The organism is Candidatus Accumulibacter meliphilus (genome assembly GCF_036625345.1).
In the GTDB taxonomy this organism is placed as follows: Bacteria; Pseudomonadota; Gammaproteobacteria; order Burkholderiales; family Rhodocyclaceae; genus Accumulibacter; species Accumulibacter meliphilus.
In genome coordinates, this window is the sequence record NZ_JAZKTZ010000008.1 from 1 (window position 1) to 115100 (window position 115100).

Annotated in this window: 96 protein-coding genes, 1 tRNA gene and 4 pseudogenes (1 of these 101 running past the window's edge); 45 read left to right on the top strand and 56 right to left on the bottom strand. The window is 63.1% G+C overall.

Going from position 1 to position 115100, the window contains the following annotated elements:
- Nucleotides 1–1490: hypothetical protein (locus V5B40_RS16560; RefSeq protein WP_332355518.1), on the top strand; the 1490-nt coding region annotated here is incomplete at its 5' end.
- Here V5B40_RS16560 and V5B40_RS16565 read toward each other — a convergent pair.
- Nucleotides 1477–3231 carry an N-acyl-D-amino-acid deacylase family protein gene (locus tag V5B40_RS16565; protein WP_332355519.1) on the bottom strand — a complete coding sequence of 585 codons (1755 nt, stop codon included), beginning with the start codon at nt 3229–3231 and terminating at the stop codon, nt 1477–1479. The genes V5B40_RS16560 and V5B40_RS16565 overlap by 14 nt on opposite strands.
- Before the next feature lie 185 nt (nt 3232–3416).
- Between V5B40_RS16565 and V5B40_RS16570 the strand changes: the two genes are divergently transcribed.
- On the top strand, nt 3417–3743 hold the full coding sequence (locus tag V5B40_RS16570; RefSeq protein ID WP_332355520.1) for a hypothetical protein: 327 nt from the start codon (nt 3417–3419) through the stop codon (nt 3741–3743).
- An 81-nt stretch (nt 3744–3824) separates the two neighbouring features.
- A complete protein-coding gene (locus tag V5B40_RS16575; RefSeq protein WP_332355521.1) occupies nt 3825–5672 on the top strand; it encodes a cation:proton antiporter domain-containing protein in 1848 nt (615 codons plus the stop codon).
- A 21-nt stretch (nt 5673–5693) separates the two neighbouring features.
- On the opposite strand, the gene V5B40_RS16580 is transcribed toward V5B40_RS16575, so the two are convergent.
- From V5B40_RS16580 to V5B40_RS16595, 4 genes are all read right to left on the bottom strand, one after another.
- A complete protein-coding gene (locus V5B40_RS16580; RefSeq protein WP_332355522.1) occupies nt 5694–6428 on the bottom strand; it encodes a hypothetical protein in 735 nt (244 codons plus the stop codon).
- Nucleotides 6429–6478: 50 nt separating this feature from the next.
- Nucleotides 6479–6931, bottom strand: coding sequence for a GNAT family N-acetyltransferase (locus V5B40_RS16585; protein WP_332355523.1), 453 nt, complete (start codon nt 6929–6931; stop codon nt 6479–6481).
- A gap of 37 nt (nt 6932–6968) precedes the next feature.
- Nucleotides 6969–7598, bottom strand: a complete 630-nt coding sequence (locus tag V5B40_RS16590) for a glutathione S-transferase family protein (RefSeq protein ID WP_332355524.1) — start codon at nt 7596–7598, stop codon at nt 6969–6971.
- 283 nt (nt 7599–7881) lie between these two features.
- A complete protein-coding gene (locus V5B40_RS16595; RefSeq protein ID WP_332355525.1) occupies nt 7882–8904 on the bottom strand; it encodes an OmpA family protein in 1023 nt (340 codons plus the stop codon).
- Between the two features lie 298 nt (nt 8905–9202).
- Between V5B40_RS16595 and V5B40_RS16600 the strand changes: the two genes are divergently transcribed.
- Nucleotides 9203–10618, top strand: a complete 1416-nt coding sequence (locus tag V5B40_RS16600; protein ID WP_332355526.1) for a sigma 54-interacting transcriptional regulator — start codon at nt 9203–9205, stop codon at nt 10616–10618.
- 302 nt (nt 10619–10920) lie between these two features.
- On the opposite strand, the gene V5B40_RS16605 is transcribed toward V5B40_RS16600, so the two are convergent.
- Together V5B40_RS16605 and V5B40_RS16610 are read right to left on the bottom strand one after the other, a co-directional pair.
- A complete protein-coding gene (locus V5B40_RS16605) occupies nt 10921–12939 on the bottom strand; it encodes a pre-peptidase C-terminal domain-containing protein (protein ID WP_332355527.1) in 2019 nt (672 codons plus the stop codon).
- Nucleotides 12940–13222: 283 nt separating this feature from the next.
- The gene (locus V5B40_RS16610) at nt 13223–13366 is read right to left on the bottom strand and encodes a hypothetical protein (protein ID WP_332355529.1); all 144 of its coding nucleotides are present in this window, start codon (nt 13364–13366) and stop codon (nt 13223–13225) included.
- A gap of 193 nt (nt 13367–13559) precedes the next feature.
- Here V5B40_RS16610 and V5B40_RS16615 point away from each other — a divergent pair.
- Together V5B40_RS16615 and V5B40_RS16620 are read left to right on the top strand one after the other, a co-directional pair.
- Nucleotides 13560–13802, top strand: a pseudogene (locus tag V5B40_RS16615) (peptide deformylase); the annotation flags it as partial.
- A gap of 83 nt (nt 13803–13885) precedes the next feature.
- The gene (locus V5B40_RS16620; protein ID WP_332355530.1) at nt 13886–14392 is read left to right on the top strand and encodes a low molecular weight protein-tyrosine-phosphatase; all 507 of its coding nucleotides are present in this window, start codon (nt 13886–13888) and stop codon (nt 14390–14392) included.
- Nucleotides 14393–14414: 22 nt separating this feature from the next.
- On the opposite strand, the gene V5B40_RS16625 is transcribed toward V5B40_RS16620, so the two are convergent.
- The 3 genes from V5B40_RS16625 to V5B40_RS16635 all read right to left on the bottom strand — a co-directional run bounded on the left by V5B40_RS16625 (nt 14415) and on the right by V5B40_RS16635 (nt 17327).
- On the bottom strand, nt 14415–15287 hold the full coding sequence (locus V5B40_RS16625; protein WP_332355531.1) for an HDOD domain-containing protein: 873 nt from the start codon (nt 15285–15287) through the stop codon (nt 14415–14417).
- 53 nt (nt 15288–15340) lie between these two features.
- The gene (locus V5B40_RS16630; protein ID WP_332355532.1) at nt 15341–16378 is read right to left on the bottom strand and encodes a pseudouridine synthase; all 1038 of its coding nucleotides are present in this window, start codon (nt 16376–16378) and stop codon (nt 15341–15343) included.
- A 382-nt stretch (nt 16379–16760) separates the two neighbouring features.
- Nucleotides 16761–17327, bottom strand: coding sequence for a hypothetical protein (locus tag V5B40_RS16635; protein ID WP_332355533.1), 567 nt, complete (start codon nt 17325–17327; stop codon nt 16761–16763).
- Nucleotides 17328–17514: 187 nt separating this feature from the next.
- Between V5B40_RS16635 and V5B40_RS16640 the strand changes: the two genes are divergently transcribed.
- Nucleotides 17515–19479, top strand: a complete 1965-nt coding sequence (locus tag V5B40_RS16640; RefSeq protein WP_332355534.1) for a flagellar assembly protein A — start codon at nt 17515–17517, stop codon at nt 19477–19479.
- Nucleotides 19480–19515: 36 nt separating this feature from the next.
- On the opposite strand, the gene cphA (V5B40_RS16645) is transcribed toward V5B40_RS16640, so the two are convergent.
- From cphA (V5B40_RS16645) to V5B40_RS16665, 5 genes and pseudogenes are all read right to left on the bottom strand, one after another.
- Nucleotides 19516–22098 carry a cyanophycin synthetase gene (gene cphA, locus V5B40_RS16645; protein WP_332355535.1) on the bottom strand — a complete coding sequence of 861 codons (2583 nt, stop codon included), beginning with the start codon at nt 22096–22098 and terminating at the stop codon, nt 19516–19518.
- Nucleotides 22099–22257: 159 nt separating this feature from the next.
- Nucleotides 22258–24426, bottom strand: a pseudogene (cphA, locus tag V5B40_RS16650) (cyanophycin synthetase); the annotation flags it as partial.
- A 236-nt stretch (nt 24427–24662) separates the two neighbouring features.
- Entirely contained in the window at nt 24663–25136 is a 474-nt protein-coding gene (locus V5B40_RS16655; RefSeq protein ID WP_332355536.1) for a DUF1854 domain-containing protein, read from the bottom strand.
- Nucleotides 25133–27469 carry an ABC transporter ATP-binding protein gene (locus V5B40_RS16660; RefSeq protein WP_332355537.1) on the bottom strand — a complete coding sequence of 779 codons (2337 nt, stop codon included), beginning with the start codon at nt 27467–27469 and terminating at the stop codon, nt 25133–25135. The genes V5B40_RS16655 and V5B40_RS16660 overlap by 4 nt, the downstream gene beginning before the upstream one ends.
- 107 nt (nt 27470–27576) lie before the next feature.
- Entirely contained in the window at nt 27577–28320 is a 744-nt protein-coding gene (locus V5B40_RS16665) for a fused MFS/spermidine synthase (RefSeq protein ID WP_332355538.1), read from the bottom strand.
- A gap of 360 nt (nt 28321–28680) precedes the next feature.
- Between V5B40_RS16665 and secG the strand changes: the two genes are divergently transcribed.
- The 19 genes from secG to V5B40_RS16760 all read left to right on the top strand — a co-directional run bounded on the left by secG (nt 28681) and on the right by V5B40_RS16760 (nt 48910).
- Nucleotides 28681–29052 carry a preprotein translocase subunit SecG gene (secG, locus tag V5B40_RS16670; RefSeq protein ID WP_332355539.1) on the top strand — a complete coding sequence of 124 codons (372 nt, stop codon included), beginning with the start codon at nt 28681–28683 and terminating at the stop codon, nt 29050–29052.
- Nucleotides 29053–29127: 75 nt separating this feature from the next.
- A tRNA-Leu gene (locus tag V5B40_RS16675) sits at nt 29128–29212 on the top strand.
- A gap of 60 nt (nt 29213–29272) precedes the next feature.
- A complete protein-coding gene (locus tag V5B40_RS16680; protein ID WP_332355540.1) occupies nt 29273–29647 on the top strand; it encodes an NADH-quinone oxidoreductase subunit A in 375 nt (124 codons plus the stop codon).
- Nucleotides 29648–29650: 3 nt separating this feature from the next.
- Entirely contained in the window at nt 29651–30127 is a 477-nt protein-coding gene (locus V5B40_RS16685) for a NuoB/complex I 20 kDa subunit family protein (RefSeq protein WP_211203576.1), read from the top strand.
- Nucleotides 30128–30150: 23 nt separating this feature from the next.
- A complete protein-coding gene (locus V5B40_RS16690) occupies nt 30151–30756 on the top strand; it encodes an NADH-quinone oxidoreductase subunit C (RefSeq protein ID WP_332355541.1) in 606 nt (201 codons plus the stop codon).
- Nucleotides 30749–32002 (top strand): NADH-quinone oxidoreductase subunit D, encoded by a 1254-nt coding sequence (locus V5B40_RS16695; RefSeq protein ID WP_332355542.1) that lies wholly within the window; start codon nt 30749–30751, stop codon nt 32000–32002. Before V5B40_RS16690 ends, V5B40_RS16695 begins: the two co-directional genes overlap by 8 nt.
- Nucleotides 32002–32475, top strand: a complete 474-nt coding sequence (gene nuoE / locus V5B40_RS16700; protein WP_332355543.1) for an NADH-quinone oxidoreductase subunit NuoE — start codon at nt 32002–32004, stop codon at nt 32473–32475. Before V5B40_RS16695 ends, nuoE begins: the two co-directional genes overlap by 1 nt.
- Nucleotides 32476–32501: 26 nt before the next feature.
- Nucleotides 32502–33803 (top strand): NADH-quinone oxidoreductase subunit NuoF, encoded by a 1302-nt coding sequence (nuoF, locus tag V5B40_RS16705; protein ID WP_332355783.1) that lies wholly within the window; start codon nt 32502–32504, stop codon nt 33801–33803.
- 11 nt (nt 33804–33814) lie between these two features.
- Nucleotides 33815–36151: an NADH-quinone oxidoreductase subunit NuoG gene (nuoG, locus tag V5B40_RS16710; RefSeq protein WP_332355544.1), complete on the top strand. Its 2337-nt coding sequence runs from the start codon at nt 33815–33817 to the stop codon at nt 36149–36151.
- A complete protein-coding gene (gene nuoH, locus V5B40_RS16715; protein WP_332355545.1) occupies nt 36148–37200 on the top strand; it encodes an NADH-quinone oxidoreductase subunit NuoH in 1053 nt (350 codons plus the stop codon). Before nuoG ends, nuoH begins: the two co-directional genes overlap by 4 nt.
- 10 nt (nt 37201–37210) lie before the next feature.
- Nucleotides 37211–37699 carry an NADH-quinone oxidoreductase subunit NuoI gene (nuoI, locus tag V5B40_RS16720; RefSeq protein WP_291996928.1) on the top strand — a complete coding sequence of 163 codons (489 nt, stop codon included), beginning with the start codon at nt 37211–37213 and terminating at the stop codon, nt 37697–37699.
- 12 nt (nt 37700–37711) lie between these two features.
- The gene (locus V5B40_RS16725) at nt 37712–38314 is read left to right on the top strand and encodes an NADH-quinone oxidoreductase subunit J (RefSeq protein WP_332355546.1); all 603 of its coding nucleotides are present in this window, start codon (nt 37712–37714) and stop codon (nt 38312–38314) included.
- A gap of 92 nt (nt 38315–38406) precedes the next feature.
- Complete coding sequence (gene nuoK, locus V5B40_RS16730) at nt 38407–38712, top strand: NADH-quinone oxidoreductase subunit NuoK (protein WP_042335334.1); 306 nt, start codon at nt 38407–38409, stop codon at nt 38710–38712.
- 2 nt (nt 38713–38714) lie between these two features.
- Nucleotides 38715–40784, top strand: coding sequence for an NADH-quinone oxidoreductase subunit L (nuoL, locus tag V5B40_RS16735; protein ID WP_332355547.1), 2070 nt, complete (start codon nt 38715–38717; stop codon nt 40782–40784).
- A gap of 23 nt (nt 40785–40807) precedes the next feature.
- Nucleotides 40808–42292 carry an NADH-quinone oxidoreductase subunit M gene (locus V5B40_RS16740; protein ID WP_332355548.1) on the top strand — a complete coding sequence of 495 codons (1485 nt, stop codon included), beginning with the start codon at nt 40808–40810 and terminating at the stop codon, nt 42290–42292.
- Between the two features lie 27 nt (nt 42293–42319).
- Nucleotides 42320–43792, top strand: coding sequence for an NADH-quinone oxidoreductase subunit NuoN (gene nuoN, locus V5B40_RS16745; protein WP_332355785.1), 1473 nt, complete (start codon nt 42320–42322; stop codon nt 43790–43792).
- A 61-nt stretch (nt 43793–43853) separates the two neighbouring features.
- On the top strand, nt 43854–44414 hold the full coding sequence (locus V5B40_RS16750; protein ID WP_332355549.1) for an NUDIX hydrolase: 561 nt from the start codon (nt 43854–43856) through the stop codon (nt 44412–44414).
- A gap of 134 nt (nt 44415–44548) precedes the next feature.
- A complete protein-coding gene (locus V5B40_RS16755) occupies nt 44549–47734 on the top strand; it encodes an ATP-binding protein (RefSeq protein ID WP_332355550.1) in 3186 nt (1061 codons plus the stop codon).
- 18 nt (nt 47735–47752) lie between these two features.
- A complete protein-coding gene (locus tag V5B40_RS16760; RefSeq protein ID WP_332355551.1) occupies nt 47753–48910 on the top strand; it encodes a response regulator in 1158 nt (385 codons plus the stop codon).
- An 18-nt stretch (nt 48911–48928) separates the two neighbouring features.
- Here the strand turns inward: V5B40_RS16760 and V5B40_RS16765 are convergent, their stop codons facing one another.
- The 8 genes and pseudogenes from V5B40_RS16765 to V5B40_RS16800 all read right to left on the bottom strand — a co-directional run bounded on the left by V5B40_RS16765 (nt 48929) and on the right by V5B40_RS16800 (nt 56891).
- On the bottom strand, nt 48929–49627 hold the full coding sequence (locus V5B40_RS16765; protein ID WP_332355552.1) for a YceH family protein: 699 nt from the start codon (nt 49625–49627) through the stop codon (nt 48929–48931).
- Between the two features lie 61 nt (nt 49628–49688).
- On the bottom strand, nt 49689–51353 hold the full coding sequence (locus V5B40_RS16770; RefSeq protein ID WP_332355553.1) for a peptide chain release factor 3: 1665 nt from the start codon (nt 51351–51353) through the stop codon (nt 49689–49691).
- 128 nt (nt 51354–51481) lie between these two features.
- Nucleotides 51482–51694 carry a DUF2788 domain-containing protein gene (locus V5B40_RS16775; protein WP_169064917.1) on the bottom strand — a complete coding sequence of 71 codons (213 nt, stop codon included), beginning with the start codon at nt 51692–51694 and terminating at the stop codon, nt 51482–51484.
- An 8-nt stretch (nt 51695–51702) separates the two neighbouring features.
- A complete protein-coding gene (locus V5B40_RS16780; RefSeq protein WP_332355554.1) occupies nt 51703–52530 on the bottom strand; it encodes a DUF2189 domain-containing protein in 828 nt (275 codons plus the stop codon).
- Between the two features lie 112 nt (nt 52531–52642).
- On the bottom strand, nt 52643–53902 hold the full coding sequence (locus tag V5B40_RS16785) for an NAD(P)/FAD-dependent oxidoreductase (protein ID WP_332355555.1): 1260 nt from the start codon (nt 53900–53902) through the stop codon (nt 52643–52645).
- Between the two features lie 2 nt (nt 53903–53904).
- Complete coding sequence (gene murI, locus V5B40_RS16790; RefSeq protein ID WP_332355556.1) at nt 53905–54690, bottom strand: glutamate racemase; 786 nt, start codon at nt 54688–54690, stop codon at nt 53905–53907.
- 65 nt (nt 54691–54755) lie between these two features.
- Nucleotides 54756–56276, bottom strand: coding sequence for a fumarate hydratase (locus tag V5B40_RS16795; protein ID WP_332355557.1), 1521 nt, complete (start codon nt 56274–56276; stop codon nt 54756–54758).
- Nucleotides 56277–56334: 58 nt separating this feature from the next.
- Nucleotides 56335–56891, bottom strand: a pseudogene (locus tag V5B40_RS16800) (TIGR00645 family protein).
- A 280-nt stretch (nt 56892–57171) separates the two neighbouring features.
- On the opposite strand from V5B40_RS16800, the gene acs reads away from it, so the two are divergent.
- The 5 genes from acs to V5B40_RS16825 all read left to right on the top strand — a co-directional run bounded on the left by acs (nt 57172) and on the right by V5B40_RS16825 (nt 64505).
- The gene (acs, locus tag V5B40_RS16805; RefSeq protein ID WP_332355558.1) at nt 57172–59136 is read left to right on the top strand and encodes an acetate--CoA ligase; all 1965 of its coding nucleotides are present in this window, start codon (nt 57172–57174) and stop codon (nt 59134–59136) included.
- A 322-nt stretch (nt 59137–59458) separates the two neighbouring features.
- Nucleotides 59459–61369, top strand: a complete 1911-nt coding sequence (locus V5B40_RS16810) for a DUF294 nucleotidyltransferase-like domain-containing protein (protein ID WP_332355559.1) — start codon at nt 59459–59461, stop codon at nt 61367–61369.
- A gap of 2 nt (nt 61370–61371) precedes the next feature.
- Nucleotides 61372–62103 carry a 3'-5' exonuclease gene (locus V5B40_RS16815; protein WP_332355560.1) on the top strand — a complete coding sequence of 244 codons (732 nt, stop codon included), beginning with the start codon at nt 61372–61374 and terminating at the stop codon, nt 62101–62103.
- A gap of 12 nt (nt 62104–62115) precedes the next feature.
- The gene (locus V5B40_RS16820; RefSeq protein ID WP_332355561.1) at nt 62116–64158 is read left to right on the top strand and encodes a sodium:solute symporter family protein; all 2043 of its coding nucleotides are present in this window, start codon (nt 62116–62118) and stop codon (nt 64156–64158) included.
- 74 nt (nt 64159–64232) lie between these two features.
- On the top strand, nt 64233–64505 hold the full coding sequence (locus tag V5B40_RS16825) for a DUF4212 domain-containing protein (RefSeq protein WP_332355562.1): 273 nt from the start codon (nt 64233–64235) through the stop codon (nt 64503–64505).
- Between the two features lie 66 nt (nt 64506–64571).
- On the opposite strand, the gene glmM is transcribed toward V5B40_RS16825, so the two are convergent.
- From glmM to V5B40_RS16845, 4 genes are all read right to left on the bottom strand, one after another.
- Nucleotides 64572–65939: a phosphoglucosamine mutase gene (glmM, locus tag V5B40_RS16830; RefSeq protein WP_332355563.1), complete on the bottom strand. Its 1368-nt coding sequence runs from the start codon at nt 65937–65939 to the stop codon at nt 64572–64574.
- 156 nt (nt 65940–66095) lie between these two features.
- On the bottom strand, nt 66096–66926 hold the full coding sequence (gene folP, locus V5B40_RS16835) for a dihydropteroate synthase (RefSeq protein WP_332355564.1): 831 nt from the start codon (nt 66924–66926) through the stop codon (nt 66096–66098).
- 113 nt (nt 66927–67039) lie between these two features.
- Nucleotides 67040–68929 carry an ATP-dependent zinc metalloprotease FtsH gene (gene ftsH, locus V5B40_RS16840; RefSeq protein ID WP_332355565.1) on the bottom strand — a complete coding sequence of 630 codons (1890 nt, stop codon included), beginning with the start codon at nt 68927–68929 and terminating at the stop codon, nt 67040–67042.
- 117 nt (nt 68930–69046) lie between these two features.
- The gene (locus V5B40_RS16845) at nt 69047–69667 is read right to left on the bottom strand and encodes an RlmE family RNA methyltransferase (RefSeq protein WP_332355566.1); all 621 of its coding nucleotides are present in this window, start codon (nt 69665–69667) and stop codon (nt 69047–69049) included.
- Nucleotides 69668–69713: 46 nt separating this feature from the next.
- On the opposite strand from V5B40_RS16845, the gene V5B40_RS16850 reads away from it, so the two are divergent.
- Entirely contained in the window at nt 69714–70073 is a 360-nt protein-coding gene (locus tag V5B40_RS16850; RefSeq protein ID WP_332355567.1) for a YhbY family RNA-binding protein, read from the top strand.
- A gap of 213 nt (nt 70074–70286) precedes the next feature.
- On the opposite strand, the gene V5B40_RS16855 is transcribed toward V5B40_RS16850, so the two are convergent.
- Complete coding sequence (locus V5B40_RS16855; protein ID WP_332355568.1) at nt 70287–71795, bottom strand: ISNCY family transposase; 1509 nt, start codon at nt 71793–71795, stop codon at nt 70287–70289.
- On the opposite strand from V5B40_RS16855, the gene V5B40_RS16860 reads away from it, so the two are divergent.
- Nucleotides 71742–72053, top strand: a complete 312-nt coding sequence (locus V5B40_RS16860; RefSeq protein WP_332353253.1) for a hypothetical protein — start codon at nt 71742–71744, stop codon at nt 72051–72053. The two genes, V5B40_RS16855 and V5B40_RS16860, sit on opposite strands and share 54 nt — an antisense overlap.
- A gap of 95 nt (nt 72054–72148) precedes the next feature.
- On the opposite strand, the gene V5B40_RS16865 is transcribed toward V5B40_RS16860, so the two are convergent.
- The 8 genes from V5B40_RS16865 to V5B40_RS16900 all read right to left on the bottom strand — a co-directional run bounded on the left by V5B40_RS16865 (nt 72149) and on the right by V5B40_RS16900 (nt 81876).
- Entirely contained in the window at nt 72149–72652 is a 504-nt protein-coding gene (locus tag V5B40_RS16865; RefSeq protein ID WP_332355569.1) for a DUF4149 domain-containing protein, read from the bottom strand.
- Nucleotides 72624–73100 carry a transcription elongation factor GreA gene (greA, locus tag V5B40_RS16870; RefSeq protein ID WP_332355570.1) on the bottom strand — a complete coding sequence of 159 codons (477 nt, stop codon included), beginning with the start codon at nt 73098–73100 and terminating at the stop codon, nt 72624–72626. The genes V5B40_RS16865 and greA overlap by 29 nt, the downstream gene beginning before the upstream one ends.
- A gap of 69 nt (nt 73101–73169) precedes the next feature.
- Nucleotides 73170–76376, bottom strand: coding sequence for a carbamoyl-phosphate synthase large subunit (carB, locus tag V5B40_RS16875; RefSeq protein ID WP_332355571.1), 3207 nt, complete (start codon nt 76374–76376; stop codon nt 73170–73172).
- The gene (gene carA, locus V5B40_RS16880) at nt 76360–77517 is read right to left on the bottom strand and encodes a glutamine-hydrolyzing carbamoyl-phosphate synthase small subunit (RefSeq protein WP_332355572.1); all 1158 of its coding nucleotides are present in this window, start codon (nt 77515–77517) and stop codon (nt 76360–76362) included. The genes carB and carA overlap by 17 nt, the downstream gene beginning before the upstream one ends.
- A gap of 383 nt (nt 77518–77900) precedes the next feature.
- Nucleotides 77901–79421: a transposase family protein gene (locus tag V5B40_RS16885; RefSeq protein ID WP_332352691.1), complete on the bottom strand. Its 1521-nt coding sequence runs from the start codon at nt 79419–79421 to the stop codon at nt 77901–77903.
- A complete protein-coding gene (locus V5B40_RS16890) occupies nt 79418–80320 on the bottom strand; it encodes a DUF4338 domain-containing protein (RefSeq protein WP_332352692.1) in 903 nt (300 codons plus the stop codon). Before V5B40_RS16890 ends, V5B40_RS16885 begins: the two co-directional genes overlap by 4 nt.
- A gap of 202 nt (nt 80321–80522) precedes the next feature.
- A complete protein-coding gene (gene dapB / locus V5B40_RS16895) occupies nt 80523–81329 on the bottom strand; it encodes a 4-hydroxy-tetrahydrodipicolinate reductase (protein WP_332355573.1) in 807 nt (268 codons plus the stop codon).
- 1 nt (nt 81330) lies between these two features.
- Entirely contained in the window at nt 81331–81876 is a 546-nt protein-coding gene (locus tag V5B40_RS16900; protein WP_332355574.1) for an outer membrane protein assembly factor BamE, read from the bottom strand.
- Nucleotides 81877–82008: 132 nt separating this feature from the next.
- Between V5B40_RS16900 and fur the strand changes: the two genes are divergently transcribed.
- On the top strand, nt 82009–82482 hold the full coding sequence (gene fur / locus V5B40_RS16905) for a ferric iron uptake transcriptional regulator (RefSeq protein WP_332355575.1): 474 nt from the start codon (nt 82009–82011) through the stop codon (nt 82480–82482).
- 68 nt (nt 82483–82550) lie between these two features.
- On the opposite strand, the gene V5B40_RS16910 is transcribed toward fur, so the two are convergent.
- Together V5B40_RS16910 and V5B40_RS16915 are read right to left on the bottom strand one after the other, a co-directional pair.
- On the bottom strand, nt 82551–83432 hold the full coding sequence (locus V5B40_RS16910) for a peptidoglycan DD-metalloendopeptidase family protein (protein ID WP_332355576.1): 882 nt from the start codon (nt 83430–83432) through the stop codon (nt 82551–82553).
- Complete coding sequence (locus tag V5B40_RS16915) at nt 83432–83686, bottom strand: neutral zinc metallopeptidase (RefSeq protein ID WP_332355577.1); 255 nt, start codon at nt 83684–83686, stop codon at nt 83432–83434. The genes V5B40_RS16910 and V5B40_RS16915 overlap by 1 nt, the downstream gene beginning before the upstream one ends.
- 92 nt (nt 83687–83778) lie before the next feature.
- Between V5B40_RS16915 and V5B40_RS16920 the strand changes: the two are divergent.
- Both V5B40_RS16920 and V5B40_RS16925 read left to right on the top strand, forming a co-directional pair.
- Nucleotides 83779–84825: pseudogene (locus V5B40_RS16920) on the top strand (inorganic phosphate transporter).
- A gap of 11 nt (nt 84826–84836) precedes the next feature.
- On the top strand, nt 84837–85493 hold the full coding sequence (locus V5B40_RS16925; RefSeq protein ID WP_332355578.1) for a DUF47 domain-containing protein: 657 nt from the start codon (nt 84837–84839) through the stop codon (nt 85491–85493).
- 309 nt (nt 85494–85802) lie between these two features.
- On the opposite strand, the gene V5B40_RS16930 is transcribed toward V5B40_RS16925, so the two are convergent.
- From V5B40_RS16930 to V5B40_RS16940, 3 genes are read right to left on the bottom strand one after another with little or no spacing between them, the layout of a single operon-like run.
- Nucleotides 85803–86279, bottom strand: coding sequence for a hypothetical protein (locus V5B40_RS16930; protein ID WP_332355579.1), 477 nt, complete (start codon nt 86277–86279; stop codon nt 85803–85805).
- A gap of 25 nt (nt 86280–86304) precedes the next feature.
- Entirely contained in the window at nt 86305–86940 is a 636-nt protein-coding gene (locus V5B40_RS16935) for an SCO family protein (RefSeq protein ID WP_332355580.1), read from the bottom strand.
- A gap of 6 nt (nt 86941–86946) precedes the next feature.
- Nucleotides 86947–87324: a hypothetical protein gene (locus V5B40_RS16940; RefSeq protein ID WP_332355581.1), complete on the bottom strand. Its 378-nt coding sequence runs from the start codon at nt 87322–87324 to the stop codon at nt 86947–86949.
- A gap of 251 nt (nt 87325–87575) precedes the next feature.
- On the opposite strand from V5B40_RS16940, the gene V5B40_RS16945 reads away from it, so the two are divergent.
- Nucleotides 87576–88766, top strand: a complete 1191-nt coding sequence (locus V5B40_RS16945) for a class I SAM-dependent rRNA methyltransferase (RefSeq protein WP_332355582.1) — start codon at nt 87576–87578, stop codon at nt 88764–88766.
- 36 nt (nt 88767–88802) lie between these two features.
- On the opposite strand, the gene msrA is transcribed toward V5B40_RS16945, so the two are convergent.
- The 3 genes from msrA to V5B40_RS16960 are packed head-to-tail and all read right to left on the bottom strand — an operon-like array spanning nt 88803 to nt 90804.
- Nucleotides 88803–89438: a peptide-methionine (S)-S-oxide reductase MsrA gene (msrA, locus tag V5B40_RS16950; protein WP_332355583.1), complete on the bottom strand. Its 636-nt coding sequence runs from the start codon at nt 89436–89438 to the stop codon at nt 88803–88805.
- Nucleotides 89435–89953, bottom strand: coding sequence for a peptide-methionine (R)-S-oxide reductase MsrB (msrB, locus tag V5B40_RS16955; RefSeq protein ID WP_332355584.1), 519 nt, complete (start codon nt 89951–89953; stop codon nt 89435–89437). Before msrB ends, msrA begins: the two co-directional genes overlap by 4 nt.
- A complete protein-coding gene (locus V5B40_RS16960; RefSeq protein WP_332355585.1) occupies nt 89932–90804 on the bottom strand; it encodes a DUF1223 domain-containing protein in 873 nt (290 codons plus the stop codon). The genes msrB and V5B40_RS16960 overlap by 22 nt, the downstream gene beginning before the upstream one ends.
- Before the next feature lie 273 nt (nt 90805–91077).
- Here V5B40_RS16960 and V5B40_RS16965 point away from each other — a divergent pair, with 273 nt between their 5' ends.
- The 6 genes from V5B40_RS16965 (at nt 91078) to hslU (ending at nt 98331) form a co-directional block, all read left to right on the top strand.
- Nucleotides 91078–92139 (top strand): CobW family GTP-binding protein, encoded by a 1062-nt coding sequence (locus V5B40_RS16965; RefSeq protein ID WP_332355586.1) that lies wholly within the window; start codon nt 91078–91080, stop codon nt 92137–92139.
- 298 nt (nt 92140–92437) lie between these two features.
- On the top strand, nt 92438–93340 hold the full coding sequence (locus tag V5B40_RS16970; protein ID WP_332353147.1) for a DUF4338 domain-containing protein: 903 nt from the start codon (nt 92438–92440) through the stop codon (nt 93338–93340).
- Nucleotides 93337–94857: a transposase family protein gene (locus tag V5B40_RS16975; protein WP_332353148.1), complete on the top strand. Its 1521-nt coding sequence runs from the start codon at nt 93337–93339 to the stop codon at nt 94855–94857. The genes V5B40_RS16970 and V5B40_RS16975 overlap by 4 nt, the downstream gene beginning before the upstream one ends.
- Nucleotides 94858–95309: 452 nt before the next feature.
- Nucleotides 95310–96410 (top strand): STAS domain-containing protein, encoded by a 1101-nt coding sequence (locus V5B40_RS16980; RefSeq protein WP_332355587.1) that lies wholly within the window; start codon nt 95310–95312, stop codon nt 96408–96410.
- A 50-nt stretch (nt 96411–96460) separates the two neighbouring features.
- Entirely contained in the window at nt 96461–96997 is a 537-nt protein-coding gene (hslV, locus tag V5B40_RS16985) for an ATP-dependent protease subunit HslV (protein WP_332355588.1), read from the top strand.
- A 2-nt stretch (nt 96998–96999) separates the two neighbouring features.
- Nucleotides 97000–98331: an ATP-dependent protease ATPase subunit HslU gene (gene hslU, locus V5B40_RS16990; protein ID WP_332355589.1), complete on the top strand. Its 1332-nt coding sequence runs from the start codon at nt 97000–97002 to the stop codon at nt 98329–98331.
- A gap of 117 nt (nt 98332–98448) precedes the next feature.
- Here hslU and V5B40_RS16995 read toward each other — a convergent pair whose 3' ends face one another.
- The 3 genes from V5B40_RS16995 to aceB all read right to left on the bottom strand — a co-directional run bounded on the left by V5B40_RS16995 (nt 98449) and on the right by aceB (nt 101515).
- A complete protein-coding gene (locus V5B40_RS16995) occupies nt 98449–98685 on the bottom strand; it encodes a universal stress protein (RefSeq protein ID WP_332355590.1) in 237 nt (78 codons plus the stop codon).
- Nucleotides 98686–98874: 189 nt separating this feature from the next.
- Entirely contained in the window at nt 98875–99618 is a 744-nt protein-coding gene (locus V5B40_RS17000) for a TerC family protein (RefSeq protein WP_332355591.1), read from the bottom strand.
- A 298-nt stretch (nt 99619–99916) separates the two neighbouring features.
- Nucleotides 99917–101515, bottom strand: coding sequence for a malate synthase A (gene aceB / locus V5B40_RS17005; protein WP_332355592.1), 1599 nt, complete (start codon nt 101513–101515; stop codon nt 99917–99919).
- A gap of 117 nt (nt 101516–101632) precedes the next feature.
- Between aceB and V5B40_RS17010 the strand changes: the two genes are divergently transcribed.
- Nucleotides 101633–102538 (top strand): LysR family transcriptional regulator, encoded by a 906-nt coding sequence (locus V5B40_RS17010; RefSeq protein ID WP_332355593.1) that lies wholly within the window; start codon nt 101633–101635, stop codon nt 102536–102538.
- Nucleotides 102539–102681: 143 nt separating this feature from the next.
- Here V5B40_RS17010 and V5B40_RS17015 read toward each other — a convergent pair whose 3' ends face one another.
- From V5B40_RS17015 to V5B40_RS17040, 6 genes are all read right to left on the bottom strand, one after another.
- A complete protein-coding gene (locus tag V5B40_RS17015) occupies nt 102682–103089 on the bottom strand; it encodes a hypothetical protein (protein ID WP_332355594.1) in 408 nt (135 codons plus the stop codon).
- Between the two features lie 542 nt (nt 103090–103631).
- A complete protein-coding gene (locus V5B40_RS17020; RefSeq protein WP_332355595.1) occupies nt 103632–106577 on the bottom strand; it encodes an HD domain-containing phosphohydrolase in 2946 nt (981 codons plus the stop codon).
- Between the two features lie 289 nt (nt 106578–106866).
- A complete protein-coding gene (gene aceA, locus V5B40_RS17025; protein WP_332355596.1) occupies nt 106867–108165 on the bottom strand; it encodes an isocitrate lyase in 1299 nt (432 codons plus the stop codon).
- Between the two features lie 542 nt (nt 108166–108707).
- Complete coding sequence (locus V5B40_RS17030) at nt 108708–109388, bottom strand: lytic transglycosylase domain-containing protein (RefSeq protein WP_332355597.1); 681 nt, start codon at nt 109386–109388, stop codon at nt 108708–108710.
- A gap of 28 nt (nt 109389–109416) precedes the next feature.
- Entirely contained in the window at nt 109417–110805 is a 1389-nt protein-coding gene (locus V5B40_RS17035; RefSeq protein WP_332355598.1) for an undecaprenyl-phosphate glucose phosphotransferase, read from the bottom strand.
- Between the two features lie 96 nt (nt 110806–110901).
- On the bottom strand, nt 110902–111174 hold the full coding sequence (locus tag V5B40_RS17040) for a hypothetical protein (protein ID WP_332355599.1): 273 nt from the start codon (nt 111172–111174) through the stop codon (nt 110902–110904).
- Between the two features lie 30 nt (nt 111175–111204).
- Here V5B40_RS17040 and epsA point away from each other — a divergent pair, with 30 nt between their 5' ends.
- Nucleotides 111205–112020, top strand: a complete 816-nt coding sequence (epsA, locus tag V5B40_RS17045) for an XrtB/PEP-CTERM-associated transcriptional regulator EpsA (protein ID WP_332355600.1) — start codon at nt 111205–111207, stop codon at nt 112018–112020.
- Between the two features lie 371 nt (nt 112021–112391).
- Here the strand turns inward: epsA and V5B40_RS17050 are convergent, their stop codons facing one another.
- The 3 genes from V5B40_RS17050 to V5B40_RS17060 form a co-directional block, all read right to left on the bottom strand.
- Nucleotides 112392–113096, bottom strand: a complete 705-nt coding sequence (locus tag V5B40_RS17050; RefSeq protein WP_332355601.1) for a PEP-CTERM sorting domain-containing protein — start codon at nt 113094–113096, stop codon at nt 112392–112394.
- A 403-nt stretch (nt 113097–113499) separates the two neighbouring features.
- Entirely contained in the window at nt 113500–114102 is a 603-nt protein-coding gene (locus tag V5B40_RS17055) for a PEP-CTERM sorting domain-containing protein (RefSeq protein WP_332355602.1), read from the bottom strand.
- Nucleotides 114103–114656: 554 nt separating this feature from the next.
- Nucleotides 114657–115100: the 3' portion of a WecB/TagA/CpsF family glycosyltransferase gene (locus V5B40_RS17060; RefSeq protein WP_332355603.1), read on the bottom strand. It continues 327 nt past the right edge of the window; only the last 444 of its 771 coding nucleotides appear in the window; its start codon lies beyond the right edge, outside the window; it ends in the stop codon at nt 114657–114659.

The window sequence follows — 115100 nt, forward strand, 5'->3', positions numbered from 1 at the left end:
CGGAGCAGCTCAGCTCGCGGATCGCCGCGATCGCCGATCTGCGCGACGTGCTCGCCGCGTTCAAGGCCCCGGGGCTGCCGGCGCCGGCCGCCCTCGAGGCCCGGGTCGGCGAGGATCTCGAGCGGCTGTACTCGCTGCAGAACGGCGACGGCGGCTTCCCGTTCTGGCAGCGCGGCCACGAGTCGTGGCCGTACCTCACGGTCCACATCACCAACGCGATGCTGCGGGCCAAGGCCAAGGGCTTCGCGATCGAGGCCGCGCCCCTCGAGCGCGCGCTCGACTACCTGCGCACGATCGAGCAGCGCTACCCCTGGTACTACAGCGAGGACACCCGCCGCACGATCACCTCGTACGCGCTCTACACCCGACTCTTGGCCGGCGATCGCGACACCGCGCGCGCCAAGGGCCTCATCAAGGAGGCCGGCGGCGTGACCAAGCTGTCGATGGAGGCCAACGGCTGGCTGCTCGGCGTGATGGCCCAGCAGGCCGACGCCGCGGCCGAGCGCAAGGACCTGCTACGCCACCTCGACAACCAGGCCACCGAGACCGCGGCCGCCGCCAACTTCGTGACCTCGACCAGCGACGGCGGCTACCTCATCCTGCACAGCGATCGCCGGGTCGACGCGGTGATCCTCGAGTCGCTGATCGCCGAGGCCCGCGACCACGATCTGATCCCCAAGCTGGTGGTTGGCCTCCTCGGCCACACCAAGGCCGGGCGGTGGGAGTCGACCCAGGAGAACGTCTTCGTCCTCGGCGCCCTCGACCGCTACTTCCACGAGTACGAGAAGGTCACGCCCAACTTCGTCGCCAAGGTCTGGCTCGGCGACGGCTACGCCGGCGAGCGCGCGTTCCAGGGCCGGCAGACCGATCGCTTCCAGATCGACATCCCGATGGCGACGGTCGCGGCCAAGGCCAGCAAGGGCCCGACCGACCTGGTCATCCACAAGGACGGCGCCGGCCGGCTGTACTACCGCATCGGCATGACCTACGCGCCGGCCAACCTGCAGCTCGCGGCCGCCGACTACGGCTTCACCGTGGTCCGCCGCTACGAGGCGGTCGACGACCCCGGCGACGTCGTCCGCAACCCGGACGGCTCGTGGAAGATCAAGGCCGGGGCCCAGGTCCGGGTCCGGCTGTCGATGGTGGCCGAGAGCCGGCGCTACCACGTCGCGCTGGTCGATCCGCTGCCGGCCGGCCTCGAGCCGATGAACCCGGCGCTGGCGGTCACCGGTCCGATCCCGCAGGACCCCGACACCGCCAAGACCGATCGCTACTGGTGGTTGTCGCGCACCTGGTACGAGCACCAGAACCTGCGCGACGAGCGGGTCGAGGCCTTCGCCTCGCTCCTGTGGGAGGGCGTCCACGAGTACACCTACGTGGCGCGCGCGACCACGCCCGGCACCTTCGTGGTCCCGCCGACCAAGGCCGAGGAGATGTATCACCCCGAGACCTTCGGCCGGTCGGCCTCGGACAAGGTCATCGTCGAGTAGCGTCGAGGAACCGGCCGGTGCGGGTCTGACCCAGCGCCGGCAGCGGGCGGGCGTCGTCGATCACCAGGCGGCCGGCGATCACCACCTGGCGGACCGCGTCGCCGTCGTTGACCAGGCGCTCGAAGCCGTCGACCCCGGGGAACGGCGCGAACCGCAAGCCCTCGACGCGGTCGTCGAGGCGGGTCGGATCGATCACCGCGACGTCGGCGCGCCGGCCCTCGGCCAGGTGGCCGGCGTCGAGGCCGTGCCAGTCGGCCAGCTCGCCGGTCAGGCGATGGATCGCGCGCTCGATCGGCATGATCGGCGCGCCGGCGGCGGCGGCGTCGCGCACGCGCTTCAGCATGCGCAGCGGGAAGTTGTAGAAGGCCATGTTGCGCAGGTGCGCCCCGGAGTCGGCGAAGCTCATCTGGGTGTCGGGGTGGCGCATGATCTTGGCCAGGGTGGCCGGACGATCGTTGGCCAGGCAGGTGTGCCAGCGCAGCGCGCGATCGTGCTCGATCATCAAGTCGAGGAAGGTGTCGATCGGATCGGCGCCGCGCGCGGCCGCGACCTGCGCGAAGGTCTTGCCGACCAGGGTCGGATCCGGCGCGGCCAGGATCTCGGCGTCGCCGAGGTCGCGGTGCCAGACCCGGGGCGCCAGGCGCTTGCGCAGCTCCTTGCGGAAGGTCGCGCGATAGGCCGGGCTGGCCAGGAGCTCGCGGCGCTTGCCCTGGTCGTAGGCCAGATTGCGGACCGCCTGGCCGGCCGGGAACTCCTCGAAGAGGACCGAGTCCATGCCGTCGTAGTAGACGTCGAAGGGCACCGGTGGCGACTGCCACTTGAGCGAGCCGCGCAGGAGCCGGTTGGTCAGCCACGCCACCGCGCCCGCCAGGCCCCGCACGTAGCGATCGGCCTTGAGATCCATCATGGCGATCACGGTGGTGCGCAGGCGCTTGCGGAAGAGCCCCGTCGACGCCAGGGCGATGCCGAGGATGTTGACGCGGGTGACCAGGTTGGGCGCGGTCTGGTGGATCGCGCCGCGCCGCCGCAGGATGGCCTGGAGCGCGCGCCGCTCGCGACCGCGCGCGTAGTAGCTCGGCAACGAGCGCGACCACGCGCGATCGCCGTCGAGGCGATCCCACGGGTTGGTCATCGCCGACAGGCCGAGGAAACCGGCGTCGAGGCCGGCCTCGAGGAGCCGGCTCATCGTGGCCTGCTCGTCGGCGGTCGGCGGTCGCCCCGACACCGAGGCCGAAAGGCCCATGGCCCGGGCCCGCAGGTCGCTGTGGCCGAGGAAGCTGGCGACGTTGGGGCCGAGCGCGTGGCCATCGATCCACCGGCGGTAGCCGGCCGGATCGTCCCAGGTCTTGACCTGGCGCAAGAGCGGCAAGACCAGCTCGCGCGGCACCGCCTCGACCCGGGTGAACAGATCGGCGCAGTCCTCGGGCGGCGCGGTCACGAAGGAGATCGAGCACGAGCCGATCACCACCGTCGTCACGCCGTGGCGGACCGACTCGGTCAGGGCCGGGGCCAGGGCGACCTCGGCGTCGTAGTGGGTGTGGGTGTCGAGGAAGCCCGGCGTCACCCACTGCCCCGTCGCGTCGATCGTCCGCGCCGCCGCGCCCGCGCCGAGCGCACCGCGCGGCGCGATCCTCGTCACCCGCTCGCCCTCGATCAGCACGTCGGCCTCGCGCGGCGGCGCGCCGGTGCCGTCGAAGACCAGGCCGTTGGTGATCGCGATCGTCGGCAGCGCGGCGGCCATCGCTCCCAGTGTGTCAGGTTTTCGCGCTACCGGCAGAGCGCGCAGCCGTCGCCGGGGCCGCCTGTGGGGCCGCGCCGCGGACTTCGCGCGCGATCAGCCCGGGGCGGTCCCCGGGGACGGACCCGGGGGCGCGTGATACCGTCGCGACGATGGCCGCGGCGCGCGCGACCGCCATTCGGCGGACGATGAGCTGGGTCAGCGCGCTGGCGCTGGTCGTGCTGGCCTTCTTTGTCATGCGCCTGGCCGCGATCGGGACGGCGCCGGTGGCGGCGCTGGCGACCGACGTCGAGATCGCGGACCCCGACCTCCACGAGGCGGCGCGGCCGGTGCGGCCAGGCCTCGGCCTCGAGGTCCGGCCGCGGGTGACGCCGATCGTGGCGGTGGTGGTCGCGGCGCCGTCGCCGTCGCGGGTGGCCGCGGTCTGGCGCGTGAGCCTCGGGGCGGTCGCCGCGGGGCCGGTCCGGTCCGGGCGGGCTGTGGTCGGGGCGCGCGCGCCGCCGCGCCTGGGCTGAGCCACGTCCCAACCCGTCTGCGTCGGCGTGATCGCCGGTGCGCCGCTCCATGTCACCGACGCTGCCGTCGGTGGAGGTCTCATGTCCGTCCTCTTCGTCCCGGCGCCGCCGGGCTCGCTGTCCGATCATCTCGGCGTCACCTTGGCCGCGGCCGGTGGGGTCAGCCCCCTGGTCCGCGATCTCGGGCTGTGCCTGGTCGCCGCCGGCCTCCTCGCCGCGGCCTTCGCCCGCCTGCGCATCCCGGCGATCGCCGCGCTCCTGGTCGCCGGGGTCGCCCTCGGTCCGGCCGGCTTCGAGGCGGTCAGCGACCGCGAGAGCGTCGACACCATCGCCAGCCTCGGCCTGACCCTGCTCTTGTTCGTGATCGGCCTCGAGGTCAACCTGACCGCGCTCCTGTCGAGCGGCCGGACGCTGATCGTGACCGGGGCGCTGCAGGTGCCGCTGACCCTGGCGATCGGCAGCGGCGTGTTCTTGCTGGTCAGCCAGCTCGGCGTCGCTGCGATCGGCGGCGGCTACGGCGCGCTCTACCTCGGCGTCGCCGGGGCGTTCTCGTCGACGCTCTTGGTCGCCAAGTACCTGCACGAGCGTCGCCTGATCGACAGCACCAGCGGTCGCTTGAGCATCGGGATCCTGATCTTCCAGGACATCTGGGCCATCATCTTCCTCGCGGTCCAGCCGAGCTTCGCCAATCCGTCGCTGGCGCCGATCGCGCTCACCTTCATCGGCACCGCGGTGGTGGCCGTGCTCGCCGTCCTCGGCGCGCGGCTGGTCCTCCGCCACGGCTTCGCGGTGGTCGCGCGGTCGCCGGAGTTGGTGGTCAGCCTGGCCCTGGCCTGGTGCTTCGGCGTCGGCCTGTTCGGCGCCAACCTCGGACGGCTGGCCCACGCGGTCGGCATCGCCGCCGAGATCTCGGTGTCCCTCGAGATGGGCGCGCTCATCGCCGGCGCGACCATCGCCACCTCGCCCTACGCCTACGAGGTGGTGGCGCGGGTGATCCACCTGCGCGACTTCTTCGTCACCTTGTTCTTCGTCGGCCTCGGCATGTCGATCCCGGTCCCCGACGGCGCCGCGGTGGTACTGTTGGCGGTCGCGGTCGCGGCGGTCGCGGTCGCGCTGCGCTTCCTGGTGTTCCTGCCGCTCCTGTACGCGACCGGCCTCGATCGTCGCAACGCGGTCGCGACCTCGGCCAAGCTGGCCCAGGTCTCGGAGTTCTGCCTGGTGATCGTCTACCTCGGGGCCAAGCTCGGCCACGTCGGCGGCGATCAGGTCAGCGAGGTGATCTTCGCCTTCGTCCTGACCGCGCTGGCCACGCCGTTCTTCTTCGCCGCCTCCGATCGGCTCTACCTGCGGCTGCGCGGCGTCCTCGACCGGCTGGGGGTGCGGTCGCGCGGCGTCCGGCCCGAGGCGGAGGCCGAGACCCAGCCGCGCTTGGTCTTGCTCGGGTTCCACCGGGTCGCCTCGGCGTTGGTCGCCGAGCTCGAGCGGGTCCACCCGTCACTGGTCGCCAGCACGCTGGTGATCGACATCAACGCAGCGGTCCACGATCAGCTCCGGGCCCGCGGGGTCCAGGTGGTCTACGGCGACATCGGCAACGCCGAGGTCCTGCGCCACGCCGGGGTCGAGTCGGCCGAGGTGATCGTCGCGACGGTGCCCGACGAGCTGTTGAAGGGCGTGACCAACCTGTCGCTGGTGCGCCTGGTGCGGTCGCTGGCGCCCGAGGCCAAGCTGTTCGCGTGCGCGACCCGGGCCTCCGACGCGTCGACGCTGCGCGCCGCCGGGGCCGATCACGTCTTCCGGCCGCCGTCGGAGGTCGCCCAGGGCCTGGTGCCGGCGATCGGCGCTGCCCTCGACGGCGCCTGGGACGGCTTCGCGGCCGCGCGCGCCGACGATGACGCCGCCCGGGCCAGCGGCGCCGAGATCATCGACTGACCGCGGCGACCGCGCCGGCCGTCACGGGCACAGCGCGGTGATGTTGCGGATGCGCAGCTTGCTGTCGACGTTGGCGTCGTTGGTCTGATCGCCGATCGCGATCGCGCCGTTGGTCGTAAACCCCGGGCGGGTCAAGGCGACCGCGCCGTCGACCGAGACCCGCAGCGTCCCGGCGCCGTCGTGGTCGAGGCGGATCGTGTGGTAGGCGTTGTCGATCAGGTTGACCGGGAACGACGCGGTGTCGTCGGCGAAGCCGATCGCGCGGGGGTCGAGGTAGATCATCTGTGCGCGCTCGGCCGGCGAGCCGAAGCTACCGCTGAACGACGCGAGGATGGCGGCCCCGGCGTCGAACGTGTTGTGCGCGGTGACCGACTCGACCAGGACCACGAACGCCAGCGAGAAGGGCTGGCCGGCGGTGATCGCCCCGGGCAACGTGAGGAGGAGCTGGCCGGGGGCGCCGCCGGTCGGAGAGTTGGTCTCGAGGCGCGTGTAGTCGCCGACGTAGGTGAGCTGCGCGGACCCCTGCTGGACGACGATCCAGCCTTGGCCTTGAACCGGCTGCCCGCCGACCAGGAGCTGGCGCGGCGTGCACGCCGGGGCGTCGATCGCGGCGTCGATCGCCGGGGCGTCGATCGCCGGGGCGTCGATCGCGGCGTCGATCGAGAGGGGGCTATCGATCGCGGCGTCGGTGGACGTCGAGACCTCGCCACAGGCGGCGAGCGACAGCGAAGCGACGACGATGGGGGACCAGCGCATGGCGCGAACTCTTATCGCAAGCGCCGGCGTCGTCAATCCCCCGCGCTCGGTCACCGCGGCAGGAGGCGGCGCATCGCCAGGTTGCGGGCGCGGAACCCGACCCGCTCGTACAGCCGGCGCGCCGCGGCGTTGCCCGGCGTGGTCTCGAGGGCCAGGGCCACCGCGCCGGCGGCGTAGGGCGCGGCGCCGGTCGCGAGGTCGTCGAGCAGGCGGGTGGCGTGGCCGTGACCGCGATGGGCCGGCGCGACGTACAGCTCGTCGATCACGCAGACGTCGCCGCCTAGCTCGTTGGACAGAAAGCCGATCAGGAAGGCGTAGCCGGCCGGGCGGCCGTCGACCTCGAGGACCAGCGCGGTGCCGCGGGACGGCGCGGCGCGCAGCGTCGCCAGCGTCCGTCGGACGTGCTCGGCGGGCACCGGGGCCGGGCCCGGATCTTCGGCGTTGAGCGCGACGCTCAGGGCGATCAGGTCGTCGTCGTCGCGAGGCTCGGCGGGGCGCCACATGGCGCGACCCTACCGCGCTCGGCGGGCCCGTGCGGCCTCACGCGGCGGGGCGTGACGGGGCCGTGGACGTGAAGCTCGGCCGGGTCGCGATCGCGGCCAGGAAGCGGCGCAGGTTGGGCGTGGTCTCGAGGATCGACTGGGCCTCGGGAAAGGCCGAGACGTAGGCGAGGATCGGCGCCAGGAACAGATCGGACAGCGCCAGCGTGTCGCCGGTCAGCCACGCGCCGCGGAACCCGGCCTCGAAGAGCCGCAGATCGCGCTCGAGGTTCGGCACGCCTTGCGCGATGAGGGCGCGGTCGGGCGTGCGGTCCGCGGTCTTGGGGAACAGGTAGTGGAACAGGTAGTTCGGCACCAGATCGGAGTAGGCGTAGCAGTTGATGATCGACAGCCACTGCGCGTCCTCGGCGCGACGCACGGGATCGGCGGGGACCAGGCTCGGGCCTGGGCCGATCGCGTCGAGGTAGTGGGCGATCGCCGCGGTCTCGATGAGCTGGACCGCGCCGTGGGTGAGGTAGGGCACGCGGCCCCAGGGGTGGATGGCCCGGTGCGCGGGGCTGCCGAGGTCGACCGGCGCGAGGCGGTGGTCGAGGCCCTTCTCGACCGCGACCATGCGCGCGGTGCGGGTGTACGAGCTGGGGGTAAGGCCATGGATCACGAGTTCGGTCATGAGGTCCTCCGTTTCCCCTGGGTCGAACGGCGGCGCCCCGGATCGACAGCCGGGTGATCTTTTTTCTGCGCGGTGGGAGGCGGAGACCGAGGCGGAGGCGGAGACCGAGGCGGAGGCCGAGGCGGAGGCGGAGGCGGGGGCCGAGACCGAGGCCGAGACCGAGACCGAGGCCGAGACCGAGGCGGAGGCGGAGGCCGAGACCGAGGCGGAGGCCGAGACCGAGACCGAGACCGAGACCGAGGCCGAGACCGAGACCGAGGCCGAGGCGGGCCCGTTCGGTGGTCTAGTGGTTGTGACCGGCGTGGGGGTCGGCCGGGGCGACCACCGCGGTCGGCGGGGTCGGCGGGGTCGGCGCGATCTCGGCGGTTCCGGCCGGGCACGGCGTGACCACGTCGATGTTGACCCGGCGGTTGGTCCGGCGCGCAGCCTCGAGCTGGTCGCGCGGGGTCGCGGCCTCGGCCGGGGTGCCGGGCTCGGGCTCGGCGGCCAGGGGCTGGGTCGAGCCCAGGCCGGCGGTGCGGACGATCTTCTCGGCGCCGACCCCGGCGCCGACCAGGTAGGTCTTGACCGCCTCGGCGCGGGCCAGGCTCAGCGCGCGGTTGCCGGCCACCGTCCCCTCCTTCGAGGTGTGGCCGGTGATCGCGAAGCGCAGCTCGGGGCAGCTCTGGCCGAACCCGACCAGGCGGTTCAAGGTCGCCCGCGAGATCGGCCGCGTGAAGTCGAACTCCGACGAGCCGACCCGGAAGTCGATGTCCGAAAAGTCGAGGTTGCCGCCCTGCTTCGCGAGCTGGGTCAACCGCGCGACCTCGGCGCGGATGCCGTCGAGGAGGCGCTGCATCAGGGCCTCGCCCTGGGTCAGCCGCGGCTCGACCTCGGCCAGGGCGGCGTCGGCCTTGCTGGCGGCGGCCGCGAAGCGATCGGCGCCGGCGCGGATCGCGCGCTCGGCGTCGGCCCGCCGGGCCTGGGCCAGGGCGGCCTCGGCCTCGGTCCGGGCCTGGGCGAGGGCGGCCTCGGCCTCGTCGCAGGCCGTCCCGATCAAGCCGAGCCGACCGTTCACGTCGGCGATCAGCGAGGTCAGGTTGGCGTCCTCGGTCCCCTCGGGCACCGACAGGGCGCTGGCGCGCTGGCTCACGATGGTCTGACGCGACCGCAGGGTCGACAGTCGCTTGGTCATCTGGTCGGCGACCCCGGTCCAGGTCGCCTGGGCCGGGTTCGAGGTGTCACGCTCGACGTGGTCGCAGGCCCCGGCGGCGAGCGCGGCGACGAGGGCGAGGGCGAGGGCGGAGGAGGTGGACACGGCCGACATGGCCGCGGACTACACCAGATCTACGGTGCGATCGCCAGGCGCCGACCACCGCTCAGCGCGGCCAGCGCGGCCGGTCAGGATGGCCGGTCAGATCGACCGCGCACCTCGACCGGTCGACCGGTCGACCCCAAGTCGGGGCGCGGCGCGCGCCGGCGGCGTCGGGTCCACGGCTTGCTGAGGCCCGGGGCATGCCCCGCCACGGCCGAGTCCCCGTCGCGATCTGTCCGGATCGATCGGACCGCTTCGACCGCCTCGCGCGGCGCCCGCGCGCCGCGAGCCATCGGGTAGGGTCGTCGTGATGACCCGCCGCGAGCTGGACACCACGCTGGAGCAGGCCGGGGGCCCCGCCGAGCTGCGCGGCGGCATGATCATGGCGATCGGCGACGGCCAGGTCTTGACCCGCGCGCTCGATCGGCCGGAGCTGATCCTCGGCCGCGACCCCGGCTGCGACTTCACGATCGACCACCGCAGCCTGTCGCGCCGCCACGCCCGCCTGATCCTCGCGCCGACGCCGATGATCCAGGATCTCGGCTCGACCAACGGCACCCGGGTCGATGGCGTCGTGCGCCGCGGCGGCGAGCCGGTGCCGATCGCTCACCACACCGGCTTCGAGATCGGGCCCTTCGTGCTGGTGATGGTGGGACCGAGCGGCGTGGCCCGGGCCTCGGCCAGTGGCCGCGAGTCGCTGCGCATCGACGATCCGACCCCGGCCGGGGTGCCGGCGATCGTCCGCGAGTTCGCGCGCGGGCCGTCGAACCTGCTCATCACCGGCGAGACCGGGGTCGGCAAGGAGGTCCTGGCGGCGACGCTCCATGAGCTGTCGGGGCGGTCCGGCCCGCTCATCGCGATCAACTGCGCGGCGCTCGCCGAGTCGCTGCTCGAGAGTGAGCTGTTCGGCCACGAGCGCGGCGCGTACACCGGCGCGGTCAGTCAGCGCGCGGGCCTGATCGAGGCCGCCGATCAGGGCACGGTGTTTCTCGACGAGGTCGGCGAGCTGCCTCCGGCGACCCAGGCCAAGCTCCTGCGGGTGATCGAGCGGCGCGAGATCACCCGGCTGGGTTCGGCGCGCCCGATCGCGGTCGACGTCCGCTTCCTCGCCGCGACTCACCGCGACCTGGCCGAGGCGGTGGCGGCCCGTCGCTTCCGCGAGGATCTGTTCTTCCGCCTCGACGGCGTGACCTTGGTGGTGCCGCCGCTGCGCGAGCGCGCCGGCCAGATCGCGCCGCTGGCGCTGCGCTTCCTGGCGGCGGCCCAGTCGACCGCGCGGCCGACCGCGCCCCCGGGGCAGCTCTCGGCCGAGGTGATCGACGCCCTGCGCCGCCACCGCTGGCCGGGCAACGTCCGGGAGCTGAAGGCGGTGATCGAGCGCGCGGTGGTCCTGGCGCGCGGCGGCCCGATCGAGGTCCGCCACCTGGTGTTCGGCCGCACCGCGGCGCCGTCGACCGCGCCGCCGCCTGGCGCGCCGGTCCAGACCGCGGACGCGCCGCTGGCCAGGGGCGAGGTGGCCGCGATCGGGCCGGCCGCGATCGGGGCTTCCGCGGGCCGGCCGGCCGCATCGCCTGACGACGATCCCGACGAGCGGGCGCGGATCATCGCGGCCCTGGCGGCGTGCGCCGGCAACCAGACCCGGGCCGCCAAGCTGCTCGGCATCTCGCGCACGACCATGGTGACCAAGCTGCGCATCTATCAGATCCCGCGGCCGACTCGAGGATAGAGACGAGGCCGAGACCGAGGCCGAGACCGAGACCGAGGCCGAGACCGAGGCGGAGACCGAGACCGAGAGCGAGGCGGAGACCGAGGAGGAGGCCGAGACCGAGAGCGAGGCGGAGACCGAGGCGGAGGCCGAGACCGAGAGCGAGACCGAGACCGAGGCCGAGACCGAGACCGAGACCGAGACCGAGGCCGAGAGCGAGGCGGAGACCGAGGCGGAGGCCGAGACCGAGGCGGAGGCCGAGACCGAGGCCGAAAACGAAGACGGCCCGCCGGAGCGGGCCGTGGTCGCAGGCGCTCAGTCGATCACTGCTCGGCGGTGCGCAGCGTGAAGTTCGAGGCCGCGTAGCCGTGGACGGCGATGAACAGCTTGCCGCTCGAGGTCGGCGTGTAGGTGATGGTCTCGTTGCCCGACGAGGTGTAGGCCCGGGCGGCGTAGGCCGCGGTGGTCGGGGCCGCGCCCATCTGCAGGTACAGGTCGACGTCGCTCGGGGCGGTGGTGCGGATGAACAGCTTCTTGCCGGCGATGACGTCCATCGAGAACACCTTGAGCTCGCCGCGAGTGACCGCGCCGGTCTCGTTCAGGTGGGTCACGGTGGCCGGCGGCGGCGGCGGCGTCACGGTGCCGGTGCCCTCGGTGTACGTGATCGTCAGGTCGACCGCGCTGGTGGCGGCGTAGCCGTTCACGCCGACGTAGACCTTGGCCGGGCCGACGATCGCGCACTCCTCGGCGCTGCCGTCGCGGTACGGCCGGCAGTCGTAGCTGGCGGCGGTCGGCGCGGCGTCCTTGCGGACGTACAGGTCGGCGTCGTTGTCGCCGGTCATGACCGCGGTCAGGGTGGCGCCGGCCGCGACGTTGTACGGGCCGTAGTGCTTCCACTGCGCCTTGGTCACCGCGAAGGCCTCGGTGATGGTCTTGACGCCGCCGGTGGTCGGCGGGGTGCCGTCCTGCATCGACAGGTCGTAGATGGCCTTGACGTTGGCGTAGGTGATCTTGCCGCCGGCCACCGTCGTCGAGCGCGAGCGCAGGGCCATCCAGACGAAGTCGGGGTGGTTGCGCTTGGAGTCGCCCAGCCACTCGCCGCCGATGATCTTGCCGTCGGCGTCGACCTCGAGGATGTAGTCGTAGCGATCGGTGTGGGTGTAGCGATCGATCGTCGAGCCGAGGTTGCCGTCGGTCGACGACGACGACTCCGAGATGTAGTCGACGTCGGTGTGGACCTTGTAGAGCTTGGCCGCCTTGTCGTTGAAGACGTAGCTGGTCGGGACCTGGCCGCCGGCGGTGATCTTCAGGTTGAAGGTGGCGGCGGTCTCGCTGTAGCCGTAGACCGAGACGAAGGCCTGGGTGGCGCCGGCCGGCACGGTCACGGTGCAGGCCTCGGTCGACTCGTTGCCGGTCGAGCTGCAGTCCTTGGCCGACTGGGTCGGCTGCGAGCCGAAGCGGACGTAGAGGTCGCCGTCGCCGGTGCCGGTCATCTGCACCGACAGCGTGGTGCCGGCCGACACCGCGACCGGCGCCTGATGGGCCCACTGGCCCTTGGCGACCGAGCCCGACTTCTCGGTCAGGGTGCCGCCGGTCGGCTGGACGCCGATCAGCTTGTTGGCCTCCTGGGCCGAGACCTCGACCTGCGAGGTGATGCGGTAGCCGCGCAGCGGCTGGTTCCACACCTCGTCGTCGAAGGTGCGGTCCTCGACGAAGGACGTCCCCTGCTTGCCGAGGTAGTTGGTGATGAGGACGTGGTAGGTGCCGGCGTTGGTGTCGCGGCAGCTCGCGTCGCCGCCGGTCGGGCGGCCATAGTTGTCGTAGTTGACGCCCGGCGTGCCCTCGGCGTCGGTGTCGCAGCGCAGCGAGACGAACTTGGTCTCGGTGCGGTCGTGGACCAGGGTGACGAGCGCCTTGATGTCCTGGACCTTGAACTCGACGCCGTTGTAGGTCACGGCGCGCTTGGGCTCGGGCAGGAGGATCGAGGCCGGGGCCCAGGCGTGGCAGATGCCCCACCAGGTCGGGATGCAGCGACCGTTGGTCTGGCCCTCGCGCTTCGAGCAGCGCTCGCCGATCTGGGCGTTGCACTGGCTGTCGGTGGTGCAGGCGGTGCGCGAGGTCTGGGCATCGATGCCGTGGTAGCGCGACACCGCGTCCTCGACGCCGGTCACCCCGAAGGCCGTGCCGTACTTGGCCGACGCCGACTGCGAGGAGGCGCCCGCCCACTTGTGGTTGATGCTGTCCTCGTAGACCGGCCAGTAGTTGCCGGCCCACGGGATGTTGGTGGCCTGGCCGGTCATCGGCAGCTCGGCGATGCGGTACTCGAGGGAGTTCGAGAACATCGCGGGGCTGTCGCTCGGACCCCCAGGCCTCGGCCTTGCCGTCGACGCCGCCCTTGACGTCGGAGACGTCGGAGCTTGCCGTCATCGATGCTCGGCGTAGCCGGCGGTCACCGAGGAGCACACAACCGAGAGTGAAGCGGAGGACCTGGGTCTTCATGGGTGTTGCCCGGGCCTAGAGCACGGGGCGTGCCGCTGGGGATCGGCCGGGGATGATCGTGATCTCGGCTGGTTAGGTGCGCGAACGGCGGCGGGCTGAGCAGCCTGGCAATTGGGCTAGCCGGGGTCAGCGGTGGCCACCGGCGGCCACGGCCGCCACCACGGCCGCGAACCGCGGGTCGTCCCGGACGCCGTCGAAGACCGGGTCGACCGCGAGGAACGGGAAGAGCCAGCCGGCCCGGGTCGCCGCGGCCTCGGTCAGGAGCGCCAAGGCGGCCTCGCGCTCCCCCAGGAGCAGCAGGTCGACCGCCCGGTCGGGCGCCGACAGCGAGCCGTTGGCCTGGCCGCGCGCCAGGTCCCGGCGCAGCCAGGCCGCCAGCGGGTCGTCGTCGGTCTCGCGAGCGTAGGCGGCGGCGCCGGCACGGTCGCCGGCGGCCAGGCGCGCCAGGAGGATGCAGCGGTAAGGCTGCCTCTCGGTGCCCGGCCTGCGCGGCTGCGTGCCGCGCTGGAAACATCTCCACTACAGCGGCTTCGACCCCGGCGGGCGGCCCATAGCGCGCAGCGTAAGCGATTTCCACGCCCGCGTCGTGCAGCACGAATGCGACCACCTTGATGGCATCCTTTATCCGATGCGGATCAAGGACTTCCGTCGTTTCGGTTTCGTTGACCTGCTGTTCCCCGAGGGCCCCGCGCCGGCGGCCGAGTAGCAGGGTGCCGCGATCGCAGCGCCGTGCTGCGAGTACTGGATCGTGGCTGGCCAGTTGCTGGATTTGTGAAAGAAGACCTTGTGATGAGCAAGACTGCCACGCCACCCCGTTACCGAATTCTCTTTGTCTGCATGGGCAATATCTGTCGCTCGCCGTTGGCGGCCGCGGTAACCCGTGGTCTGGCTCAGCGCGAGGGCCTGGGTGCGCTCGTGGAAACCGATTCGGCGGGGACGCACGGCCACTACCATGCCGGCGAAGCGCCGGATCCGCGCGCCCGCAAGGTTGGCGCCAAGCGTGGCTACGATCTTTCAAAAATGCGCGCGCGCCCGGTCGTGCTTGCCGATTTCGAGCGTTTCGATCGCATTCTGGCAATGGACCAGCAGAATATGGCCAATCTGCTGCGCCTGTGCCCCGAAGAAAGCCGCGCGAAACTGGGGATGTTTCTCGACTACGTCCCGGAGTTTGGCCTTACCGAGGTTCCTGATCCCTATTACGGCGCCGAGTCGGGATTCGAACGGGTGCTCGAGCTCTGCGAACTGGCGGCACGGGGCCTGCTCGCCGCCTGTGAGCACGGGCAACTTGCCCCGTGAGCGGCCGAGTCAGGGAAATCGGCTAGCGCCGCACGCCTGATTTGTCCTCGGCGGGTACCAGCTGGGGCAGCAGTTCGGGCGGTAGTTGCAGCCGCGAGAGCAATGTTTCGCGGCTGACGTTGAGCAGTTTTTCGATGGCGGCAAAGTCCCCCGGGAGGGCGGCATCGGTCCACCCGTCGACCGAGTGGCGAGCCAGGTTGACTGCCAGCTTGACGTTCTGCACGCGTGCCAGTTGCGCACTGTCATTGTCCATTAGCGCGGTGAGCAACTCGGGCAGTTGCCAGGCGCGGCAAAGTGCCAGGTGCAGCTCGCTGAGCGGAAATCCGAGAACCTCGCGCTGCACGACGCTGCTGTGCAAGTTCTTGTCGACTTGCAGTCGGGCGCGGATAGCGATTGCCTGTTCGGGAGCAAAGCACCACAGCAGGACTTCCGTGAGGTCGTGGAGCAGTGCCGCGAGCGCGACTTCCTCGACGTTCATGTCGTGCCGGGCGAAGGCCCAGTCGTGCGCGTAGCGCGAAGCGCGCTGGCAGCGCAGAATGACCTGCAGTACGCCGAGTAGCGCCTGCGGCTTGCGGCCGAGCATGGTTTCGATGGTTGCCGGGTTTTCAAACTTGCGGAAGAAGGGCTCAACACCGAGCATCATCACCGCCGTGGCGATGTTGGTGACGTCGCTGCGCAGGCGCTTGCTGCCGAAGGACTGGATGTAGGCCAGCACGCGGATGGCGAGCAGGGGATCCTGCAGCACGATAGCGATGATGTCGCGACCGTTGACCCGGTCGATACGCTGGTGCGCCTCGTCGAGGCGGCGGGCGGTCTGGCGCAGGACGGGCATCTCGGCGCTGCTGAACAAGGTCAGCCAGGCGGCAAGGTCTGGTGGTGCTTGCGGTTCGAGCATGGTGCTTGCCTTGGAGAACAGGACCGGGCCGACGAGCGCGGGTCGCCCCTCGCTCAGAAGCGCTCGTCCGCACGCAGATAGCGCCACTGCCCGGGCGGCAGCTTGCCGAGCGAGACGCTGCCGATACGCACGCGCTTGATGTCGGTAACCTGCAGCCCGACCAGTTCGCACATGCGCTGGATCTGCCCTTTTTTGCCGTCAGGCAGAACGAAGCGCATTTGTTGATCGCTGAGCCACGAGACCTGCGCCCGGGGCAGTTTGACGTTGTCGAGCGCCAGGCCGTGGCGCAGCAGATCCAGTCCGTCGGCTGCCAACTCACCTTCGACGCGCACGTGATATTCCTTCTCCAGCCGTGAATCGCCGCCACTCAGACGGCGCGCGACGCTACCTTCCTGGGTGAAGGCGAGCATCCCGCCCTCTTCGGTCTCGAGTCTTCCGGCCTGCGCCAGCCCGCGCAGATGGGTCGGCTGGAAGCTCAACGGGGTATTGTCTTCGGCCCAGTGGTTGTCGGCGCGAATCAAGGCGGCGATGGCTTCGCGGCCTTCTTCGGCGGCCGGGCCGGGAAAATCTCGCGGTTTGTTGAAGACGATGCTGACACTCTCGGTGCTGCGCGCGCGGGCAACTTCCTTGATCATGATTTTTGCCTTGGGGTTTACGCGTGCGCCCAGGCGGTTGATGACCACGCCATCGACGCTGACCCAGCCGTTCTCGATCCATTCGTCGGCTTCGCGTCGCGAGCACGGTGCCAACTCGCTGACCAGCTTCGACAGGCGCGGTGACTCCTTCGCCAGGCCGCGTGGCGGGCTGCCTGTCGCCGTCGCTGCTGCTGCCGGCGCGGAGGGGGGCGGAGCTCGCCGCGCCTCGCTCGGCGATGCTGTGCCGTAGGTACCGGCCGGCGGCAGGGAGGGCTCGCTGTCAGTGTTCTCTGGCGCTGGCCGGAAGGCGCGCGCGCCGGTGCTGCGTGCGATCCCGCGCGGAGGATGGATTTTCTTGCTGGACTTGCGGGCTCGGTCGGCAGCGGCGGGGGCGGAGAATTTCTCCCGGAGTGCTCGTCCCGGACGGTCTTCACGGTCTTGCGGGGCGGTGCTCACTACTGACGGACGGTCGCTGATCGGGGAAGTCGTTTCCGCCGGCGTTGGCTGTGGCGCTTGGGAAGGGGTGTCCCCGGTCGCCGTCCTGCTCGGCTTGGCAGTCGGCTGCGGCCTGCTGTCGGTAGCGCGGGAGCCTGCGCGCTTGGACGCCGCTGCGCCGCCGCGGAGCGGTTTACGCGCCGGCGATCTGTTGGGCTCTGCAGCGTTGCCGCTAGCGCTTGTTTTCGGGAGTTTCAGGGTCGGGCGGGGCATGGCAGCGTCTTCCGTTCGGTCGGCCGAGTAGTGTACGCCAGAAGTTGCCAGCACCCCGCGCCAATCTCGTGCGCCCTTTCCCGGCCGGCCGTCGGAAGGCGGGCGACGGTCGGCGAGTGCAGCGATGCGGCTAGAGCGGCGGCGGCGCGGGGGGGGCGCCCCGTGGTGGCGATGGCGGTGGAGGTGGGGGTGCGCCGAATGGCGGTGCTGGCGGTGGCGAAAGAGGCGCGACAGCAGATCTTGTGGTGTAGCCTTCCGATACCGCAAAACCGCCGACCAGGGGCACTTTCTGGCCGCGCGCGTACATGCACTGGATGTAGCTCTGGTCGTAACGTTGCTGCAAGGTGTACGCGGAGGCGTTGCTGGCGGCGACGCCGCCGACGCTGCCAGCGAGCAGGCCGACGCCGGCGCCGACCGCGGCACCGCTCGAACCATCGATCGCGGCGCCCACGGCAGCACCGACGAGCGTCCCCACCGCGGCGCTGGCGACACCGGAATCAACGGCTGTCGTTGCCGGCGTCGCACCGCCAATCGCCTGGTTGGCGTAGATCCGGCAAGATTCATCGTCGGCGCGAAACTTGGTGAATGACTGTCCCGATCCGGGCAAGGCCATCACGCTCGGCCCCTCCGGCGGATAGCTGGCACAGGCGGCGAGGGTGAGGACCAACAAGGGTGCAAAGAAGCGTGGCTGAGGCATGGCTGAACTCGTCAAGGGGTTTTCGCCACACCGGGAACAAAGGGTGGACGATAGTAAATGTAACGCAGTTGTCCGTTGCGCGCTGACATGAGAGCTCATCCATGGTCGCGTCCACTGACCCGCGAGCGTCGCTTTCTGGTAGGCTGAAAGGTGCCCCACCAGCAAACCACATCGAGCTGAATGGACCATGACCTTGCCTGAAGAACCGAAAAGCGCCATCGGCAACCTTGCCGACCTCGAGGACGGACAGATCGCCTTGTCGCGCTACATCGTCAAGCGCGCGGACGGCCTGTATGTGAACTTGTCGCGACTCGATTCGCCGGCCGATTTTGCCGACTTTGTCGAGCGCACCTTTGCCTTGGGACTTTATTTCCGGGCGCTCGATTACGCGCAGTTTCAGTCTCTCCTCTACGACGATCCTGCGAGTCGTGAGCAGGCGGGCCCCGCCGAGGTGTTCCTGGCGCTGGATATCGCCACCTTTCGGCCGCAGCGCCAGTCTTTGTACAAGGAACTTCGGATTCAGCACGGCGAGGCGATTTATCTCTTCGAAGCGATCTACCTCGATGCGGCGAGCGACGAACAGGCAGCGGAAGACAGTGCCAGCAGCCCGCGGCAGCAGCTCGCTGGCGGGCTGCTGGAGAGCCGTGCCTGGCTGGATGTGGACGAGTTCATTGCCAGCGCCTGGACGCGAGGGGTGCGCTTCGGACTCGATATCGCGGCGCTAGAGGAGGGCTTCCAGCTCGACAAGCCAGAGCGGCGCGTGGTGGCCCGCAGCCGGCCCTTTGTGGCCGGCAAGAATGCCGAAGTGAGCGAGCAGGCGCCGGGCCTGCATCGCAACAATGCACCGCGTCGCCTGCTTGGCGACCGGGTCGATCTGCGCCAGTTCGAGACGCGTTATCCGCAAGTCGCTGCCGGCTTGCGCCTGGTGAAGAAGTCACCGCGCACACTCGGTGTCGACGGGCGGGACGTCACCGGCGAAGTGCTGCCCGCACCCCTGCCCAAGGATTTCGACCTGGAGCGCATGGCCGGTGCCGGTACGCTGCTCAGCCGGGAAGCAGACGGCGAATTCCTGGTGGCGTCGGTCTGCGGCTTCCTCACAATCGATACCCGCAGCCACCAATTTTCGGTGACTGACAAGATCGTCAGTCACGAGGGCGTCAGCACACGCACCACCGGTGACCTGATGTTGACCGGTGAGGAGTACGAACAACACGGTGAAATCCAGGAGAAGCGGGTCGTTACCTGTCGCAGCATCATCGCTTTCGCCGATGTCTTTGGCAACATCGTGTCCACCGGCGGTACGGTCCGTTTGAAACAGAACCTGGTCGGCGGCAGCGCCAGCAATGACGACGGCGACATCGTCGTCGAAGGAGTTGCTTCCGGAGCGACCCTGATTGCGCCGCATGGCTGCGTGACGCTCAAGCGAGCGGACAACTGCACGATCATCGCGCGGCAGGTGGTCATCGAACGAGCGACGCTGTGCGACATCGTTGCCGATGCGCTGTCCCTTGAACTCGCAGAAGCTTGCGCTGCGGCAGCCAGGAATATTCAGGTGCAGAGCGCGCGCATGCGCAAGGAAATCGGCAACGTGTTCCTGTTACTGCTGCCCGACGCGTCGAACGAGGAGGCCGGTATTGTCGCCTTGCAGGAGAAGCGCGCCGTGCTGGAAAAAGAAATCGCCGCTCATCGCGCAAAGCTGGACGCCGTGCGTGGCGGCAAGGATGTCACCAGCTATCTGCGCCTGGCCAGCAAGTTTCGGCGCGGCGAAGTGACCCTGACTCCCGAGCAGGAGGCTGGCTGGCGTCGCCTCTCGGCAGTCGTCACCCCGGTCTTGAAGACCTGTTCTTTGTTGGCTGAAGCGGTCAATGAGTTGGTCGCCCAGTCGACGCGCGTGGGCTTGGAAATCGACGAAGCTCTGGCCGCTGCAGAGCAGGCCTGCGGCGAACTGGCGTGCACGGTCGAGCGCGTCGAAGGCGAGACGCGGATCAGTGCGCTGCAGGCCAAGCCGGCCGATACGCCGCTGCACGCGCTGCCGCGCAAGGAACTCAAGATCCGACTGCGGGCGACGGATGCGGCGACCAAGCAATTGTTCTCCGGCTCGTCTGGCCGCTTCTCCTGGACCTACCAGAAGCCTCCTCCAGAGCCGCTCTGACGCTGCTCCGCGGCAGCGCCGCGAGAGCAGGCCATTTCAGCCCTCGGCAAGCCGTTTGCTGATGTGTTCGAGCGCCTCTTCGATCTGATCGATCAGGATCAGGCACAGGTCGCCTGGCTGCAATTCGGCCAGCGCGGTATCAATCGCCAGAAACTCGCCATGAACTTCCTGGACCTTGGACGTGCGCGTGGCATTGATCAGCCCCTGCTGCAGCAGGGCCAGTACTTCACCATCGGCGCGGCCGCGCTGGCATTGATCCTGATAGAGCACGACGCGATCGAAGGCGCCGCCGAGAATCTCGGTCTGGCCGCGGATGTCTTCATCTCGTCGGTCGCCCGCACCACTGATGACGACCGAGCGGCGACTGTCGGGCGGCGCCGGCAGATTGTCGATGGCAGCAACCAGGGCCTGGATGGCGTCCGGGTTATGGCCGTAGTCGGCGACCAGCGTGGCGCCACGATAGTTGAAGACGTTGAAGCGTCCGGGCGCCGTCTGGGCGTCGTTGATGAAGCTTGCGAGAGCGCTGCGCAACGTCGCCCAGGGCACGTCCAGAGCCCAGGCAGCGGCGATGGCAGCCATGGCGTTTTCGACCTGGAAACCGATGGCTCCGTTTTGGGTGACCGGAATGTCGGCCAGGGCAATGCGTTGCGCGATTTTTCCTTCCGACGCGACTATCGCCTCCTTGTCGCGATAGACGACGCGCTTTCTTTGCGCGCGATGCAGGGCCATCAAGGGATGGTTGCGGTCGCTGGCGAAGAAGGTGACCATGCCAGGACAGGAGTCGGCCATGCGGGCGACCATCGGATCGGCGGCGTTGAGCACGGCGACGCCGGTCTCGGGTTTGACGTTCTGGACGATGACCCGCTTGACCACCGACAAGTCCTCAACGGTGCTGATATAGGAAAGTCCGAGGTGGTCGCCAAGCCCGATGTTGGTGACCACCGCAACATCGCAGCGGTCGAAGCCGAGGCCCTCGCGCAGCACGCCGCCGCGTGCCGTTTCCAGGACGGCCGCGTCGACACGGGGGTGGAAGAGAACATTTCTGGCGCTTTTCGGACCACTGCAGTCGCCGCTGTCGATGCGCCGATCTTCGACATAGACGCCGTCGGTGGTGGTCATGCCGACGCGCAGGCCCTGTGCGGCGAAAATGTGGGCGATCAGGCGGACGGTGGTCGTCTTGCCGTTGGTTCCGGCAACCGCCACCAGCGGGATACGCGCATCTTCGCCGTCGGCGAAGATGTGGCCGATGATCGCTTCGCCAACTGGCCGTCCCTTGCCGAACGACGGTTGCAGATGCATGCGCAGGCCTGGTGCGGCGTTCAGCTCGACGATACCGCCACCTTGCTCCTCGAGCGGGCGCAAGACGCTGTCACAGACGACGTCAACACCGGCAATATCGAGGCCGATGGTGCGCGCCGCAGCGACGGCCTGCGCGGCGAACTCGGGATGGACGTCGTCGGTGACGTCGGTGGCCGTGCCGCCGGTCGACAGGTTGGCGTTGTTGCGCAGGATTACGCGCGAGCCTCTGTGTGGTATCGATTGCGGGGTCAGGCCGCCGCTCGCCAGGCGTGCCAGGGCCACTTCGTCGAGGCGAATCCGGGTTAGCGAGGTGGCGTGACCTTCGCCGCGGCGCGGATCTCTGTTGACCCGCTCGACCAGTTCCCGGATGTCGTGCACGCCGTCGCCGACGACGAGTGGCGGATCGCGTCGGGCCGCGGCGATCAATTTATCGCCGACCACCAGCAGGCGGTAGTCGTGGCCCGGGATGTAGCGCTCGACGAGGACTTCATCGCTGACCTGAAAAGCGATTGCGTAGGCGGCTTCGATCTGCTCGCGGCTGAGCAGATTGACGGCGACTCCCTTGCCCTGGTTACCGTCCTGCGGCTTGACGACCACCGGGCCGTCGATCTCGCAGGCCGCTGCCCAGGCGTCCTCGGCGCTCAGCACCGGTCGTCCGGCGGGGACCGGAACGCCGGCCCCGTGCAGCAGGATCTTGGTCAGTTCCTTGTCTTGCGCAATGGCTTCGGCGACAGCGCTGGTGCGATCGGTTTCGGCGGCCTGGATGCGTCGCTGGCGACTACCCCAGCCGAACTGCACCATGCTGCCTTCGGTTAGCCGGCGATAAGGAATGTTGCGGGCCATCGCCGCATAGACGATGGCTCCTGTGCTCGGGCCAAGGCGTACCTCCTCGTCGAGTTCGCGCAAACGCTTGAGCGCCTCGTCGAGGTCGAAAGGCGTCTCGTCGACCGCTGCCCGGCAGAGCTCCTGGGCAAGTTCGAAAGCCAGGCGGCCAACGACTTCTTCGCTGTATTCGACGACTACCTGGTAGGTCCCTGTTTCCAGTGTCTTGGCCGTGCGGCTGAAAGTGACCGGGCAACCGGCCTGCGCCTGCAGGCCGAGGGCGGCGAATTCCAGCGCCTGGGCCATCGATACCGCTTCATCATGACCGGCCGGATGCAGCATGGCCAGTTCCGGGAAGCGCGCGCGCAGACGATCCTCGAAGCCGGGCAGGGCGTCGATACTGCGCTCACCTTCAACGCAACAGACGATCGCCTCGATGGCCGTGTGCCGGCTCCAGAGGTTGGGGCCGCGCAGGGCGCGGATACGCGATACTTCCATGAACAGTTTCCCTTTCTGCTTCTCCGCGGACGACTAGGGGCGCCCGCATGGCTGCTGTGTTTCCGGATTCGCCGCGCGGCGATAAGGCGATTGCGCGGCCGGTCTGTAGCTCACAACTCACTACTCCTGATCGTGGGCCGGCGAATCATCGTCTCAGGCGACGGTGAAGGTCTCCAGCCCGGTACGGATCAATTCCGGTCCGATGCCGAGCGCCCACGCTGCAGCGGTGGCGGCGAGAACGTTCTCGACTTCAAAATCGACGCGGCCAGCATCGGTCAGCGGAATGGCGTCCAGGCTGACGATTGCTTTCTCGTCGTCGTCGCCGCAGGCGAGTACCACCTGCCCGTCGCGAACGAATACTGTGCGCTTGCCCTGCGTCCGGTGTTCGAGCAGGGCCGCTTGCGCGGGGTCAGTGGCAAAGAAGATGACTTCGCCGTCGCACAAGGGCGCCATTTCGACGAGCATTGGATGGCCGGCATTGAGCACCGCGGTGCCGCCGGGCAGTACCAGGTCGACCTGCGTACGCAGGATGGTGAACACCTGCTCCGGCGTTTCGATGTAGTAGCGGCCACAATGCCTGGCGGCATCGACGTTGGTGAGCACGCCGATCAGGCAGCGGTCGTAGGCCAGGCCTTCGCCAAGAATGGTGTCGCTGCCGTTTTCCAGCACTGCCGCGTCGACGGCGCGGTTGGTCAGGATGCGCTTGGCCGCTCCCCAGTTGGCGTTGTCGCCCTTGGCGATGCAGCGCCGGTCGAGGAACAGGCCGTCGCTGCAGGCCAGCCCGGTGTGCTTGCCGGAGAGGGCCAGAAAGCGCGCGACGAGGCTGGCGACGGTGGTCTTGCCAAAGCTGCCGCTGACGCCGATCACCGGGATGCGGCCGTCGTCACCGTTGGGGAATAATTGGTCGACGATGGCGCGGCCCACCGGCCGCGGTTCGCCGCTTTCCGGTTTCAGGTGCATCAGCAGTCCGGGGCCGGCATTGACCTCGACGATCGCGCCGCGCTGTTCGTCAAGTGCCTGGGAAATGTCTTCGCAAACCAGATCCACGCCGGCAATGTCGAGTCCGACGATGCGCGCGGCCAGCGACGCCATGGCGGCGGTGTCGGGGTGCACGCGGTCGGTAATGTCGTCGGTGTGGTTGCCGCTGCGCACGATCAGGACTTCGCGACCGGCTGGCGGGATCGAATCGCCGCTGAAGCCCTGGCGCGTCACTTCCAGCCGGGCCACCGGATTGTCGCCCAGCGAGAGGATGTCGAGCGGATATTCCTCTTCCAGTCCACGGCGGGGATCGGAGTTGATCTGGGCATCAATCAGTTGGTCGATGGTCGACTCGCCATCACCGACGATCTTGGCGGTTTCGCCACGGGCGGCGGCGACCAGCTTGCCGCCGATGACCAGCAGGCGGTGCTCCGAGCCGCTCACGTAGCGTTCGACAATGACGCCGCTGCCTTCGTCGACGGCGATGGCATAGGCCGACTCGACTTCTGCAGGGGTCATCAGATTGGTGAATACGCCGCGTGCGTGGTTGCCGTCCGAGGGCTTGACGACCACCGGATAGCCAATGTCCTCGGCGGCTTCGCAGGCCTTTTCGGCGCTGTCGACCAGGTACCCTTCGGGGACCGGCACGCCACACGAGGCAAGCAGGCTCTTGGTCAGATCCTTGTCACGCGAGATCCCCTCGGCGATGGCGCTGGTGCGGTCGGTTTCGGCGGTCCAGATGCGTCGGCTGCGCGAACCGTAGCCAAGCTGCACGAGATTGCCGGAGGCCAGCAGGCGAATCGCCGGGATGCGCCGGTCCTTGTCTGTTGCGGCATCGACGATGCAAGCGGTGCTCGGCCCGAGCAGTTTGCGTTCGGCCATGTCGGTCAGCTGGGCGATCGTTGCGGCGATATCGAAAGGCGTGTCCCGAATGGCGGCGAGGAGCAGCTCGCGGCCCGAAAACAGGCTGGCGCGGGTCACCTCATCGTGCCAGGCGCGAACAACGACCTTGTACACGCCACGGTTCGAGGTTTCTCGGGCGCGGCCGAAACCGCCGGGCATGCCGGCAAGGTTCTGTAGTTCGAGAGTGACATGTTCGAGGATGTGCGCCGGCCAGGTGCCTTCCTGGAGGCGGCGCAGGAAGCCACCGCGTTCACCGTAGCTGCAGCGGTGTTCGATCAGTGATGGCAGAAAGGCGGTGAGGCGTTCGTAGAAGCCCGGGATGGTGTTCGACGGGAAGTCTTCGAGTTCGCCGATATCGACGACCGCTTCGATGACCGGGCGGTAGGTCCAGATGTTCGGACCACGCAGGTGGCGGATCTCGATAAACTTGATGTCTTTGCTCTTCATGTAGTCATTCCAGGCACGGCGGCTTACTGTGAAAGTCGTGTACGCGACTCACGAATCGCCCTTCTCCCCCTGCGGGAGAAGGGCCGGGGGAGGAGGGGTTACAGGGATAGGGATTGCAGGATGTTTGCGGCGAGGTCCGAGCGTGTTTGTCGTGGCAATGACGCGGCAGCGGCCATTTGGCTGACCGCAGGACCGACCGGGCCGAGGGCTGGACGCGGCCATGGCCGTCGCCAGGCTCACAGGAAGCGGTCCAGAAGCCGCCGGCTATGCGCGTCGAGCGCGTAGCGGTCGCGGATCAGGAAGTGAATGCCATGACTGTCGGCGATCAGCAAGGCCGGAGCGTCGAGGCGGCGGATGTCTTCTTCGCCCTTGAGGACGAAACGGGTCGTGCCGCGATCGGTTTCGACCTGCCAGGTACTCGGCGTGGCAAAGCTCGAAACGCTGATCAGGCGCTTGATCTCGGGAATGAATTCACGGCCGGCGAGTTCGTTTTCGACCAGGGTACGCAGCTCGTCCGGCAGTTCGCTCAGGCGTTCGATCCACGCCAGTTCGTGGCCATGCGGGTCGACCAGGCCGATGCCGTCGTCCGGAGCGCTGATCGGGAAGGCGCGAACAGGCGCCACGCCGACGTGCGTCTCTCCGTCGGCAGTGGTCAACTCGAGTCGTCCGAAAGGGTTGCGCTGCAAGCGATAGTCGGGCGCGGGGATCATTGGCGTTCTCCTTCGGCGGCGCGTGCGAGATCGATGCTGGGCAGGCGGTCTTCATCGTCGACGTTGCGTGCCTGCGCCTGGTAGAGGCGATAGTAGTGACCCTCGCAAGCCATCAGCTGCTCGTGGCTGCCGACTTCGACGACACTGCCGCGGTCGAGAACGACCAGGCGATCGGCATCGCGCAGGGTGGACAGGCGGTGCGCGATGGCAATCGTCGTGCGGCCGCGAACCAGGTTGTCGAGGGCTTTCTGGATTTCTTTTTCGGTGCTCGTGTCGACCGACGACGTGGCTTCGTCGAGGATCAGGATCGGTGGGTCGATTAGCAGCGCCCGGGCGATCGAGATGCGCTGGCGCTCGCCGCCCGAGAGTGCCTGGCCGCGTTCGCCGACCAGCGAGTCGTAGCCGTGCGCCAGGCGCAGGATGAACTCGTGCGCGTGCGCGGCGCGGGCAGCGGCGACGACCTCGGCACGCGTCGCCGCGGGTTTTCCGTAGGCGATGTTCTCGGCAATGGTGCCGAAGAAGAGGAAGGGTTCCTGCAGCACCAGGCCGATATGTTTGCGGTACTCGGCCACCGGCAAGGAGCGGATGTCGACACCATCGATCAGGATGGCGCCTTCACTGACGTCATAGAAACGGCAGATCAGGTTGACCAGTGTGCTCTTGCCGGAACCGCTGTGACCGACCAGGCCGACCATTTCGCCGGGGGCGATGGCGATACTGATGTCGCGGGTGACGCTGCGCGTTCCGTAGCGGAAGCCGACGCCGCGCAGTTCGATGCGGCCGGTGACTTTCGGCAGGTGCACCGGAGTGGCCGGCTCGGGAACGCTGGAGACGTGATCGAGGATATCGAAGATGCGCTTGGCGCCAGCGGCGGCTTTCTGGGTCACCGAGACGATGCGGCTCATCGAGTCGAGGCGCAGGTAGAAGCGGCTGATGTAGGCCAGAAACGCGGTCAGCACGCCGACGCTGATGTGGTCCTTGGCAATCTGCCAGATGCCGAACGCCCAGACGATCAACAGGCCGATCTCGGTGAGCAGGGTGACGGTTGGCGAAAACAGCGACCAGACTTTGTTGACGCGGTTATTGACCTCGAGATTGTGCGCGTTGGCGGTGCGGAAACGGCTGGTTTCCCGTGCTTCCTGGGCAAAAGCCTTGACCACGCGAATACCGGGAATGGTGTCGGCGAGCACGTTGGTCACTTCCGCCCACACCCGGTCCACGCGCTCGAAGCCGGTGCGCAGCCGCTCGCGCACGATGTGGATCAGCCAGGCAATGATCGGTAGCGGCAAGAGGGTCACCAGCGCCAGCTTGATGTCGATCGACATCAGGATGATGGTGGTCATCACGATCATCAGCACATCGGTGGCGAAATCGAGCAGGTGCAGCGACAGAAAGATGTTGATGCGGTCAGTCTCCGAACCTATGCGGGCCATCAGGTCGCCGGTTCGCTTGCCGCCGAAGTACTCCTGCGAGAGCGTCAACAAGTGCTCGTAGGTGGCCGTACGGAGGTCGGCACCGATGCGCTCGGAGACCAGTGCCAGGATGTAGGTGCGCGCCCAGCCGAGGGTCCAGGCGAGCAGTGCGGCGCCGAGCAGGCCGGAGAGATAGAGCCCGACCAGGCCGGGATCGATCATCTGGCCGTTCTGGTAGGGGATCAGCACCTTGTCCATCAGCGGCATGGTCAGGTAGGGGGGTACCAGGGTTGCCGCGGTGCCCAACAGCGAGAGCAGGAAGCCGGCGAGCAGCTGCCCGCGGTAGGGCCTGGCGAAGCGCCCGAGGCGCAGCAGTGTCCAGGTCGAAGGCGCTTGGTGAATCTCCTTGCTGCACACGGGGCACTGTTCCTGGCCGGCGAGGAGGGGCGTTTCGCAGCTTGGGCACAGTCTCTGCGTCGCTGCTGCCGGCAGGCTGCCGCTGACGTGGAAATGCAATTGCCGCGCAAAGTGGTCGATCAGCCGTCCGGCTGCGACGTCGGCAGCGAGCGTGTAGCGCCAGTGCGCCAGGCGTGCCTCGGTCGCGCACAGTTCGAGAGTGCCGACTCCGGCATGGTCGCTGCGCGACAGACTGAGGCCGGCCTGGTAAGACCAGCTGCGTACACTCTCGTCGCCGGACGACATTGCCAGCAGGCGTGTGTTGCTGACCAGGATCAGGCCGGCTGCGAAGCGCAGGCTGGCGTCCAGGTCGATTTCCAGCCACGCCAGCACCTGCTCGTCGGCGACCATTTGCGCTTGCACACTTGCCGACCATGCAAGCGGCAGCGGCGACGCTGCGGCTTCGGCAGGCGCAACGTAGGCGGCGCCCTGGGAGGTGGGTGCGGAGGTGGGTGCGGAGGTCATCGGTAAGTGCTTTGCAAACAAGGCTGCCGGAGGCGTCTGGAGGCGGCAAGTATACTCGTCTTCAGCGCTCTGCCGAGCCCTTGCTGACGGGGTGGCGAAAGCGGTGATCAGATCGTCAGGCGATCACCTTGCTGGCGGCGTGCGACTTGCAGGCGGGCGATGGTCGGCAGCAGATTGAGCCCGGTCGCGGCCTGGCATTGATGGGCACGCCTGATCAGTTCGTCGAAACTGCTGTCGACCGGGTCGCCGGCGGCGGCATAGGCGATGGCGTTGCCGCTGTCGCACGACGGAAAGACCAGCGCGCGACCGTCGAAGGCGTCGGCGATGCGCTGGCTGCTGGCCTGGAAGCCGCGTTCGCGGCCGAGCAGGTTGACCGCTAGCAGCCCGCTATCGCTCAGGCGCGAACGGCAGGCCTGGTAGAAGGGCAGGGTGTCGAGGACGCCGGCGCGAGCCTTCTTGTCGAAGCCGTCGACCAGAATGTAGTCATAGTGGCTGTCGCCGGCGAGCATGTGTGCGGCGCCGTCGGCGATCAGCACCCGCAGGCGTCGGGGATCGTCGGGGAGTTTGAAGTGCAGTCGGGCGACGACTTCGACCTGAGGATCGATTTCGACGGCGGTGATTTTCGTTTCTGGCAACTGGTGGTAGATGAACTTGGCCAGCGATCCGGCCCCCAGCCCGATCAGCAAGGCTTCGCGTGGCCATGGCGGCTCGCGGAGCAATAGTCCGGCCATCATCTCGCGGGTATAGGGAAGCTCAAGCGCGTTTGGGCGCTGCAGGCGCATCGCCCCCTGCACCCAGTCCGACGAGAAGTGGAGGTAGCGCACGCCGGCCTTCTCGCTGACGTCGATCAAATTTGCGGTCCTGCGCTCTCGCTGCCAGGGAAAGTGCCACGCCAGCACCCCCAGCAGCCCGCGAATGCGCTCCGCAAAGGCGCTTCTACTGGTGGGGTGCACGGGGTGTTATGGCGGCCTTGTCGACCATCGCTGCCGGCTGTCGGATGGGAGGACATGCGGTTCTTGTTTTTTCGCTGCACGGGAGTGGTTTGCCAGTCAGGATCATTCTTGCCGGGTTTTCCTGGTTCGTGCCGCGTGACGGTCAGTGATCTCGTCAATGCGGTGATCGTCAATTGACCCCTGCCGCCCGAACTCGGTATACTAGCAAAGTTTTTCTGGCCTTGGCGCGGCCGTGCGACAGGTAGACGAAGAGGTTATATGGAATATCTTTTTTCTGTGGTTCTGGCGGTGCACCTCCTGGCAGCGGTGAGCGTGATTGGTCTCGTCCTGGTGCAGCACGGCAAGGGCGCTGACATGGGGGCTGCTTTTGGCAGTGGCTCTTCCGGCAGCCTTTTTGGCGCGACCGGTTCCGCCAATTTCCTTAGTCGCGCCACCGCGGTGCTGGCCACGGTCTTCTTTGTGACCAGCTTGTCGCTGGCGTATCTGGCATCGAGCGCACCAAAAACGACTGGCAGTGTGATGGAGGATGCGGTAAGATCTGCGCCTGTTCCAGCGCCACCATCCGGTGCTGTTGAGCAGGGTCAGGTGCCAGCAAATCCTGACTCGAAGGCGAAGGATATTCCCCGGTAATCGGGTTTGAAAGCGGCGGCGAGAGAAGTTGTATGCGTGTATTCCTCGAAGTTCTCGCCTGCTGAGTGTAGTAATGCCGACGTGGTGAAATTGGTATACACGCTATCTTGAGGGGGTAGTGACTTCGGTCGTATGAGTTCGAGTCTCATCGTCGGCACCAGGAATGGTCATCCAAAATGGGTGGCTGTAAGTCTGAATCGAAGCGCTAGTGGGGCGGATCATGCTGGAAGGCTATTTCCCGGTACTTGTCTTCATACTGATTGGTGTGGCCTTCGGCCTCATGCCGGTGGTGATGGGGATGATGGTCGCTCCGCATCGTCCCGACAGCGCAAAGCTCTCCCCGTACGAATGCGGCTTCGAGGCTTTCGAAGATGCGCGCATGAAGTTTGATGTGCGCTACTACCTGATTGCCATCATCTTTATTCTTTTCGATCTCGAGGTCGCTTTCCTCCTGCCGTGGGCGACGATCTTCAAAGAGATTGTCGAGACCGATTCGGTAAAGTGGTTTGGTTTCATCGAGATGCTGATTTTCATCGCCATTCTGGTCGTTGGCTACGTGTATGCCTGGGCCAAGGGCGCGCTGGACTGGGAGTGAGCGATGGGAATTGACGGCATTCTGCAGGAAGGCTTCGTCACCACGACGGCCGACAAGCTGATCAACTACGTGCGTACCGGTTCGATGTGGCCCATGAGCTTTGGGCTTGCCTGCTGCGCCATCGAGATGATTCATGCCGGCTGTTCGCGCTACGACCTGGACCGTTTCGGCATTGTCTTTCGTCCCAGCCCCCGGCAGTCTGATGTGATGGTTGTCGCCGGGACTCTGACCAACAAGATGGCGCCGGCAATGCGCAAGGTTTACGACCAGATGGCCGAGCCGCGCTGGGTGATTTCGATGGGTTCCTGCGCCAATGGCGGTGGTTACTATCATTACGCCTACTCGGTGGTGCGTGGTTGTGACCGCATCGTTCCCGTCGATATCTATGTTCCGGGCTGTCCGCCGACGGCCGAGGCGCTGATTTATGGTCTGATACAGTTGCAGAACAAGATTCGTCGGACCAGTACCATCGCCCGCTGAACACAACCAATTGAGAGTGAGTCATGTCCGCCAAGTTGGAAGCGCTTAGCCAGAACCTGCAGCAGTGTCTCGGTGATCGAGTGAAGTCCCTGAAGTTGGCGTTCGGCGAGGTGACTCTCGAGGTGGAGGCCGCCGACTACTTCTCCGTCATGCTGTCATTGCGCGACGAGCCTGATCTCGCTTTTGAAGAGCTGATCGATCTGTGCGGTGTTGACTACTCGACGTATGGCAATGAGCCGCGCGAGGGTCGCCGCTTCGCGGCAGTCAGTCACCTGTTGTCGGTCGCCAAGAATTGGCGCCTGCGCGTACGCTGTTTTGCGCCTGATGACGATTTTCCGTCCTTGCCTTCGGTGACTTCGATCTGGAACAGCGTCAACTGGTTCGAGCGCGAAGCTTTCGACCTCTTCGGCATCGTTTTTCCAGGGCACGACGACCTGCGCAGGATTCTCACCGACTACGGCTTTATCGGCCATCCGTTCCGCAAGGATTTTCCGATTTCCGGTTACGTCGAAATGCGCTACGACCCCGAGCAGCAGCGCGTGATCTATCAACCGGTGACCATCGAGCCGCGCGAGATAACGCCGCGGATCGTTCGTGAAGCGACCTACGGGAACGCCGAAAATGCCTGAACTGCGCAACTTCACTCTCAACTTCGGGCCACAGCACCCGGCTGCGCACGGCGTGCTGCGGATGGTTCTGGAGCTTGACGGCGAAGTCGTCATGCGTGCCGATCCGCATATCGGTCTGCTCCACCGGGCGACCGAAAAGCTTGCTGAAACGAAGACCTGGATTCAGACGGTGCCGTACATGGACCGTCTCGACTACATGTCGATGATGTGCAACGAGCATGCTTATTGCATGGCTGTCGAACGCCTCCTGCAGGTTGAGGTGCCGATCCGGGCGCAGTACATCCGGGTGATGTTCGACGAAATCACGCGCATCCTCAATCACCTCCTGTGGGTCGGCTGTCATGGTCTTGACGTCGGCGCGATGACCATGGTGCTTTACGCCTTCCGTGAGCGCGAAGACCTGGTTGATGCCTACGAAGCGGTTTCCGGTGCGCGCATGCACGCGGCCTACTACCGTCCGGGCGGCGTCTACCGCGACCTGCCCGATCGCATGTCGCAATACCAGGAGTCGAAGTGGAAGAGCGCCGCGCAGATCAAGCCCTTCAACGAGGCGCGCAGTGGTTCTCTGCTCGATTTTCTTGACGATTTCGCCGGCCGTTTTCCGAAATTGCTCGATGAGTACGAGACGCTGCTCACCGATAACCGGATCTGGAAGCAACGCCTGGTCGATGTGGCCATCGTCACCCCCGAGCGTGCGCTGCAGCGTGGCTTTACCGGTCCGATGCTGCGTGGCTCGGGTATTGCCTGGGATTTGCGCAAGAAGCAGCCTTACGAAGTCTATGACCGGGTCGAGTTCGACATTCCGATTGGCAAGACCGGTGATTCCTACGATCGCTACCTGGTGCGCATGGAAGAGATGCGGCAGTCGAATCGCATCCTCAAGCAGTGTATCGACTGGCTGCGGCAGAACCCGGGCCCGGTGATGTCCGACAACCACAAGGTTGCGCCACCCGATCGCGAAGCCATGAAGTCGAACATGGAAGAGCTGATTCATCACTTCAAGCTGTGTACCGAAGGCATGCACGTGCCGGAAGGTGAGGCCTATTCGGCGGTCGAGCATCCCAAGGGGGAGTTCGGTATCTACATTATTTCTGACGGGGCGAACAAGCCTTACCGCTTGAAGATACGTGCTCCGGGCTACGTGCACCTGTCGGCAATGGACGAGATGGCGCGTGGTCACATGCTGGCCGATGTGGTCACCATTATTGGTTCGCAAGACGTTGTTTTTGGCGAGATTGACCGCTGATGTTGACTTCAGAATCCCTTAAGAGAATTGACCGCGAAATCGCCAAGTATCCGGTGGTCCAGAAGCAATCGGCGGTCATGGCCGCCCTGGCGATTGCCCAGGAGCAGCAGGGCTGGTTGTCCAGTGAAGCGATCGAGTGCGTTGCCAACTATCTCGGCATGGCGCCGGTGGCTGCCTACGAGGTGGCGACTTTCTACAACATGTACGACCTCAAGCCTGTCGGCAAGTACAAGCTGTCAGTGTGCACCAATTTGCCGTGCATGCTCAGCGGCGGTGTCGATGCCGGCGAGTATCTCAAGAACAAGCTTGGCATCGGCTATAACGAAACGACGCCGGATGGCCTGATCACGCTCAAGGAAGGCGAGTGTATGGGCGCTTGCGGCGATGCACCGGTGATGATCGTCAACAATCGTCGGATGTGCAGCTGGATGAATCCCGAGCAAATCGACCAACTGCTGGCGGAGCTGAAGTAATGGCCATTCTCGGTGCAATCAACCCGATGTTGAGCCTCGGCCTGGATGGTGACAAGGCCTGGCGTCTGGCCGACTACGTCAAGCGTGGCGGTTACTCGGCGCTGCGGCGTATTCTCGAAGAGAAACAGACGCAGGAATTCGTCATCAACGAGGTCAAGAAATCGGTCTTGCGCGGTCGTGGCGGTGCTGGCTTCCCGACCGGTCTCAAGTGGAGTTTCATGCCCCGCTCGTTTCCCGGTGACAAATACGTGGTCTGCAATTCGGACGAAGGCGAGCCGGGTACTTTCAAGGATCGCGACATCCTGCGTTACAACCCGCATTCGGTGATCGAAGGGATGGCCATTGCTGCTTTCGCGATGGGCGCTGCGCGTGGTTACAACTATATTCACGGCGAAGTCTGGGAGATCTACGAGCGCTTCGAGGAGGCGCTCGACGAAGCGCGAGCGGCGGGCTTCCTGGGCAGCAATCTGCTTGGTTCCGGCTTCAACTTCGAGCTCTTTGCGCATCACGGTTACGGCGCCTACATCTGCGGCGAGGAAACCGCGCTGCTCGAGTCGATCGAAGGGAAGAAGGGCCAGCCTCGCTTCAAGCCGCCTTTCCCGGCTTCCTTCGGCCTTTATGGCAAGCCGACCACGATCAACAACACCGAGACCTTTGCCTCGATCCCGTACATCATCACTCTCGGTGGCGAGGCCTATCTCGATGCCGGCAAGGCGAACAACGGGGGCACAAAACTGTTCTCGATTTCGGGTCACGTCAAGCGGCCCGGCAACTACGAAATCCCGCTCGGAACGCCTTTCGCGACCCTGCTCGAGATGGCCGGTGGAATGCGCGGCGGTCGGCAGTTGAAGGGGTGTATCCCCGGCGGTTCCTCGTCGCCAGTAGTGCCCGGGCCGGCGATGATGGAATGCACGATGGATTACGATTCGATCAGCAAGGCCGGCTCGATGCTCGGCTCGGGCGCGGTCATCGTAATGGACGAAACGACCTGCATGGTGAAAGCGCTGGAGCGCCTTTCCTTCTTTTACTACGAAGAATCCTGCGGGCAGTGCACCCCCTGTCGCGAAGGAACCAACTGGCTGTACCGGGTCGTGAACCGCATCGAGACCGGGCGTGGGCGTGCCGACGACCTGGACCTGCTGTCCAGTGTCACTACCAACATCATGGGTCGCACCATCTGCGCGCTCGGCGATGCTGCGTCCATGCCGGTACAGAGCTTCATCAAGCATTATCACGACGAGTTCGCGTACCACATCGAACACAAGAAGTGCCTCGTGCCCGTTGATGTCCAGCGCGCCGGCAGCGGCTTCTTCACGGCAACGGCTTAAGGTACCAGACGATGGAAATCGAAATCGACGGCAAGATAGCGCAGGTGCCTGATGGCAGCACCATCATGGACGCTGCACAGCAGTTGGGCGCCTATATCCCGCATTTCTGCTATCACAAGAAGCTGTCGATCGCGGCCAACTGCCGGATGTGCCTGGTACAGGTCGAGAAAGCGCCCAAGCCGCTGCCGGCCTGTGCAACGCCGGTGACCAACGGCATGAAAGTGTTCACGCATTCCGAGCTGGCGGTGACTGCCCAGAAAGGCGTGATGGAGTTCCTGCTGATCAATCACCCGCTCGATTGCCCTATCTGTGATCAGGGCGGCGAGTGCCAGTTGCAGGATCTGGCGGTGGGTTACGGCGGCAGTGCTTCCCGTTTTCAGGAAGCCAAGCGGGTTGTTTTCCACAAGGACGTCGGCCCCCTGATTTCGATGCAGGAAATGGCACGCTGCATTCACTGCACGCGCTGCGTTCGCTTCGGCCAGGAAATCGCTGGCGTCATGGAACTCGGCATGGCCAATCGCAACATGCACGCCGAGATCATGACTTTCGTCGGCCGCTCGATCGATTCCGAGCTGTCGGGTAACATGATCGACCTCTGTCCGGTCGGTGCGCTGACTTCGAAGCCCTTCCGCTATTCGGCGCGCAGCTGGGAGTTGTCACGTCGCAAGTCGGTCAGCCCGCACGACAGTATCGGTGCCAACCTGACCGTGCAGATCAAGAACAATGTCGTGATGCGTGTTCTGCCGCGTGAGAACGAAGAGGTCAATGAGTGCTGGATCTCGGACAAGGAGCGCTTCTCCTACGAGGCGCTCAATTCGCCGGCGCGGCTGACGCGGCCGATGATTCGCGTCGATGGTGCGCTCCGCGAAGTCGAGTGGAAGACGGCGCTGGACTATGTCTCGCATGCGCTGAAGGACATTACCCGCAGCAACGGTGGTGAGTCGGTGGCCTCTCTGGCGTCGCCGCATGCCACTCTGGAAGAGCTCTATCTGCTTCAGAAGCTGACTCGCGGTATGGGCTCCGGGAGCGTCGATTTTCGTCCTCGTCGGCGTGATTTTAGCGCCGACGGCAAACTTGGCGGTACGCCCTGGTTGGGGCTGCGTCTTGCCGAGATCAAGGATTTGGATGCGGTCCTGGTGGTCGGTAGCTTCCTGCGCAAGGACCATCCGCTGTTCGCCCAGCGTCTGCGTCAGGTCGGCAAGAAATGGGGCAAAGTCAGCCTGCTGTCGGTGAGCGCCGACGATCCTTTGATCAACTTGCATGCGCAGCTGACCGTCAGCCCAGCGGACTTGCCTTCGGCATTGGCCAGGATCGTCAAGGCGGCTGCGCAGTTGAAGAACGAAGCGGTTCCGGAAGGGCTCGAGTCCGTCGCCCCATGTACGACCAGTCAGGCCATCGCCGCCAGTCTGGTCGAAGGCGAGAAGGGTGCGATTTTCCTGGGCAATGTTGCTGAACAGCATCCGCACGCAGCGCAGCTGCATGCGCTGGCCTGCGAACTGTCGCGGCTTACCGGCGCCAGTTGCGGTTTTATTGGCGAGGCGGCCAACAGTGTCGGCGGCTACGTCGCCAAAGCCTTGCCGACGGTACTGAATGCTCACGAAATGTTCGCTCAGCCGCGCCAGGCCTACCTGCTGCACGGCATTGAGCCGGAGCTCGACTGCCACGATCCGCAACAGGCGCTGGCGGCACTCAAGCAGGCTGCCCTGGTGGTGATGCTGACGCCTTTCGCTGATGGCGCTTGCAGCGAGTACGCCGACGTTCTGCTGCCGATTACCCCGTATACCGAGACTTCGGGGACATTCGTCAACAGCGAAGGTCGTGTGCAGAGTTTCAACGGTGTCGTCCGTCCTTTGGGAGACGCCCGCCCGGGCTGGAAAGTCTTGCGCGTTCTCGGCAATCTGCTGGCGGTAGCGGGCTTCGACTACGAATCGAGCGAAGAAGTGCGCGATGAAGTCATCGCCGCGGGCGAAGACTTTGTCGATGGCCTGGACAACAAGGTCACTGCGGTTCCCTGCGTTGCCTGGTCCTTGATCAGCATTCCTGGTGGCCTGCAACGCGTGGCCGAGGTGCCGATCTATTCGGCTGACCCGCTCGCCCGTCGCGCGGCTGGACTTCAAAAGACCCACGACGCGCTGCCGCCGAGCGCTCGGATATGCGCCGAAACGCTGCAGGCCCTTTCCCTCAATGATGGCGTTTCGGTACGGGTCCGGCAGGGGAGCGGCGAAGTCGTGCTGACCGCCAAGGCCGACCCAACGGTGCCGGCGGGCTGTGTTCGGGTGGCCGCGGCGCATGTTTCGACCGCTGCGCTGGGTGAGATGTTCGGTGCGATCAACGTGGAGCGTGCATGATGCTTGATGCGCTGCGGGAACTGCTGCAAGGTCTGTTTGGCTCGGTTTTTCCATTGGTGTGGACGCTGCTCAAGATCGTTCTGATCATCGCGCCGCTGCTGCTCGGCGTTGCCTACCTGACCTTCTGGGAAAGAAAGGTCATCGGCTGGATGCAGGTTCGCATCGGCCCCAACCGGGTCGGCCCCTGGGGGCTGATCCAGCCGATTGCCGATGGCTTGAAGCTGTTCCTGAAGGAGGTCGTTGTTCCGACCGGTTCGGACAAGAGTGTTTTTGTGATTGCCCCGATGTTCGCCTTCGCGCCGGCACTGGCGGCCTGGGCGGTGGTGCCGTTCAACGACACCCTGGTCCTGGCCAACGTCAATGCCAGTCTGCTCTACGTCATGGCCATCAGCTCGATCGGCATCTACGGGATCATCCTGGCCGGCTGGGCCTCCAATTCGAAGTACGCTTTTCTTGGCGGCATGCGCTCGGCAGCGCAGATGATTTCCTACGAAATTTCGATGGGACTGGCGCTGGTCGTCGTGCTGATGGTTTCCAATAGCCTGAACCTCGGCGACATCGTGAGTAGTCAGGGGCGGGGGATTTTTGCCGACCACGGCGTCGGCTTCCTGTCGTGGAACTGGCTGCCGCTACTGCCGATGTTTGTCGTCTATCTGGTGTCGATCGTCGCCGAAACCAACCGTGCGCCATTCGATATGGCCGAAGGTGAATCGGAGATCGTCGGTTTTCACTGCGAGTACTCGGGAATGGCGTTTGCGGTCTTCTTCCTGGCCGAATACGCGAACATGATCCTGGTGTCGACGCTCACCTCGCTGCTCTTTCTGGGCGGCTGGTTGTCGCCGGTCGGCTTCCTGCCCGACGGCCTGTTGTGGCTGTTCCTGAAAATCGCCGCAGTGTTGTTTTTCTTCCTCTGGATTCGCGCCACTTTCCCTCGCTATCGCTACGATCAGATCATGCGCCTGGGCTGGAAGGTTTTCATTCCGCTGTGCCTGATCTGGTTGGTCGTGGTCGGTTGCTGGATGATGTCGCCGCTGAACATCTGGAAGTGAGAGGCTAGTCATGGGTTCGATGAAGGAAATTTTCAACAGCCTCCTGCTCAGGGAGTTGTTCAAGGGCATGTCGGTGACCGGGCGTTACATGTTTGCCCGCAAGATCACTGTTCAGTATCCGGAAGAAAAAACGCCGCAAAGCTTCCGCTTCCGTGGCCTGCATGCGCTACGTCGCTATCCCAATGGCGAGGAGCGTTGTATCGCCTGCAAGTTGTGCGAAGCGGTTTGCCCGGCGCTGGCGATCACCATTGAATCCGACCAGCGCGAAGACGATTCACGGCGTACGACGCGCTACGACATTGATCTGACCAAGTGTATTTTCTGTGGTTTCTGTGAAGAGGCCTGTCCGGTTGACGCCATCGTTGAGACGCGGATTTTCGAGTATCACGGGGAAACGCGCGGCGACCTCTACTACACCAAGGCAATGTTGCTGGCCAATGGTGACCGTTACGAAGAGCAAATCGCCGCTGACCGCGAACTCGACTCGAAATACCGCTAACAGGCCTACGCGATGGAATTCAAGACCTTCGTTTTCTACTTTTTCTCGGCGATCCTGGTGTTTGCCGGCCTGCGCGTGATCACCTCGCGCAATCCGGTGCATGCAGCGCTGTTTCTTGTCCTTGCCTTCTTTTCGGCGGCCGGTGTCTGGATGCTGCTGCAGGCCGAGTTCCTGGCTATCGCGCTGATCCTGATTTACGTCGGGGCGGTGATGGTGCTCTTCCTTTTTGTGGTCATGATGCTGGACATCAACCTCGATCGTTTGCGCGAAGGCTTCTGGAGCTACTTGCCCCTGGGCTCGATCATTGCCTTGCTGATGGTCACCGAAATGGCCCTGGTCCTCGGTGGCAACTACTTCGGCCTGTTTGAAAGCGGCGTGCCGCAGGCGACCGCCGAAGTGAGCAACGTCAAGGCGGTTGGCCGTTTGATCTTCACCGAGTACGTCTATCCCTTCGAGCTGGCATCGGTCATCCTGCTCGTCGGGATTGTCGCCGCGGTGGCCCTGACGCAGCGCGGCAAGCGCAAGAACAAGTCGGTCAACCCGGCGCAGCAGGTGTTTGTCAAGGCCGCGGACCGGGTTCGCGTGCTGCAGATGCCCGCCGAAAAGCGAGATTGACCGCGCCGTCGGCGCAGAGCTGAAACAAGACTGAGAATAAGAGCGGGCGGCAGCCACTTGCCGCCCCGAGCAGAAGGAATCAGGGAGGCATCTTGCTTACACTGTCGCATTTTTTGATCCTGGGCGCGATCATGTTCGCGATCAGCGTCGTCGGCATCTTTCTCAACCGAAAAAATCTGATCATCATCCTGATGTCGATCGAGTTGATGCTGCTGGCGGTGAACATGAACTTCATCGCTTTCTCGCACTTCATGCAGGACCTTGCCGGGCAGGTTTTCGTCTTCTTCATCCTGACTGTTGCTGCCGCCGAGGCGGCGATCGGGCTGGCGATTCTGGTGGTGCTGTTCCGCAACCTGAAGACCATCCATGTGGATGATCTGGACAGCCTGAAGGGTTGAACATGGAAATGCAAAAGCTCTACCTCCTGGTTCCGCTGGCGCCACTTTTTGGCGCCATCATTGCCGGCCTCTTCTGTCGGGTGATCCCGCGCTGGGTGGCGCACACGGTGACCATCGCCGGTGTGGCGATCGCCTTCATCGCTTCCTATATGATCTTCAAGGATGTGCAGGCCGGCAACACCTTCAACGGCCCGGTTTACCGCTGGCTGACCTCCGGTGAGTATCACTTCGAGGTCGGTTTCCTGATCGATCAGCTGACGGTCACCATGATGCTGGTGGTTACCTTTGTATCGCTGATGGTGCATATCTACACCATCGGCTACATGCAGGATGATCCTGGCTACAACCGCTTCTTCAGCTACATTTCGCTGTTTACCTTCTCGATGCTGATGCTCGTGATGAGCAACAACTTCATGCAGCTGTTCTTTGGTTGGGAAGCCGTCGGCCTGGTCTCCTATCTGCTGATCGGTTTCTGGTATACCCGACCAACGGCTATTTTCGCGAACATGAAAGCCTTCCTGGTCAACCGCGTTGGTGACTTCGGCTTCATCCTCGGTATTGGCCTGGTACTTAGCCACTTCGGTACTCTGGACTATGCGGCTGTCTTCGCCAAGTCGTCCGCGCTTGCGGCGACGACGATCCCGCTGTTCGGCGCCGGCAGTGAGGTGGCGCTGATGTCCGCGATTTGCATCCTGCTATTCATCGGTGCCATGGGCAAGTCGGCACAGGTGCCGCTGCATGTCTGGCTGCCCGATTCGATGGAAGGTCCGACGCCGATCTCGGCGCTGATCCACGCGGCGACGATGGTCACTGCGGGCATCTTCATGGTCGCGCGCATGTCACCGCTGTTCGAGTTGTCGGACACTGCGCTGTCCTTCGTTATCATCATCGGCGCGATCACGGCGCTGTTCATGGGCTTTCTCGGCGTCATCCAGAACGATATCAAGCGCGTCGTCGCCTACTCGACGCTGTCGCAGCTGGGTTACATGACCGTGGCGCTGGGTGCTTCGGCCTACTCGGTGGCAATTTTTCACCTGATGACGCACGCTTTCTTCAAGGCCTTGCTGTTCCTGGCCGCGGGTTCGGTGATTATCGGCATGCACCACGACCAGGACATCCGCAACATGGGCGGCCTGCGCAAGTACATGCCAATTACCTGGATCACCTCCCTGGTCGGCTCGTTGGCGCTGATCGGAACGCCTTTCTTCTCTGGTTTCTACTCCAAGGACTCGATCATCGAGGCGGTAGCGCTATCGAACATCCCCGGTTCGGGCTTCGCCTACTTTGCGGTGATGGCCAGTGTCTTCGTCACCGCTCTCTACGCGTTCCGCATGTACTTCCTGGTCTTCCACGGGGAAGAGCGCTTCGGTAAGGCGGCGCATCATGAGCAGGTGGTGCACGTCAAGGCTGGTGCTCACGCTGCTGATGACCATCACGACGAGGCGCACGATGACGCCCATGGCGAAGAACACCATGGCCTGGCTCCAGGGCAGAAGCCGCACGAGACGCCCTGGGTGGTGACCCTGCCGCTGATTCTGCTGGCGATCCCCTCGGCCATCATCGGCTTCATCACCATCGAGCCGATGTTGTTCGGCGACTTCTTCAAGGGCTCGATTTTCGTCGATAGCGAAGCGCATCCGGTGATGGAAGAGCTTGCTCATCACTTCCACGGCGCTTTCGCCATGGCCACACACGCGGTGACTACGGCCGTTTTCTGGCTCGCGCTGCTCGGTGTTGTCGCCGCCTGGTACCTGTACATGAAGCGTCCGGATATTCCGGTCGCCATCAAGGCCCGCTTTGGCGGGGTGTATACGCTGCTCGACAACAAGTACTATTTCGACAAGTTCAACGAAGTGGTCTTTGCCGGTGGTGCGCGTTTGCTCGGCCGCGGGCTGTGGAAGGGTGGCGATGTCGGCATGATCGACGGAATGGTTGTCAACGGTGCCGTGCGCCTGGTCAGCTGGTTCGCAACCCTGGCACGCTTCTTCCAGAGCGGCCATATTTACCACTACGCTTTTACGATGATTATCGGCGTGTTCGTCTTGATGACCCTTTGGGTCACGCGCGCTTGAGCTAGACAAAGACTGGGAACGATATGTTAGCCACGCCGCTTCTCTCGCTTGCCATCTGGGTACCGATCCTTGCCGGTTTCGTAGTCCTGGCGACCGGCGCCGATCGCAATGCACCTCTCGCCCGGATGCTCGCCCTGTTGGGGGCAATCGCCGGCCTGCTGGTGACTATTCCGCTCTACACGGGCTTTGACCTGAACACGCCGGCTATGCAGTTCGTCGAGCTGCACAGCTGGATTCCGCGTTTCAACGTCAATTATCACCTCGGCGTCGATGGCATCTCGATGCTCTTCGTGCTGCTCAACAGCTTCATCACGGTGACCGTGATTCTTGCCGGCTGGCAGGTCATCAATAGCCGGGTTGCGCAGTACAACGCGGGCTTCCTGATCATGTCCGGCCTGTTGAACGGAATTTTTTCGTCGCTGGATGGCGTGCTGTTCTACGTCTTCTTCGAAGCCTCCTTGATTCCCCTGTACCTGATCATCGGCATCTGGGGCGGTTCCAACCGGGTCTATGCGGCGTTCAAGTTCTTCCTGTTTACCCTCATGGGCTCGCTGCTCTTCCTGCTTGCGCTGCTCTATCTGTTTGTCGAGTCAGGCGGCAGCTTTTCGATTCTCGACTGGCACAAGTTGCCGCTCGCTCTGACCGCGCAAACCTGGCTTTTCCTTGCCTTCCTGGTCGCCTTTGCAGTCAAGGTGCCGATGTGGCCGGTGCATACATGGTTGCCGGACGCGCACGTCGAAGCGCCGACGGGAGGATCGATCGTCCTGGCAGCCATCGCCCTGAAGCTGGGTGCCTACGGCTTCCTGCGTTTCTCGCTGCCGATCGCCCCCGATGCCTCGCACGAGCTGTCCTGGCTGCTCATCACCCTGTCGCTGATCGCGATTATCTACATCGGTTTTGTCGCCCTGGTCCAGGAAGACATGAAGAAGCTGGTGGCCTATTCGTCGATTGCGCACATGGGCTTCGTTACCCTCGGCTTCTTCATGTTCAATGCCCTCGGTATCGAAGGGGCGCTGGTACAAATGATCTCGCACGGCTTCGTCTCCGGGGCGATGTTCTTCTCGATCGGCGTGATGTACGATCGTATGCACTCGCGGCAGATTGCCGACTACGGCGGTGTGGTCAATTCGATGCCCAAGTTCGCCGCCTTCTTTATGCTCTTCGCAATGGCCAACGCGGGCCTGCCGGCCACTTCCGGTTTCGTCGGCGAATTCATGATCATCCTGGCGGCGGTGGACTACAACTTCTGGGTGGCCTTCGCTGCGGCCACGACGATGATTGTTGGCGCCGCCTATACCTTGTGGATGTACAAGCGCGTGGTCTTTGGGGCGGTCGCCAACCACCATGTCGCCGAGCTTACCGACATCAATCGTCGGGAGTTCCTCATTTTCGTGTTGTTCGCTGCTGGCGCGCTAGGCATGGGTCTCTATCCGCAGCCCTTTACTGAAGTCATGCACAGCTCGGTCAATGAGCTACTGCGTCACATCGCTCTCAGCAAGATCCAATAATTGGTAGCCGCTATGACTCTTGCCGATATGCAGTTCCAGGTCCCCGATCTTCGCCTCGCGAGCGCGGAGATCTTCATGTTGTTGATGGCTTGCGTGATCCTGATCGTTGATCTCTTCGTCAAGGACCGCAAGCGGACGGTTATCTTCGTTGCTACTCAGCTGACGCTGGTCGGCGCGGCAGTGGTCACTTTTGCGACCAGTACCGGCGAGATCGGCTACACCTTCAGCAACATGTATGTCGGCGACCTGATGGGTGACCTGCTGAAGCTACTGGTTTACCTGACGGTGATCATCGTCCTGTTCTATTCGCGCGATTACATTCTCGAGCGCGAGCAGATGGCCAGAAGCGAGTACTACGTACTGGCGCTGTTCGCCACTCTCGGCATGATGGTGATGATTTCGGCGAACCACTTCCTGACCGTTTATATCGGTCTCGAACTGCTTTCGCTGTCGCTCTATGCGCTGGTGGCGATGAATCGTGATTCGGTGCCGGCCACCGAGGCGGCAATGAAGTACTTCGTGCTCGGGGCCCTGGCTTCCGGCCTGCTGCTCTACGGCATGTCGATGATCTATGGCGCCACCGGCACGCTGGAGATCACCGCGGTTGCTGAACGCCTGTACACAGGGCAGGCCAACAAGCCGATTCTCGTTTTCGGACTTGTTTTCCTGGTCTCTGGCATCGCTTTCAAGCTCGGTGTGGTTCCCTTCCACATGTGGATTCCAGACGTTTATCACGGCGCCCCGACAGCGGTTGCCTTATTCATTGCCAGCGCTCCGAAGCTCGCCGCGTTTGCGATCGTCATGCGCATGCTGGTCAACGGCCTGATCGTCCTGGCGCAGGACTGGCAGACGATGTTGATTCTGCTGGCGGTGCTGTCCATGGCCGTCGGTAACATCGCCGCCATTGCGCAGACTAATCTCAAGCGCATGCTCGCCTATTCGGCTATTTCGCACATGGGCTTCATGCTCCTTGGGCTGGTCTCTGGCGTCGTCGGTGGCGACGCGCGCTTTGCACTGAATGCCTACAGCTCGTCGATGTTCTATGTCATTACCTATGTACTGACCAGCGCCGGAACTTTCGGCATGATTCTCCTGCTCGCGCGTGGCGGCCTCGAATCGGACCAGATCCAGGACTTCAAAGGGCTCAACAAGCGGAGTCCATGGTTTGCGGCGGTAATGATGATGATGATGTTCTCGATGGCCGGGATCCCTTTCTTTGTCGGCTTCTTCGCCAAGTTCTCGGTCCTGCAGGCGGTCGTTGCCAGTGGCAACCTGTGGCTGGCGGTCGTTGCCGTGTTGTTCTCGCTGATTGGTTGTTTCTACTACCTGCGCATCGTCAAGATCATGTACTTCGACCAGCCGACCAACACCACGCCGATCCATGCACCGCTGGACATGAAGATTCTGATGTCGGCCAACGGTCTGGCGGTAGCCTTGCTGGGAATTTTCCCGCAAGCGCTGATGTCTCTTTGTGCGTTCGCTCTTCTGCGCTCGCTGTGACCACGGCGTAGCTCGACCGGAACGCCCCGCCAGCCGGGGCGTTTTCATTGGGAGTCCAGAAATGAAAACCGATTACCCACACCTGCACGAGGAGCAACTTGAGAGCACGCAGGTCTTTCGTGGCCGCCTGCTCGACGTCCGCCTTGACCGTGTGCGCCTGCCGGACGGAGAAGAGTGTCAACGCGAATACGTACGCCACCAGGGTGCGGTGGCGGTCATCGCGCAGCTGGACAATGGTCAGTTGCTTCTCGTTCGCCAGCACCGTTATCCCTTGCGCCGCGCTTTTCTCGAGTTGCCGGCCGGAAAAATCGATCCCGGCGAGGCCATCCTCGACACCGCCACGCGGGAACTGCGTGAGGAAACGGGGTATAGCGCTGCCGATTGGCGCCATCTTGGCGTAATGCATCCTTGTGTGGGCTATTCGGACGAGCGTATCGAGATCTTCCTGGCGCGCGGCGTACGCCGTGAAGCCGAGCAGAACCTGGACAGCGGGGAGTTCATGGATGTCCTGAGCCTGTCTCTTGAAGACGTCCTGGCGGCCATAAAGTGCGGTGAGATCACCGACGCCAAGACCATCACCGGCCTGTTCTGGGCGGAGAAGGCCATTCTCGCCGGCTGGTGAGCTGTGCCAATTCAAGGGCCTCTCGTTCGCGCTGCGAGTTTCGCCCGCGCTCAGCTTCCGTATCGTGCTTGAATGACTTCCGAAAAAGTAGAATTGGCGTCTCGTGACCCCTATGACAGCTAGTCGGATCTCCCTTGCAGAGTTTCACGGCCTATCTTGAGCGTCTGACCGTTGCGCGACGCGTCTACGGCTTTACTGCCGTGGCGCTTCTTGCGCTGCTCGCCGTCGGGGCGTCGCTCTTTGCCGGCGGGCAGCGTCTTGAAGAGCCCACCAGCCAGTCCTATCGGCAGGCGCACGCCGCGCTGGCTATGGTCAAGGAGCTGCGCTATCAACTGCTCTCCATGCAGCTGCTACTGCGCGACCTGATCGGTGGAGAAAAGGGTGGCCGGCGAACGGCACTCGAACAGCAGCTGGCCGCCGCTGACGCGCGCTTTCTCGAAAGCTTGCAGCAGCTGCGCACCCTGCATGAGGGCGATCAGCAAGAGCTTGCGCAGGCCGAAGTCCTCTATCGGGCGCTGATCAGCCACCATGCTCGTGGCAGCGAGGCGCTGCAAAGCGGTGTAGTGCAGAGTGCCGGGCGGCGCAGCCTGGCATCGACGTCCGGGAATCCTGCCCTGCTACTGAGCCAACAGCTCGAACGGATTGGCGAAGCAGCGTCGGCCGAAATCCAGCGCCTGCAGGCCCTCGCCAGCGATGTCCAGCACGGCGAGCGGCGGCAGCGGGCGATCTCTCTTATGGTCGTCTGCGCGGCGCTGTTGTTGCTGGCCGCCGCCTTCCTGGTCCGCTCGCTTGTGCGGCCGCTACAGCGCCTGAGTGAGAGCATCGCCAGCCTTTCGCAGGGCAGGCTCGAGCAGGTCATTCCCTGCCAGGAACAGGACAGCGAAATCGGCGAGATCGGGCGGAATGTCGCGACCCTGAAGAGTGCCTATCAAGGGATGGCGGCACAGCGCTGGATCAGGACCAATATCTCGACTGTTTCGAGAGAGCTGCGACAGGCCGCGAGCTTCACCGATCTCGGTGAGAAGCTGATGGCCGGCCTGATGCCCTTGCTGGGTGCTGCGCAAGGCGCTTTCTTCATCGTCACCGAGAAGCGCCAGACCCTGAAAATGATCGCCACTTACGGCGTCGACCGGCGCTCCGAGCTGGCCATCATCGCGTTTGGTGAAGGGCTGGTCGGACAGTGCGCGCGCGACGGCCGCTTGCGGGTGATCAGCGACCCGCCCGAGGGCTATGTGCGCATTCGCTCCGGGCTGGGTGAGGCCGCCGCCAAGGCCATTCTGTTGGCGCCCGTGATGCGCGCCGAGCGATCGCTGGCGGTCATCGAACTGGCTTCATTGCGTCCTTTCAGCGACGATGAGCGAGCGGTCCTCGATGGCTTGCTGCCGATCGTGGCCATGAATCTCGAGATCATCGAACGCAACACGCGTACCGAGCGACTGCTCGAGGCGACGCAGCAACAGGCCGAACAGTTGGAAAAACAGGCCGCCGAGCTGGCGGCGATGGAGGAGCACAGCCGCCTGATCCTGGGCTCGGTGAGTGATGGCATTCTCGGCCTCGACCGTGATGGCCTGCTGATTTTCGCCAATCCGGCGGTCCTCCGCCTGCTCGGCTACACCGCGGCAGAGATTTTCCGCCAGCCCTTCCACGAGTTGGCGCACTACGCCTACGCCGATGGTCGTGATTTTCCCTACGCCTGCTGTGCGATGCATCTGACCGCGCAGGATGGACAGACGCGCCAGGTCGACAACGAAGTCCTGTGGCGCAAGGATGGCACGCCCTTGGCTGTCGAGTACGCTACGACGCCGTTCCACAAGGCCGATGTTCTCGTCGGTACGGTCATCGTTTTTCGCGACGTTACCGAGCGCCGCGCCGCGGAAGTGCGCCTTCGGCAGGCACACGACGAGCAGACGGCGATTCTCGAAACCGCCAGCCTCGGGATCGCATTCATCAAGAAGTGCGTTTTTGTCAACGTCAATCGCCGCCTGGGTGAATTGCTCGCTTGCACCGCCGAGGATCTCATTGGCAAGCAGGCGACGCTTTGTGTTCCGGAAGGCGCCTACCCGCTTGCCGACGGAGGCTTCAACAGCGGCTTGACGCCTGGCGAGATCCTGGTGCGGGTGATCGAACTGCAGCGCCAGGACGGCGCGCGCTTCTGGTGTCGGGTCAGCGGACGGGCAGTCGACGCCGCGTCGCTGGGGCAGGGAACGGTGTGGACCTTCGAAGACGTGAGCAAGGAACGTGAGGCTGCCGACGCGATGCAGCGCTCGCAGGAGTTGGCCGAGGATACGCTACGCATGAAAACGGGTTTTCTGGCCAACATGAGTCATGAAATTCGCACTCCGATGAACGCCATCATCGGCATGTCGCATCTGCTCGCCGAGACCGAGCTGAGCTCATGCCAGCGCGACTATGCAAAAAAAATCCGTGACTCGGGGCAGCATCTGCTGGCCATCGTCGACGACATTCTCGATTTTTCCAAGATCGAGGCAGGCAAGTTGATGATCGAGCAGGCCGAGTTTGCGCTCGAAGACGTTCTTGAGCAGACACTCGACCTGATGCGGGCCAAGAGCAAGCGCAAAGGACTGCAAGTACTTATTTCCCTCGATCCTTCGCTGCCGCCACGACTCGTCGGCGACTCCTTGCGTCTGGGGCAGATTCTGATCAACTACACCAACAACGCGGTCAAGTTCACGGAGCAGGGCGAGGTGGAGATCCGGGTCAGCGTCCGTGACAGCGATGCGCAAAGCCTGCTTCTCCATTTTGCCGTCAGAGACACCGGCATCGGCTTGACCGGTGAGCAGATATCGCGACTGTTTGAAAGTTTTTCGCAGGCCGATACCTCGACCACCCGCCGTTTTGGCGGTACCGGTCTCGGTCTGGCGATTTCCAAAAAACTTGCCGAACTGATGGGGGGCGAAGTTGGCGTCAGCAGCGAGTACGGCAAGGGCTCGACCTTCTGGTTCACCGCACGGCTGCGCCCTTCCGCTCACGCGCCGCAAGCTGCCGTGGCTGCGCCGGGAGAGGAGTTACGCCTGCCGAGTGGCGAGGCCGAGGCGTCCCAGGACCTGCTTGCCTCACCATTGTTCGAGGCGGCCAGGGTTGACCAGGTGCGCTTGCAGCAGGTCTGTGGCAAGCTCTCGGCTTTGCTGATCGACAGCGACTCGGAAGCAGGCGACTTCCTGGCTGCCGAGGCGGCAAGGCTGCGCGCAGCTTTTGGCGGCAACTATCGGGCGATTGAACTGGCGGTACGCGCTTACGACTATGAAGCGGGGCTGGCAGCGCTGCGCACCGCCGCCGCTGCTGCCGGGATTGCAGTTTGACCAAAACGGGTGATCGATATGGACGCACTGCACTTCAACGACAAAGCCACCATCCTGGTGGTCGACGACACGCCAGACAATCTGGCGCTGATGTCGGCGTTGCTCAAGAACACCTACAGGGTGAAAGTTGCCAACCACGGCGACAAGGGACTCCGGATCGCGACATCGGTGACGCCTCCTGATCTGATCCTGCTGGATGTGATGATGCCGGATATCGACGGTTACGAGGTCTGTCGACGCCTGAAGGCCGACCCCAGGACCTGCCACATTCCGGTCCTCTTCCTGACCGCCCGATCGGAAGCCGAGGACGAGCGGAAGGGGCTGGCACTCGGCGCTGCCGACTATATTACCAAGCCGATCAGCCCTCCGATTCTGCTCGCCCGTGTGGCGACTCAGCTGACACTGAAGGCCAGTTCCGACTTTCTTCGTGACCGGAATGACTTCCTGACCGCCGAGGTGGAGCGGCGGACGCGCGAACTCGAGGCGGTTCAGGACGTGACCATTCTGGCGCTGGCGTCGCTGGCGGAAACCCGCGATGCCGAAACCGGCAAGCACATCCTGCGTACGCAGCGTTACGTCAAGGCACTGGCAGAAAAGTTGCGGACGCATCCGCGTTTCTCGGGCTTCCTCACCGAGCAGAATATCAAGACGCTGTTCAAATCCGCGCCCTTGCACGATATTGGCAAAGTCGGCATCCCCGACCGCATCCTCTTGAAGCCAGGTCGTTACGAGCCGCATGAGCTTGAAATCATGAAGAATCACACCCTGCTTGGCAGGGATGCCATTCAGCTCGCCGAAGACTGGCTGGGGACACGGGTCGAGTTCCTGACCATCGCCAAGGAAATCGCCTTCTGTCATCAGGAAAAATGGGACGGCAGTGGCTATCCGGAAGCGCTGGTGGGTGACAGCATTCCGGTCTCGGCTCGGCTGATGGCGGTCGCCGACGTTTATGACGCGCTGATCAGTCGGCGCGTCTATAAGGCGCGGCTATCGCATGAGAAGGCAGCGCAAATCATCGTCGAGGGGCGTGGTAGCCATTTCGACCCGGACATGGTCGACGCCTTTATCGAGATTCAGGACGAGTTTCGTGAAATTGCGCAGCTCTATCCGGACTCTGACGGCGACTTCCAGAAGAAAATCGAGTTTCTTGCGCAGGCCGTCGCCGACCAGGCTTGAGCGAGCCTGCAGCGCTCCCTAGCGCTCCGCCGCTGTCGCTTCCGAAACAGCGAGCGGCGCCTGTTTCTCGCCAGCGAGCGCCTGGACGGCCGCCCGCAGTTCAAGGACCTCGCTTTCCAGGCGCGCCACGCGCTCTGCAAGTTCCGCGTTCGCGCCGCCGCTGGCCGTGGCCTGCGCTTCACCCGACTGGAGAGGCTCCGGCGCTCCGCAGAGCAGGTGCACCCAGCGATGCTCCCGAGAACCCGGCTGTTTGGGGAGTTTAATGACCATTGCGCCGCCGCTGCGCGCCGTCAATTCCTCGAGATACGCTTCAACCGACGAGGCATCGTCGAAGCGATACAAGCGTTCGCAGTTGGCACGCAACTCACTGACCGTTTGCGCGCCGCGCAGCATGAGCATCGCCAGCAAGGCGACACCGGCCGCCGGCACGCCGTACACCTTGGCAAAATTCTGTGCATAACGGAGTACGCGGCCCGAGGCGCCGTAAGTTTCAAGTACCAACAGACGGCTGCGCAGTTCTTCGAGCGTTGTTTGCAGTTCGCTATCGCTGGCGTGGATCACCGGCTCGCGCGCGGTTTTCTGGTTGCAGCCGGCACTCAAGCTGTTCAGCGTCAGCGGATAGGCGTCTGGTGTTGTCTTTTCCTTTTCGATCAACACTCCGAGGATGCGCGATTCGAGAAAGCTCAGCTCTTGCGGGGGGGCGGACGCTAGGGTCATGCTTCGCTCCATTCTCGGTCGATCGGCAGGCTAGGCTGCGCCAGGGCAGTGAACTTGGTCCTCAAGTGAGCAACTGCCCGTGTTCGCGTGAGCTGTGGAAGCCGACACTCGGCCACTTCTCGCTGGTCACCTCGAGGTTGTAGCGCGTGCTGGCCAGGTAAACGGGATTGCCGTCGACATCCTTGGCCATGCGGTGCAGTTGCTCGCGCTCGAAATTGCGCCGCGTGTTGGCATCGGGGAAGGTCAGCCAGCGGGCGGTGTAGATGTCGGCCGATTCGAAGATGGCATCGACCTTGTACTCGCTTTGCAGGCGCTGGGCAACCACTTCGAACTGCAGCGTGCCGACGGCGCCGAGTAGCAGCGCGCCGCTGCCGAGGTTCTCGAAGACCTGGATCGCGCCCTCTTCGCCGAGCTCCTGCAGCCCTTTCTGCAACTGCTTGCTTTTCAGCGGGTCGCGCAGCCGTGCTACCCGAAAGAGCTCCGGCGAGAAATAGGGGATGCCCTTGAAAGCCAGCACCTCGCCTTCGCTGAGGCAATCGCCGATGTGCAGGTTGCCGTGGTTGTGTATGCCGATGATGTCGCCAGCAACGGCGTCTTCCATCAACAGGCGCTCATTGGCCATGAAGGTCAGCACGTTGGCCAGTTTCATTTCGCGATCGAGGCGAACGTGTTTGACCTTCATTCCCGGGGTGTAGCGGCCCGAGCAGACGCGGAAAAAAGCAATCCGGTCGCGGTGCTTGGGGTCCATGTTGGCCTGGATCTTGAAGACAAAGCCGCTGAATGCTGCTTCAGCGGGTTGCACGATGCGCTCGCCACCGTTGCGTTCCTGTGGTGGCGGTGCCCAGTTGAGCAGCGCTTCGAGAATCTCCTGGACGCCGAAGTTGTTGATTGCCGAGCCGAAGAAGACCGGCGACTGGCGGCCGGCGAGAAAACCGGCCAGCTCGAAAGGCCCGCTCGCCCCCTGGATCAGCTCGACATCCTCGCGCAGTTTGGCGACCTCGGTGGGGAACTGCGCGTCGAGCAGTGGGTTGGCCAGACCGTCGAGGCGCTCTGACTCGCTGCGCCTTTCCTGCCCGGCGGCGAAATGCAGCAGGCGGTCGTTGAGCAGGTGATAGACGCCACGAAAAGTCTTGCCCATGCCGATCGGCCAGGTGATCGGCGCGCATTCGATGCCGAGCACCGATTCGATTTCCTCGAGCAGCTCGAAAGGTTCGCGGACCTCGCGGTCGAGCTTGTTGACGAAAGTGATGATCGGCGTGTCGCGCATGCGGCAGACATTGAGCAGCTTGATCGTCTGCGCCTCGACGCCCTTGGCGGCGTCGATGACCATCACCGCCGCATCGACAGCCGTCAGCACGCGGTAGGTGTCTTCGGAGAAATCTTCGTGCCCGGGTGTGTCGAGCAGATTGACGGTGTGTCCCTGGTAGTCGAACTGCATCACCGAACTGGTCACCGAAATGCCACGCTGTTTCTCGACCTCCATCCAGTCCGAAGTGGCGTGGCGAGCGCTCTTGCGCCCCTTTACCGTTCCCGCGAGCTGGATCGCGCCGCCGAAAAGCAGCAGCTTCTCGGTCAGCGTCGTCTTGCCGGCGTCCGGGTGGGAAATGATCGCAAAGGTCCGCCGCTTGGCGACATCGCGCTGGATGTCAGGCGGAAAGGCGCTTTCGCTGCGGCTGTCGTGTGGGGAGTCGTTGGCGGTGTTGGCGGTGCTGGCGGTGGTGCTCATCAGGAAGCTTTCGGCGGCAGGAAAACAAAAGCCGCCGGCCGGGAAGATGAAGAATGACCCGCTGGCGGTGCGCAGGCCGAACTATAGCAAGACTGGGCGCGCGCTGGAACCGCGCTGCCTCCGGCCCGTCACTTGATGTCGAGCGCCCACTGAATCACGTATTTGGCGGCGAAGCCGAGCATGCCGAAGGTCAGGCCCAGGAAGATCACGAAAGTTCCGAGCTTGCCGGCCTTGGATTCCCACGCCAGTTGTCCGACGATGAACAGCATGTAGAGAATGAATGAGCCAAGGCCGACGGAAAGGCCAAAGGCAGCAATCTGTTCCTCGGAGAATCCAAGCATCGACTCGTTCACTGCGCTCGCGGACGCTCAGGCAAGGCGCTGGCATCAACCAGCGCGCGGTAAGCGTGCCAGCTGGCGTGGCCCAACACGGGAATGAGCAGGATCAGACCGAGCATGGCCGTCGCAAAACTGATCAGTACCAGCAACATGATCAGTGCCGCCCAAACGGCCATCGGGCCAGGGTTGGCGAGAACGACCCGCCAGCTGGTCAGGACCGCCATCAGCAGGTTGCTGCGCCGGTCGAGGAGCAAGGGCATGGCGACGATGCTGGAGGCGAAGATCGGCGCTGCCAGTACGCCACCCATGGCCAGCCAGGTTTCGAAGAGGAGATTGTCTCGACTCAGTACGACGTAGCGCAGGAAGTCCGCTGGCGCGTTGATGGGCACAGGGGCGAGCAGGGTAATCAGCGCCGCCGAGGTGACTACCCATCCCGTGCCGGCCAGTGCCAGCAGAAGACCGAAGCGTACCAGGCACCAATAACCGCCCGATTCCATGAAGCGGGATTGCTGCCAGCTCAGCCAGGTGTCCCGCAGCAGTGGCCAGCCGATGCTGCGGTCATGTTCGACGGCGCGACTCATGGCGTACAGACTGGTCGCCAGCACCGGGGCCACGACCAGAAAGCCCGAGAAGGCGCCGGCCAGCAGCCAGAAATGCTGGTAGGCGTTGGCCATCAGCGCGAGGCCGAAAGCGGCCAGCAAGACCCCGTGCGCCAGACTCAGGGAGCCGCAACGGCGCAGGTCGCGCCAGCCCAGGCGCAGCCATTGCAGAGGCGCGCTCAGGGGGACGACGAGCACCTGGGGCTGCAGCGGGGAGATCTCGGCCGGGGGAGGGGTCATGAGTGTCGCGAGTTGGTCATTGCGGAAATGAGTTTAGTGCACTGCGGCGCTCTTGGCGAGCCCGTGCGCATTGCTGAACCCGCGTTTTCTGCGCGGCTCGCCAGTCTGTCGCTCAATTTCTCAGCCAGTGCCGCACACCGCGGCCTGCCGCGTGGCCGCTGGCGAGGCAGGCGGTGAGCAGATAACCGCCGGTCGGAGCTTCCCAGTCGAGCATTTCGCCGGCGCAGAAAACGCCGGGAAGGTCCTTGAGCATCAGCTGCTCGTCGAGGGCGGTGAAGCAGACGCCGCCGGCGCTGCTGATTGCTTCGTCGAGCGGGCGCGTGGCGAGCAGGCGTAGCGGCAGGGCCTTGATCGCTGCCGCCAGGCGTGCCGGATCGACAAACTCATCGCTGGCCAGGCATTCGCGCAGCAGCGCGACCTTGGCACCCTTGAGCCGCAGGCGGCTTTGCAAATGGCTGGAGAGTGAGCGCGCGCCACGTGCTCGCGCCACTTCGGCAAGCACGCGTGCGGCTGTGTGCTCGGGTAGCAGGTCGAGGTGCAGCGCTGCCGACCCCTGGGCGTCTATGGTGTCGCGCAGGGCGGCTGACAGGGCGTAGATCAGACCGCCTTCGACGCCGTTCGTCGTGAGCATGAACTCGCCGCGGCGGCGATGCATGACGCCGTCGGCGTCGACCAGGGAGGCGCTGACGGCCTTGATCGGCTGGCCGGCGAAGCGCTCACGAAGGTGTTCGCTCCAGGCCGCGTCGAAGCCGCAGTTGGCCGGCCGCAGCGGTGCCAGCGCGATGCCCGCTTGTTCGAGGAGCGCGAACCACTTGCCGTCCGAACCGAGCCTCGCCCAACTGCCGCCACCGAGGGCCAGTACGACGGCATGCACTTGCTGCTGTTGTTCGCCCTGCGGGGTGGCGAAAGATAGTCCGATGCGGCCCTCGCCAGCCGGCGTCCAGCCACTCCAGCGATGGCGCATGTGGAAGCGTACGCCCGTGCGGCGCAGTCGCTGCAGCCAGGCGCGCAGCAGAGGCGCGGCTTTCATGTCGGTCGGGAAAACGCGCCCTGAGCTGCCGATAAAAGTTGCTACGCCGAGGCCGTGTACCCACTCGCGAAGCCTTGTCGGAGGGAAGGCGTCGAGCAGGGGCGAGATCTCCTTTTGCCGTGCGCCGTAACGCTTGCGAAGCTCTTCGGCAGGCTCGGCGTGGGTGATGTTCAGACCGCCCCTGCCGGCCATCAGCAACTTGCGGCCGGCTGAAGGCATGGCGTCGTAAACATCGACGCTGACGCCAGCGTTGGCGAGCACTTCGGCAGCCATCAGGCCGGCCGGGCCAGCACCGATGACGGCTACCAGCGGCTCGGCCGACGAGACGCGAGCGGTCGTCAATTTCAGGCGATTGCCAGGCGCGCGGCCTGAGTCTGGCGATCGCACAAGCGGCCCAGGCCGAGTACCGGCAGGGCTGCTTGCAGACGTTCCGGGTGGGCGGTGGCGAACAGCGTCAAGCGGCCGCCGCTGCTGGTGCCTGCTCCGGCGAGGCGCACGCACTGGCGGGCGACGGCGTCGGCGACGTCGACCAGCGTCGCTCGATTGGCGACCAGCGGTTCGAGAACCGGGCGCAGGAAGCTATAGTGCGTACAGCCAAGAACAATCTGGTCGGCGCCGGCGGCGAGCAGTGGCGCCAGATGCTGGCGTGCTTCTGCGGCGAAATCGGGGTCGTCGAGGTGCAAGCTTTCAACGCGGCTTGCCCAGCCATCACAGGCGATGACGTCGACCTGCACGCCGCCTGCATGCTGCCGGATCAGCTCGGCCAGGCGCTTGCTGCGGGTGGTCGACAGCGTTGCCAGTACTGCGATACGGCCGCTGCGCGACGCCATCGCCGCCGGTTTGACGCCGGGTTCGACGCCGACCACCGGCAGCCCGGGAAGCAACTCGCGGAACGCGGCCACGGCCGCCGCCGTGGCGGTGTTGCAGGCGACGACAATAAGGCTGCAGCCTTGCGCGACCAGATGCTTGCCAATGACCAAAACCCGGTCACGGATGAAGGCATCGCTCTTGTCGCCGTAGGGAACGTTTGCGGTGTCGGCGAAGTACAGCAGGTCGGCTTGCGGGAGCGCTCGGGCGATGGCGGCGAGGACCGAGAGTCCGCCGAGTCCGCTGTCGAAAATGCCGATCATGGGCTGGTCGTGATTCTCAGTCGTCGCGGCGCTCGGCCGGCTTGCAGCGGAGTTGATCAGGAAGTTCAGGCGATGGTGACCGGGATCTTGCCGATCTTGCCCTGCCATTCGCGTGGTCCCGTGTTGTGCACCGAGGTGCCGCTCGAATCGACGGCCACGGTTACTGGCATGTCCTTGACTTCGAATTCGTAAATGGCCTCCATGCCAAGATCGGCAAAGCCCGCCACCCTGGCCGCCTTGATTCCTTTGGCAACCAGATAGGCGGCGCCGCCGACGGCCATCAGATACGCCGATTTATGCTTCCTGATCGCCTCGATGGCGGTCGGGCCACGTTCGGCCTTGCCAACCATCGAGATCAGCCCGGTTTCGGCGAGCATCATCTCCGTGAACTTGTCCATCCGCGTCGCGGTCGTCGGACCCGCCGGGCCGACCACTTCGTCGCCAACGGGGTCGACCGGGCCGACGTAGTAGATTACCCGGTTGGTGAAGTCGACCGGCAGTGCTTCGCCTTTGGCGAGCATGTCCTGGATGCGTTTGTGCGCCGCGTCGCGACCGGTCAGCATCTTGCCGTTGAGCAACAGTGTCTGGCCCGGCTTCCAGGCCGCGACTTCGGCTGGCGTCAGCGTGTCGAGATTGACTCGTGTCGAGGTTTCCGTGTTCGGCGTCCAGTTGACCTTCGGCCACTGGTCGAGGTCCGGCGGGATCAGCATTGCCGGTCCGGAACCATCAAGGTGAAAGTGCGCGTGCCGGGTCGCCGCACAGTTGGGGATCATCGCCACTGGCAGGCTGGCGGCATGCGTCGGGTAGTCGAGGATCTTGACGTCGAGAACGGTGGTCAGGCCGCCGAGGCCTTGCGCGCCGATTCCCAGGGCATTGACCTTTTCGTACAGTTCGAGACGCAGTTCCTCGACGCGACTATTGGCGCCGCGGGCGATCAGCTCATGGATGTCGACCGGCGCCATTAGTGACTCCTTGGCCAGCAGCATGGCTTTCTCGGGCGTGCCGCCGATACCGATACCGAGGATTCCCGGCGGGCACCAGCCGGCACCCATGGTCGGCACGGTCTTCAGGACCCAATCGACGATCGAGTCGGACGGGTTGAGCGCGTAGAACTTGGATTTGTTTTCGGAACCACCACCCTTGGCCGCACAAATCACTTCCAGGTGGTCGCCGGGGACGATTTCGTAATGCACGACGGCCGGCGTGTTGTCGCGCGAGTTCTTGCGCGCCCCCGCAGGATCGAGCAGCACCGAGGCACGTAGTTTGTTGTCGGGGTTGTTGTAGGCGCGGCGCACACCCTCGTTACACATTTCCTGGACCGAGAGAGTGGCGTCCCAGCGCACGTCCATGCCGACCTTGAGGAAGATCACCGCGATGCCGGTATCCTGGCAGATCGGTCGATGTCCTTCGGCGCACATGCGGCTGTTGGTCAGGATTTGGGCGATGGCGTCTTTGGCGGCCGGGCTCTGCTCGCGCTCGTAGGCAGCGCCGAGCGCCTTGATGTAGTCCAGCGGGTGATAGTAGCTGATGTACTGGAAGGCGTCGGCGACGCTCTGGATGAAGTCTTCCTGCTTGATGGGTGTCATTTCAGGCTCTCTCTCGTGAGTGGCGGGGATTGATTACCCTACCCGCCGCGGGTGTTGGTCAGTGCCGGGCAGCGTGTTGCGCTCTGCTCATCGCCAGCGTCTGGGTCATTATTCGATCGACCCAGACCATGGCCAGGGCGGAGCCCAGGAAAACGGCGTGGATGATGACCTGCCACTTGATCGTGTGTTCGCTCATGTTTTCCGCGTTGATGAAGGTCTTCAACAGATGGATCGAGGAAATGCCGATGATCGCCGTCGACAGCTTGATCTTGAGTACCCCGGCATTGACATGCGACAGCCATTCCGGCTGGTCGGGGTGGCCTTCGAGATGCAGCCGGGAGACGAAGGTTTCGTAGCCGCCGATGATCACCATGATCAGCAGGTTGGCGATCATCACCACGTCGATCAGGCCGAGAACGACGAGCATCACCTCGGTTTCGTTGATTTGCTTGGCGCTGAAAAAAAGGTTGCCAATCAGATGCGACAGTTCGACCATGAACAGGTAGACATAGACCCCTGAGCGATGATCAGGCCGAGATAAAGCGGCGCCTGCAGCCAGCGGCTCCAGAAGATGAACATCTCGAGTTTGTCTACCGTGGGTTTGAGAGAGGGCATTTCTTCAGGGGGCGGGAAGTTCGGGAGGACAGATTTTAGCACCAAAGAAACGCTGAGTTCTGGCGCACGGCGGGGTTGCGGCGTAAGTGGTGTGTAAGAATGGCAGCGTTTAATCTGGGGCAGTTGCCCTGCCAGCAGGCGCTACTGCCGGGTGAGTATCGGCCTTTCGCGAGGCGCAGGGTACGCACACGCGGTTCTCACCTGGTTCTGATTGCCCCGCGCTGCACGCGCTGCATCGACTTCTTCGAACTTCTACCAATAATTGCACAGGAGATGGCACATGTCACAGAGCGAAGCCGTTACGTTTATTGACCCCTCCGCCGACTTTGTAAAACAGGCGACGATTTCTGGCATGGACGCGTACAAGGCCCTCTGCGCCGAGGCGGAAAAGGATTACCCCGGTTTCTGGGCGCGTCTGGCCCGCGAACACGTCGCCTGGAAGACGCCGTTTACGCAGGTGTTGGACGAGTCCAACGCACCCTTCTTCAAGTGGTTTGCCGATGGCACGCTGAACGCTTCCTACAACTGCCTGGACCGCAACGTCGAGGCTGGTCTCGGCGACAAGGTGGCGATCCTCTTCGAAGCTGACGACGGAGAAGTCAAACGGCTTACCTACCAGCAACTGCTGGTGCAGGTCAGCCAGTTCGCCAATGGCCTGCGCGCGCGCGGCATCAAGAAAGGTGACCGCGTCGTCATCTACATGTCGATGGGTATCGAAGGTATTGTCGCCATGCAGGCCTGCGCCCGCATCGGCGCCATCCACTCGGTGGTCTTCGGTGGCTTCTCGTCGCAGTCGGTACGTGACCGCATCAATGACGCTGGCGCAGTGGCGGTGATTACCGCCGACGAGCAGTGTCGCGGCGGCAAGAAGATTCCGCTCAAGCCGGCCGTAGACGAGGGCATTGCGCTGGGTGGCTGCGAGTCGATCAAGAACGTCATCGTCTTCCAGCGTACCGGTGGCACCTGCAATATGGTCGCTGGCCGTGACGTCTGGTGGCACGATGTTACCGCGGGTCAGTCCGATGTCTGCGAACCGGAATGGGTAGACGCCGAGCACCCGCTGTTCCTGCTGTACACCTCGGGATCGACCGGCAAGCCGAAGGGCGTTCAGCACTCGACCGGCGGCTATCTGCTGCACGCCATCGTGACCATGAAGTGGACTTTCGACATCAAGCCCGACGACCTCTTCTGGTGTACCGCCGACATCGGTTGGGTAACCGGTCATAGCTATATCACCTACGGACCGCTGGCCTGCGGCGCGACCGAAGTGGTCTTCGAAGGGATTCCGACCTATCCGGACGCCGGCCGCTTCTGGAAAATGATCCAGGACCACAAGGTCAGCGTCTTCTACACCGCACCGACGGCGATTCGTTCGCTGGTCAAGGCCGCCGACGTCAATCCGGCGGTGGCCCCGACGCAGTACGACCTGTCGTCGCTGCGCCTGCTCGGTACGGTGGGCGAACCGATCAACCCGGCGGCCTGGCAGTGGTACTACGATAGCGTTGGCGGCGGTCGTTGCCCGATTGTCGATACTTTCTGGCAGACGGAAACCGGTGGTCACATGATTACCCCGCTGCCAGGCGTGACGCCGATGGTGCCTGGTTCGTGCACCTTGCCCTTCCCGGGAATCATGGCCGCGGTTGTCGATGAAACAGGTACCGAACTCGATTGGGGCAAGGGCGGCCTGCTCGTCGTCAAGCGCCCCTGGCCGGCAATGATTCGCAACATCTGGGGCGACCCCGAGCGTTTCAAGAAGTCGTACTATCCGGACGATTTCAACGGCAAGCTATACCTCGCCGGGGACGGTTCCATTCGCGACATCAATACCGGCTACTTCACGATTACCGGTCGTATCGATGACGTGTTGAACGTCTCCGGTCACCGCATGGGAACCATGGAAATCGAATCGGCACTGGTTTCGCACCCGATGGTCGCCGAAGCGGCCGTGGTGGGCCGGCCGGACGATCTGACCGGTGAAGCGATTTGTGCCTTCGTGGTCCTGAAAGGCGCGCGGCCAACCGGCGAAGCGGCCAAGAAGATGATCAAGGAGTTGCAGGATCACGTCGGTCGCGAGATCGGACCGATCGCCAAACCCAAGGATCTGCGCTTTGGCGAGAACCTGCCAAAAACCCGTTCCGGAAAGATCATGCGCCGCTTGTTGCGCTCGCTGGCGAAGGGGGAGACCGTCGCACAGGACATTTCAACGCTCGAGAATCCGGCAATTCTCGACCAGTTGAGGGGCTGAACCAGCGACAACATGCGCCTGCGTTCGGCGGCCACCTCGGGTCGAATGATCGGCCCGAGGTCGCCGTGGGCGGCTTTGCTTAATGTGAAAGTCGCGCAAGCGACTCACGAAGCGCCCTTCTCCCTCGCGGGAGAAGGGTCTGGGGAAGAGGGAAACGGTCATGACTTTCATGATTCGGGGTATCTCGACATGTCATGACCGTTAGCAGCTTTCTGCGCCTGGGCGAGACTCCTGCGACGCGGCACCTCGCTGAGCAAGCGGTGTTTACTTCAGGCCGGCACGGCGTGCCGGCCTCTTCATTTGCATCGAACTAGGAGCCCGGATGAGCAACGAGGCGACTGAACTGCTGGTCTCCGCGTGCATCCAGTCACTGCAGGCCTACCCGCCTTTTGATCGGATGGAAGCCGAGTGGCTGCGTTTTCTCGCGCAGCGGGTGAAACTCGCCCACTATCCGAAAGGCGCGCGGATTCTGGCCAGAGAGAGCGGCGTGGCGCGGACGCTGCACATCCTGCAGCGTGGTCGGGTGGATGTTCTGCGCAGCGGTGGGGACCGCAAGCTGGAGTCATCGTCGCTCACCCTCGGTCCCGGTCAGAGCTTCTCGATTGGCGCGCTGATGGCGCAGCGTGAAACGGTGGGCGCCTACGTTGCCCGCGACGATGTCTTCTGCTACGAACTTGCCGCCGAAGACTTCTTCACCCTGACCCAGAAGAGCACAGTCTTCAATCTTTTCTGTACTCAGTACATTGCCGGTCTGCTCAGACAATCGCAGCAGCAGTTGCAGCTGCAGCTTGCCCAGCGCGCCGCCGAGCAGAAGACGATGAACTCGCCACTAGCGACAATCGTCACGCGTGAACCGGTCGCCGTGGCGGCCGACACACCGGTGCGCCGGGTCGTCGAGCTGATGGCCAGTCAGCACCTCGGCTCGATGGTGGTGGTGGATGGCGAGCAGCAGCCTATCGGCATTTTTACCCTTTCGGACATCCTGAAACGCATCGTCCTCCCCGGGGCGTCCCTGGAGCAGGCGATTGCCGCGGTCATGTCGCCGGCGCCGCAGACCTTGCCGCTGGCGGCAAATGCTCACGACGCGGCGCTGCTGATGGCCATGCACCGGGTGCGCCACGTTCTCGCGGTGGACGAAGGCGGGCGCTTGCGCGGCGTGGTTTCCGAGCGTGACCTGTTCAAGCTGCAAGGTGCCGGCCTGCGGCAGATTCGGCACGCGATCGATGCAGCGACCACTATCGCCGTGCTGCAGCACGCGCGCGACGACGTTCGCCAGCTGGCGCTGACGATGCTTTCGGAGGGAGTCGGTGCGCAGGAGATTACGCAGTTCATCTCGACCCTGAACGACGCGGTGACGCGCCGGGTGATCGAACTCAACCTCGAGCGCCACGATTTTTACGGCATCGACTGGGCGTGGCTGGCGTTCGGTTCGGAAGGGCGCGACGAGCAGACCTTCACCACCGATCAGGATAACGGAATCGTCTTCATTTGCACCGACATCATGGATCGCGAGCAGACGCAGCTACGTTTTCTCGATTTTGCCCGGGAGGTCAATGATGACCTCGACAAGTGCGGCTTCCCCCTGTGCAAGGGCAACATCATGGCCAGCAATCCCGAGCTCTGCCTGACGTTCGAGGAATGGGAAGAGAAGTTTGCGCAGTGGGTGCGCACACCCGAACCGCTGGCCTTGCTGAACGCGACGATCTTTTTCGATTTCCGACCGCTGCACGGCCGCTTCAATCTGGCGCACCGGATGCGTCTGTCGCTTCTTCGCCAGACCCAGGGCAATCCGCTGTTCCTGCGCATGCTGGCCCAGAATGCGCTCAATGTGGCGCCGCCGCTCGGCCGCATCCGCGACTTCGTCACCGACGGCGACCCCGAGCATCCCGGAACCATCGATCTCAAGAAGTACGGCGTGCGTCTGTTCACCGACGCGGCACGCCTTTTCGCGCTGGCCAATCAGGTCGAGGCGACGAATACCGTCGCTCGTCTCAAGCGCGCCAGCAGCCTGATGAAGATTTCTGCAGACGAGACGGCGGCCGTCGTCGACGGCTTCAATTTCATTCAGATGCTGCGTTTGCGGCACCAGCATTTCGAGCAGGAACACGGGCGCAGCGGCGACAATCTGATCCGGCCGGACGAGCTGAACGAGGTTGAAAGACATATGCTCAAAGAGTCTTTCCGGCAGGCGCGCAGGCTGCAGGTACGCCTGAAGCTCGACTATCAGATCTGACCATGGTCTGGTTCTCGAAACTGTTTGCTGGCCAGAACGCTCAAGCCTTGCACTTGACGAGCAGGCAGTTGCAGCGACTTGCCGCCTGGCAGACGCTGCCGGCACCTGCTCTGAGTCGCTCGCACTATCGCAGTCGCTACGTGCTGATCGACATCGCCATCGCCGGCGGGGACTGGAAGGACGGTCCTCTCGGTTCGATCGGCGCGCTGGCGCTGACCGATGGCCTGATTGATTTAAGCGCTGCCTTGCAGCTACCAATGGTGGACGCAGCCGCGGCGACGGACGCCGCCGGGCGTCCGCTTGCCGAGGCCGAGCAATTGTCGCTGACGCCGACGCCGATCAGCGGCGAGCAACGCGGCGAAGCCTTGCTCGCTTTGCTTGATTTTGTCGGCAAGGCGCCGCTGGTCGCTTACCACGCGTCGTTCGTCGCCCGGCGAATCGAACGTGTGTTGGCCGAGACGCTGGGCGTCGAGCTGGATTTGCCATGGATCGATCTGGCCTGGGTGATGGCTGGCCTGTTTCGCGAGTTGGGTGACAAACAGGCGCGCCTGGACACCTGGCTTGAACACTTCGGCGTCCCCAGCATCGAGCGGCACAACCCGGTTTCGGACGCCTATGCGACGGCGCAGCTGCTGCAGCTCACTCTGGCGCGTGCCGCGCAAAAAGGTTTCGAGACGCCGGCCAGCCTTATCAAAATCGAGAAAGCACGGCGTCACCTGTACCCGAGTGCTTAGGCGAGCGCAGCGATGGTCGACTACACCACCGTCCCGCTGCGTCGCTACTATGCTTTCTACACCGCGGGCTTCTTCATTTTCATCCTCATCCTGGCGTTCCTCGAGCGGCACGGACTGCCACCGCGCTGGATCGGCTACTCCTTTCTGTTTCTGACCATTTTCCTCTACGCGACGATTGGCGTGCTGGCGCGCACGGCCAGCGTTTCCGAGTACTACGTGGCCGGCAGGCGGGTGCCGGCGATTTTCAACGGCATGGCGACCGGCGCCGACTGGATGAGCGCGGCCTCGTTCATGGGCTTGGCCGGGACGCTCTACCTGTCGGGCTATCAGGGGCTGGCGTACGTGATGGGCTGGACCGGCGGTTACGTCCTCGTCGCTCTGTTGCTGGCACCCTATTTGCGGCGCTTCGGGCAATTCACCATCCCGGACTTTCTCGCCGCGCGCTATGGCGGCAACCCGGCGCGGCTGGTCGGCGTCTTGGCGACGGTACTGGCGTCTTTCGTTTATGTCGTCGCACAGATCTACGGGGTCGGGCTGATTACCAGCCGCTTTGTCGGGTTGCAGTTCGAGATCGGGGTCTATGTCGGTTTGGCCGGTATCCTGGTTTGCTCCTTCCTCGGCGGCATGCGCGCGGTGACCTGGACGCAGGTGGCTCAGTATGCCATCCTGATCGTCGCCTATCTGGTTCCGGTGACCATTCTCTCGTACCAGGTCACCGGCATTCCGGTTCCGCAACTGACCTATGGCCTGGTCCTGCAGAAGGTGCAGGTGCTCGAAGAGAAAATCTTCGCCGAGCCCGCCGAGATTGAAGCTCGCCGCATTTTTCGCGAACGCGCCGATGGCTACTACGAACGCATCCTGACCTTGCCCGAAGCGCTCGACGAAGAGCGGCTCCGCCTAGCCGAGCAGATCGAGGAACTGAAAAGCAGCAACGCGCAGATGCGTGAGGTCGTGGCCCTCGAGCACGAGCGCCGCGAGTTGCCGAAAAGCAGTGAGGCGGCCAAGGTCTACTGGGAGAAGTTGATGCGTGACGCGGCGCTGCGTGGCGCCGATCCCGAGCATCACCTGACTCCCTATCCCTCGGGTGGTGAGGAGGTGAGCAATACGGCGCGTCTCAACTTTCTCAGTCTGGTCTTCTGCCTGATGGTCGGTACCGCGGCCCTGCCGCACGTGCTGATGCGTTACTACACCACTCCCAGCGTTCGCGAGGCGCGCACTTCGGTTTTCTGGTCCCTGCTGTTCATTCTGGCGCTCTATCTGACGGCGCCAGCGTACGCCGCCTTTGCCAAGTACGAGATCTACTCGACGCTGATCGGTTCGTCGATCGCCCAACTGCCTGTCTGGGTCAGTGCCTGGGGCAAGATCGGTCTGGTCTCGATCGAAGATGTGAATGGCGACGGAATTCTGCAACTCGTCGAACTGGCGCTCAATCCGGATGTGATTTTGCTCGCCACGCCAGAAATTGCCGGTTTGCCGTATGTCATTTCTGGCCTGGTCGCTGCCGGTGCGCTGGCGGCGGCATTGTCTACCGCCGACGGCTTGCTGTTGACCATCGCCAGCGCCTTGTCGCACGACGTCTATTACAAGGTCTATCGTCCCGAGGCGACCACCCAATGGCGGCTGGTGGTTTCGAAAACGCTGCTGCTGGTGGTCGCCGTGCTCGCGGCCACGGTCGCTTCGCAGAAGCCGGCGACGATTCTATCGATGGTGGCGTGGGCCTTCTCGCTGGCCGGGGCGGCCTTTTTTCCAGCCTTGATTCTTGGCGTCTTCTGGAAAAGGGCCAATGCGGCGGGCGCGGTGAGTGGCATGTTGATCGGCTTGCTGGTGACCCTCTATTACATGGTTCGTGTGCAGGTGGACGCCATCCCCTGGCTTGGTATCCAGGGAATCGGCATGGAGCCGTGGTGGGGTATCCAGTCGACGTCGGCAGGGGTGTGGGGCGTTGCCGCCGGGTTCGCGACGATTGTCGTGGTCAGTCTGTGTTCCCAGCCGCCAAGTAAGGCGACGCAGGATTTCGTCGAAAGCGTTCGCTATCCGGAACTGGAAGCTTCGTGAGCCGACCTCGGCTGGCGCGCTCCGCCTGGCCTGCGCACGCTTCCGTTCGAGGCGCAGCAGGGGGCGCGAGCTGAATGCGGCGCGAACACCAGCATCGCAACTACTGGCGGCGCAACCTGAAGATGACGGCATTGCTGCTGGCGATGTGGTTCGCGGTCACTTTCGTGGTCAGCTTTTTCGCCCGTGAGCTCGCCGAGATCACGGTCATGGGCTTCCCGCTGGGGTTTTACATGGGCGCCCAGGGGGCGCCGCTGGTTTATCTGGCGATCATCTGGTGGTATGCACGCTACATGAACCGGCTCGACCGCCAATACGGCGTCCGTGAAGGCGAGGGCGATGACGGCTGAGCACGGCTGAGCGAGTGCCTCAGTAGCGCTGGGCTTCTCTTCGTGATCGGCCGGGCCTTGATCGGCTTACGACGCGACCGCTTCGCGCACGGCGGCGGCCAGTGTCTCGGCGGCATTGTTGACCACTGCGGAGTCCTCGCCTTCGACCATTACGCGTAGCAGCGGTTCGGTTCCCGAAGCACGCAGCAGTACTCGGCCACGGCCGTTTAGCGCGCTCTCCACCTGGTTGTGCACCGAGCCGATCAAGGGGTGATCCTGCCATGGGAAGCCCTTGCTCAAGGCGACGTTGATCAGCCTCTGCGGGTAGAGTTGCAGGTCGCCCAGCAGCTCTTGCACTGTGCCACCGGCTGTCCGTAGTGCCGAAAGCACCTGTAGAGCGGAAACAATGCCGTCACCTGTCGAGTGCCTGTCGAGGCAAAGGATGTGCCCGGAGTTCTCGCCGCCATACAACCAGCCTTTCTGGCGCAACATGTCCATCACGTAGCGGTCGCCGACTGCGGCACGAACAAACGGTATATCAAGTTCGGCCACGGCGTGTTCGAAGGCGAGATTGGTCATCAGGGTGCCGACGACACCTGCCACAGGACCCTGGCGGAGACGGCTGCGGACGACGGCGAAAAGCAGTTGATCGCCGTCGTAGAGGGTGCCTTGGGCGTCTACCATCAACACCCGGTCGGCGTCGCCATCGAGGGCAATACCGAGGTCTGCGCCTTGTGTGAGCACGGCTTGGCGCAGCGCTTCGGGCGCCGTTGCGCCGACTTCGTGGTTGATGTTGAGGCCGTTGGGGTCGGCGCCGATGCTGCTCACTTCGGCGCCAAGTTCGTGGAACACGTTTGGTGCGATGTAGTAGGCGGCGCCGTTGGCGCAGTCGACGACGATTTTGAGTCCGCGCAAGTCCTGTTCGAAGGGGAAGGTGCTCTTGCAAAACTCGATATAGCGACCATCCGCGTCATCAATTCGACGCGCGCGACCGAGAGCGGCCGAGTCGACGCAGGTCAGCGGCTCGTCGAGCGCCGCTTCGATCTCCAACTCGATCTCATCGGGAAGCTTGGTCCCCTGCGCCGAGAAGAACTTGATGCCGTTATCGTAGTAGGGGTTGTGCGATGCGGAGATGACAATGCCGGCTTGCAGGCGCAAAGCGCGAGTCAGGTAGGCGATGGCTGGCGTCGGCATGGGTCCGACCAGGGAGACGTCCACCCCGGCAGCCGAAAAACCGGCTTCCAGGGCGGCTTCCAGCATGTAGCCTGAAACGCGGGTATCTTTGCCGATCAGTACGGCCGGACGCTCTCCGGCTATGGTGCCGCTGCGTTCCGCTCCATGCGTAACGAGGACCCTGCCCATGGCGTGACCCAGGCGCATGACGAAATCGGGCGTGATTGGGCTCTCGCCGACTCTCCCTCGTACGCCGTCGGTTCCAAAGTATTTCCTCGCCACGATGTTTCTCCCTTCAGTCGCCAATGTGGATATTCATTCGTTCAATCCAGCCCATTCTACGCAAACCCGGGCCCAAGCACTGCCCACAAATACACCAACCAGAACTGCGAACGTCGATGCGTCAGCCTGCGGAGGCGAGGCCTTCGTGCCTCCCCGTCAGGCGACTTCTGTTGTGTTTACAGCCTGCCAGACGGCCAAGGCATCGCGTGTTTCGCTGACATCATGAACGCGCAAAATGCTCGCGCCGCGTTGTGTTGCCAGCAGCGCAGCAGCGAGGCTGCCGGCAAGTCGCTGCGCGACCGGACGCCCGGTGATCGTTCCCAGCATCGATTTTCGTGAGATCCCGGCCAGCAAAGGCAGCTTGTCAATCGATAATTCATCGAAATGGTACAGCAGGTCAAGATTGTGCTGCAGTGTCTTGCCGAAGCCAAAACCCGGATCGAGCAGCAGGCGATCCCTGCTGATGCCTGCCGCCAGTGCGGCGCTGACGCGTGCGCGCAGGAAAGCCTGCACCGTGGCCACGACATCGGCGTAGGCGGGTTGCTCCTGCATGGTCAATGGCGCGCCCTGCATGTGCATCAGACAGACGGCACAGTCGCTGTCGGCGACCGCGGCCATCGCTCCCGGCATGCGTAGCGCAAAGATGTCATTGATCATCGAGGCACCGTTGGCCAGCGCCACACGCATCACCGCCGGCTTGTAGGTATCGACCGAAATTGGCAGCGTGCAGTCGCCAAGGGCTTCGAGCACGGGCAACAAGCGCCGCAGTTCTTCCTCCTCCGAGGTGGGTGCGGCACCTGGGCGTGACGACTCGGCGCCGATATCCAGCAGGTCGGCACCGGCGTCAATCTGCTGGCGAGCACGCGCGACCGCCTCACGGGTGTTGCTCGCCAGTCCGTCACCGGAAAAAGAGTCCGGAGTCAGATTGACGATACCCATCACCAGCGGGCGGGTCAGCGGGAGTTGAAACGCGCCGCAGCGAAGCATCAGGTCAGCGTCTAGCGCCTAGCGCCGACCCCGCCGGGCGGGCTCCGGAAGCTCATTTCCCACGCACGAGTCGATACATAGCGATAGCCCAGGCTTTGCCCCGCAGTGCGCGCTCAGGCGGGTGCCGGTGGTGCGCTCGGAGCGGCATCCGGCGCCTTGCTGTCCGGTGGCGTGCTCGGCAGCTTTGTTTGCGGCGGCTTCGGCGGGCGCGGCGGCTTGCCAGCCATGATGTCGTCGATCTGGTCGCTGTCGATCGTTTCGAGTTCGAGCAAGGCGGCGGCCATTGCCTCGACCGTCGCACGATGCTCTTCGAGGACGCGGCGCGCGAGGGCGTACTGCTGATCGATGATGCTGCGAATTTCGCGATCGACTTTCTCCATGGTCGCTTCGGACATGTTCTTGTGCGTGGTGACCGAACGCCCCAGGAAGACCTCGCCCTCATTCTCGCCATAGACCATGGGGCCGAGTGCGTCAGACATGCCGTAGCGGGTGACCATGTCGCGCGCCATCTGCGTTGCTCGCTCGAAATCATTCGAGGCGCCGGTGGTCATCTGATTCATGAACAGTTCTTCGGCGATGCGGCCACCGAAGAGGACTGCAATCCGACTCATCAGATAGACGCGATCATAAGCGTAACGATCCTCTTCCGGCAGTTGCATGGTCAGTCCGAGTGCGCGTCCGCGCGGGATGATGGTGACCTTGTGTACCGGGTCGGACTTCGGCATCAGTTTGGCGACCACGGCATGCCCCGACTCATGGTAGGCCGTATTGCGCTTCTCGTCCTCGTTCATGACCATGCTGCGGCGCTCGGCGCCCATCATGATCTTGTCCTTGGCCTTCTCGAAGTCCTCCATGTCCACCAGGCGCTTGTTGCCGCGCGCCGCGAACAAGGCGGCCTCGTTGACCAGGTTGGCCAGATCGGCTCCGGAAAAACCGGGTGTGCCGCGGGCGATGATGTCGGCCTTGACGTCGGGCGACAAGGGCACCTTGCGCATATGAACGATGAGAATCTGCTCGCGACCACGGATGTCCGGTAGTGGTACGACGACCTGGCGATCGAAACGGCCCGGACGCATCAGCGCTGGATCAAGCACGTCGGGACGGTTGGTGGCAGCGATCACGATAACTCCGACGCTGCCTTCAAAACCATCCATTTCAACCAGCATCTGGTTGAGTGTTTGTTCGCGCTCGTCGTTGCCACCGCCGAGACCGGCGCCGCGTTGCCGTCCGACGGCATCGAGCTCATCGATGAAGATAATGCACGGGGCGTGCTTCTTGGCGTTTTCGAACATGTCACGGACGCGCGCTGCGCCGACACCGACGAACATCTCGACGAAGTCGGAACCGGAGATCGAGAAGAACGGAACCTTGGCTTCGCCGGCAATCGCTTTGGCCAGCAGGGTCTTGCCGGTACCCGGGTTGCCGACCAGCAGCACGCCTTTCGGGATGCGGCCGCCGAGTTTCTGGAATTTCGACGGGTCACGCAGGAAGTCCACCAGTTCGGAGACCTCTTCCTTGGCTTCGTCGCAACCAGCGACATCGGCAAAAGTGATGGTGTTGGTCGACTCGTCAAGCAGGCGTGCCTTGCTCTTGCCGAACGAGAAAGCACCGCCGCGGCCACCGCCCTGCATCTGACGCATGAAAAAGATCCATACGCCAATGAGCAGCAGCATCGGGAACCAGCTGACGAAAATGCTCATCAAAAAGGACTGTTCTTCTTCGGGTTTGGCTTCGATGGTGACGCCATTCTTGAGCAGGTCGGAAACCATCCACAGGTCTGGTGGCGCGTAGCTGGTCAGCTTGCGCCCGTCGGTGGTCGTCGCCTTGAGCACTCGACCCTCGATCACCACCTTGGCAATTGTCCCTTTGCCCACTTCGTCGATGAATTGTGAATACTCCATCGTCGACTGAGCGACCTGGCGGGTGTTGAACTGGTTGAAGACGGTCATCAGGACCAGACCAATAACCAGCCACACGGCCAGATTTTTGAACATGTTATTCAATACTTCACCTCTTCCACGTTGTCCGGCGCACAAGCGCCGGAAACCCTGCTGTTCCACGAACCCAGCATTCTAAACCGATTAGCTGCCGTTGAAGCAAAGACGACCTTGCAGATGCTCTCACGTTTTCAAGGCCTTGCCCAGCAGATAGACCTCTGGACTACGATCCCTGGAAGCATCCGGCTTGCGTGAAGATACCGTCTTGAAGGTCTTGCGCATTTCGTGCAGGAACTCGTTGAAGCCGTGGCCCTGAAAAAGTTTGACCAGGAATGCGCCGTCCGGTTGCAGCCAGCTGCGCGCAAAGTCCAGGCCCAGCTCGGCCAGGTGCATCACCCTGGCCTGGTCGCAGACCGAGATACCCGAGATATTGGGGGACATATCGGAAAGAACAAGCCCTGGTCGGTCGCCGGCGAGCAATTCCTCCAGCGCGAGCAGGATGTTCTGCTCGCGAAAGTCGCCTTGCAGAAAAGTGACGCCGCGTAGCGGCGCCATCTCCAGCAAATCGAGCGCGATGACGCGACCCCGGCCCTGCAGCCGTCTGGCGGCCACTTGTGACCAGCCGCCTGGCGCCGCGCCGAGGTCGACGATCGCGTCGCCGCAGCGGATCAGAGCATCCTTGTCGTCAATTTCCATCAGCTTGTACGACGCGCGCGAACGATAGCCTTCTGCCTTTGCCCTTTGGACATAGGCGTCGTTAACATGCTCGTTCAACCACGCCGTGCTTGATCTGCTTCGTTTCATTGGCCGAAACCCGCTAAAATGCGGTCCTCAAGAAAAGGTGTCCTGTATGCTCACTCTCAGCTCCGACGAGCGCCGTGTCCTGCGCGCCCGTGCGCACTCTCTGCAGCCGGTCGTTTCGATAAGCCAGAATGGCCTGTCGGAAGCGGTTGTCCGCGAGGTCGATGTCAATCTAAGCAGCCACGAGCTGATCAAGATCCGGGTCTATAACGACGACCGCTTGGCGCGCGAGCAGTTTCTCTCCACGCTCTGCGAGCGCCTCGATGCGGCGCCGGTGCAGCACATCGGTAAATTGCTGGTGATCTGGCGGCCGCGAGCAGACGGCCCGGCGCAGTCCGCCAGGCCCCGTCCGAAACGCAGCGAGCCCCGCCGTAGCAAGCGTAGCTTCCAGGGCGATTCGGGCACTTGAGATGCGCGCCCGTAAGTAGTGCCTGACCGAAAACCCCGGTTTTTGGCGCGCGCGCCGACTTGAAAATCTCGGTTGGCCGTGAATTTCTCGTTCGTCCCGAGTTGCGCTGGCCGACTTCTGTCGATCGCGGGCCATAATGCCCGAATGTCATGGTGTTCAAACAAGCCGTTCGGACAGCGGCCGGAGTTACTGCATGGAAAAACGCTTGGCGGGCTATGCCGCCATTTTGTGGGGCATGTCGCGATCTGCGTAGCGGGTTTTGCGCTTCGCCCGCCGATTTTCCCCGTCCCGCAGGATGGCGCCGATGCGATGGATGTTCCTGGCCACTACAGCGAGCGCCACGTAGCGTTTGAATCCGTAAATCCCATGATCCGGACAGTAATCAAGACCATGGACCTCCAGTGCGTTGATCGCCGACTCGACCGCCGAGTGCTGACGTCGCGCCTTGACGAAATCCTCCGCGCTTTCCGCCGCTTGTGCCTGTTGCGACAGTTTGCCCTTGCGCGGCAACACCACCAGTTTCAAATGCGCCTGTAGTTCCTGCTGGTTTGCCGGTGAGTGAAATCCTTTGTCAAAACTACAGGCCTCCAAGTTGGCAAAATGCTGCTTGGTCGCTTTGACCATGGCCACTGCGACCTGCTCGTCCGTCTGCCTTTCCATGACTTGATGATGCAGGATGAAGCGGTGCTGGTCTTCCATGACGCAGACCCGTAAACCCAGTTCGACCGGCACGCCGGCTTTGCCTTTGCTGATCCATTCTGTGTGCGTCTCGAATATCGAAAAGACCTTCTCGGCATGCGGAATGGTTTCTCCCAGAATGACGCGCCGCCGGGTCTGGTCAATCTGCCGTACGGCATGTGCAATGAACTGTTCGATCTCGAGTTTGGCTGCCAGATGCTCAACGCCGCCAGCACCGCTAGATGCAGGGGTCTTGCTCAGCGTCTCCTGTGCCTTGTCCAGGTAGGCTTGGGCGACCCCCAAGTAGGTTTGGTAGGCCTCAATAAGGCGATGGTCATTGGCCTCTTTCTGCGCTTCGCTACGGGCCTTGCGATGCTTTGTGCTCTGCGCGCTGCGCAGGTGCCGCTTCAGGTGCTTGACGTTGTAGGCGTGCTGCCGCCAGTCGCTCATCCCTTGATCGGCGCTCAGGCGCGCAGTCAGTTCGATCACCTTGCGCGTGGCGTCAAAGAGCAGGTTGATATCGGTCGGATAATGGACATCCGTCTCAACCACGAAGGAGTCGCAACGCCCATGCAGGACTTCGCCTTCCGTTTTTTTTTTGACCAGTTCATGACCCGCATCCACGACGATTTGGTTGATCTTGTTCAGCAGTTCCGGCGTGAATAAGGTGACGTTGTCCTTCAGTGTTTGGTAGTGGTACGACGTCGGGTCGAACAACCCATGCCCGAGCATCTGCCGAATGGTGTTGTGCTGATTGACCAACTCATGCAGACGGTCGTAGTCGATGTTCAGGTCAAGCCGGATCACTCCGCAGACGAAGATCGACCAGAGCGTCATCCCGGGACGCCCCGTCCGTTTGTCGACCTTCGGGGCCATGTCTGACTCAAGCAACTGGAAGAGCTTTGCCCGCTTGTCTGGATCTTGGTAGAGATACTGCAAACCTCGCAGAATCTGCGGGATGTCGTCGCGCGACTTGGCGTCAAGAATAATATGGGAAACATCGACTTCGCCAATGTGCATCTGGGTATTCTCGACAACTCGCATCGCTTGCCTCCAAAAACTCGCCTGTTTGTACTCTTCGGTAACCGCAATTATAATGCCTTTGGTCTACCCGTGACGGGCCTTTCAAAAAAGAACGAAGATTATTTCCGCTGCCGGATTGATGACCAGTTCTGGCACGAAGATCTCTACCTATTTGTCCTCAGAAGCCCGAATTTCGATGATTTCACCACAAATCATCCTGTGGCTATCAATTCTTCATCGCTCGGAAATCCGCCCAAGCCCTTGCTACTGCTCGGATGAAGGGGTTTTCGGTCAGGCACTAAGTAACTTGGGAAATCTATCCTCAGCCCATCGCCTGCCAGCACTCCTGGCTTGCGAGTTGCTCGCGCCGTGATCTACCTGCCAACGCGCCGGAATCCGCTGATCAGCAATACCCCGAGCAGGCTCTGAAGCACGTAGACAACGCCGGACACGCCATGCCAGATGGCGAAGCGCTGGCTGAGCACGCTCTCAATCGCCTGTCTCGGCAAGGCGTCGGCCTTGATCTGCGCGAGCAGCGGTTGAATGCCGAAGAGATTGATGGCGGTGAGCAGCAGCATTCCGATCAGTAGCCAGAAGGTCCAGCGGCGCACGGCGATCGTACCCGTCCGTAGCACGGTGTGCAGCAAGAGGTAGCTGGCACAGCCCAGGCCTACCCAGCCGATCAAGGCAAACAATTTGCCGGCGAGCAGTCCGGCCAATTGGCGGTCACTGGCGAGCGCGGCAAAAAGCGTCGGTGCGACGAGAAAACCGATGGCCCACAAGCCGCCGACCCAGAGGGTCAGCGTGATGTCGTAGAGCGCATCGGCCAGGCGTTGCATCGGCAGGAAACTACTCGTAGCGCACGGCGATGACTTCATACTCGCGCACGCCGCCTGGTGCCTGCACTTCGGCGATGTCACCAGCAAATTTGCCGATCAGCGCGCGCGCGATCGGCGAGTTGATGGAGATCTTGCCGGCCTTGATATCCGCTTCATCCTCTCCGACGATTTGATAGCTGACGCGGGCGCCGGTTTCCTGATCGTCGAGGTCGAGCGTTGCGCCAAACACGCAACGTCCGTCGGCGTCGAGCAGTCTCGGGTCAATGATCTGGGCGTTCGCCAGTTTGCCTTCCACTTCCTGGATGCGTCCTTCGACAAAGCCTTGTTTCTCCTTGGCCGCATCGTATTCGGCGTTCTCGGAGAGGTCGCCGTGCGAGCGTGCTTCGGCGATCGCGGCAATGGTTTGCGGTCGCTCGACGGTCTTCAGATGATGCAGTTCGGCGGTGAGTTTCTCGGCGCCATTTACGGTCAAAGGTGTTTTGGTCATTTCTTTCACTGCCAACAGAGAAACGTCGACACCCGCCTGGCGGGTGTTCCCGACGTTTCGATGGATTAATCAACGCAATTGCGCGTGCAATTCCTGGATCGGATAAACAACCAGTGCGCCGCGGTTTCTGATGCCAGCGGTAGCGGCTTCGGCGCCCCAGATGGTGGTGTAGATGGTTACCCTTGCCGCCAGGCCCGAAGTCCGGATCGAACGCGAGTCGTTGATCGCCGTGCGCTTCTCGTCCACGGTGTTGATGATCAGGACGATTTCATTGTTCTTGATCATGTCGACCACGTGCGGCCGGCCTTCGGTGACCTTATTGACTGCCCTTACCTCGATGCCCGCGGCGGCGATGGCGGCCGCGGTACCGCGCGTCGCCAGCAGGGTGAATCCGGCCGTGCGCAGATCGCGGGCGATGGTCACGGCTTGTGGCTTGTCGGAGTCCTTGACGCTGATGAACACCTGACCTGAACGGGGCAGGCGCACGCTGGCCGCCGTTTGGCTCTTGACGAAAGCTTCGGCAAAAGTGACCCCGACGCCCATCACCTCGCCAGTCGATTTCATTTCCGGGCCGAGAATGGTGTCGACGCCGCGGAACTTGGCGAAGGGAAAAACGGCTTCCTTGACCGAAAAGTAATTCGGGATCACTTCCTTGCTGAAGCCCTGGCTGGCCAGCGACTGCCCGACCATGCAGCGCGCTGCAATCTTTGCCAGTTGCAGGCCGGTGGCCTTGGAGACGAAGGGAACCGTACGCGAGGCGCGCGGGTTGACCTCGAGGACGAAAACGACGCCGTCCTGGATGGCGAACTGCACATTCATCAGACCACAGACGTTGAGGCCCTTGGCCATCAACTTTGTCTGTCGGCGCATTTCGTCCTGCAATTCGGCGGACAAGTAATGCGGGGGCAGCGAACACGCCGAGTCGCCAGAGTGAACTCCGGCCTGTTCAATGTGCTCCATGACGCCGCCGATCAACACTTCGTCGCCATCACCGAGGGCGTCGACGTCGACTTCGCAGGCGTCGTTGAGGAAACGGTCGAGGAGTACCGGCGAGTCGTTGGAAACCTTTACCGCTTCACGCATGTAGCGTTCGAGGTCGCGCGGGTCGTGGACGATTTCCATGGCTCGCCCGCCGAGGACATAGGACGGACGCACGACCAGCGGGTAGCCGATCTCGGCCGCCAGGCGCAAGGCGTCTGGTTCGGTGCGCGCGGTGCGGTTGGCGGGCTGCTTGAGACCCAACTCGTGCAGCAGTTTCTGGAAGCGTTCGCGGTCCTCTGCGGCGTCAATCATGTCCGGGCTGGTGCCAATAATCGGCACGCCATTGGCTTCGAGGTCACGCGCCAGTTTAAGCGGCGTCTGCCCACCATACTGAACGATAACGCCGTAGGGTTTTTCGACGGCGACGATTTCCAGGACGTCTTCGAGCGTCAGCGGTTCGAAGTAGAGGCGATCCGAGGTGTCGTAGTCGGTAGACACGGTCTCCGGATTGCAGTTGACCATGATCGTTTCGTAACCATCTTCGCGCAAGGCCAGCGCCGCATGCACGCAGCAGTAGTCGAACTCGATTCCCTGACCGATCCGGTTGGGGCCGCCGCCGAGGACCATGATCTTCTTGCGGTTGCTGGGATTCGCTTCGCACTCGTCCTCGTAGGTCGAGTACATGTAGGCGGTATCGGTGGCGAATTCGGCGGCGCAGGTGTCCACGCGCTTGTACACCGGGCGAATGTGCAGCGCGTGACGGCGCTCGCGAACGGCTGTCTGGGTGGTCCGCATCAGCGTTGCCAGACGCTTGTCCGAGAAACCGGCACGCTTCAGGTGCCGCAATTCCTCGCCTGACAGCGATTCCAGCGGCTGCCCGCGAATCACTTCTGCCTGCTTGTAGAGATCCTCGATTTGCGCCAGAAACCACGGGTCGATGGCCGTCAGGCGGTGGATTTCATCCAGGCTCATGCCGATGCGCATGGCGTCAGCGATGTACCAGATACGTTCCGGGCGGGCCTCGCCGAGCGCCGTCTCGATTTCCTCGCGATCGGTACTCCGCTCGTCGAAGCCGTCGACGCCGATCTCCAGACCGCGCAAGGCTTTTTGCAGCGACTCCTGAAAGGTGCGCCCGATGGCCATCACTTCGCCGACCGATTTCATTTGCGTGGTCAGGCGCGAGTCGGCCTCGGGGAATTTCTCGAAGGCGAAGCGCGGCACCTTGGTGACCACGTAGTCGATCGACGGTTCGAAAGAAGCCGGTGTCTTGCCGCCGGTGATTTCGTTCGCCAGTTCGTCGAGGGTATAGCCGACCGCCAGCTTGGCAGCTACCTTGGCGATCGGAAAACCGGTGGCCTTCGACGCCAGCGCCGACGAGCGCGAGACGCGCGGGTTCATTTCGATGACGATCATTCGCCCGTCACGCGGGTTGATCGCGAACTGTACGTTGGAGCCGCCGGTGTCGACACCGATTTCGCGCAAGACCGCCACCGAGGCGTTGCGCATGATCTGGTATTCCTTGTCGGTCAGCGTCTGCGTCGGCGCGACGGTGATCGAGTCGCCGGTATGCACGCCCATCGGGTCGAGGTTCTCGATCGCGCAGACGATGATGCAGTTGTCGTTGCGATCGCGAACCACCTCCATCTCGAACTCTTTCCAGCCGATCAGCGACTCCTCGATGAGCAACTCGCTGGTCGGGCTGGCTTCCAGGCCGCGCTCGCAGATATCGACGAATTCTTCCTGGTTGTAGGCAATGCCGCCACCCGAACCGCCCATGGTGAAGGATGGCCGGATGATGGTCGGATAACCGATCATCGCCTGCACCTGCAGCGCTTCCTCCATCGAGTGTGCAAGCGCCGAGCGTGCCGAGCCGAGACCGATCCTGGTCATCGCCTGCTTGAATTTCTCCCGGTCTTCCGCCTTGTCGATCGCTTCCTTGGTGGCGCCGATCATCTCGACGCCGAACTTGTCGAGAACGCCGTGCCTGGCCAGGTCGAGGGCGCAGTTCAGCGCCGTCTGCCCGCCCATCGTCGGCAATAGCACGTCGGGTCGCTCGCGACTGATGATTTTCTCGACGGTTTGCCAGTTGATCGGCTCGATGTAGGTGACGTCGGCCATGTCCGGATCGGTCATGATCGTCGCCGGGTTCGAGTTCACCAGGATGATCCGGTAGCCCTCTTCACGCAGCGCCTTGCAGGCTTGCGCGCCCGAGTAATCGAACTCGCAGGCCTGGCCGATGACGATCGGACCTGCTCCGATGATGAGAATGCTCTTGATGTCAGTGCGTTTGGGCATTTTGCCCCTTCTTGTCTTGCATCATCTGGACGAAGCGATCGAACAGATGGGCGATATCGTGCGGGCCCGGGCTGGCTTCCGGGTGGCCCTGAAAGGAAAAGGCGGGGACGTCGCTGCGTGCGAGGCCCTGCAGTGAGCCGTCGAACAGCGACACATGCGTTGGCACCAAGTTCGCGGGCAGCGTCTCGCCGTCGACCGCGAAACCATGGTTCTGACTGGTGATCAAGACTTGACCGCTACGCAGATCCTTGACCGGATGGTTGGCGCCGTGATGGCCGAACTTCATTTTCGTCGTCTTCGCACCGGACGCCAGGGCCAGCAACTGATGGCCAAGGCAGATACCGAACGTCGGCACTCCGGCGGCAAGGATTTCGCGGATGGCCTCGATGGCGTAGTCGCAGGGTTCCGGGTCGCCGGGACCGTTGGACAGAAATACGCCATCGGGCTGCCGCTTGATGACTTCGGTGGCCGGCGTTTGCGCCGGAACGACGGTGACTTTGCAGCCGCGACTGGCAAGCATGCGCAGGATGTTGTGCTTGACGCCGAAATCGTAGGCCAGGACATGAAGCGGTCCCTCGGCGAGCGAGCGATAGCCGTCCAGGGTCCATTCGCCGGCCGTCCATTCGTAGGAAGCTGTAGTGCTCACCACCTTGGCCAGGTCCATTCCGGCGAGACCGGGGAAGTTCCTTGCCTCGGCAATCGCCTGCTCGTCATCCAGGTCGATGGCCATGATGCAACCGGCCTGGGCGCCGCCTTCGCGAAGGATGCGGGTGAGCTTGCGCGTATCGATGCCGGCGATGGCCACGACGCCGTGCTTGTGCAGGTAGTCGGGCAGGGTTTCCTGCAGGCGCCAGCTCTCGGAGCGAATCGGCAGGTCGCGAATGACCAGGCCGGCGGCATAGTTGCCGCGCGATTCGAAATCCTCGGCGTTGCAGCCGACGTTACCGATGTGCGGATAGGTGAGGGTAACGATCTGGCGGCAGTAGGAGGGATCGGTCAGGATCTCCTGATAGCCGGACATCGCCGTATTGAACACCACCTCGCCGCTGGTGCTGCCGCCGGCGCCGATGGCATGGCCGCGGAAGATTGTCCCATCGGCCAGTGCGAGAATCGCCGGCGGAAGAGTGGGTAACAAGGGCACGAAAGACTCCTGTTGATGCTGCTGGTGAATGCGTCGCCGGTCCGGGTTGCAGACATACAAAAGCGGGATGGGCGCACGGCCCTCCCGCTCGGATCCTTGCAAGCCGAAGCATTATACGGGAGCGCACCTTTTTTGGCCAATTCCGCGCCGCGGGCTCAGCCCTGACGCATGACCCAGCCGAATCAGGCTCATTTGCCGGTAACGCCCGCTTTTGCGGTCGAGGCGGTCAAATTGCGGTTGGCTAGCGGCAAAGGACGGGTGGTGGAGTCAGCCAGGAGGATGCCGAAAGAATTTTTTGGACGGCGGTACGATCGCCAGGCGAGCCTTTCCGAACGCGGCGTACGCCGCGCTCGAGAGGATGTTTCGGGTACGCCTGTGTGAGGTCACTCAAGTTGAAGCAGGAATGGAGCGGCGAGGAGCGCGCGGATTCGTGCTGGGTCGAGCCAGGGGGCGGCGCAGGAGCTTCGAATGAAGGCGATGGCACCGCGCACGCCGAGTTGCTGATAGAGATCGCGTAGCTGTCGGGTGAAGCGTGCCAGGGTATTGAACACATGCGCCAGGCGCATGAGGAGGTGATAGCCTTTCATGGCATTCCAGTCGAGGGCAAAGGCATGCTCGTAGTGGTAGCCCTGATGTTTTTCGACGAGGAAGCCCGCTTCGATGCCCCAGCGGTGGCGGGCCCCGAGGTTGCAGCGCTCATGGACATTGTCTTGGCTGAGCGGTTGGCTGGAGAGCCAGGCGTGGCGCGATGTTTCGGTGACGGTCCTGGCCTGTTCATCGATCTTCTCCCAGCTTTCCTCACAGACCACCAGATTCAGCTTGAGACGCTGACGCCCGTTGGCAGCGAAGGCGTAGTCGATGTCGTTGACCCAGCTGAAGTGTTGTCGGCGTCTTCCCCAACCGCGCTGCACAACTTGTGGCTTCAGGGCGTGGAGCGCGCGGAACTCCTGCCAGACCGTGGACAAATCCTTGTCCTTGAGCACGATCATGAACTGCCAGTGGGCGCGCAAGCAGCGCCGCATCACCGGCCCGTTGGCGTAGAGGCCGTCGAGCAGGAGCAGGATCGGCAGGCGGGGGAACAGCGTCTTGAGCCGGTCGCTCAAGCGCACAAAGCCGCGCAGCTCGCAGTCCTGCTTTTGCGCTTCGGGTTCGCCCAGCGCGTGTTCGAGGAACTCGCTGAGCAGTGGGATGACCAGGCCGTTGTGGAAGGCAAAGCTGGCCTCGAGGACGTAGACGAAGTACTGGGTGTGACGGGTTTCGTCCTTGCCGACGGTACGTTGCAGGAGTTCCTCCGTCCAGAGGGTGTCGCCAGCGAGCTTCTGTGAGCCGTCGATGGCGATCGGATAGCAGTGGTCGATCAGATAGCGGCGAAAGTTCTTGCCGCGAATCAGCCGCCTCACCAGATCGACGTGGGCCTGTTCGAGCTGTTCAAGGTCAATGTCGCGCAACAGCCGAAACAGGGTGTCGGCGTGTGGCAGGGTATCGATCTCCGGGAACAGCAGGTGGAGGTTGGCCATGAACTGGGGACGGGATATTTCGCGGTTGGTCTCGCGCCGGGAGGAGAACTGAAAGACGAACATCAGCAAGCCGTAGAGCAGAAGCACGGTCAGCTTGTGCCGGCGCTTTTTGGGATCTCTCGGGTCGGGAATTTGTTCCAGTTGAGCGAGCAAGGCGGGCAGCTCTTTGCGCAGGAGGCGCATCTGTTTGCTCACGGCGTCCTCGCGGGCCTTTTGTTCCTCGTCGACGGTCGCGAAGGCCGAGCTTCTGTTGGGCAATGGAGCGGCTGAGTGGGGGACTTGTCCCGTTGCGCGCAGCTTCGCGTTCAGTACCTTCTCCTGCCGTTTCTTCTCTGAGCGCAGCTTCTTGATGGCCACGCGTGTCGGGCGACGGCAAGGTTTGCTCATGACCGCGGGCTCCCCGGCGCGGCACACAACGAGGCGCAAGCATCCGAGGTCAGCGCTTTGACCCACACCTGGCGGGGCGTGCTGTGATAGGACTGGCCAGGGCGGGCCAGCCCGCGCCCGCTGCTTGCCCCAAGCAACTGCCAACCGGCGGCACGGTAGCAGGTGCCGGCATAGTGACGCGGATCGACGAAGGTCTCCAGCAGCAGGGGCTCGAAGCCCCAGTGTTCGAGCCAGTCCGCGCGTGTGCGGCGCGCGAGTTGCCCGAGCACATGACTGGCCAGATGCGGCACCCGGACGTGCGGAAAGATCAGGAAGCGGCTGTTGTTCACCACCCGCGCCAGGTTCTCGCGGCGGGCCTGGGCCGTCCAGCCGATCCACTGATCGCGCACGGCCACCGCGCGGGCAGCACCGGACAGCAGGACGCAGCCCAGCCGCCGGTCGCCCGCCGTGATAAAGTAGCGCAGCCGGTAGCCGAAGGCCCCCTGGAAACCCAGCGGGTGCCAACGCGCCACCAGCGCATCCCACTGCGCCACCCGGGTCGCGTCGCGAACCACTTCCAGGGACACCGGCGCGAGCGCCGACAGGGCGCAGTGCACCGCCGGCTCGGCAACGGGGGCGACGGATGCCGAGGGCGGCGCGCAACGGCGCGGCGGCGAGGGCCTCAACGCAGGCAGTACCAGCAATCCGGCCGCCTGCAAACGCTCCAGGAAGTCCAGGCAGGCGCTGATCTTCGCCGTCCCCGTCAGGGTGGTCCAGCCCAGGTGCTCGCAGACCGTCGCCGCCAACTCCTTGCGTGCCAATCCCGGCAGCCACGCGACCGTCGCGCAGAGCTCGGCAATCTCCGTCGCGCTGAACACGCGACCACAGTGCACCCATTCCCCCGCACTCGTTGCAAGCATCGCAAAACCTCCGACTGAAGCGCAGATTGATTACGCTCCACCTATCCTGCCAGAAGTCCGCCCGGCTGTCTAGCCCTCTTGTGCGAAGGTTTTTTTTGCCTGCCCACCGCAACGCCTTGCCACTACTGGGCCGGCGTCGTCATGCTTCAGCGCTGCCGCGGGCTGAGGCTGCGCCGATGGGCGTGTGGGCGGGGTAGGCGCTTCAGCGCAGGCCGAGAACGTCCTGCATGTCGAACAGGCCGTGCTTCATGTTGGCCAGAAAATGGGCGGCGCGCAGGCTGCCCAGCGCGTACGGCATGCGGCTACTTGCCTTGTGGCCGATCTCGACGCGCTCGCCGAGACCGCAGAAGAGCACATTGTGATCGCCGACGATATCGCCGCCGCGAACGGTGGCAAAGCCGATCGTCGCCGGCAGTCGCTCGCCGGTGACTCCCTCGCGGCCATAAACGGCGCACTCCCCGAGTTCGCGACCAAGCGCTTGCGCGACGACCTCGCCCATGCGCAAAGCCGTTCCCGATGGGGCATCGATTTTATGGCGGTGGTGCGCTTCGACGATCTCGACGTCGTAGCCCTCGTTCATGATGCGGGCAGCCACGTCGAGCAGTTTGAAGACCACGTTGACGCCGACGCTCATGTTCGGTGCAAAGACCACCGGGATATCCTGCGCCGCCGCGGCAATTGCCTGCTTTCCGCGAGCATCAAATCCGGTGGTGCCAATGACGATTGCCGTGCCATGCCGACGGCAGATTTCGAGGTGCTGAAGGGTGCCCTCCGGCCGAGTGAAATCGATCAGGCAGCTGGCCTGGGCAATTCCCGCTTCGCTGTCGCTGCTGATCATCACCCCGCAAGGTGAGCCGACGACTTCGCCGGCGTCCTTGCCGAGCAGCGGGGCGCCGGGCTGGTCGATTGCTGCTGCCAGCGTCGCTTGCGAATCCTTGAGGGTGACTTCAAGCAGCATGCGTCCCATGCGCCCGCCAGCACCTGCGATAGCGATTTTCAATGCCTTCATTTCACAGCCCCACGCTCTCCAGGATTTTGCCAAAAAAGCCCTCTTCCTCCGGCGGCGGAACGGTTGCGCTCCCGTCGGTCGGCAGCGAGCCGAGATCGATTTCCCGAATCCGTGTTTCCGGTAGCACCGCACCGTCGGTCGGTGTGGCGGGGGCGACGTCGCCCGTGACTCGCACCAGCTTGCCGTCGTCGTCAAAATAAACGACGAAATTCCGCGTCTCGGCCTTCGAGCTGTTGCCTTTCTTCAGCGAGTAGAAGTAATCCCAGCGCTGGGCATGGAACATGTCAACCAGCACCGGCGTACCGAGAATGAAGCGCACCTGATCTTTGGTCAGGCCGGGGCGCAACTGCGAAACCATATCCTGGGTCAGAACGTTTCCCTGTTGTACATCGATCCGATACTCGGTAATGATATGCGGGACTTCGGAGCAAGCCGATATCACGCAGAGAACAAGGACGGCAGTGGCAAATCGCGGGAAGGTCATGTTCGGGTCGGATCGTGGTAAAGGATCAAAGAGAAGTGAGGTGAGCGTTGGTACAGTCGCCACTACCAACTACCCGTAGCCGGATCGACCGATAAGCCTGCGCAATGCTTGCCTCAGCTGATCACGGCGACAGTCGACGGTATATGATAACCGAAATTGTAGCCCACTTTCCCCGCAGCCGACCAAGGTAAGCCGATGAGCAACTCAGACAATCTCAAGAGTATGGGCCTGAAAGCCACGCTTCCGCGCCTCAAGATTCTCGCCCTGTTCGAGAGGACCGAGGTTCGCCATCTTACGGCAGAGGATGTCTACCGGCTGCTACTCGCCGAGAATCTTGACGTTGGCCTGGCGACCGTTTACCGCGTTCTCACGCAGTTCGAACAGGCGGGCCTCCTCGAACGCCACTATTTCGAATCGGGCAAAGCTGTTTTCGAACTCAGTGCCGGGCAGCACCACGATCATCTGGTGTGCATCGACTGCGGACGCGTCGAGGAATTCTACGATGCCGAGATCGAACGTCGACAAACACGCATCGCCCGCGAGCGCGGCTTCATCATTCGCGAGCACGCACTCTACCTTTACGCCGAATGCAGCAAGCCGGAATGCCCGCATCGTGCCGCTGCGGCGAGCAATTCTGGCGAGCGTAACAAACTGTCAGCCGGCGACTGAAGCGCGGCGCCCGCCACCCGCCACCGCCGACGGCTTACGCGCAGGCATTCACCGACGATTCGGCTGCATCAATCCTTCTTGCCTGACTCGACCACAAACAGTTCCGGGTTCACCATCGCGCCGTTGAGGATCACGCTCCAGTGCAGGTGCGGGCCGGTGGCGCGGCCGGTCATGCCAGCGGCGCCGATGCGCTGTCCCTTGCTTACCGTTTCGCCGGGCTGCACGGCGGTGCTGTCGAGGTGGCAATACATGCTGATCAGGCCGTTGCCGTGATCGACAAAAACGGTTTTGCCGTTGAAGAAGTAGTCGTCGACGGCGAGTACTTGGCCCTGCGCATTGGCCGTGACCGTTGCCCCGCGCGCGACGGCGATATCGAATCCGGCGTGCGCTGAGCGGGGCTCGCCGTTGAAGAATCGGCGCACGCCGAAGCGCCCGCTACGCCGTCCTTGCGCCGGCAGGACGAAAGCCAGGTCGGTCTCTGTTGCCTCGCGCCAATGGCGTTTCAGGCGCTGGATGGTGGCCAGTTCACCCTCGACGCGGGTCAGATCGCTGGCCGACAACTGCACCTTGCTGCTGTCCTTCATCGTGATTCGTTGCTCAGGATAGTCCTTGCTGACGACAGCGAATGGGCGCTCTTGCCATTCGCCAGCGATGTCGACCCGCAGCTCGTACGTCCCCGGAGTGGTCGCCAGATCGAGACCGACCACAGCGACCCACTGCGCGCCCTCGGCGGCCACCAGCACCCGCTGTGCACCCAGCCAGGCCAGCGGTCGTGTGCCGCTCGCCGAAATCGGGCCAAGAACGATCAAGGCCACGCCGCCGGGGACACTGGCTGCCGTCGGAAGCGCTGCGTGTGCCGAGGAGCCGGTCAGCACAGCCATCAGCAGGGTCGTGCAGGACGAGATGGCGACGGTGGCGATGGTGACGATTCTGCGCATATAGTGGGTCATCACAGTGATTTCGGGGAGAAGCTGTCGCATTGTCGGATGTTACGTCCGCCGCTGTCCATGCAGCGTTTGAACCAGCATACTCGCTGGCTGGACGTCCCGTGGGTGAAGGATTCCGCTACCACCTGCCCTTGCGTTTGCCGTTGCCGGCGATCCTCGCCGATCGCCGCGGTGCTCCTCAACATTGCGGCTCTTGCTTTGATTGTCCAGGCGCATGATTCGTCCTCAAGGTGGCTGTTTCGTGCCGCAGATAGCATCTATACGTGTACAAATGCGAATTTTCGTGCATAATCCGCGCACTTTTTACAAGCAGAGGCCCGTAGAGGCTTTTTTTACAAGAAGGGTGCGTATGGATACTTTGTTCTGGATGGCCGTGGCGACGGTGGTGGTCGTGTTGATCTTCGACTACACCAACGGCTTTCATGATGCCGCAAATATCGTGGCGACGGTCATCGCCTCACGGGCGATGACTCCGGTGCAGGCCGTCCTGATCGTCGGCTTTTTCGAGTTCATGGGCCCTTTGCTCGGCGGTACGGCGGTTGCCAACACCATCGGCAAGTTCGTCGATCTGAATGGTGTCGACCCACAGCTCGCCGTGTTGATCATGTTCTGCGGCCTGCTCGGCGCCATCGTCTGGAACCTGGCGACCTGGTGGCTCGGCATTCCCTCGTCGTCGTCGCACGCGCTGGTCGGCGGTCTCGCTGGAGCGGTGGTCGCGGCAGTTGGCTCAGAGCATGTGGTCTGGGGCTTTCGCGAGCTGATGACCACCGGCCAGCTGACCGGCGTCACGAAGGTTTTGCTGGCACTGTTTATCTCGCCACTGCTCGGATTCTGGGTCGGATTCTGGATTCATCGCCTCGGGCGTCGCTTGCTGGCCGGCGCCAAACCGACCGCCAACGCCACTCTGCGCAAGTTGCAGTTCGTGACCGCTGCCGGCCTGGCGTTTTCGCACGGCGCCAACGATGCGCAGAAGAGCATGGGCATGCTCACCCTGGTGTTGATGCTGGGCGGCTTCATCCCGAGTTTCGAAGTGCCGTTCTGGGTGGTTCTGTCCTGTGCTGCGGCGATCACCCTGGGCATCATGTCTGGTGGCTGGCGCATTGTGCGTACGCTCGGCTTTGCCATCTACCGGGTGCGCCGCTACACGCTTTCGACTCGCAGCTCACTTCAGCGCTGCTGATTTTTACCGCTTCAATGGTCGGGGCGCCAGTATCCACAACGCACGTGGTGGCCACCTCGATCATGGGCATCGGCTATTCCGAGCGCCCGCGTGCCGTACGCTGGAAGAAGGCAAAGGACATCGCCAAGACCTGGGTGATCACCATCCCGGCGGCGGCAATCACAGTCCATCGTTATTTACGCCATTACCAGAATCATGCTTGGTCAGACCACCTGAGGAGATAAATCATGGAAGACAATCAAACCACCAACGCCAACAAGCCCATTTTCCGCCGCCTGTACGAGCGCGTCTTCCCGACCGTCGCCGACTTCTTCGGGATGCTCGCCGAGCAGAGCACCAACGCCGCGGAGACCACGCGTCTGCTGGTCGAATTCATGGAGACCGGCGACGTCGCTGTCAGCCAGAAAGTCCGTGCCGACGAGCACCAGGCTGACCGCATGAAGGCCTCCAACCTCGGTGTCCTGGCCGAAGCTTTTTCGACGCCGATCGACCGTGAAGACATCCATCGCGCGATCATGACGCTCGACGACATCGTCAACTACTGCAAATCAACAGTGGTCGAAATGGATGTCCTGGGTTTGACACCCGACAAGTTCAGTCTGGAAATGGCGCTGCACCTCAGGGAAGGCGCCGATGCGCTGGCCAGGGGTTTCGGTCGCCTGGCTTCCGATCCGGCCGCCGCCGGCGTCGACGCAGCGGCCGCCCGGAAGGCGGAACGTACGGTCGAGAAAGCCTATCGGCGAGCGATTGTCGAGCTTTTCCAGGGCGACGATTACCTCAACATGTTCAAGCGGCGCGAGACCTATCGTCACATGTCCAACGCTGGCGACCGGGTAGCTGACGCGGCCAATGCACTCGACGACATCGTCGTCAAATTGTGCTGAAAACCGCTGCTTGCGATCGGGGTTGTATTCGCCAGTCCTTAGGTTTACATTGGAGCTGCCAATGTCGGCAAAGTCACAAGGAGATGCGTATGAGGAAGCTTACCGCCGGCCTGCTGGCTTTGGCGCTGACGCTGTCAAGTGCAACCGCGGTCGCCTGTTCGGCTGATAAAGCCAAGGATGGCAAAGCTGAAATGAGCACTCCGTCAAAACCAACGAGCTGACTGGTCGGACCCCTTCAACCACCGCGGCGCGTACCTCAGGTACGCGCCGCGTTCGTTTTGTGCCCGGCGCTGAGTGTGCTGAGTGTGTTCAATCGCAGCTCGCCTGGCAGGCGGCTGGCTCACCAGCACAGTCGCCTTTGCCGGTGACTGTGCATTGCTGACGCGAGCGGTAGCTGAAGCTGATGCCTTCGCCGTAGCTGCACGTCAACAGGCTTACCTTGCCCTGCTTGCTGGTCGCGATCCGCGCAACCGGCATCGCCTTGATCGTTTCCGCCGCCAGGTCGCACGAGACGTAGGCGGAAAAGGCGCCGTCTGCCGACTCCCACTGGGCGACGTTCTTCAGTTTTCGGTAGGCCTGATAGTCGGTGCACACGCTGGTACTTTGCTCGTACATGCGTCGGTTGTCGCTGCAGTAGCCGGTGAAGGTGTACTTGAGCTCCGCCTCGCTGGGGCAGCTGCCAACCTGGACGGCAGTCGCCAGGCTCGGGCACGACAATGTTTCAGCGCTACTGTCGGCGGCTGCCGATGCGAGGACAAGAAGACACGCGATCGTGGATGATTTCATGGGGAGGTTCTCCGATGGCAAGTGACTACTGCGAAGCGGGTAACATACCCCTGGCCGCCGATGGAGGTCCGTTGCTGGCCATTATTTCGCGAATCTGATCGGCGATTTGCTCCGCCGGCATGGCGTAGGCAAATTTTCGGATAAAGCGACCGTCGGGGCCGAGAAGAAACATCCCGGCGCTGTGGTCGACCGCGTACTGGTCGAGTGGAGCGCCGGGTTCGCGGACTTTCTCGTAGCGCACCTTGAAGCTCTCGGCGGCTTTGCGGACCAGCTCCGGCGAACCGGTCAGGCCGATGATGCGCGGGTCGAAGAAGGCAACGTAGCTGCGCAGGGTGTCCGCGCTGTCGCGCTCCGGGTCAACGGTGATGAACAGCGCTTGCAGCGCGTCGGCTTCCTTGCCGAGCCGGCTGATGACCATCGCCATCTCGGCCAGCGTTGTCGGACAGATGTCGGGGCAGTAGGTGTAGCCGAAGGTGAGCAACTGGAAGCGCCCGCGGAAGTCCTGGTTGCTGACCGCACGCCCGTTGGCGTCCATCAGCAGGTAGCGGCTGCTGATGCCCGTTTCGCCGTAGGCCGGCATCTGCTCCGCGGCAAGGTCGGCAGCCAGGGACGGCGGCGCCAGCCAGGCGGTCAAGGACAGGGCGAGCAGCAGTCTTTTCATTGCGCTCTACCTGGCTGCTGCTGGCGCTGTCGGCAGCAAAGCCTGCAAGCGTTTCGAGAGTTCGTCGAGCCGGCCGGAAAAAGTTGCGGCCGCGGGGCAGGGCTCGTGCCCCTTCTGGCCTTGAGCGAGGAAGGCAGCGTTGGTCTGCTCCTCGAAAGTCTCGCCGTAACGACGGGACTTTGGCGCATGCCGGATGACCAGTTGCTTGGCCTCGCCAGCAATCGCCATCTCGCCGCAGGCCAGCGCCTGGCCGTTCAGCTGCCCGAGATCGCTAATGGCAGCGAGGGTGGACGCTGCGGAGGCCGCGCTGGCTGCAGGCTCCGGGGTCGCGGCGGCAGGCCCGGCGAGCAAGCTCATGGCGGCGAACAAGGTCAGGCGTTTCATCAAGGCTCCAGTGCGGGCAGGGCGGTGTACGGCGCTTGATTATAGGGGCTGCGGGCCGGGGCATTCGTTGATGACGCTCAAAAAGAGCCCCGCCGAGCAGCACTTGTTTGGCCAGCTGGCAATGGCTGTGACCGTGGCCACGCTACGCGCCGCCGATGGGCGTCGCTGCTGCAGCTGGTGTAGCTGGTGTACACTGCGCCGCTCTTACCTCATTGTCGCTCGGGCATCGCACCGGGCGCCGGATACTCAGCATGGCCCAACTCGTTCTTCTTTCCGGCAAGGATCGTTCGCTTGCCCGCCGCCATCCGTGGATCTTTGCCGCTTCGGTCGACCGCTTGCGGGGTCGCGCCCGCCCGGGCGATACCGTGGATGTCGTTGCCGCCAACGGGCGGCCGCTGGCGAAGGCTGCCTGGAGTCCGGAATCGAAGATTCGCGCCAGGGTGTGGAGTTTCGATCCCGACGAAATCATTGACGATGCTTTCTTCAAGCGCCGCATTCTGGCCGCCGTCGAGCGTCGCCGGTTGATGCCGGAACTGTCCAGCGAGGGGGGCATGCGGCTGATTCATGGCGAATCCGACGGTCTGCCGGGCCTGATCGCCGATTGCTATGGCGACACGCTTGTCGTGCAGCTAACGGCCACCGGCCCGGACAAGTGGCGATCGGCGATCGTCGGCGCGCTGCAGCGGGCGACCGGCTGCGCGCGCATCTACGAGCGATCCGATTCCGACGTTCGCCGGCTCGAAGGGCTGGAACCCGTGAGCGGCTGGCTGCTCGGCGAGGCGCCGGAAGACGCGCTGCTCATTGTCGAAAACGGTGTGCGCATCAAAGTTGATGTTGTTACCGGTCACAAGACGGGCTTCTATCTCGATCAGCGCGACAATCGCTTGTTGACCCGCCAACTTTCTGCCGGGCGCTCGGTACTCAACTGCTTCTGCTATACCGGCGCATTTTCCCTGCAGGCGCTGGCCGGTGGCGCGGCGAGCGTGCTTTCCATCGATTCCTCGGGACCGGCGCTGGCGCTGGCAGCCGACAACCTGGCGCTCAACCCGCAGCTCGATGCGGGCCGTGCCGCGTGGCGCGAGGCAGATGTCTTCGACAGCTTGCGGGCGTTGAAAAGCGACGGCCAGCGTTTCGACCTGATCGTGCTCGATCCGCCGAAATTCGCCCCATCGGCCGCGCACGCGGAACGGGCTGCGCGTGCCTATCGGGATATCAACGTCTTCGGTTTTCGCCTGCTCAATCCGGGGGGATTGCTGATGACCTATTCCTGCTCGGGCGGCATTCGCAGCGAGCACTTCCAGCAGATCGTCGCCGATGCCGCGGTCTCTGCCGGCTGCGATGCCCGTATTCTGCGCCGCCTGTCGGCGCCGCCGGACCACCCGGTGGCGCTGCATTTCAGCGAGGGTGAATACCTCAAAGGCCTGCTCTGCCAGGTGGATTGAGGATGCTGGGGCCGCGCCCAGCATCGGCTATTGTGGCTAGCGACTACCCCACAGGTTCTCCACCCGTAGATCGCGGCCGCAACCGCTACGGTAGTAGGAGTAGCGGATGGGGTTTTTCTTGTAGTAGTCCTGGTGGTAGGCCTCGGCCGGGTAGAAGGTCGAGGCGGGCTGCAGCTCGGTTTCGATGCGTGTGAATTTGCCGCTCTTGAGCAGCGCATCGCGGCTGCTTTCGGCGGCCTTGCGTTCACTGTCGTCCTGCCAGTAGATACCGCTGCGGTACTGGCTGCCGACGTCGCAGAACTGGCGGTCTTTGACCGTCGGATCGATGTGCCGCCAGAAGTATTCGACCAGCTGTGGATAGCCGACTTTTTGCGCGTCGTAGCGCACGCGGATGGCTTCGGTATGCCCGGTGCCTCCGGCACTGACCTGCTCGTAGGTCGGGTTCACGGTCTGGCCGGCGGTGTAGCCGGATTCGACGGAAATTACGCCGGGCAACTTTTCGAAATCGGCTTCGATACACCAGAAGCAACCGCCGGCAAAGATTGCCGTCTGTGGCGTGGCCGTGCTCGGCGCTGCCGTCTTGTCGGCAGGCTGGTCCGCGGCCGCCGCGGCGCCCGCTGCGGCCCCGAGGACCAGCAAGGACAGTGCCGTCACCAGTTCTCGCCGGCTCATGTCCGTAACTCCGGCAGCTTCTCGGTACGCGCAACGAATTGCAGCGCGACACCATTGTTGCAGAAGCGCTTGCCCGTCGGTTTGGGGCCGTCGTTGAAAACATGCCCCTGGTGCCCCCCGCAGCGCGCGCAGTGGTATTCGGTACGCGGATAGAAGATCTTGAAGTCGGTCTTGGTGGCCACTGCCTCTGGCAGGTGCTGCCAGAAACTCGGCCAGCCGGTACCGCTCTCGTACTTCGTCGAGCTGTCGAACAAGGGCAGGTAGCAGGCGGCGCAGATAAAGGTTCCGTCACGTTTTTCCTGGTTCAGTGGGCTGCTGCCGGCACGTTCCGTATCCTCCTCGAAAAGAACGCGATAGGACGCTGCTGGCAGCAGGTCGGCCCATTCGCTTTTTGGTTTCGACAGCGGGCTGCCGGGCGTGGCTTCGGCGCGCGCCCAGCTCGGGCCGGAAGCCGCAAGCGGCAGGAGGAAGGCGGTCAAGCCGCCCAGCCATTTCAGTGATTGACGACGATCCATTGTGTTCTCCATAGAAAGATCAGCTTGCCTGTATTGGCGGTCGCCGGCTGCAGGCAGCCAGGCATCGCTACTGCTTGTAATACCTCGCCAGCCTGCGCATCCTGCACGAAGGCCGCGACGCCGAGCTGCTTGAGCTGCCAGTCGGCCGGGATTTTCAGCGTTTGCCGCCACAGCGCAGTGCCGTCGGCCTTGTTGAGCGGCAAGGCTGTCGACCAGAAGCGCACCACTCGATCGTGTTGCAAATTGACGCCGCGATTCTCGCCGGCACGAATCTCGCTGCGCAGCTGGTTCTCGTAGATGATCACGAAGGCTTCGGCGGCCTGCCCCGCGCCCTCGCCTTCCCTGAGCGTGAAGCGCGCTTCGAGATCGACGGCGTCATCGCCCGCCGGCCGCATCTGCAGAGCGATGTCGGCTGCGGCTGGTCGCCGGTTGATCTTCTCGATGCGCTCGGCGAAGTTGGTCGCTGTGTGCCATTTGCGCAGTTCTTTCATGCCCGTAAACACCTCTGGCGTATAGACGGTGCTTGACCTCGCCAGACGCGTCAGCCAGCGTTGGCGTTCGGCAAAGGCCGGCTGAGCGAAGGGATCCTGCCAGCCAATGTAGTCCCAATAGTCGACGTGCAGGGCCAGAGCGACCACCTGGTCGGCTGAAAAGCCCTGCGACACTTGGCCCAGCCACTGGTCTGCGGGTGGGCAACTACTGCAGCCCTCGGAGGTATACAACTCGATCAGCGCGACGCGGTGTGCGGGACTCTGTTTCGCGCAGCTCGCCGCTTGTGCAAGGGGCGAAAGCGCCAGCCAGAGTACGCTCAAGGCAGCGACTGCTGGTGAGTATCGGTGGGCGGAAGGCATCGCCTTCTCCTGGCTGGGGTTTGCGAAATGGTCGTATGTCGGGGGGAAAACCTTACGCTTTTCTGAGTCGTGTGCCGCTTGCTCCAACGGCCATGATGCTTGACAGAGAAGCGCCTCTGCGCTCCTAATTCGCAATTCAGAATTCGCCGCCATGATGACCCGCACAACTTTCTCAAAGCCCGGGCGTGAAGCGTCTGTGGACGCTGAAAACGTCGCTTTGTTCATTCGCCGGAGGGGGTTTGCGCGCCGCGCCAACGCGCATGGACGATCGCGATGCGACGAGTAGAGCCGCAGCGGGCGATTCCGGTGACTCTGCTGACCGGTTTCCTCGGCGCTGGCAAGACGACGCTGCTCAACCATTTGCTGCAGCAGCCGGCGCTTGCCGATGCGGCGGTAATGATCAACGAGTTCGGCGAAGTCGCGGTGGATCATTTTCTGGTCGAAAAGGTCGACGACAATCTCGTCGTTCTCGCCTCCGGCTGTCTTTGCTGCAGTGTTCGTGGCGAACTTGCGCGTAGCCTGCGTGACCTGTTCATGCGCCGCTGGCGCCGCGAGATCCCTGCTTTCTCGCGAGTGCTGATTGAAACCACGGGGCTCGCCGATCCGGCGCCGGTGCTGTACACCTTGCTTGAAGACTTCTTCATCGCCGAGCGTTTTCGCATCGACGGGGTAGTCACGGCGGTTGATGTTACGCATGCTGATCGCCAGCTCGGTCGCCATTTCGAGGCCGTCCGCCAAGTGGCCATGGCCGACCGCCTGCTGCTCACGAAATGCGACCTGGCGACGCCCGAGGAGATTGCACGCGTCGCTCGCCGGCTGACGCGCGCCAATCCTGGCGCGACGCAAATCGAGGTCCGCAAGGGGGGCATCGACGCCGCGCAGCTGATCGGCTGCGGCCTCTACGACCCGGTGACGCGGAGCGCCGATGTTCGCCGTTGGCTGGCTGAGGAGAAAGTGGCGGCCGCCAACGCCGAGCGGTCGGGGCAGCACGGCCATGATGCCAATCGTCACGATGCCCTGGTGCATGCTTTCGTGCTACGGTTCGAGAAGCCTTTCGCGTGGCCGGAATTTGCCGAAGCGATTGACGTGCTGCTCGCCACCTGTGGCGATCGCATTCTGCGCGTCAAGGGCTTGATCAAGGTCGAGAGAGAGGCTGCGCCGCGTGTCGTGCATTGCGTACAGCATATCCGCTATCCGGAATCGGTATTGCCGGAGTGGCCAGACGAAGACCATAGCAGTCGCCTGGTGTTCATCGTTCGGGCCTTGGCCCGAGACGTCGTCGAAAAGGCTTTTGCCATGTTTTGCGGGGCTGTCGCCGGGAGTGCTGGCGACTGATTTGCGCCAGTGCATGACTCGTCGCCCGAGCGCTCGTCATGCACCACGGCAGGCGAGCTTTCTGCCGTATGGACGGGCCTGCTGTAGGGGCACGGCGCAGGCCCTGGCCAGCAAATGCCGAAGATTTGAATCTGCTGAGTGGGCAGCGCTGAAGCATGACGACGCCGGCCCAGTAGTGGCAAGGCGTTGCGGTGGGCAGGCAAAAAAAACCTTCGCACAAGAGGGCTAGACAGCCGGGCGGACTTCTGGCAGGATAGGTGGAGCGTAATCAATCTGCGCTTCAGTCGGAGGTTTTGCGATGCTTGCAACGAGTGCGGGGGAATGGGTGCACTGTGGTCGCGTGTTCAGCGCGACGGAGATTGCCGAGCTCTGCGCGACGGTCGCGTGGCTGCCGGGATTGGCACGCAAGGAGTTGGCGGCGACGGTCTGCGAGCACCTGGGGTGGACCACCCTGACGGGGACGGCGAAGATCAGCGCCTGCCTGGAGCTCCTGGAACGTTTGCAGGCGGCCGGATTGCTGGTCCTACCTGCGTTGAGGCCCTCGCCGCCGCGCCGTTGCGCGCCGCCCTCGGCATCCGCCACCCCCGTTGCCGAGCCGGCGGTGCACTGCGCCCTGTCGGCGCTCGCGCCGGTGTCCCTGGCAGTGGTTCGCGACGCGACCCGGGTGGCGCAGTGGGATGCGCTGGTGGCGCGTTGGCACCCGCTGGGTTTCCAGGGGGCCTTCGGTTACCGGCTGCGCTACTTCATCAAGGCGGGCGACCGGCGGCTGGGCTGCGTCCTGCTGTCCGGTGCTGCCCGCGCGGTGGCCGTGCGTGATCAGTGGATCGGCTGGACGCCCCAGGCCCGCCGCGAGAACCTGGCGCGGGTGGTGAACAACAGCCGCTTCCTGATCTTTCCGCACGTCCGGGTGCCGCATCTGGCCAGTCATGTGCTCGGACAACTCGCGCGCCGCGCACGCGCGGACTGGCTCGAACACTGGGGCTTCGAGCCCCTGCTGCTGGAGACCTTCGTCGATCCGCGTCACTATGCCGGCACCTGCTACCGTGCCGCCGGTTGGCAGTTGCTTGGGGCAAGCAGCGGGCGCGGGCTGGCCCGCCCTGGCCAGTCCTATCACAGCACGCCCCGCCAGGTGTGGGTCAAAGCGCTGACCTCGGATGCTTGCGCCTCGCTGTGCGCCGCGCCGGGGAGCCCGCGGTCATGAGCAAACCTTGCCGTCGCCCGACACGCGTTGCCATCAAGAAACTGCGCTCGGAAAAGAAACGGCAGGAGAAGGTACTGAACGCGAAGCTGCGCGCAACGGGACAAGTCCCCCACTCAGCCGCTCCATTGCCCAACAGAAGCTCGGCCTTCGCGACCGTCGACGAGGAACAAAAGGCCCGCGAGGACGCCGTGAGCAAACAGATGCGCCTCCTGCGCAAAGAGCTGCCCGCCTTGCTCGCTCAACTGGAACAAATTCCCGACCCGAGAGATCCCAAAAAGCGCCGGCACAAGCTGACCGTGCTTCTGCTCTACGGCTTGCTGATGTTCGTCTTTCAGTTCTCCTCCCGGCGCGAGACCAACCGCGAAATATCCCGTCCCCAGTTCATGGCCAACCTCCACCTGCTGTTCCCGGAGATCGATACCCTGCCACACGCCGACACCCTGTTTCGGCTGCTGCGCGACATCGACCTTGACCACCTTGAGCAGGCCCACGTCGATCTGGTGAAGCGGCTGATCCGCGGCAAGAGCTTCCGCCGCTATCTGATCAACCACTGCTACCCCATCGCCATAGACGGCTCGCAGAAGGTCGCCGGCGACACCCTCTGGGCGGAGGAACTCCTGCAGCGCACCGTCGGCAAGGAGGAAACCCGCCACACCCAGTACTTCGTCTACGTCCTCGAGGCCAGCTTTGCCTTCCACAACGGCCTGGTCATCCCACTGCTCAGCGAGTTCCTCGAACACGCGCTGGGCGATACCGAAGCGCAAAAGCAGGACTGCGAGCTGCGCGGCTTTGTGCGCTTGAGCGACCGGCTCAAGACGCTGTTCCCCCGCCTGCCGATCCTGCTCCTGCTCGACGGCCTCTACGCCAACGGGCCGGTGATGCGGCGCTGCTTGCGCGCCCACTGGCAGTTCATGATCGTGCTCAAGGACAAGGATTTGTCCACGGTCTGGCAGGAGTTCCGCGCGCTCCACGCCCTGAAGCCACAAGTTGTGCAGCGCGGTTGGGGAAGACGCCGACAACACTTCAGCTGGGTCAACGGCATCGACTACGCCTTCGCGGCCAACGGGCGTCAGCGTCTCAAGCTGAACCTGGTGGTCTGTGAGGAAAGCTGGGAGAAGATCGATGAACAGGCCAGGACCGTCACCGAAACATCGCGCCACGCCTGGCTCTCCAGCCAACCGCTCAGCCAAGACAATGTCCATGAGCGCTGCAACCTCGGGGCCCGCCACCGCTGGGGCATCGAAGCGGGCTTCCTCGTCGAAAAACATCAGGGCTACCACTACGAGCATGCCTTTGCCCTCGACTGGAATGCCATGAAAGGCTATCACCTCCTCATGCGCCTGGCGCATGTGTTCAATACCCTGGCACGCTTCACCCGACAGCTACGCGATCTCTATCAGCAACTCGGCGTGCGCGGTGCCATCGCCTTCATCCGAAGCTCCTGCGCCGCCCCCTGGCTCGACCCAGCACGAATCCGCGCGCTCCTCGCCGCTCCATTCCTGCTTCAACTTGAGTGACCTCACACAGGCGTACCCGAAACATCCTCTCGAGCGCGGCGTACGCCGCGTTCGGAAAGGCTCGCCTGGCGATCGTACCGCCGTCCAAAAAATTCTTTCGGCATCCTCCTGGCTGACTCCACCACCCGTCCTTTGCCGCTAGCCAACCGCAATTTGACCGCCTCGACCGCAAAAGCGGGCGTTACCGGCAAATGAGCCTGATTCGGCTGGGTCATGCGTCAGGGCTGCTGAGTGGGGGTTCAAATTGCAGTGTACCGGACGATGTGTTAAAAGGTGATTCGTTAGCAAAATCACCCGCACGCCCTCTCGCCATGGTCTTTTCGTTTTTCAAGAAGCCGCCGCCGGACAAGAAAATGCCTGTCCGGCCAGCCGCCGTGCCTCCGTCAGCAGACGATCGGGGCGCTGCTTCTGCTGCGTCGTCCAAAGAAAAGCCGAAACCGGCCGCTGCGCCGGTGGGCCTCGCCCGCTCGGACGTCCCCTTCGCCACTCCGGCGACTACCCGCGAAGGGCCAGCGCTGGAACTCAGCGAGTTTGTGTTCAGCGAGATTGCCGCCGAGTTTCAGGTCGAAGCAGAGCTTGATCCGCTCGACGCCGAAGCCGAAGAGGCGGCGATGCTGTATTCCAATGGACAGGACGCTGCCGCCCGCTCCTTGTTGGAGAAGGCGATCCGCGAGTGGCCCTCTGGCCCCGGTGAACGCTTGTGGCTGATGCTCTTTGATCTGCTGCGCTTGACCAGCCAGAAAGCTGCGTTCGACACCTTGGGGATTGAGTACGCACAAGCCTTCGAGAAATCGCCTTCGCTCTGGCGAGACGTCGCCGTCAGCGCACAGGTGCCCGGGAAAGTGGTCGGAACGGCACTCTTCAAGGGTGAATTGCTCGCCGATAACGATGCCGGATTTGACGCGGTTCGCCTGGCACTCAAGAAGAATGCGCATCTTCGCCTCGACTTGTCGAAGCTGCGCAAACTCGACGCTGGCGGTTGTGAACGGCTTCTGGCGCTGTTGCAGCAAGCCCGTCGGGGTCGGGCCGAGATCGATCTGCTGGGCCGCGATTCCCTCGGTGTTTTGCTCGACGACCACATCGCGGCCGGTCGCCCGGAAGACCGGTCATGCTGGTTGCTGAAACTCGAACTCTGCCAGTTGCGCGGGCAACTGGAGGCCTTCGAGGATATGGCGATCAACTATGCGGTAACCTTTGAAATTTCGCCGCCGTCCTGGGAGTTTGATCGCGTGGCGGATAGCGAGCCTGCGCCGCTGGAGCTGGCGGCGGCCGACCAGCTGCTAACCGAGGCCTACGTTATCAAAGGCGAAATCAAGGGTGCCCGTTTCGGCGACCTGCAGGCGTACGCCAGCGCCAACGATCCCGTTTTGATAGACTGTTCGACGGTGACGCGCATGGACTTCCTCAGTGCCGGGGCCTTGCTCAACATTCTGACCGCGGTGAAACGCTCGGGTCGACAGATTATTGTCCGTCACCCAAACTACCTGCTTGCCGAATTGTTCCGGGTCGTTGGCTTGCGTGGCGTGGCGGAAATCGAATTAGCCAGGAATTAAGGCGAAAGTCGCCTACGCGACTCACGAAGTACAAACCACGGGAGTTCTGGATGGATCAATACCACGGGACGACGATTCTGTCGGTTCGCCGCGGCAAGTGTGTGGCCATGGGCGGCGACGGGCAGGTGACGCTCGGCAACCTGGTGATCAAGGCCAGTGCGCGCAAAGTTCGCCGTATCCATCAGGGCCAGATTCTCGCCGGTTTTGCCGGGGGCACAGCGGATGCCTTTACACTCTTCGAACGCTTTGAAGCAAAACTCGACAAGCATCAGGGGAATCTCATGCGCTCGGCGGTTGAGCTGGCCAAGGACTGGCGCAGCGATCGGGCACTGCGGCGGCTCGAGGCGATGCTCGCCGTTGCCGACCGGGAGAATTCGCTGATCATCACCGGCAATGGCGATGTCGTCGAGCCAGAATACGGTATCGTGGCCATCGGCTCAGGTGGGGCTTTTGCGCATTCGGCGGCACGGGCGCTGGTCGAAAACAGCGAACTTGATCCGACCGAAGTGGTCCGCAAGTCGCTACAGATCGCCAGCGAGCTGTGCATCTACACCAATCAGAACTTCACCATCGAGGTGCTGGAATAAACATGTCGTCCATGACTCCGCAGGAAATCGTTCACGAACTCGACAAGCACATCGTCGGTCAGGGCAAGGCCAAGAAGGCGGTGGCCATTGCCCTGCGCAATCGCTGGCGGCGGGCGCAGGTGGCCGAGCCGCTGCGCCAGGAGATCACTCCCAAAAACATTCTGATGATCGGCCCCACCGGCGTCGGCAAGACCGAAATCGCCCGTCGCCTGGCGCGGCTGGCGAACGCGCCGTTCATCAAGGTCGAGGCCAGCAAGTTCACTGAGGTCGGTTACGTCGGCCGCGACGTCGAGACGATCATTCGCGACCTGGTCGAGGTTGCCATCAAAAACGTTCGTGAGCAGGCGATGACGGGCGTCCGCGAGCGTGCGCAGGACGCCGCGGAAGAGCGCCTCCTCGACGCTTTGCTACCGTCCGCGCGTGCCACCTACTTCAATGACACGCAGGCGTCCGAGGAGAGCACGACCCGACAGAAATTTCGCAAGAAGCTGCGCGAAGGGGAGCTCGACGACAAGGAAATTGAAATCGAGGTTGCCGCCCCGTCGATGCAGGCCGAGATTTTTGCGCCACCAGGGATGGAGGAGCTGACCTCGCAAATCCAGGGTATGTTCCAGAACATGGGTAGTGGTCGCAAGAAGTCACGCAAACTGAAGATATCCGAGGCGCGCCGCTTGTTGATTGAAGAGGAAGCGGCGAAGCTGGTCAACGACGAGGATGTCAAGCTGACGGCGGTCGGCAAGGTCGAGCAGAATGGCATCGTCTTTCTTGATGAAATCGACAAGATCGCCTCGCGTAGTGACACCCACGGCATCGACGTCTCGCGCCAGGGAGTGCAGCGCGACTTGCTGCCTCTGGTTGAAGGTACGACGGTGTCGACCAAGTACGGGATGATTCGCACCGATCATGTGCTGTTCATCGCCAGCGGCGCTTTTCACCTCGCCAAGCCTTCGGACCTGATTCCCGAGTTGCAGGGTCGCTTTCCGATTCGTGTCGAACTGGATTCGCTGTCGGTGGCTGACTTCGAGTGCATTCTGACCCAGACCGATGCCTGTCTGACCAAGCAATACGAGGCGCTGTTGACCACCGAAGGCGTGACGCTGGATTTTTCGGAAGCGGGCGTCAGGCGGCTGGCGGAGATCGCCTGGTCGGTCAATGAGCGAACCGAAAACATCGGCGCCCGCCGGCTCCATACGGTCATGGAGCGTTTGCTCGAAGAGGTGTCGTTCTCGGCCAGCGAGGGCCGCTTCGATAAAGTGGCCATCGACGCCAACTACGTCGACGCTCGTCTCGCTGAACTGGCGAAAAACGAGGATCTGTCGCGCTACGTCTTGTAAGTGGTGGCAATCGCGGCTCGCAGACCGCAGACAGCAGACCGGCCTCACCGGCAAATTACCCGTCCCCAGCGCGCTGGCCTGCCGATAAAATCTCCGTCGGGCGGGGCTGCCTGCGGATTACTTGATGACCAGCACCGGCAGTTCGGTCAGATGAATGACGCGCGTAGTGACCGAGCCCAGCAGGATGCCGGCCACCGAGCCGAGGCCACGTGAGCCCATGACGATCAGCGTGCCGCCGTGCTCTCTGGCGTAATCGGCGATTGCGTGCGCAGCCTCGCCGATCATGATGTGCTTCGAGTAGGCGAGGCCTGCCGCCTTCGAGTCTGGTGCCGGCCTCGGCCAGGGCCGTCTCACCGGATTCCCGGTGGTAGTCTTCGACGTTGTCCTTGCTGACAAAACGAGTGACGTCCGATGGCAGCGCTGCCTGCACGTTCACCAGGCTGATGGTCGGCGGCACGGTGCAGGATGGCGCTTGCTGCACGACATGCTCGACGGCACGCAGACTAGGCGCTGAGCCGTCGACGGGAAGCAGCCAGTGTGCTTTCACTTCGGTTTTCCTTCCATGAGTTCTTCGCTGTTCGGCGCGGCAAGCTCGCTGCTCGGATGCTTGTCATGTTGTCGGCTGGCGAGTAGCTTTCCGAGCGCCACGACCGCGAGGGCACCGAGCGCTGACGCCAGGTACGTACTGTAGGGAACAATCTCGCGCCAGCTTGCCGGGACCATCGGGTCGGTGAGCAGCATGCCGCCGCCGATCCAGCCCAGCAGTCCGCCGCCGGCGGTGATCACCACCGGGTAGCGATCCATCAGCAGCAAAACCAGTTTGCTGCCCCAGACAACGATCGGGATCGATACCGCAATACCGAAAACCACAAGAACGATCGATCCATGCGAGGCCGCGGCGACGGCGATGACGTTGTCGACGCTCATGACGGCGTCGGCGATGATGATCGTCTTGATGGCGCCGGCCAATGTCGCGCTGGTCGCGATGTCGCCATGCTCATCCTCGTCTTCCGGGATCACCAGCTTGATGCCGATCCAGAACAGCAGCAATCCACCGACGATCTTGAGGTAAGGAACGGCGAGGAGTTGCAGGGCGAAATAGATCAGGACAACGCGCAGCCCTATCGCTCCGACGACACCCCAGAAGATTCCCTTGTTGCGCTGTGCTTCGGGCAGCTTGCGGCATGCCAGAGCAATGACCACGGCGTTGTCGCCACCGAGCAGGATATCTATGGCGATAATCTGGAGGACGGCGATCCAGAAGGTCGACGAGGCGAGGTCGGGCATTGGTTTGTCTATCCTTGTTGCCGCTTGCGCCTCCCGCCCGTCCGCCTGTGGCGATGTTCGGAAAACGGTGGCGCGATGCGAGGGCGATGCGTCTGCACATCCAGAGTTCGCTGATTGTCTCACACCTGCCCGGCCGTATTGAGCCCGCGGATTAGGGGGGCGAAGGCGGGGCCTCCTTATCCGTTCGCGTCGCCGCTCTGTCCTGGCAGAGGGCGGATAGCGGATGGCAAGTGAACAACGGAAAACGGCGCCGTGTAGCACGGCGCCGTTTCTGCTGCTGTTCTCTGCAGTTTCAGTCTCAGTCCATCGCTTCGTACAGCGGTAGCGTCAGAAACTCGGGGTACTCGGCGCTCAGCGACATCTTGTCGAAGATCACCGCTGCCTGCTCGTAGGTGGCCGTCTCTTCACCCTGCTGGCTGACCGCTGCCTTCACTTTCGCCAGCTCCTCGGCGATCATGCCGCGCACCATCGCCGCGGTGACCTTGCGGCCATCATCGAGAACGCCTTTCGGGGAAACTACCCACTGCCAGACCTGTGAGCGCGAGATTTCGGCGGTTGCTGCGTCTTCCATCAGGTTATGGATCGGCACGCAGCCGTTGCCCGCGAGCCAGCTGCCGAGGTAGTGAATGCCGACGTTGATGTTGTTGCGCACGCCCGCTTCGGTAATTGGTTGCGAGGGTTGGAAGTCAAGGAAGTCCGCGGCGGTGAACACCTCGTGACGCTGCTTTTCCCACTGGTTCGGGCGATCACCGAGGACTTTCTGAAACTCCTCGGCAGCGATCGAGACCAGACCCGGGTGGGCGACCCAGCCGCCGTCGAAGCCGTCCTTGGCGTCGCGGGCCTTGTCGTGGCGGATGCCGGCCAGTGCTTTTTCATTGGCCTCGGGATCGTTCTTGATGGGGATCAGTGCGCTCATGCCGCCCATCGCCGGAGCACCGCGCGAGTGACAGATTTTCACCAGTTGCAGCGCATAGCTGCGCATGAACGGAACTTCCATGGTGATCGCGGCGCGGTTGGCGAGGCAGAAGTCAGGGTCTTTCTTGAACTTCTTGATGCAGGAAAAAATGTAGTCCCAGCGGCCGGCGTTGAGGCCTGCGGAGTGCTCACGGAGTTCGTAGAGAATTTCTTCCATCTCGAAGGTCGCCAGAATGGTTTCCACCAGCACCGTTGCCTTGATCGTGCCGCGTGGCAGGCCGATGTGCTCCTGGGCCATGACGAAGATGTCATTCCACAGGCGTGCTTCGAGGTGCGATTCCATCTTTGGCAGATAGTAGAAAGGGCCGGCGCCGCGTGCGATCTGTTCCTTGGCATTGTGGAAAAAGACTAGCGCGAAATCGAAGATGCCACCCGAAACGCGGCGGCCATCGACCGTCACGTGCTTCTCGTCGAGGTGCCAGCCGCGCGGGCGAATCTGCAGCGTGGCGACCTTGTCGTTGAGCCGGTACTCCTTGCCTGCTTCATTGACGAACGACAACTCGTGCCGAATGGCCTGGTAGAGATTGACCTGGCCTTGAATCTGGTTGTCCCACTTCGGGCTGTTCGAATCCTCGAAGTCGGCCATGTACGAGTCGGCGCCCGAGTTGAAGGCGTTGATCACCATCTTCGCTTCGACCGGACCGGTGATTTCGCTGTGGCGGCGTTCGAGGGCCTTGGGCAGCGGGGAAACGCTCCAGTCGCCTTCGCGAATATTTCGGGTTTCAGGAAGGAAGTCGGGCACCTCGCCGGCGTCGATAGCCGCCTGGCGGTCGATGCGCGCCTGCAACAGCTCCTGGCGGACGCCTTCGAACGCACGGTGCAGTTTGGCGACCAGAGCCAGCGCGTCGGTCGTCAGAATGGTTTCGTAAGCGGGCTTGATGGGGGCGTTGATTTCCATTCCGGCGGGCAGGTTGAGGCTCATGTGGTGGCTCCTGTGAAAGGTTTATGATGCAGCTCATGAATTCTATTAGACGCGACATTGAAAGAGAAGAGCGATTAGAATCAAATCATCTTTTACCTCAGGTATGTAATCGGGCTCGTGGATCATCTCAAGCAAATTCGCGCCTTCGTCGAATCGGCGACTCGCGGCAGTCTCTCGGCGGCAGCCAGGGTGGAAGCCGTTACCCCCGCCGTGATCGGGCGCCGTCTCGACGCGCTCGAGGCGCGCCTCGGCGTCAAGTTGTTGCTGCGCACGACGCGCAAGCTCTCCTTGAGCTTCGAAGGACAGGCCTTCCTTGAAGACTGTCAGCGAATCCTCAATGAGTTGGCCAACGCCGAGGCGGCGGTTTCGCTCGGTGGCGTAAGGGCCAGCGGTCATCTCAAGGTTTCAGCGCCGGCGGGTTTCGGGCGGCGGCACGTGGCGCCGCAGGTGGCCGCATTCATGGCCGAGAACCCGGAGGTCAGCGTCCGGCTCGACCTCAGCGATCGTGTCGTTGACCTGCTCAACGAGAGTGTTGACTGTGCCGTGCGCATCGGTGAAATGGCCGATTCGAGTCTCGCCAGCAGCAAGCTCGGTGAAATGCGTCGCGTGGTGGTGGCCAGTCCCGCCTACCTGGCGAGGCATGGGCAGCCTCTGGTTCCGCCGGATCTGGCGGCGCATAACTGCTTGTCGCTCGACCAGCAGCGCGGCTGGGCCTTGCGCGAAACACTGACCGGTGAAGTCGTGCAGCGTAAGGTGTCGGGGGCATTCGAGTGTAACGATGGTGCGGTCCTGCACGAGTGGGCGCTGGCCGGCAAGGGCCTGGCCTGGCGATCAGTCTGGGAAGTGGGCGACGACCTGCGGTGCGGACGGCTGCTTTCCTTGCTTGACGACTACGCGGCGCCCCCGGTGGGCATTTATGCGGTATTTCCGCAACGCCGGCATTTGCCGCTGCGTGTGCGCTTGTTCATCGATCGCCTGAAGACGACTTTCGGCGATTCACAGTACTGGGGGCTGGTCAATTAAAGCGCTGCGTTACGCGTTTCGGTGGGCTCGAGACCATAGCCGTCTTGTCGTGGTGGCGCGCAGGCGAAGCGCCATGTTGTCAGGGCGAGAGTCTGCGGGCACAGACCTGCCTGGCCGCAAGGCCGGTCTGTGCCACTGCTCGCTCATTGCGGCTTGGCGGCTGCTTTCTTGGCCGCTCGCAGCAAAGCCTTGCGTGCTTTTTCGGCCCTGATGTGCGCCAGTGCCTGCGCGCGGTTGCACTCCTTGCAATAGGAATGCAGGCCATCGGCACTGCGCGAGTTCTTGTGAAACTCGAGCAGCGGCTTTTCCTGCTTGCACTTGACACAGACTTTCGTGGCCATGGGGATTACCGGATCAGGGGAAATGTTTACGGGACAGGGGGCGGACAGCGGGGAGGCTGGCTGCGACGGAGGGTGGTAGAACGCTGCGGCCGTCCCCTTGTCGGCCAGGCCGTGCTGGCGACCGTCGTCCAGGTAGCTCGGAAAAGGCAGCAGCGATTGGTCGAGGCGCTTCGCGGAATCGCCCGCCGGGGAGGAAGTGAGAGTTGTCATGGGCTCTATCCAAGTGCGCAGCGCGAAAGCTGCTGGTGGGGGTTCTTTTTCCGAAGATGTCGTGGCCGCTTCCCGGCTATGGGTAGCGGCTTGGCCCGACCGTTCTAAAAAGCCTGCTAATGCGCGTCAAACGAAATACGATTGTCGAAGCTCACTCGCCGGATTGGCGCATGGCAGCCGTTGGTACTTTCCGCCTGCACAAATCTTTCCCAGGGAAGTGGCAGATTGTTGGTGCAATGAAACAAAAACCAGTCCGGTCAATGGCCTGGCGCGACGTTCGCTGCGGCCGAGCAGGGGAGCTCCGCGGACGACAAGTCGTTGCAGTTTCACAGTCCTTGCCCGGAGGCTTGCTAGCCTTTCCCGTTAAACATAAGCAAAGACTATGCCTAAGAATAAGCGGAGTTTATTTAATCAGTGACTTACGGTTTTGTTTATTCGACCGCGGCCAAGCTGGCGGCGGCCGCTGTAAAGAAAGCTGACAGTTGCCTGTCGTCGGGAGCCGGCTGCCCCGTAGTTGCCGCGCCAGGGCGCGATGCCGTGGCTCAGGCGCTGTGGTCGAAGGGCTGTGGGCTGCCAAGGAGGCTGTCGATGTCGACCAGGTCAAGCTGTTGCGCCTGCATGAAGCGTCGGGCGTAGTCCAGATAAACGCCGGAGCGCAAGAACAGGGCAAATAATTCGGGGTCGATGTGTTGCTCGCCTTGCATGCGCGACATGATCGCCAGTGCTTCGGAAAGGGTTTTTCCCTTCTTGTACGGACGGTCGATCGCCGTCAATGCCTCGAAGATGTCGGCGATGGCCATCATCCGTGCCAGCGGACTCATCTGCGTGCGTGTGAGCCGGCGCGGATAGCCACTACCATCCATTTTTTCGTGGTGCCCTCCGGCGATCTCCGGGACCTGGCTGAGGTGCTTCGGAAACGGCAGTTGCGAGAGCATGATCAGGGTCTGGACGATATGCTCGTTGATCTTGTAGCGTTCCTCTTCCGACAGCGTTCCCCGTTCCACGGCGAGGTTGTAGAGCTCACCGCGGTTGTAGAGCAGGGCAGGGACGGCCATGCGAAATCCCCATGGGTTATCGTCCGCCAGTCGATCCTGCGGTCGTCGCGCGAAGAGGTGCTCCGGCTTGTCGGCGAGCAGGGCTTCGGCGACCGGCAGAATGGCGGCAGGGGTTCCTGCCTTGCGCTGTTGTTCTTCGTAGGAAATACCGAGTCGATCATTCAGCGTACGCATCCAGGTGCGCGCAGCGATGGTCGTCAGGCGCGCGATCTTTTCCTGGGCCATGAACTCGCCACCCTGGTTACAGCTGGCGACGAAGGCAAAGTCTTCGTCGATCTGCCGCAGTTCGGTAGCGAGTCGGGGACGTGTCGATGTGCCGTCCTCGCCTCTGGCCTCCGCTTGTAGGCAGCTGATTTCGGCATCACGTTTGAGCACCTCAAAGCGCATGCGCACCTCGTGAATGCGGTCATGAATGGTTTCCAGTTTGGTCGCCTTGTCTACCACGTATTCGGGTGTGGTGACTTTGCCGCAGTCGTGCAGCCAGGCGGCGACGTGCAGCGCTTCCCAATCGTCGTCGCTGAGATGAAAGTCCCGGTAAGCATCGCCATCGTCAGCGCAGGCGGCACGGGCCAGCATCTTGGTCAGTTCCGGGACGCGTGCGCAATGACCTCCGGTGTAGGGGCTCTTGGCGTCGATTGCCGCGGCTATTAACTGAATGAATGCCTCGAAGAGATCTTTCTGCGCTTTGATCAGCGCCTTGCTTTCAAGGGATACTGCTGCCGAGCCGGCAAAAGCTTTCACGAAGCTCAGGCGGGCGTCGTCGCTGCCGGTGTCGCAGAGCAGGAGCATGGCACCGACCAATTCGGCCTTGCGGTTAAGCAAGGGAACGGCAATGGCGTTGTTGGCGTCGGCCAGGCCTGCCGAGCAACCACCCAGTGCCGCAATATCCTCGGACTGCAGGTAGCCGGCACGCGCGATGCCATCGGCGAGCGCCGCGCCAAGCAGCGGGCCGGCGGACAAGGTGTCGATCGTTGGCAGTGCGCCGCCGAGGTCGGATCCGGTATGGGTCAGCGCAGCGGCCGGTTTCAGCTGCGTCCCGTCGGCCAGATAAAGGATGCCGGCACGTGCTTGCGATGCCGATAGCGTCTCGGCGAGCAATTGCGGCAATAGTCGGTCGAAGTTCTGCTCGGCGGCGACGGCATGGCTGATGTCGAGAAAACGGCGGATCGTTCGTTTCATGGCCTCCATGGTTTCCGCCAACTGACTGACTTCCTTGATTGCAGAATTGGCGGCGATCGCTTCCGAGAAGTCGAGGTGGCGGATCTTGTCTGCCTCCCTGGCCAGGCGGGCAAGCGAGCGTGAAATGCTGCGCGCGAGCCACCAGGTGAACGGAATCGTCAGCAGTAGCACCAGCACTGTGGCGATCGCCGAACGTTCGATCAACTGCACCGCGCCGGCCATCAACTCGCTCTCGGGAACCGCGGTGACCATGTACAGGGGGGGCACATCGTCCTTCGCCAAAAGGCTGATCGATGCCCGCCATGGCGTGCCATCGATGTCGATGCGCAGTGTCGAGGGTTCTCGTGCCAGCGGGTTTTCTGCCCTCTGGCGGACGCTTGCAAGGAGCGGTATCAGTGCTGGCACACCTAATTCGTCGAGCCTGGCCAGCGAGGGCTTGCCGTCGGCCGTGGCCGATGGCCGCACCAGGCTGGCGACATCTTCGTAAGCGAGCGCGTAGCCGTCTGCATCGACGATTACCAGTTCGTTGCCTGGCGTTACCTTCTGTTGGGCCAGCGTCTGGCCAAGGCTCTGTAGCTGGATGTCAGCGCCGGCCACGGCTTGCCCGTCGCCGCTCCGCTTGGCCAGGGTGAGGCCTACCTGTCGGCTGGAGAAAAAGAGGTAGGGCGGCGTCGCGATCTGGGTCGGCGAGGCCATGGCCTGGGTAAACCAGATGCGTTGCCGCGGATCGTAGGCCGCCGCGTAGTCTGGCCGGTCGTCGTCACGCAGGGTATGCAGGTCGGCATCGAGATAGATGAAGCTCCCGCGGGGCTTGCCGCCGGCTTGCTCGATACTTTGCACGACGTACCTGGCGCCCGCCGGTGCTCTGGCGGTCTCATTTTCGGCGCCGTGACCGATGCGGCCGACGAGAAAAAAGTCACCATTGGCGTAGCCGACGTAGAGCGAGGACAGCGCCGGCGAACTGTCCAGCGCCTGGCGCACGAATTCGAGGCTCTTCAGACGTTCCTTGAGTGACTGCGCACGTGTGATCTGTTGCAGGCTCAGCAGCCTGGTCGCCACTTCGGCTGGCTCGACGATGCGTTGCATCTCGATCCGCGCTTCACGACTGATGCGGGTGGTGAGGTCGGCTGCAGCCGTCTCAAGCAGTTCGCTGCTGAGTTTGTAGCCGATTGCCGTGAGGACGCCGCAGATGACCAGAATCAGCGCCAGAAAGAGTGTCGAGATGTGCACATGCAGCGGGTAGCGATGGCGCATTTGCCTGTCCTCATGGCGGCTACTGGATGGCCAAGGATAGCGCTCGACAGGGCAGTTGATCACCTACTTCATCACGGAAAGTGGTTTGCAAGGACGCGATTTCTGGCCGAGGCGCGCCCGTTTTCTGCGGGTGCAACAAGCGTCGTGCGTGCGCGCATTCCCGCTCCGTCCGCTGTGTACAACAGGCGCCGCTTTCGCCTGCGCAGGCGTCGAAACCCGGTTCAGTCAGCCGGGCTGAGCGCAAAAAAAAAGCCGCGCGATGCGCGGCTTTTGGCGACTCACTGTTCGCTCAGTGGAACTGCTCTTCTTCGGTCGAACCGGTCAGCGCGGTGACCGACGAGGTGCCGCCCTGGATGACGGTGGTGACGTCGTCGAAGTAGCCGGTGCCGACTTCCTGCTGGTGCGAAACGAAGCTGTAGCCGCGGTCGCGGGCTGCGAATTCCGGCTCCTGAACTTTTTCGACGTAGGCCGTCATGCCGCGTTTGACGTAATCCTGCGCCAGATCGAACATGTGGTACCACATGTTGTGGATGCCGGCGAGGGTGATGAACTGGTACTTGTAGCCCATCGATCCGAGTTCTGTCTGAAACTTGGCAATCGTTGCGTCGTCGAGGTTCTTCTTCCAGTTGAACGACGGCGAGCAGTTGTAGGCGAGCATCTTGCCCGGGTGCTTGGCATGCACGGCTTCGGCAAACTGGCGCGCGAATTCGAGATCCGGCGTGCCCGTTTCGCACCACACCAGGTCGGCGTAGTCGGCGTAGGCGACGGCGCGCGAAATCGCCTGCTGGAGACCTTTGTTGGTTTTGTAGAAGCCTTCCCCGGTACGCTCGCCGGTGACGAAGGGCTTGTCGTTGTCGTCGCAGTCGGAGGTCAGCAGGTCGGCTGCTTCGGCATCGGTACGCGCGATGACCAGGGTCGGCACCCCGCAAACGTCGGCAGCGAAGCGTGCGGCGATCAGCTTCTGTACGGCTTCCTGCGTTGGCACCAGGACCTTGCCCCCCATGTGGCCGCATTTCTTGACCGAAGCCAGCTGGTCTTCCCAATGCACGCCAGCTGCGCCGGCGCGAATCATTGCTTTCATCAGTTCGAAGGCGTTCAGCACGCCGCCAAAACCGGCTTCGGCATCGGCGACGATCGGCGCGAAGTAGTCGATGTAGCCCTTGTCACCGGCGTTCACGTCTTTCGAGCACTGGATCTCGTCGGCACGACGGAAAGAGTTGTTGATGCGCTCGACGACCTTCGGCACTGAATCCACGGGATACAGCGACTGGTCGGGGTACATCGCCGCGTAGGAGTTGTTGTCGGCGGCAACCTGCCAGCCCGACAGATAAATCGCTTTGACCCCCGCTTTGACCTGCTGCATCGCCTGACCGCCGGTCAGCGCACCGAGGCAGTTGACGAAGGGCTCGCTGTTGACCAGATCCCACAGTTTTTCGGCGCCGCGACGGGCAACCGTGTATTCGATCGGGAACGAACCACGCAGGCGTACGACATCGGCCGCCGAATAGCCGCGCTTGATGCCTTTCCAGCGGGGGTTCTCGGCCCAGTCTTTTTCAAGTTCGGCGATCTGTTGTTCTTTTGTACTCATGATTTGGCTCTCCAGGATTAGGAAGTGCGGTTGCGACAAGAGTGGCGCCCGGGGGTCGAAGCAGCAACAGAGACTCGACAGCGGGTAACCAATGGTATCCAGTATAACGGCCTTTGCTAATGCAGGCAACAGTCTTATATAAGACATAAGATGTTATTTTTTTTAAGGCAAAACAGCTGCTTGCCGTTTGCGTTCCGCATTGCGGGACGAAATTCTCCAGCGCGAAATGCTTCCCGTCTATGCCTCATGGGTTTTCGGCGCGAAGACGAGTTCGCGATGAATCACCGCCCAGCGCTTGCAACGAAGCTGTTCACGGTTTTCGGGCCGGCTATCGTGGCGCGACCGGACAAGGGCCGCGGCGAGCCGCGCAGCGACCAGGCAGATGGCCCTGAAGATCGCGCCACCCGAGGCGTCGTCGGCCAGCTCGGCCGAGATAAGCCGGGAGATATGGGAAAATTTCGCGGCCGGCGTCGTCGCCAGGACCGCGCAGGCTAGTGCTTGACCAGGTCGCGCTCGGCGGGCCAGGGCTGGCTGACGCCGGCCTACCTGTACGGCGTCGAAAGCAGGCGATACGGCGCCAGATTGCGATTGGTCAGGCGGGTGCCTTCCATATAGACACGCTGGACGGGACTCGCCGAAATGGCCGCCCCACCATAGTCCCGAAGAACCTTGCTGACATAGGCCATGGTTTCCGGAAAAGGCGGAACGCTGTTTCCATAACGGATGACGGCTCCTTCACCAGCGTTATAGGCTGCCAGGGCTAGCGGCACACTCTTGAAACGGTCCAGCAACTGACGAAGGTAGGTGGTCCCTGCACCAACGTTGCTCTCGGGATGGGCCGGATCCGAAACGCCAAAGCGCCTGGCCGTATCTGGCATCAATTGCATCAGGCCGACCGCCCCTTTCGGGGACACCGCCTCGGGACGATAGCCCGACTCGGCGCGAATGACCGCATGCACGAGGGCCGGATCCACGCCCTTGCCACGCGCATGGCGCTCGATCAGGCCGGAGAACTGGCCGTCAGGCTTGCTGTTCCTGGCGGTGCTCGCTGTCGCATCCCTCCTGGCACGATAGTCTGAACGCTGAATGGTCAGGACAAACGGATTCGGCCCCTTGCCCGCTTTGCCGGGTCGAGCGTAGGTCGCGCGAACGCCATCTCGCGCCTGGCTGAACGCGGGCGTTGACAGCAGCGCTGTCGCCGCCAGGAGCACGCCAGCAAACAAGAGGCTTCCTGTTCGGCGAGTAGGCGCCTCAATAGGCACTGCTGTCCTTGAAGACCAGAATGACGGTACGGCAAACGATGTACAAATCCATTTTCAGCGACCAGGTGCGCAGATACTCCAGATCAAAGTCGATCCGCTTTTGCATCTTGTCGAGCGTTTCCGTTTCACCACGGTAACCGTTGACCTGCGCCCAGCCGGTAATGCCCGGTTTGACCTTGTGGCGCACCATGTAGCGCTTGATCAGTTTGCGGTAGGTTTCATTGTGCGCGACGGCGTGCGGGCGTGGCCCGACAATGCTCATTTCGCCGAGTAACACATTGAAGAATTGCGGCAATTCATCCAGCGATGTCCTGCGCAAGATAGCGCCAAGCCGCGTGATCCGCGCGTCTCCCCGGCACGCCTGGGCGACCAGGGGGCCGTCTTCGCAGACCGTCATCGAACGGAACTTGAAGACCACGATCTCCTTGCCATCGAGTCCGTAACGCCGCTGCCTGAAAATGATCGTCCCCGGCGAATCCAGGCGGATCAATGCGGCGATCAGCAGCAGGACAGGAGAAATGAGCAGCAGGATGGTCAGCGAGAGAACGATGTCGCTGCAGCGCTTGACCACCCCGTTCAGCCCGGCAAACGGCGTGTCACACACCGCCATGACGGGCACGCGGCCCACCGCATCCATCCGCGCCTGAATCAGATCCGTAACAAAGACATCGGGAACGAAATACACGGATGCGGTGGTGTCGGTCAGCGTATCGAGCAAGGAAAGGATGCGTGGCTGGCTGGTCATGGGCAGTGCCAGGTAGATGATGTCGATGGCGTCAGTCCTGGCATGTCCGGCGACATCGGCAAAGCGGCCGCACAGTCGCTTCGAGTCAATACCCACACGGCCAATGTCGCGGTCGTCGAAATAGCCGACGAGTTCGATCCCCAGTGTTGGATGAGCGGCAATTTCTGCAGCCAGGTGCGTCCCCAGTTCATTGCATCCGACAATCACCGCACGCTTCTTGTGGCCACTCATCGAGAGCAGCCGTGGCATCAGCAGGCGCAGGGCCAAATGACAGGCAAGCTGCAAGCCTGGCGTCAACCACAGCAAAGCGAGCAGCAACTCCTCGGGAAAAAGTTTGTAGAGGCCGGTGGCCCAGCCAAAGAAGCCCAGCAGCGAGGTGACGCCCAGCCAGCTCAGAAGCACGTCGCGAACGGTGACGCGAAAACGCTGTTCGATCATGCTCCTGCCAGGAAAACTCAGTGAAAACAGAAGGACACCGAGCACCACGTAGTGATGGTACTGATCGTCGCCCGACGCGTGCATGAGCCCCGCCAGAACGACCAGTTGGGCGACCGGGTCCACCAGCGACTCGGTCAGCCGGAACAGGGCGCCACCCGCCCGATTGACGCCAAGAAATGGTCGATTCGCAGCCATCTCAGAAACTGCCTTTCGGCCAACAATATGTCTTCATCACGGTCCTCTCCGGCATCGGCAAACGCAGCCAGCTGGTCACGATCGATCGTCTAGCGATCACAGAGTCATTTTATCGAGCGAACACAAGGTCACCGTGACGCAGTTCTCGTCCGGCTGTTCGCAGACATGGCAAGGTTCGTCCATCGACGATTTCGCCATGTGCTCACTCGATTCGAGCGCTGCGGTGCTGCCGGGAAAGCCAGCAATGGCGACGGATGCCTGGGTAAGCGAGTTGGCGGCCAGGCGGTGAGCTTGCAGGTGAACGAGACCTCGATCTTTCGCCCCTGCCTGCGTCGACCTGTCGCATGGCGGTGCAATCGCCGTCAGCACGCCGGTGAACTTAAAGAAGAGAAATAAGTAATGATCCTGACTTCATCACCAACAAGACTGAGCAGCGCGCAGGTCATCGAGACCATGCGCGGCTCGCTGTCCATTGCCAACCACTTCAAGCTTCTGGTGTGGCTGCAGGGGGATGTGCAGCGGATAATTCCTCATGACGCGCTGATTTCATACAGCGGGCCCATCGGCAGCGAGAATTGTCACTATGACGTCGTGTCTTCAATGCCCGGGATGCGCACGTCCAAACTGCCGCGCGACAAAATCTCGAAGCTTGGCCTAAATGCGCACCAACAATGGATGACTGCTGGCGCGACAGTCGCCTCGGCGGCCGTCCCCGACGACCTGGGGAACGACCACAGGGAAGGCGACTGCCTCGCGGCGACGGCGAGCATGAAATACAGTCTTTTCCATGGCATTCACGATGCGCGCTTCAAGCTCGACCACTTCTATGTCCTGCTGCGTCAGACAGGTCAGTTTACCGAGAACGAACAGCGACTGTTCGAACTGTTGCTGCCGCATGTCGATGCGGCGGTAAGCAGGATCGAAAGCCTGCAGACGCGAGGGCTGGCCCTCGCGCCCGTCGTGCCCGAGTCCGTCGTGCCCGAGTCCCTGAACCCGGCCGGCCTGAGCAGCCGAGAACTGGAAATCCTGCAGTGGGTTCGTCAAGGCAAGACCAATTTAGAAATCGGGATGATTCTCGGTATCAGCGGCTTCACCGTGAAGAACCACCTGAAGCGCATCTTCGACAAATTCAACGTCAGCAACAGAGCGCAGGCAGTCGGCAAGCTGGAACAAGCCATCCGTGAGGCCGCATCCCCGGTATTGACTTCCGCATAGTTTTCGGGAGGAATTGGGTAGGAGAGTCGTCGCTCGTTGGCGACCGCGAAGCGGCCCAGCCAGGACGACGGCGCCTCGTCCGGCGACCGGGTCGGTGGCCATCCGGTCACTCTCCCGCGACGAGAACCAAGCAAGCTTCCGGGCTGTGAACAGTGGTGCTGGTAGCGGCATGCGACCGCTGCCGGTGGGGTCGCCAGGCCGGCGAATGGCCCGCCTGCCGCTTTCTGTGGTCGATCGCCCGGCAATGCCGCGAATTGCAGCTTCCCGGATGTTTTGGCTCACCGCCGTAGCCATCGCCCCCTTTAAAACGTGCAATGCCGCTCGGCCACGATCTTCCCACCTCCCTGTGCGGCCGAGCGGCTAGCCCGTGATCACGCTTCTGCGGACCTGCGACGGCGAGCGACAGCACCAACAATTCCCAAACCTGCCAACAGCATGGCATAGGACTCGGGTTCAGGAACCGGCGCCATGACGAGGAAGTCCTGCTGAGTTCCGTTGTGCAGTTGGTCCACATGCTGCGTGATCGCATAGCTTCCCAAGTTCGCAAGAACAAGGTTCATGCTATCGAGAGCAGCTTGTGTCGACGACGCCGGGGTGGCCGAGATCAGCAAGTTGCCGTTTTTAAAACTGTACGGGCTTGTCGTATTGTTCTCGTTGAGAACCTCCCATATCGCGGATTGGACAGCTGCGGAGGTGTCTGCGTTGGTCGGCAAACCCGCGGTGAAGGCATAGGACATGAGCTGGTCCATGGCCGTAGACTTCGCGGCACCCCAAGCAGTGATCCCACTGACGACCGAATAGGTGTTCAGTACGGGATCTCCTTGATTCCAAGTGAAGCTTTCGAGAAGCTCGGTGCAATACGTCGCGAAGGACGCTCCGTTCAGCGTACCGTAGAACTGGCCGGCGCCCCCACTGTAATTTTTAAGTGAATTGCTGGAGTCGGTTAAGGTAACGGAAGCCGCTGGATTGTGTGTGAAGCCCGCGAGCTTGACTGTGTCGGCGGCCAGTGCCGGCGCGGCGAGAGCTGCGGAGACCGCGACTGCTGCGAGGCTCCTGACCATGAATCTGATTTCCATGATGTGATTCCTTTCGGTATTTATAGAGAGTTAATGATTTTTCTACTGGTTTGGGAAACTGGATGTTTCATACCCTTTTCCACGCCAGTCAATTTACGCGCCGGGATTTACTTCGACAATAGCCGTTTTGGGCCACTCGCCGGGTTTTCCTGTCGGCAAGCGGACTTCCGGCTCACGACTCTAATATAAAAGGAATAATGCGGACGCCATCCTTCAGAGGTCCGGCCGAGAAGAAAAAATCGGAGTGGCTGTTTTCGACAATAGTCCGTTTGGGCTATGCCGTAGTTTTCTGGATGCGTGCTCGTTCCCCAATCGTCTGGGTGCCGGAACCATTTAATCTGTTTTTTGTGACCGCAAGGTCTGGAAGGCGGGCGTGCCCCTTGTGCACCCCCGCGCGCCTGAATCAGGCGGGTGTTCCTGGAGCCTCCGACGAACGACGGCGGCGGGCGATTACGCCCAGCATGCCAAGGCCGGCCAGCATCATGGCGTAGGCCTCCGGCTCCGGGACCGGCGGGATGTTTTGAGATAGCAGATCGCCTGTCGCCTTGTCCTGGAGCGCATCCTTCAGGAACTGGACTTTCAGGTGGGGTAATGAAAAGTCGAGAGCGCCACTCGACGTAAAGCCAAGCGTCCAGCCCATGTTGTCCGTCAACGCGATTGGCGCGCCTGTGAAGCAGGCACCGTTCGTACCGCCGGTCTGGCAGCCGACGTTGGCGGAAAGCCCCTGCGATACGTTGGCGGCAAATGAACCTGGTCCGCTGATGGTGGCACTCGTTACGTCCCCGATCTCCTTGATCTCGAATGCCTTGATATAATTGATACCGGACCAGTCAGGAGTGGCACCGGTGGCGGCATTAAGAATGTCCAGTTGCAGGGTGTTTGAGTCAATCACCGTAGTGTTGAAAGTCACGCCCTGCCATGTAAGGCTGTTGTCAGCCGCTGCCGCTGGCAGTGCGGCGATGGCCAAAGCCGCCACGGCCACGCTCTTGAAAAGTTTGGTTTTCATGGTGATTTATCTCCTGTCCATTTGATTGATTGTTGTCACGGCCCATGCCGGTTGGTGAAACGCCGTGGGAGTGATTTTGTTTCCATTCATACGCGAGGCTAATCTACTTAACGCCCATTTTCGCAGCAATGGCGCATTCGGACTATTCCTGCTGCCGCCAAGATTTAAGGGGTTTTTGATTGAGGTATTCGCTCGGCGGAGATCGCGCTTAGTCCAAACGGACTATTGCCAGAAGCGAAGCGGCCAACTGACTTGGCGTAGTTCGTCGTGTCCCTGCGATTGTTGCCGGGATTGAATCCATATCCTGGGGACGAAAGCGATGCACTGCCGGTAAGGCTCAGTCGGCGCTGCTCTTGGGTTCAACGAATGGAGTAGCGACGTGGCGGGGCAGTCGCAGGCACGGCTGCTCTCGTTCCGCCTTTTTTGCCTGGCGGTGTCCAGGTCGAGATGGCGCGCCGGTCGCCTCGGGCATTGCCGAAGGAAGGCGAACCGTATCGGCTATGGCAGACGGGGTGGCCTGGCGCGCTGCGCGACCAGGACGAGTGCCCGCTCGATCAGCCTGTTGATTCCTTGCGTCGGCACAACAACTGGCGAAGCGCCAGCAAGACGAACAGGGAATTTGTGAGCAGGTAGCGCTTCCATAGACGGCCCGGCTCGGAAAACAGCCGATGCAGCCACTCGAGCCCATAACGCTGCATCCAGAGCGGCGCACGCTTGATCGTGCCGGCGTGGTAGTCAAAAGCCGCACCGACGCCGATCATCACTGCGTTGATTCGCCCGCGATGCGCCGCCATCCACTTTTCCTGCTTCGGGCAACCCAGGCTCACCCAAACCGTGCCCGCTCCGGAAGCATTGATGCGCGCAACGTCCGTCGCATCCTCCTCCGCCGAGAGCGGACGGAAGGGTGGCGAAATTGCACCGGCCACTTTCAAGCTTGGGAAGACTTCGCGCAAGCGCCGCTGCAAAGCCGCCAGCGTCTCGTCGCTGCTGCCGTAGAG

What these genes read in the sequence shown, in the direction of transcription:
- V5B40_RS17000 (WP_332355591.1), bottom strand. Translation starts at nt 99,618, where the DNA reads ATGCCCGACCTCGCCTCGTCGACCTTCTGGATCGCCGTCCTCCAGATT.
- nuoG (WP_332355544.1), top strand. Translation starts at nt 33,815, where the DNA reads ATGGAAATCGAAATCGACGGCAAGATAGCGCAGGTGCCTGATGGCAGC.
- V5B40_RS16860 (WP_332353253.1), top strand. Translation starts at nt 71,742, where the DNA reads ATGGGAAACATCGACTTCGCCAATGTGCATCTGGGTATTCTCGACAAC.
- V5B40_RS16695 (WP_332355542.1), top strand. Translation starts at nt 30,749, where the DNA reads ATGCCTGAACTGCGCAACTTCACTCTCAACTTCGGGCCACAGCACCCG.
- V5B40_RS16820 (WP_332355561.1), top strand. Translation starts at nt 62,116, where the DNA reads ATGGTCGACTACACCACCGTCCCGCTGCGTCGCTACTATGCTTTCTAC.
- V5B40_RS17055 (WP_332355602.1), bottom strand. Translation starts at nt 114,102, where the DNA reads ATGAAAACCAAACTTTTCAAGAGCGTGGCCGTGGCGGCTTTGGCCATC.
- V5B40_RS16975 (WP_332353148.1), top strand. Translation starts at nt 93,337, where the DNA reads ATGAGCAAACCTTGCCGTCGCCCGACACGCGTTGCCATCAAGAAACTG.
- V5B40_RS16890 (WP_332352692.1), bottom strand. Translation starts at nt 80,320, where the DNA reads ATGCTTGCAACGAGTGCGGGGGAATGGGTGCACTGTGGTCGCGTGTTC.
- V5B40_RS16635 (WP_332355533.1), bottom strand. Translation starts at nt 17,327, where the DNA reads ATGCCTCAGCCACGCTTCTTTGCACCCTTGTTGGTCCTCACCCTCGCC.
- V5B40_RS16940 (WP_332355581.1), bottom strand. Translation starts at nt 87,324, where the DNA reads ATGAAACGCCTGACCTTGTTCGCCGCCATGAGCTTGCTCGCCGGGCCT.
- msrA (WP_332355583.1), bottom strand. Translation starts at nt 89,438, where the DNA reads ATGAGCCGGCGAGAACTGGTGACGGCACTGTCCTTGCTGGTCCTCGGG.
- hslU (WP_332355589.1), top strand. Translation starts at nt 97,000, where the DNA reads ATGTCGTCCATGACTCCGCAGGAAATCGTTCACGAACTCGACAAGCAC.
- V5B40_RS17015 (WP_332355594.1), bottom strand. Translation starts at nt 103,089, where the DNA reads ATGACAACTCTCACTTCCTCCCCGGCGGGCGATTCCGCGAAGCGCCTC.
- V5B40_RS16625 (WP_332355531.1), bottom strand. Translation starts at nt 15,287, where the DNA reads ATGCTCGAACCGCAAGCACCACCAGACCTTGCCGCCTGGCTGACCTTG.
- V5B40_RS16565 (WP_332355519.1), bottom strand. Translation starts at nt 3,231, where the DNA reads ATGGCCGCCGCGCTGCCGACGATCGCGATCACCAACGGCCTGGTCTTC.
- V5B40_RS16580 (WP_332355522.1), bottom strand. Translation starts at nt 6,428, where the DNA reads ATGCGCTGGTCCCCCATCGTCGTCGCTTCGCTGTCGCTCGCCGCCTGT.
- V5B40_RS16815 (WP_332355560.1), top strand. Translation starts at nt 61,372, where the DNA reads ATGGTCTGGTTCTCGAAACTGTTTGCTGGCCAGAACGCTCAAGCCTTG.
- V5B40_RS16855 (WP_332355568.1), bottom strand. Translation starts at nt 71,795, where the DNA reads ATGCGAGTTGTCGAGAATACCCAGATGCACATTGGCGAAGTCGATGTT.
- msrB (WP_332355584.1), bottom strand. Translation starts at nt 89,953, where the DNA reads ATGGATCGTCGTCAATCACTGAAATGGCTGGGCGGCTTGACCGCCTTC.
- aceB (WP_332355592.1), bottom strand. Translation starts at nt 101,515, where the DNA reads ATGAGCCTCAACCTGCCCGCCGGAATGGAAATCAACGCCCCCATCAAG.
- nuoF (WP_332355783.1), top strand. Translation starts at nt 32,502, where the DNA reads ATGTTGAGCCTCGGCCTGGATGGTGACAAGGCCTGGCGTCTGGCCGAC.
- secG (WP_332355539.1), top strand. Translation starts at nt 28,681, where the DNA reads ATGGAATATCTTTTTTCTGTGGTTCTGGCGGTGCACCTCCTGGCAGCG.
- fur (WP_332355575.1), top strand. Translation starts at nt 82,009, where the DNA reads ATGAGCAACTCAGACAATCTCAAGAGTATGGGCCTGAAAGCCACGCTT.
- carB (WP_332355571.1), bottom strand. Translation starts at nt 76,376, where the DNA reads ATGCCCAAACGCACTGACATCAAGAGCATTCTCATCATCGGAGCAGGT.
- V5B40_RS16780 (WP_332355554.1), bottom strand. Translation starts at nt 52,530, where the DNA reads ATGACCCCTCCCCCGGCCGAGATCTCCCCGCTGCAGCCCCAGGTGCTC.
- V5B40_RS16660 (WP_332355537.1), bottom strand. Translation starts at nt 27,469, where the DNA reads ATGACCTCCGCACCCACCTCCGCACCCACCTCCCAGGGCGCCGCCTAC.
- V5B40_RS16740 (WP_332355548.1), top strand. Translation starts at nt 40,808, where the DNA reads ATGTTAGCCACGCCGCTTCTCTCGCTTGCCATCTGGGTACCGATCCTT.
- folP (WP_332355564.1), bottom strand. Translation starts at nt 66,926, where the DNA reads ATGCTTCGCTGCGGCGCGTTTCAACTCCCGCTGACCCGCCCGCTGGTG.
- V5B40_RS16775 (WP_169064917.1), bottom strand. Translation starts at nt 51,694, where the DNA reads ATGCTTGGATTCTCCGAGGAACAGATTGCTGCCTTTGGCCTTTCCGTC.
- V5B40_RS16590 (WP_332355524.1), bottom strand. Translation starts at nt 7,598, where the DNA reads ATGACCGAACTCGTGATCCATGGCCTTACCCCCAGCTCGTACACCCGC.
- V5B40_RS16810 (WP_332355559.1), top strand. Translation starts at nt 59,459, where the DNA reads ATGAGCAACGAGGCGACTGAACTGCTGGTCTCCGCGTGCATCCAGTCA.
- V5B40_RS16655 (WP_332355536.1), bottom strand. Translation starts at nt 25,136, where the DNA reads ATGATCCCCGCGCCCGACTATCGCTTGCAGCGCAACCCTTTCGGACGA.
- cphA (WP_332355535.1), bottom strand. Translation starts at nt 22,098, where the DNA reads ATGGAAGTATCGCGTATCCGCGCCCTGCGCGGCCCCAACCTCTGGAGC.
- V5B40_RS17035 (WP_332355598.1), bottom strand. Translation starts at nt 110,805, where the DNA reads ATGGCTGCGAATCGACCATTTCTTGGCGTCAATCGGGCGGGTGGCGCC.
- nuoN (WP_332355785.1), top strand. Translation starts at nt 42,320, where the DNA reads ATGCAGTTCCAGGTCCCCGATCTTCGCCTCGCGAGCGCGGAGATCTTC.
- V5B40_RS16865 (WP_332355569.1), bottom strand. Translation starts at nt 72,652, where the DNA reads ATGAAGTCATCGCCGTGCGCTACGAGTAGTTTCCTGCCGATGCAACGC.
- V5B40_RS16575 (WP_332355521.1), top strand. Translation starts at nt 3,825, where the DNA reads ATGTCCGTCCTCTTCGTCCCGGCGCCGCCGGGCTCGCTGTCCGATCAT.
- V5B40_RS16970 (WP_332353147.1), top strand. Translation starts at nt 92,438, where the DNA reads ATGCTTGCAACGAGTGCGGGGGAATGGGTGCACTGTGGTCGCGTGTTC.
- V5B40_RS16910 (WP_332355576.1), bottom strand. Translation starts at nt 83,432, where the DNA reads ATGACCCACTATATGCGCAGAATCGTCACCATCGCCACCGTCGCCATC.
- V5B40_RS16935 (WP_332355580.1), bottom strand. Translation starts at nt 86,940, where the DNA reads ATGAAAAGACTGCTGCTCGCCCTGTCCTTGACCGCCTGGCTGGCGCCG.
- V5B40_RS16825 (WP_332355562.1), top strand. Translation starts at nt 64,233, where the DNA reads ATGCGGCGCGAACACCAGCATCGCAACTACTGGCGGCGCAACCTGAAG.
- V5B40_RS16605 (WP_332355527.1), bottom strand. Translation starts at nt 12,939, where the DNA reads ATGTTCTCGAACTCCCTCGAGTACCGCATCGCCGAGCTGCCGATGACC.
- V5B40_RS16795 (WP_332355557.1), bottom strand. Translation starts at nt 56,276, where the DNA reads ATGACACCCATCAAGCAGGAAGACTTCATCCAGAGCGTCGCCGACGCC.
- V5B40_RS16930 (WP_332355579.1), bottom strand. Translation starts at nt 86,279, where the DNA reads ATGAAATCATCCACGATCGCGTGTCTTCTTGTCCTCGCATCGGCAGCC.
- acs (WP_332355558.1), top strand. Translation starts at nt 57,172, where the DNA reads ATGTCACAGAGCGAAGCCGTTACGTTTATTGACCCCTCCGCCGACTTT.
- V5B40_RS17020 (WP_332355595.1), bottom strand. Translation starts at nt 106,577, where the DNA reads ATGCGCCATCGCTACCCGCTGCATGTGCACATCTCGACACTCTTTCTG.
- V5B40_RS16965 (WP_332355586.1), top strand. Translation starts at nt 91,078, where the DNA reads ATGCGACGAGTAGAGCCGCAGCGGGCGATTCCGGTGACTCTGCTGACC.
- V5B40_RS16765 (WP_332355552.1), bottom strand. Translation starts at nt 49,627, where the DNA reads ATGACCCTAGCGTCCGCCCCCCCGCAAGAGCTGAGCTTTCTCGAATCG.
- nuoL (WP_332355547.1), top strand. Translation starts at nt 38,715, where the DNA reads ATGGAAATGCAAAAGCTCTACCTCCTGGTTCCGCTGGCGCCACTTTTT.
- V5B40_RS16885 (WP_332352691.1), bottom strand. Translation starts at nt 79,421, where the DNA reads ATGAGCAAACCTTGCCGTCGCCCGACACGCGTGGCCATCAAGAAGCTG.
- V5B40_RS16770 (WP_332355553.1), bottom strand. Translation starts at nt 51,353, where the DNA reads ATGAGCACCACCGCCAGCACCGCCAACACCGCCAACGACTCCCCACAC.
- nuoH (WP_332355545.1), top strand. Translation starts at nt 36,148, where the DNA reads ATGATGCTTGATGCGCTGCGGGAACTGCTGCAAGGTCTGTTTGGCTCG.
- V5B40_RS16585 (WP_332355523.1), bottom strand. Translation starts at nt 6,931, where the DNA reads ATGTGGCGCCCCGCCGAGCCTCGCGACGACGACGACCTGATCGCCCTG.
- nuoI (WP_291996928.1), top strand. Translation starts at nt 37,211, where the DNA reads ATGGGTTCGATGAAGGAAATTTTCAACAGCCTCCTGCTCAGGGAGTTG.
- V5B40_RS16850 (WP_332355567.1), top strand. Translation starts at nt 69,714, where the DNA reads ATGCTCACTCTCAGCTCCGACGAGCGCCGTGTCCTGCGCGCCCGTGCG.
- V5B40_RS16685 (WP_211203576.1), top strand. Translation starts at nt 29,651, where the DNA reads ATGGGAATTGACGGCATTCTGCAGGAAGGCTTCGTCACCACGACGGCC.
- hslV (WP_332355588.1), top strand. Translation starts at nt 96,461, where the DNA reads ATGGATCAATACCACGGGACGACGATTCTGTCGGTTCGCCGCGGCAAG.
- nuoE (WP_332355543.1), top strand. Translation starts at nt 32,002, where the DNA reads ATGTTGACTTCAGAATCCCTTAAGAGAATTGACCGCGAAATCGCCAAG.
- aceA (WP_332355596.1), bottom strand. Translation starts at nt 108,165, where the DNA reads ATGAGTACAAAAGAACAACAGATCGCCGAACTTGAAAAAGACTGGGCC.
- V5B40_RS16595 (WP_332355525.1), bottom strand. Translation starts at nt 8,904, where the DNA reads ATGTCGGCCGTGTCCACCTCCTCCGCCCTCGCCCTCGCCCTCGTCGCC.
- V5B40_RS16620 (WP_332355530.1), top strand. Translation starts at nt 13,886, where the DNA reads ATGAGCAAGACTGCCACGCCACCCCGTTACCGAATTCTCTTTGTCTGC.
- murI (WP_332355556.1), bottom strand. Translation starts at nt 54,690, where the DNA reads ATGATCGGCATTTTCGACAGCGGACTCGGCGGACTCTCGGTCCTCGCC.
- V5B40_RS16680 (WP_332355540.1), top strand. Translation starts at nt 29,273, where the DNA reads ATGCTGGAAGGCTATTTCCCGGTACTTGTCTTCATACTGATTGGTGTG.
- dapB (WP_332355573.1), bottom strand. Translation starts at nt 81,329, where the DNA reads ATGAAGGCATTGAAAATCGCTATCGCAGGTGCTGGCGGGCGCATGGGA.
- V5B40_RS16640 (WP_332355534.1), top strand. Translation starts at nt 17,515, where the DNA reads ATGACCTTGCCTGAAGAACCGAAAAGCGCCATCGGCAACCTTGCCGAC.
- V5B40_RS16945 (WP_332355582.1), top strand. Translation starts at nt 87,576, where the DNA reads ATGGCCCAACTCGTTCTTCTTTCCGGCAAGGATCGTTCGCTTGCCCGC.
- V5B40_RS16600 (WP_332355526.1), top strand. Translation starts at nt 9,203, where the DNA reads ATGACCCGCCGCGAGCTGGACACCACGCTGGAGCAGGCCGGGGGCCCC.
- epsA (WP_332355600.1), top strand. Translation starts at nt 111,205, where the DNA reads ATGATCCTGACTTCATCACCAACAAGACTGAGCAGCGCGCAGGTCATC.
- greA (WP_332355570.1), bottom strand. Translation starts at nt 73,100, where the DNA reads ATGACCAAAACACCTTTGACCGTAAATGGCGCCGAGAAACTCACCGCC.
- V5B40_RS16960 (WP_332355585.1), bottom strand. Translation starts at nt 90,804, where the DNA reads ATGCCTTCCGCCCACCGATACTCACCAGCAGTCGCTGCCTTGAGCGTA.
- V5B40_RS17050 (WP_332355601.1), bottom strand. Translation starts at nt 113,096, where the DNA reads ATGGAAATCAGATTCATGGTCAGGAGCCTCGCAGCAGTCGCGGTCTCC.
- V5B40_RS16690 (WP_332355541.1), top strand. Translation starts at nt 30,151, where the DNA reads ATGTCCGCCAAGTTGGAAGCGCTTAGCCAGAACCTGCAGCAGTGTCTC.
- V5B40_RS16760 (WP_332355551.1), top strand. Translation starts at nt 47,753, where the DNA reads ATGGACGCACTGCACTTCAACGACAAAGCCACCATCCTGGTGGTCGAC.
- V5B40_RS16845 (WP_332355566.1), bottom strand. Translation starts at nt 69,667, where the DNA reads ATGAAACGAAGCAGATCAAGCACGGCGTGGTTGAACGAGCATGTTAAC.
- V5B40_RS16725 (WP_332355546.1), top strand. Translation starts at nt 37,712, where the DNA reads ATGGAATTCAAGACCTTCGTTTTCTACTTTTTCTCGGCGATCCTGGTG.
- V5B40_RS16915 (WP_332355577.1), bottom strand. Translation starts at nt 83,686, where the DNA reads ATGCTATCTGCGGCACGAAACAGCCACCTTGAGGACGAATCATGCGCC.
- V5B40_RS16750 (WP_332355549.1), top strand. Translation starts at nt 43,854, where the DNA reads ATGAAAACCGATTACCCACACCTGCACGAGGAGCAACTTGAGAGCACG.
- V5B40_RS16925 (WP_332355578.1), top strand. Translation starts at nt 84,837, where the DNA reads ATGGAAGACAATCAAACCACCAACGCCAACAAGCCCATTTTCCGCCGC.
- V5B40_RS16570 (WP_332355520.1), top strand. Translation starts at nt 3,417, where the DNA reads ATGAGCTGGGTCAGCGCGCTGGCGCTGGTCGTGCTGGCCTTCTTTGTC.